Annotated in this window: 106 protein-coding genes and 2 other RNA genes (1 of these 108 running past the window's edge); 56 read left to right on the plus strand and 52 right to left on the minus strand. The window is 35.2% G+C overall.

The window, feature by feature from the left end; translation table 11 throughout:
* Positions 1-120 precede the first annotated feature (120 nt).
* The 5 genes from IEW94_RS14010 to IEW94_RS14030 form a co-directional block, all read right to left on the minus strand.
* On the minus strand, positions 121-1464 hold the full coding sequence (locus IEW94_RS14010) for a sugar MFS transporter (RefSeq protein ID WP_188654180.1): 1344 nt from the start codon (positions 1462-1464) through the stop codon (positions 121-123).
* A gap of 64 nt (positions 1465-1528) precedes the next feature.
* Positions 1529-3148 carry a glycoside hydrolase family 31 protein gene (locus IEW94_RS14015; protein ID WP_188654182.1) on the minus strand — a complete coding sequence of 540 codons (1620 nt, stop codon included), beginning with the start codon at positions 3146-3148 and terminating at the stop codon, positions 1529-1531.
* Between the two features lie 27 nt (positions 3149-3175).
* Entirely contained in the window at positions 3176-4093 is a 918-nt protein-coding gene (locus tag IEW94_RS14020) for a nucleotidyltransferase family protein (protein ID WP_188654184.1), read from the minus strand.
* 545 nt (positions 4094-4638) lie between these two features.
* Positions 4639-5385 (minus strand): VOC family protein, encoded by a 747-nt coding sequence (locus IEW94_RS14025; RefSeq protein ID WP_188654186.1) that lies wholly within the window; start codon positions 5383-5385, stop codon positions 4639-4641.
* Between the two features lie 99 nt (positions 5386-5484).
* A complete protein-coding gene (locus IEW94_RS14030) occupies positions 5485-6900 on the minus strand; it encodes a S41 family peptidase (protein ID WP_188654188.1) in 1416 nt (471 codons plus the stop codon).
* Positions 6901-7238: 338 nt separating this feature from the next.
* On the opposite strand from IEW94_RS14030, the gene IEW94_RS14035 reads away from it, so the two are divergent.
* From IEW94_RS14035 to IEW94_RS14045, 3 genes are read left to right on the plus strand one after another with little or no spacing between them, the layout of a single operon-like run.
* Positions 7239-7793 carry a nuclear transport factor 2 family protein gene (locus IEW94_RS14035; RefSeq protein WP_188654190.1) on the plus strand — a complete coding sequence of 185 codons (555 nt, stop codon included), beginning with the start codon at positions 7239-7241 and terminating at the stop codon, positions 7791-7793.
* A gap of 17 nt (positions 7794-7810) precedes the next feature.
* A complete protein-coding gene (locus IEW94_RS14040) occupies positions 7811-9439 on the plus strand; it encodes a T9SS type A sorting domain-containing protein (protein ID WP_188654192.1) in 1629 nt (542 codons plus the stop codon).
* Positions 9440-9481: 42 nt separating this feature from the next.
* Positions 9482-10333 (plus strand): NHL repeat-containing protein, encoded by an 852-nt coding sequence (locus IEW94_RS14045; protein WP_188654194.1) that lies wholly within the window; start codon positions 9482-9484, stop codon positions 10331-10333.
* Between the two features lie 107 nt (positions 10334-10440).
* On the opposite strand, the gene IEW94_RS14050 is transcribed toward IEW94_RS14045, so the two are convergent.
* On the minus strand, positions 10441-11520 hold the full coding sequence (locus IEW94_RS14050; protein WP_188654196.1) for a sensor histidine kinase: 1080 nt from the start codon (positions 11518-11520) through the stop codon (positions 10441-10443).
* A 1-nt stretch (position 11521) separates the two neighbouring features.
* Positions 11522-12292: a LytR/AlgR family response regulator transcription factor gene (locus IEW94_RS14055; RefSeq protein WP_229669535.1), complete on the minus strand. Its 771-nt coding sequence runs from the start codon at positions 12290-12292 to the stop codon at positions 11522-11524.
* Between the two features lie 208 nt (positions 12293-12500).
* Between IEW94_RS14055 and IEW94_RS14060 the strand changes: the two genes are divergently transcribed.
* From IEW94_RS14060 to IEW94_RS14070, 3 genes are all read left to right on the plus strand, one after another.
* Positions 12501-15803 carry a SusC/RagA family TonB-linked outer membrane protein gene (locus IEW94_RS14060; protein ID WP_188654198.1) on the plus strand — a complete coding sequence of 1101 codons (3303 nt, stop codon included), beginning with the start codon at positions 12501-12503 and terminating at the stop codon, positions 15801-15803.
* Between the two features lie 11 nt (positions 15804-15814).
* The gene (locus IEW94_RS14065) at positions 15815-17242 is read left to right on the plus strand and encodes a SusD/RagB family nutrient-binding outer membrane lipoprotein (RefSeq protein ID WP_188654200.1); all 1428 of its coding nucleotides are present in this window, start codon (positions 15815-15817) and stop codon (positions 17240-17242) included.
* Positions 17243-17350: 108 nt separating this feature from the next.
* A complete protein-coding gene (locus tag IEW94_RS14070; RefSeq protein ID WP_188654202.1) occupies positions 17351-18154 on the plus strand; it encodes a carboxylesterase family protein in 804 nt (267 codons plus the stop codon).
* Between the two features lie 4 nt (positions 18155-18158).
* On the opposite strand, the gene IEW94_RS17000 is transcribed toward IEW94_RS14070, so the two are convergent.
* Entirely contained in the window at positions 18159-20909 is a 2751-nt protein-coding gene (locus IEW94_RS17000; RefSeq protein WP_188654204.1) for a T9SS type B sorting domain-containing protein, read from the minus strand.
* Positions 20910-21651: 742 nt separating this feature from the next.
* Between IEW94_RS17000 and IEW94_RS14080 the strand changes: the two genes are divergently transcribed.
* The 18 genes from IEW94_RS14080 (at position 21652) to IEW94_RS14165 (ending at position 45597) form a co-directional block, all read left to right on the plus strand.
* Positions 21652-22185, plus strand: a complete 534-nt coding sequence (locus tag IEW94_RS14080; RefSeq protein WP_188654207.1) for a hypothetical protein — start codon at positions 21652-21654, stop codon at positions 22183-22185.
* A 342-nt stretch (positions 22186-22527) separates the two neighbouring features.
* Positions 22528-23121, plus strand: a complete 594-nt coding sequence (locus IEW94_RS14085; protein ID WP_188654209.1) for a Crp/Fnr family transcriptional regulator — start codon at positions 22528-22530, stop codon at positions 23119-23121.
* 143 nt (positions 23122-23264) lie between these two features.
* Positions 23265-23705, plus strand: coding sequence for a PepSY-like domain-containing protein (locus IEW94_RS14090; protein ID WP_188654216.1), 441 nt, complete (start codon positions 23265-23267; stop codon positions 23703-23705).
* A 241-nt stretch (positions 23706-23946) separates the two neighbouring features.
* Positions 23947-24627, plus strand: coding sequence for a hypothetical protein (locus IEW94_RS14095; protein ID WP_188654218.1), 681 nt, complete (start codon positions 23947-23949; stop codon positions 24625-24627).
* Positions 24628-24684: 57 nt separating this feature from the next.
* Positions 24685-25242: a YceI family protein gene (locus tag IEW94_RS14100; RefSeq protein ID WP_188654220.1), complete on the plus strand. Its 558-nt coding sequence runs from the start codon at positions 24685-24687 to the stop codon at positions 25240-25242.
* 9 nt (positions 25243-25251) lie between these two features.
* A complete protein-coding gene (locus IEW94_RS14105) occupies positions 25252-25746 on the plus strand; it encodes a hypothetical protein (protein ID WP_188654222.1) in 495 nt (164 codons plus the stop codon).
* A gap of 9 nt (positions 25747-25755) precedes the next feature.
* A complete protein-coding gene (locus IEW94_RS14110) occupies positions 25756-26199 on the plus strand; it encodes an Hsp20 family protein (RefSeq protein WP_188654224.1) in 444 nt (147 codons plus the stop codon).
* Between the two features lie 3 nt (positions 26200-26202).
* Positions 26203-26673 (plus strand): hypothetical protein, encoded by a 471-nt coding sequence (locus tag IEW94_RS14115; RefSeq protein WP_188654226.1) that lies wholly within the window; start codon positions 26203-26205, stop codon positions 26671-26673.
* A 187-nt stretch (positions 26674-26860) separates the two neighbouring features.
* On the plus strand, positions 26861-27307 hold the full coding sequence (locus IEW94_RS14120; RefSeq protein ID WP_188654229.1) for a hypothetical protein: 447 nt from the start codon (positions 26861-26863) through the stop codon (positions 27305-27307).
* A 338-nt stretch (positions 27308-27645) separates the two neighbouring features.
* Positions 27646-28959 carry a beta-helix domain-containing protein gene (locus IEW94_RS14125; protein WP_188654230.1) on the plus strand — a complete coding sequence of 438 codons (1314 nt, stop codon included), beginning with the start codon at positions 27646-27648 and terminating at the stop codon, positions 28957-28959.
* Between the two features lie 150 nt (positions 28960-29109).
* Positions 29110-30549: a T9SS type B sorting domain-containing protein gene (locus IEW94_RS14130; protein WP_188654232.1), complete on the plus strand. Its 1440-nt coding sequence runs from the start codon at positions 29110-29112 to the stop codon at positions 30547-30549.
* A 1-nt stretch (position 30550) separates the two neighbouring features.
* The gene (locus IEW94_RS14135; protein ID WP_188654234.1) at positions 30551-33004 is read left to right on the plus strand and encodes a PorP/SprF family type IX secretion system membrane protein; all 2454 of its coding nucleotides are present in this window, start codon (positions 30551-30553) and stop codon (positions 33002-33004) included.
* 73 nt (positions 33005-33077) lie between these two features.
* Complete coding sequence (locus IEW94_RS14140; protein WP_188654236.1) at positions 33078-41309, plus strand: T9SS type B sorting domain-containing protein; 8232 nt, start codon at positions 33078-33080, stop codon at positions 41307-41309.
* Positions 41310-41345: 36 nt separating this feature from the next.
* A complete protein-coding gene (locus tag IEW94_RS14145; RefSeq protein ID WP_188654238.1) occupies positions 41346-42332 on the plus strand; it encodes a PorP/SprF family type IX secretion system membrane protein in 987 nt (328 codons plus the stop codon).
* A 212-nt stretch (positions 42333-42544) separates the two neighbouring features.
* Complete coding sequence (locus IEW94_RS14150) at positions 42545-42736, plus strand: hypothetical protein (RefSeq protein ID WP_188654240.1); 192 nt, start codon at positions 42545-42547, stop codon at positions 42734-42736.
* Positions 42737-42820: 84 nt separating this feature from the next.
* Positions 42821-43621, plus strand: coding sequence for a pyrroline-5-carboxylate reductase (gene proC, locus IEW94_RS14155; RefSeq protein WP_188654242.1), 801 nt, complete (start codon positions 42821-42823; stop codon positions 43619-43621).
* A 1-nt stretch (position 43622) separates the two neighbouring features.
* Entirely contained in the window at positions 43623-44399 is a 777-nt protein-coding gene (gene proB, locus IEW94_RS14160; protein ID WP_188654244.1) for a glutamate 5-kinase, read from the plus strand.
* Between the two features lie 49 nt (positions 44400-44448).
* Positions 44449-45597 (plus strand): MFS transporter, encoded by a 1149-nt coding sequence (locus tag IEW94_RS14165; protein ID WP_188654246.1) that lies wholly within the window; start codon positions 44449-44451, stop codon positions 45595-45597.
* Here IEW94_RS14165 and IEW94_RS14170 read toward each other — a convergent pair.
* Positions 45594-46628: a glutaminyl-peptide cyclotransferase gene (locus IEW94_RS14170; RefSeq protein ID WP_188654248.1), complete on the minus strand. Its 1035-nt coding sequence runs from the start codon at positions 46626-46628 to the stop codon at positions 45594-45596. The two genes, IEW94_RS14165 and IEW94_RS14170, sit on opposite strands and share 4 nt — an antisense overlap.
* 86 nt (positions 46629-46714) lie before the next feature.
* On the opposite strand from IEW94_RS14170, the gene ffs reads away from it, so the two are divergent.
* From ffs to fsa, 3 genes are all read left to right on the plus strand, one after another.
* Positions 46715-46813, plus strand: an RNA gene (ffs, locus tag IEW94_RS14175) — signal recognition particle sRNA small type.
* Between the two features lie 66 nt (positions 46814-46879).
* On the plus strand, positions 46880-47683 hold the full coding sequence (locus IEW94_RS14180; RefSeq protein ID WP_188654250.1) for an SDR family oxidoreductase: 804 nt from the start codon (positions 46880-46882) through the stop codon (positions 47681-47683).
* A 105-nt stretch (positions 47684-47788) separates the two neighbouring features.
* Positions 47789-48442, plus strand: a complete 654-nt coding sequence (gene fsa / locus IEW94_RS14185) for a fructose-6-phosphate aldolase (RefSeq protein ID WP_188654252.1) — start codon at positions 47789-47791, stop codon at positions 48440-48442.
* A gap of 68 nt (positions 48443-48510) precedes the next feature.
* On the opposite strand, the gene IEW94_RS14190 is transcribed toward fsa, so the two are convergent.
* Positions 48511-49926: a TlpA family protein disulfide reductase gene (locus IEW94_RS14190; RefSeq protein ID WP_188654255.1), complete on the minus strand. Its 1416-nt coding sequence runs from the start codon at positions 49924-49926 to the stop codon at positions 48511-48513.
* Between the two features lie 194 nt (positions 49927-50120).
* Here IEW94_RS14190 and IEW94_RS14195 point away from each other — a divergent pair, with 194 nt between their 5' ends.
* Positions 50121-51746 (plus strand): ABC-F family ATP-binding cassette domain-containing protein, encoded by a 1626-nt coding sequence (locus IEW94_RS14195; protein WP_188654257.1) that lies wholly within the window; start codon positions 50121-50123, stop codon positions 51744-51746.
* Here the strand turns inward: IEW94_RS14195 and IEW94_RS14200 are convergent.
* Positions 51743-51979 (minus strand): putative signal transducing protein, encoded by a 237-nt coding sequence (locus IEW94_RS14200; protein ID WP_188654259.1) that lies wholly within the window; start codon positions 51977-51979, stop codon positions 51743-51745. The two genes, IEW94_RS14195 and IEW94_RS14200, sit on opposite strands and share 4 nt — an antisense overlap.
* A 135-nt stretch (positions 51980-52114) precedes the next feature.
* On the opposite strand from IEW94_RS14200, the gene IEW94_RS14205 reads away from it, so the two are divergent.
* Positions 52115-52309, plus strand: a complete 195-nt coding sequence (locus IEW94_RS14205) for a cold-shock protein (protein ID WP_188654261.1) — start codon at positions 52115-52117, stop codon at positions 52307-52309.
* 65 nt (positions 52310-52374) lie between these two features.
* Here the strand turns inward: IEW94_RS14205 and IEW94_RS14210 are convergent, their stop codons facing one another.
* The 4 genes from IEW94_RS14210 to IEW94_RS14225 are packed head-to-tail and all read right to left on the minus strand — an operon-like array spanning position 52375 to position 55627.
* A complete protein-coding gene (locus tag IEW94_RS14210; protein WP_188654263.1) occupies positions 52375-53382 on the minus strand; it encodes a M28 family metallopeptidase in 1008 nt (335 codons plus the stop codon).
* 22 nt (positions 53383-53404) lie between these two features.
* The gene (locus IEW94_RS14215; protein ID WP_188654265.1) at positions 53405-54451 is read right to left on the minus strand and encodes a M28 family metallopeptidase; all 1047 of its coding nucleotides are present in this window, start codon (positions 54449-54451) and stop codon (positions 53405-53407) included.
* Positions 54452-54504: 53 nt separating this feature from the next.
* Positions 54505-54846 (minus strand): FUSC family protein, encoded by a 342-nt coding sequence (locus IEW94_RS14220; RefSeq protein ID WP_188654267.1) that lies wholly within the window; start codon positions 54844-54846, stop codon positions 54505-54507.
* A 16-nt stretch (positions 54847-54862) separates the two neighbouring features.
* The gene (locus tag IEW94_RS14225; protein WP_188654269.1) at positions 54863-55627 is read right to left on the minus strand and encodes a DUF3108 domain-containing protein; all 765 of its coding nucleotides are present in this window, start codon (positions 55625-55627) and stop codon (positions 54863-54865) included.
* A 186-nt stretch (positions 55628-55813) separates the two neighbouring features.
* Here IEW94_RS14225 and IEW94_RS14230 point away from each other — a divergent pair, with 186 nt between their 5' ends.
* Positions 55814-56662 (plus strand): universal stress protein, encoded by an 849-nt coding sequence (locus IEW94_RS14230; protein WP_188654271.1) that lies wholly within the window; start codon positions 55814-55816, stop codon positions 56660-56662.
* A gap of 75 nt (positions 56663-56737) precedes the next feature.
* Here the strand turns inward: IEW94_RS14230 and IEW94_RS14235 are convergent, their stop codons facing one another.
* The 3 genes from IEW94_RS14235 to IEW94_RS14245 are packed head-to-tail and all read right to left on the minus strand — an operon-like array spanning position 56738 to position 58886.
* A complete protein-coding gene (locus tag IEW94_RS14235) occupies positions 56738-57151 on the minus strand; it encodes a DsrE family protein (protein ID WP_188654272.1) in 414 nt (137 codons plus the stop codon).
* A 21-nt stretch (positions 57152-57172) separates the two neighbouring features.
* Positions 57173-57847 (minus strand): Tat (twin-arginine translocation) pathway signal sequence containing protein, encoded by a 675-nt coding sequence (locus tag IEW94_RS14240; RefSeq protein WP_188654274.1) that lies wholly within the window; start codon positions 57845-57847, stop codon positions 57173-57175.
* Between the two features lie 13 nt (positions 57848-57860).
* The gene (locus IEW94_RS14245) at positions 57861-58886 is read right to left on the minus strand and encodes a c-type cytochrome (protein WP_229669536.1); all 1026 of its coding nucleotides are present in this window, start codon (positions 58884-58886) and stop codon (positions 57861-57863) included.
* A gap of 271 nt (positions 58887-59157) precedes the next feature.
* Here IEW94_RS14245 and IEW94_RS14250 point away from each other — a divergent pair, with 271 nt between their 5' ends.
* Entirely contained in the window at positions 59158-59496 is a 339-nt protein-coding gene (locus IEW94_RS14250) for a DUF4870 domain-containing protein (RefSeq protein WP_188654276.1), read from the plus strand.
* Positions 59497-59608: 112 nt separating this feature from the next.
* Here the strand turns inward: IEW94_RS14250 and dnaN are convergent, their stop codons facing one another.
* From dnaN to IEW94_RS14280, 6 genes are all read right to left on the minus strand, one after another.
* On the minus strand, positions 59609-60727 hold the full coding sequence (gene dnaN / locus IEW94_RS14255) for a DNA polymerase III subunit beta (protein WP_188654278.1): 1119 nt from the start codon (positions 60725-60727) through the stop codon (positions 59609-59611).
* Positions 60728-60901: 174 nt separating this feature from the next.
* A complete protein-coding gene (gldG, locus tag IEW94_RS14260; RefSeq protein ID WP_188654279.1) occupies positions 60902-62569 on the minus strand; it encodes a gliding motility-associated ABC transporter substrate-binding protein GldG in 1668 nt (555 codons plus the stop codon).
* Positions 62553-63047, minus strand: coding sequence for a hypothetical protein (locus IEW94_RS14265; protein WP_188654281.1), 495 nt, complete (start codon positions 63045-63047; stop codon positions 62553-62555). Before IEW94_RS14265 ends, gldG begins: the two co-directional genes overlap by 17 nt.
* Before the next feature lie 4 nt (positions 63048-63051).
* The gene (gene gldF, locus IEW94_RS14270; protein WP_188654283.1) at positions 63052-63762 is read right to left on the minus strand and encodes a gliding motility-associated ABC transporter permease subunit GldF; all 711 of its coding nucleotides are present in this window, start codon (positions 63760-63762) and stop codon (positions 63052-63054) included.
* 32 nt (positions 63763-63794) lie between these two features.
* Positions 63795-64091, minus strand: a complete 297-nt coding sequence (locus IEW94_RS14275; RefSeq protein ID WP_188654285.1) for a putative quinol monooxygenase — start codon at positions 64089-64091, stop codon at positions 63795-63797.
* A gap of 6 nt (positions 64092-64097) precedes the next feature.
* Positions 64098-64934, minus strand: coding sequence for an SAM hydrolase/SAM-dependent halogenase family protein (locus IEW94_RS14280; RefSeq protein WP_188654287.1), 837 nt, complete (start codon positions 64932-64934; stop codon positions 64098-64100).
* Positions 64935-65182: 248 nt separating this feature from the next.
* On the opposite strand from IEW94_RS14280, the gene IEW94_RS14285 reads away from it, so the two are divergent.
* Together IEW94_RS14285 and IEW94_RS14290 are read left to right on the plus strand one after the other, a co-directional pair.
* The gene (locus IEW94_RS14285) at positions 65183-66136 is read left to right on the plus strand and encodes a PhoH family protein (protein WP_188654289.1); all 954 of its coding nucleotides are present in this window, start codon (positions 65183-65185) and stop codon (positions 66134-66136) included.
* On the plus strand, positions 66136-67086 hold the full coding sequence (locus tag IEW94_RS14290; RefSeq protein ID WP_188654291.1) for a phosphoribosylaminoimidazolesuccinocarboxamide synthase: 951 nt from the start codon (positions 66136-66138) through the stop codon (positions 67084-67086). The genes IEW94_RS14285 and IEW94_RS14290 overlap by 1 nt, the downstream gene beginning before the upstream one ends.
* A gap of 3 nt (positions 67087-67089) precedes the next feature.
* Here the strand turns inward: IEW94_RS14290 and IEW94_RS14295 are convergent, their stop codons facing one another.
* From IEW94_RS14295 to IEW94_RS14310, 4 genes are all read right to left on the minus strand, one after another.
* Complete coding sequence (locus tag IEW94_RS14295; protein WP_188654292.1) at positions 67090-67806, minus strand: DUF6090 family protein; 717 nt, start codon at positions 67804-67806, stop codon at positions 67090-67092.
* Between the two features lie 81 nt (positions 67807-67887).
* The gene (locus IEW94_RS14300) at positions 67888-68064 is read right to left on the minus strand and encodes a hypothetical protein (protein WP_229669537.1); all 177 of its coding nucleotides are present in this window, start codon (positions 68062-68064) and stop codon (positions 67888-67890) included.
* A 146-nt stretch (positions 68065-68210) separates the two neighbouring features.
* Positions 68211-68702, minus strand: coding sequence for a nuclear transport factor 2 family protein (locus IEW94_RS14305; RefSeq protein WP_229669538.1), 492 nt, complete (start codon positions 68700-68702; stop codon positions 68211-68213).
* Positions 68703-68857: 155 nt separating this feature from the next.
* Entirely contained in the window at positions 68858-69958 is a 1101-nt protein-coding gene (locus tag IEW94_RS14310; RefSeq protein WP_188654296.1) for a heparan-alpha-glucosaminide N-acetyltransferase domain-containing protein, read from the minus strand.
* 147 nt (positions 69959-70105) lie between these two features.
* On the opposite strand from IEW94_RS14310, the gene acs reads away from it, so the two are divergent.
* Positions 70106-72013, plus strand: a complete 1908-nt coding sequence (acs, locus tag IEW94_RS14315) for an acetate--CoA ligase (protein WP_188654298.1) — start codon at positions 70106-70108, stop codon at positions 72011-72013.
* Here the strand turns inward: acs and IEW94_RS14320 are convergent.
* Positions 72010-72624, minus strand: a complete 615-nt coding sequence (locus tag IEW94_RS14320) for a fumarylacetoacetate hydrolase family protein (RefSeq protein ID WP_188654300.1) — start codon at positions 72622-72624, stop codon at positions 72010-72012. The two genes, acs and IEW94_RS14320, sit on opposite strands and share 4 nt — an antisense overlap.
* A gap of 134 nt (positions 72625-72758) precedes the next feature.
* Here IEW94_RS14320 and ahr point away from each other — a divergent pair, with 134 nt between their 5' ends.
* From ahr to IEW94_RS14350, 6 genes are all read left to right on the plus strand, one after another.
* Positions 72759-73766 (plus strand): NADPH-dependent aldehyde reductase Ahr, encoded by a 1008-nt coding sequence (ahr, locus tag IEW94_RS14325; protein ID WP_188654302.1) that lies wholly within the window; start codon positions 72759-72761, stop codon positions 73764-73766.
* 284 nt (positions 73767-74050) lie between these two features.
* Positions 74051-75814, plus strand: a complete 1764-nt coding sequence (locus IEW94_RS14330) for an ABC transporter ATP-binding protein (RefSeq protein WP_188654304.1) — start codon at positions 74051-74053, stop codon at positions 75812-75814.
* Between the two features lie 3 nt (positions 75815-75817).
* Positions 75818-76336 (plus strand): DinB family protein, encoded by a 519-nt coding sequence (locus IEW94_RS14335; protein ID WP_188654306.1) that lies wholly within the window; start codon positions 75818-75820, stop codon positions 76334-76336.
* A gap of 89 nt (positions 76337-76425) precedes the next feature.
* Positions 76426-77007 (plus strand): Crp/Fnr family transcriptional regulator, encoded by a 582-nt coding sequence (locus tag IEW94_RS14340; RefSeq protein WP_188654308.1) that lies wholly within the window; start codon positions 76426-76428, stop codon positions 77005-77007.
* 129 nt (positions 77008-77136) lie between these two features.
* The gene (locus IEW94_RS14345; protein ID WP_188654310.1) at positions 77137-77709 is read left to right on the plus strand and encodes a YceI family protein; all 573 of its coding nucleotides are present in this window, start codon (positions 77137-77139) and stop codon (positions 77707-77709) included.
* Positions 77710-77799: 90 nt separating this feature from the next.
* Positions 77800-78432, plus strand: a complete 633-nt coding sequence (locus IEW94_RS14350; protein ID WP_308423701.1) for a DEAD/DEAH box helicase — start codon at positions 77800-77802, stop codon at positions 78430-78432.
* Here the strand turns inward: IEW94_RS14350 and IEW94_RS14355 are convergent.
* The 6 genes from IEW94_RS14355 to IEW94_RS14380 form a co-directional block, all read right to left on the minus strand.
* Positions 78429-79979 carry an acyl-CoA carboxylase subunit beta gene (locus tag IEW94_RS14355; RefSeq protein WP_188654312.1) on the minus strand — a complete coding sequence of 517 codons (1551 nt, stop codon included), beginning with the start codon at positions 79977-79979 and terminating at the stop codon, positions 78429-78431. The genes IEW94_RS14350 and IEW94_RS14355 overlap by 4 nt on opposite strands.
* Before the next feature lie 23 nt (positions 79980-80002).
* Complete coding sequence (gene accC, locus IEW94_RS14360; RefSeq protein WP_188654314.1) at positions 80003-81445, minus strand: acetyl-CoA carboxylase biotin carboxylase subunit; 1443 nt, start codon at positions 81443-81445, stop codon at positions 80003-80005.
* Positions 81446-81459: 14 nt separating this feature from the next.
* Positions 81460-81939 (minus strand): acyl-CoA carboxylase biotin carboxyl carrier protein subunit, encoded by a 480-nt coding sequence (locus tag IEW94_RS14365; RefSeq protein ID WP_188654315.1) that lies wholly within the window; start codon positions 81937-81939, stop codon positions 81460-81462.
* 109 nt (positions 81940-82048) lie between these two features.
* Positions 82049-82726, minus strand: coding sequence for a PrsW family intramembrane metalloprotease (locus tag IEW94_RS14370; RefSeq protein WP_188654317.1), 678 nt, complete (start codon positions 82724-82726; stop codon positions 82049-82051).
* An 11-nt stretch (positions 82727-82737) separates the two neighbouring features.
* A complete protein-coding gene (locus IEW94_RS14375) occupies positions 82738-83292 on the minus strand; it encodes an NUDIX hydrolase (RefSeq protein WP_188654319.1) in 555 nt (184 codons plus the stop codon).
* Positions 83293-83343: 51 nt separating this feature from the next.
* Positions 83344-84432: a M42 family metallopeptidase gene (locus IEW94_RS14380; RefSeq protein ID WP_188654321.1), complete on the minus strand. Its 1089-nt coding sequence runs from the start codon at positions 84430-84432 to the stop codon at positions 83344-83346.
* Positions 84433-84638: 206 nt separating this feature from the next.
* Between IEW94_RS14380 and IEW94_RS14385 the strand changes: the two genes are divergently transcribed.
* The 5 genes from IEW94_RS14385 (at position 84639) to IEW94_RS14405 (ending at position 91141) form a co-directional block, all read left to right on the plus strand.
* Positions 84639-85523, plus strand: a complete 885-nt coding sequence (locus tag IEW94_RS14385) for an ABC transporter ATP-binding protein (protein ID WP_188654323.1) — start codon at positions 84639-84641, stop codon at positions 85521-85523.
* Positions 85524-85557: 34 nt separating this feature from the next.
* Positions 85558-89214: an ABC transporter permease/M1 family aminopeptidase gene (locus IEW94_RS14390; protein ID WP_188654325.1), complete on the plus strand. Its 3657-nt coding sequence runs from the start codon at positions 85558-85560 to the stop codon at positions 89212-89214.
* A 99-nt stretch (positions 89215-89313) separates the two neighbouring features.
* Entirely contained in the window at positions 89314-89991 is a 678-nt protein-coding gene (locus tag IEW94_RS14395; protein ID WP_188654327.1) for a DUF4294 domain-containing protein, read from the plus strand.
* 9 nt (positions 89992-90000) lie between these two features.
* A complete protein-coding gene (gene trhA, locus IEW94_RS14400; protein ID WP_188654334.1) occupies positions 90001-90624 on the plus strand; it encodes a PAQR family membrane homeostasis protein TrhA in 624 nt (207 codons plus the stop codon).
* Positions 90625-90649: 25 nt separating this feature from the next.
* The gene (locus IEW94_RS14405) at positions 90650-91141 is read left to right on the plus strand and encodes a GNAT family N-acetyltransferase (protein ID WP_188654336.1); all 492 of its coding nucleotides are present in this window, start codon (positions 90650-90652) and stop codon (positions 91139-91141) included.
* Here the strand turns inward: IEW94_RS14405 and IEW94_RS14410 are convergent, their stop codons facing one another.
* Genes IEW94_RS14410 through IEW94_RS14420 form a run of 3 tightly spaced genes read right to left on the minus strand, consistent with a single transcriptional unit; the run spans position 91142 to position 92979 of the window.
* On the minus strand, positions 91142-91570 hold the full coding sequence (locus IEW94_RS14410; RefSeq protein ID WP_188654338.1) for a DUF4268 domain-containing protein: 429 nt from the start codon (positions 91568-91570) through the stop codon (positions 91142-91144).
* Positions 91570-92241, minus strand: coding sequence for a ZIP family metal transporter (locus IEW94_RS14415; RefSeq protein WP_188654340.1), 672 nt, complete (start codon positions 92239-92241; stop codon positions 91570-91572). Before IEW94_RS14415 ends, IEW94_RS14410 begins: the two co-directional genes overlap by 1 nt.
* 6 nt (positions 92242-92247) lie before the next feature.
* Positions 92248-92979 carry a class I SAM-dependent methyltransferase gene (locus tag IEW94_RS14420; protein ID WP_188654342.1) on the minus strand — a complete coding sequence of 244 codons (732 nt, stop codon included), beginning with the start codon at positions 92977-92979 and terminating at the stop codon, positions 92248-92250.
* 263 nt (positions 92980-93242) lie between these two features.
* Here IEW94_RS14420 and IEW94_RS14425 point away from each other — a divergent pair, with 263 nt between their 5' ends.
* Entirely contained in the window at positions 93243-94400 is a 1158-nt protein-coding gene (locus IEW94_RS14425) for a THUMP domain-containing class I SAM-dependent RNA methyltransferase (protein ID WP_188654344.1), read from the plus strand.
* Positions 94401-94704: 304 nt separating this feature from the next.
* On the opposite strand, the gene IEW94_RS14430 is transcribed toward IEW94_RS14425, so the two are convergent.
* Positions 94705-95481 carry a hypothetical protein gene (locus IEW94_RS14430; protein WP_188654346.1) on the minus strand — a complete coding sequence of 259 codons (777 nt, stop codon included), beginning with the start codon at positions 95479-95481 and terminating at the stop codon, positions 94705-94707.
* 235 nt (positions 95482-95716) lie between these two features.
* On the opposite strand from IEW94_RS14430, the gene IEW94_RS14435 reads away from it, so the two are divergent.
* Complete coding sequence (locus IEW94_RS14435; protein WP_188654348.1) at positions 95717-95896, plus strand: hypothetical protein; 180 nt, start codon at positions 95717-95719, stop codon at positions 95894-95896.
* 18 nt (positions 95897-95914) lie between these two features.
* On the opposite strand, the gene IEW94_RS14440 is transcribed toward IEW94_RS14435, so the two are convergent.
* Together IEW94_RS14440 and IEW94_RS14445 are read right to left on the minus strand one after the other, a co-directional pair.
* A complete protein-coding gene (locus IEW94_RS14440; RefSeq protein ID WP_188654350.1) occupies positions 95915-96490 on the minus strand; it encodes an acyl-CoA thioesterase in 576 nt (191 codons plus the stop codon).
* A 48-nt stretch (positions 96491-96538) separates the two neighbouring features.
* A complete protein-coding gene (locus IEW94_RS14445; RefSeq protein ID WP_188654352.1) occupies positions 96539-97747 on the minus strand; it encodes an acyltransferase family protein in 1209 nt (402 codons plus the stop codon).
* A gap of 169 nt (positions 97748-97916) precedes the next feature.
* Between IEW94_RS14445 and IEW94_RS14450 the strand changes: the two genes are divergently transcribed.
* Positions 97917-98957, plus strand: a complete 1041-nt coding sequence (locus IEW94_RS14450; protein ID WP_188654354.1) for an endonuclease/exonuclease/phosphatase family protein — start codon at positions 97917-97919, stop codon at positions 98955-98957.
* A 26-nt stretch (positions 98958-98983) separates the two neighbouring features.
* Here the strand turns inward: IEW94_RS14450 and IEW94_RS14455 are convergent, their stop codons facing one another.
* The 5 genes from IEW94_RS14455 to rlmD form a co-directional block, all read right to left on the minus strand.
* On the minus strand, positions 98984-99415 hold the full coding sequence (locus IEW94_RS14455; RefSeq protein WP_188654356.1) for a universal stress protein: 432 nt from the start codon (positions 99413-99415) through the stop codon (positions 98984-98986).
* A gap of 106 nt (positions 99416-99521) precedes the next feature.
* Entirely contained in the window at positions 99522-99953 is a 432-nt protein-coding gene (locus tag IEW94_RS14460) for a universal stress protein (RefSeq protein ID WP_188654358.1), read from the minus strand.
* A 141-nt stretch (positions 99954-100094) separates the two neighbouring features.
* Complete coding sequence (locus IEW94_RS14465) at positions 100095-100826, minus strand: DUF6048 family protein (RefSeq protein WP_188654360.1); 732 nt, start codon at positions 100824-100826, stop codon at positions 100095-100097.
* A complete protein-coding gene (locus IEW94_RS14470; RefSeq protein ID WP_188654362.1) occupies positions 100792-101334 on the minus strand; it encodes a DUF6452 family protein in 543 nt (180 codons plus the stop codon). The genes IEW94_RS14465 and IEW94_RS14470 overlap by 35 nt, the downstream gene beginning before the upstream one ends.
* A gap of 20 nt (positions 101335-101354) precedes the next feature.
* Entirely contained in the window at positions 101355-102779 is a 1425-nt protein-coding gene (gene rlmD / locus IEW94_RS14475; protein ID WP_188654364.1) for a 23S rRNA (uracil(1939)-C(5))-methyltransferase RlmD, read from the minus strand.
* 233 nt (positions 102780-103012) lie between these two features.
* On the opposite strand from rlmD, the gene rocD reads away from it, so the two are divergent.
* The gene (gene rocD / locus IEW94_RS14480) at positions 103013-104290 is read left to right on the plus strand and encodes an ornithine--oxo-acid transaminase (protein ID WP_188654366.1); all 1278 of its coding nucleotides are present in this window, start codon (positions 103013-103015) and stop codon (positions 104288-104290) included.
* Positions 104291-104358: 68 nt separating this feature from the next.
* On the opposite strand, the gene IEW94_RS14485 is transcribed toward rocD, so the two are convergent.
* The gene (locus IEW94_RS14485) at positions 104359-104685 is read right to left on the minus strand and encodes a CCC motif membrane protein (protein WP_188654367.1); all 327 of its coding nucleotides are present in this window, start codon (positions 104683-104685) and stop codon (positions 104359-104361) included.
* A gap of 5 nt (positions 104686-104690) precedes the next feature.
* On the minus strand, positions 104691-104981 hold the full coding sequence (locus IEW94_RS14490) for a DUF2752 domain-containing protein (RefSeq protein WP_188654369.1): 291 nt from the start codon (positions 104979-104981) through the stop codon (positions 104691-104693).
* 139 nt (positions 104982-105120) lie between these two features.
* Here IEW94_RS14490 and IEW94_RS14495 point away from each other — a divergent pair, with 139 nt between their 5' ends.
* Together IEW94_RS14495 and IEW94_RS14500 are read left to right on the plus strand one after the other, a co-directional pair.
* The gene (locus IEW94_RS14495) at positions 105121-105318 is read left to right on the plus strand and encodes a hypothetical protein (protein ID WP_229669539.1); all 198 of its coding nucleotides are present in this window, start codon (positions 105121-105123) and stop codon (positions 105316-105318) included.
* Positions 105318-105878 (plus strand): DUF8465 domain-containing protein, encoded by a 561-nt coding sequence (locus IEW94_RS14500; RefSeq protein WP_188654371.1) that lies wholly within the window; start codon positions 105318-105320, stop codon positions 105876-105878. Before IEW94_RS14495 ends, IEW94_RS14500 begins: the two co-directional genes overlap by 1 nt.
* Here the strand turns inward: IEW94_RS14500 and IEW94_RS14505 are convergent.
* Positions 105875-106777 (minus strand): hypothetical protein, encoded by a 903-nt coding sequence (locus IEW94_RS14505; RefSeq protein WP_188654372.1) that lies wholly within the window; start codon positions 106775-106777, stop codon positions 105875-105877. The genes IEW94_RS14500 and IEW94_RS14505 overlap by 4 nt on opposite strands.
* Positions 106778-106877: 100 nt before the next feature.
* Between IEW94_RS14505 and IEW94_RS14510 the strand changes: the two genes are divergently transcribed.
* Positions 106878-108023, plus strand: coding sequence for a cysteine desulfurase family protein (locus IEW94_RS14510; RefSeq protein WP_188654374.1), 1146 nt, complete (start codon positions 106878-106880; stop codon positions 108021-108023).
* Here IEW94_RS14510 and IEW94_RS14515 read toward each other — a convergent pair.
* From IEW94_RS14515 to IEW94_RS14525, 3 genes are all read right to left on the minus strand, one after another.
* Positions 108020-109189 (minus strand): endonuclease/exonuclease/phosphatase family protein, encoded by a 1170-nt coding sequence (locus IEW94_RS14515; RefSeq protein ID WP_188654376.1) that lies wholly within the window; start codon positions 109187-109189, stop codon positions 108020-108022. The two genes, IEW94_RS14510 and IEW94_RS14515, sit on opposite strands and share 4 nt — an antisense overlap.
* 85 nt (positions 109190-109274) lie before the next feature.
* Positions 109275-111695 carry a TonB-dependent receptor gene (locus tag IEW94_RS14520; RefSeq protein WP_188654436.1) on the minus strand — a complete coding sequence of 807 codons (2421 nt, stop codon included), beginning with the start codon at positions 111693-111695 and terminating at the stop codon, positions 109275-109277.
* A 54-nt stretch (positions 111696-111749) separates the two neighbouring features.
* Positions 111750-113435 (minus strand): M23 family metallopeptidase, encoded by a 1686-nt coding sequence (locus IEW94_RS14525; RefSeq protein ID WP_188654378.1) that lies wholly within the window; start codon positions 113433-113435, stop codon positions 111750-111752.
* 223 nt (positions 113436-113658) lie between these two features.
* Between IEW94_RS14525 and IEW94_RS14530 the strand changes: the two genes are divergently transcribed.
* The 4 genes from IEW94_RS14530 to rny all read left to right on the plus strand — a co-directional run.
* Positions 113659-113949, plus strand: coding sequence for a coiled-coil domain-containing protein (locus IEW94_RS14530; protein ID WP_188654380.1), 291 nt, complete (start codon positions 113659-113661; stop codon positions 113947-113949).
* 15 nt (positions 113950-113964) lie between these two features.
* Entirely contained in the window at positions 113965-114258 is a 294-nt protein-coding gene (locus tag IEW94_RS14535) for a cell division protein ZapA (RefSeq protein WP_188654382.1), read from the plus strand.
* A 55-nt stretch (positions 114259-114313) separates the two neighbouring features.
* Positions 114314-114420, plus strand: a non-coding RNA gene (gene ssrS / locus IEW94_RS14540) — 6S RNA.
* 56 nt (positions 114421-114476) lie between these two features.
* On the plus strand, positions 114477-115343 hold the 5' portion of the coding sequence (gene rny / locus IEW94_RS14545) for a ribonuclease Y (protein ID WP_188654384.1). The gene runs 708 nt beyond the window's last position; only the first 867 of its 1575 coding nucleotides appear in the window; the start codon lies at positions 114477-114479; its stop codon lies off the right edge, out of view.

Below are 115343 nucleotides of genomic sequence, written 5' to 3' on the forward strand. Positions count from 1 at the left end.
GCCACTGCCTTTGAGGCCAAAACTGAATTCTCAAAAACCACGGTCCCTATGTTCTCAAATCGCTTTTCAAATCCCGTGGCCTTGTCTATGTTACTTTTCAACATTTTTTATTTTTTTTGATTATTTCTTCAGTACTTTAGAAAATTTATTTTTTGTCCAACTCTTATAAGTATGTCCCCATATCGCAAAAAACAGAATGATGGTATAGCATGGGATCAATATCCAATAACTGTGTGTTGCAGCTGTTGCCATGGCTTCTGCCTTATCTACTCCTTGAGCTATCAATTCAAGTTTATTTGCATCTACCATGCGCCCGTATAAAGGCGGGATGATGGCTCCTCCTGAAATGGCCATTATCAATAAAGCTGAGGCCGTTTTTGTAAACTTGCCCAAACCTTCCAATGTCAAGGGCCAAACTGCTGGCCAAACCAATGCGTTTGCTATGCCTAGTGCAGCTACAAATAAAACAGAGATAAATCCTGTTGTTGACAAGATGCAAATACTAAAAATGATTCCTAAAGTTGCGCTGATTTTTAATGCTACTCCTTGTTTTAAATACTTTGGGATCAATATTACACCTAAAGCATAGGTACATACCATGGCCAAAAGAGTAAAAGTGGTGAAAAACTTGGCATCAGCCGCTGAAAACCCAAGAGAGATCCCATATGATATAATAGTGTCTCCCGCTATAACCTCCGCTCCTACATATACAAATAAGGTCAACACTCCCAACCATAAATGAGGGAACTGAAAAATATTTGTTTTGTTAGTTTTTCCAGTGGAATCCTTTTCAATTTCGGCAGCTTCTACATGAGGCAATGGAGCCTTTCTTATCAAGATACCCAAAACAAACAAAACAATGGCCATTGTTAAATAGGGAAGAAAAACGCTGTCAGCCATTTTATCCAAAAGCATAGCTTTTTCATCTACAGTAACATGCCCCAGTTTTTCCTTTACTTCATCAATACCTGACAATAATAATGCTCCAAAAATCAATGACCCTAAAGCCCCTGCTGTTTTATTGGCAATTCCCATGATGGCAATTCGTTTTGCTCCACTTTCAATAGGACCTAAAATGGTAATATAAGGGTTAGCCGCAGTTTGCAATAGGGTCATCCCAATGCCTTGAACAAAAATACCGGTCAAGAACACCCAATAGGTCCTTGCTTCTGCCGCTGGAATAAAAATCAAGGCTCCGATGGCCATGACAAAAAGCCCAAGAGACATCCCTTTTCTATATCCAATTCTATTTAAGATGTAGGATGCCGGTAATGCCATGGTGACAAATGATATATAGGACGCCGTGGCCACCAAGTAGGATTGCGCATCGGTCAGTTCATTAATCGTTTTCATAAACGGGATGAGCGCTCCATTGATCCAGGTCACAAAACCGAATATGAAAAACAAGCCCGCTATTATCATTATTGGAACTATATTTCCTTTTGATTTAATATTTTTTTTCATATTCTTTCTGTAGTTTGATGTATTTTATTAGTTTTTAAATTTTTTTTATTAATTGCCTTTAGTATCAATTGATCTTAGTGAAAAAAGGAATTCTACTAATTGGAGCATCTATTTCAATAGTTTGATTTCCTTTAATTATCTTGCCATCGTCTCCTTTCCATTTGCCTTTAGGCAAAATTACTTGTCTCTTGTAAACTCCTTTTTCAACAACCGGAGCAACCAATATATTTTCACCAAGCATAAATTGATCTTTGATGGTTTCGTAACCACTATCAGGGAAGGCTAAAGCCATTGGTTTAACAATGGGTTCCCCTGTTATTGAAGCTTGTTTGGCTAATTCGAGAATAAGGCTCCCCATTTTATCATGTAGTTGAGCTGCCTGGAGACATAATTTCGCATTTTCTTTTGATAAAACCCTCCAAGGCGCAACAGAGAATTGCATCATCGGCATTAGAGCGTGTACTTGTGCGGATCTTACAACAAGTTCCTCATCAATCGAAGAAATTTCCATGAATGATCCATATTCACCTCCACCTATCATATCGGGGCAAGTATAGGCATATCCCATCAAACTTTGAGACATTTGGTCGGGAATAAGTTTTTGTAAATCAGCCCAATTATGTCCTTTGTCTCTTAGTCTTTGAGTCAAAGGTAAACCGGCCATTTTCCATGAGGCTCTGTATTCATTTAAAGGATAATCAAGACCTATTTCAGCAAAGAAAGCTGTATGGTCATTTGGTATAGCTGATTTATAGGAAACAACATCATTAACATAAAAGTCAGCATCTCCAGCATCAAATTTGAATCCATCTATGCCATATTCATTTACTAAATGGTCAAGTCTGTCTTTAAACCATTTTTTAGCCTTTGGATTACTTAAATCCAAGCAAGCGCTAGCTCCATTCCACCAACGTATAATAGCTGCTTTATTCTGGGTATTTGCCCATAATACGTCTTGTGTTTTTTGAGGGTCTAGTAGAAGCATGCCTTCTTTGGCCAAATAACGAAAAACTTCTGAATCTGGACTAATGAAAGGGCATACCCAAAGCATGACCATAAAACCCATGTCGTGTAATTTTTTAACCATAGCTTTTGGGTTCTTAAATCTACGCGGAGAAAAATCCCAAATACCATAATTTTCCTGCCAATTATCATCGATCATCAGTACTCCGGGAGGATAACCATTATCAATGATTCCTTGGGCGTATTTTAAAATATCTTCTTGGTTTTGGTTGTATATTAACTCAATCCATGTATTGTACTGTGGATGGGTAAATAATTGTGCTTCAGGAATTTTTCCGTTGGGAGGGAAGAAGTTAGTTACAGCATATTTATATGCATCTTGTAAATTATTTCCAGCTTTCCCGAAAATAATTTTACTATTTCGAGTGGTAATTTTTATAAGACCATTATTAAAGTAATATTTAATTGGATTATCACTCCACACATATCTGCCTTTACTTGAAAGAAGAATTGGTTGCGCTTGGTTCCCTTCATTATTGCCCCACAAATCATGTGTAACATTTGATGTAGCATCATATGGAGTATTATGACCTTCAGTACTTAGTCCTCCCCACCAGTACTCGCCCTTAATCATTTTTATTGCTAGGGAATCTGCTTTTTGAGAAAACGTGTTAATTGAAGTGATGAATATCAATCCTATAACAACTATCTTTTTTTTCATTGTTTATTTTGAATTAAATTAACCGTTTCACCAAAGCTTTGATGGATAAACATTTTTATTTTTTAATTTTTCTATGGCGATTCTTACAATTTCTTTATCCTCTTTATAGGTAACTCCAAACCATTTGGCATCAGATTTTAAAACTTTAAAACTTGCCAAACTTGATTTTAATATTTCATTTACGATGTTTGGAATATAAAATTCAGCCTTTATATTTTCTTTATTAGTTTCCAGAAATTCTTCAAATAATTGACTTCCAAACTCAAAACATTTGGGTGTGAAGCCAAAAAAATTCATCGATACTATTGTGTCTTCATCAATGTCAACAAGTTGTCCGTTATCGTCTTTTCTCATCAATTTCCCATCAATTTTTTCTATATGCGTCCGTTCCGTAACATTTGTTAAAAACCCTTGATTATTAACTTTACATTCACCTCTAGATACATAGCCATAATCTGAAACTGTGTTCTTTAATAGATAAGCCATCATACTAAAATTGTAAGATTCCTTTTTTATACTCATTAAGTATTTTGCCATTGTCTTGAAAGCCTCTGCCCCATAAAAATCGTCAGCATTTATAATTGCGAAATTTTCCTTCACAGCATCTTTGGCCATTAATAATGCATGCCCTGTCCCCCAAGGTTTGGTTCTGTCAGGGTTAATATATTTTTCAGGGACATTGTCAAGTTCTTGGTATACATAATCTACTTCCAATTTCCCTACTAATTTTTTATTAAAAATCTCTTTGAATTCCTTTTCGAAACTTTTTCTGATAATAAATACAACTTTACCAAATCCTGCTCGAAAAGCATCGTATAATGAAAAATCTATAATTGTGTCACCCTCTTCTGTAAAAGTGTCCATTTGTTTTAAACCACCATAACGACTACCCATTCCAGCAGCCAAAATCACTAATGTTGGTTTTTTTCTTTTCTTTTCTTTCATTTTATTTAAAAACCTGTATTACAAGTAGTTATACAATTATTATTTTTAGGTGATCACAACAGATTCAAACAAAACTACATATTATTTATTCAACAAAAAAGAAAAATGACAAAAAATGTGCTCGAACACATTAAAAAATGTTTTCGAGCACATTTAAAACAATTAGAGACTTAATGTTTTTTTATTCACGATTTAATTTACAGTTAGACTTTTATAAGAATTTCTAATTACGGGAAGCTTACAATATCTTAATTAAGTATGCGTAATTTTAACTCAACTATTAATCTAAAGATTAAAATGTCTTAATACTTAGAAGATATTTGATGTATCGTTCTTTAAAAAATAATTATGTGATTTTATTTTGATTTATTTTGATATTACTTGTCTCATATTTGTGCCTTTTTATGTTAAAGCCTTATTAATATTAACAAATTACTTTCTGCATCGGCAAATAGTTTGAAATAATTGTACAATTTTGTACTAATCCACTTGAAAGATATAAGAATAGGAGCGAAGTACTTTACAAATCCTAATCATACTATATATTAGCTTATTTGCAAAAATTCTATTGGGGCACCATTCTCCTCTATGAAGGCAACCCAAACGCTTTTTGACGGACTATAAGGCTCAACGATTACGTTCCTACATTTAATAGCCTCTTTAAGATTGTCAACTTGAAAAGCAATATGGGAGATTTTTTGGACAATAGTTGGTAATTTACAATCTGCATAATATTTTATCCATTGTATTCCATAGGGATTTACTTGATGTTCGGAACAACACAATTTATTATCTTTCAAATAAACTGTATCTCTATTTCTAGAAGTTGTGCAGATTCCAAAGTGATGATATTTAAAATTAACAGATTCTTTCTTATTCTTGATTCTGTTGACTGGATTTATTAATTTATTGTCATTAGGCCATATTTTATTTTCTGGTCTATCAAATTGTAAAAATTCTATTGGCGCTCCATCTACTTCAATAAAACAAACTGTTACTCCTTCTGCTGGATTATTCGGTCCATAAATTACTTTTTGTCCTAAAATAGATTTATCAATATCTTTAACAACAAATGCAATATGAGGAACAGTTTTAATTAATGGGGGTAATGGGGAATTTTTTTCAATTCTTAACCATTCAATCCCGAATTTACTTTCAAAATAACCTGATCCATAAAACTTCCATTCTTCGTTATATTCCTCGTTTTTCTGAGAAATAATTGTTGGTAATCCAATATGATGATATTTATATTCTTCTTTAACCATAAAACTTTTTCTGAATTTTGAATTCATTACGTTTTTTTAGAATTAATATTTGATACAATTTGATATTATTTTTTATGATTTTCTTTTAATTATTTTCAGAATTCTTTTTCAAATTTACTGGGTATATTAATTTTTAACAATATATAATGTTGCGGACTTTTCATTGCTTACATCTAAGCTAAATTTTAGCTTTAAGTCATTTTCAATTTCGAGAGTCAGATTCTTGCTTCCCTTTGCTTTTGAGAGAGAAATCTTTTCTTCAAGAACTACTTTTTCTTGATTTGGGTTTGCACCAAAGTCAAAATTCCAATTCATTGGAGCAATCTTAAACTCATAAATTCCTTTTTTCAATGTGACTTTAGCTTCATAGACACCTTTGCCTTTATACTCAAAGCAAGGAGTGATACTCCACTTTTTACCCCAATCATTCATATTTCCTAACAAGTATATTTCATCTTTTCCCAACGGTTGCTCATCAGCTCTGTCAATTTTTAGTTGTACTTTTTTTAAAGCATCCTCCAATTTCACATCATTTATCAATAATATGGCTAAATCCATAGCTACACTTTGATCAATGCTAATATCTGGTTTTACACCTTTACCTTCAATTTTTCCAATTCGTATTGAGTAATATTCAGCTATTGGTAAGGATAATTGAAATCCATATGGTAAGTCATACATTTTTTGTGATAACATTTCTCCAGCAGTAGTTTGTCCAATTATAGTCACCATTTCTTCATGGGCAAGGGCGTCTATTGCAAACTCGGCGGCACTTGCAGATTTGTCACTTGTCAAGACATATACGTGACCATTAAAGTGAGGATACATTGGGGTAAATTGCACACGAGTTAGCGGTTTCTCTTGTATATCATTCCAGAAAGTCTTCAATGACCATCCTTGCCACGACTTTAAATTTTTTACATCTTCAAGCTTTGGTTCCCTTGTGTTGTTTTTCCACCATTTTCGTGAAACAAATATCCCCACATCAACGGAGTCGGTTAGCACATGGCTAACAAGAGGTACACCTGCAAAAGTTCCTCCTTTATTATTGCGAAGATCAATAATTAGGGATTTTGCTTCATTACTTGCTATTTCACGGTAAGCCTTAAATATTCGTTCTTTTGTATCCACACCCATCATGGTATTCACTGTAAGTATTGCTGTTTTATCAGCCCATTGTAGCGAAACGCTCTGATTGCCTACTCTCAGTGTATCAACAAATTCAGCCATTTCACTCGACTTTCTTTCAGAAAAACTCAGTGATACATGTGAAAAGGGTCCATTTTCCCAAAGTTCATTGAACCCGGTTATGAATTCTTCTTTTGTTTTTACCCTTTTTGCAAGATTTTTTACTTTTTTTTCTAATACAAGATAGTCACCCTTTTTGAGTTCCTTAGGATTGTAATGATATTTGCTCATAAGTTGAGAAATACTATCTGAGACAGTCAACAGCTCTTGATTTAAGAGGTTACCTTTTTTAGAAGTTGGAAAGTTGCATGAGACTATCATTAAAGCTACAAATATAATAGATAATTGTTTCATTTTGAGTTGTTTAATTATTGAACAAAGTGTGATTTTTTACCTTTTTATTTTCAATATGAGATATGGCGATGACTTGAAAGATTGAATCTTTAAAAATAATGGGTACCACCTGAAATGATTTAAAAAATGATTTGAAAGCCTTTGATTTTGATTTAAATGAAGATAAAATCTATTGGTATTACTTTAATGTATTATGAATGGGTGAGAACAGTAGCAAGTCAAAAAGTATCAGAATATAAGCGTTTCACATCTTAATATAACGGGTTCAAATCAAAATAGTGATCAAAAAAAATACTTGACAGATATTAGTACATACTTTTCTAATAAAAGCAATTATCATGTCATTAATTTACCAGTTCCAAACAAAGTCTGCCTACTTTGTTTTATTAATACTGACACCATTTTTATTTTATTCTCAATCAGACCCAGAAAGTCAATCTTCTAAAATTATAGCTTTGAAATATATGGAAGCTTATGGCGATTGGGACTTTGATACAATGAAAACTTTTTATGCTGAAAACATTCATTTTGAAGATCCGACTGGAAGTGAAGCGTTTAATCAAAAATTTGATTTTAATGGAATAGAAGAGGTCTATAACTTTTTTAAGGGTGTCTTTAAAAATGGTTTTGAAAATGAAAAGCCTCCCTATGTTGATTTTAGGATTGAAAAAGTGTTTGAATCGGGATCGTTCGTAATAATCAATTCAACATTTGAATGTCAATTGCCCAATTCATGGTTTAAGGAATCGAGTTTAGAGAGAATATTAATTTCGATCCCATTTTTAACAATACTTCAAATTGAAAATGGGAAAATAATAAGTCATGCAGATTATGGAGGGTACGACAACTACATGAAGCAAATTCAGGTACAAATAACCAATAACAAAGAATAAATCCTAAAACATTGACTATGAAAAACATTACTACATCATTATTAGCACTCTTAACCTATATGTTCACAAATGCCCAAGAATTTGGTAATAACGATTTTAGAATTAGTGATATGGGTACAGATGGTTCAATATCTTTTGTGTCATTTAAACCAAGGGTTGCCTACAGCATTACTGAAGATAAGTATTTAGTTGTATGGGCAGCAGATGACGACAGAGGAAGTGTTGTGGATAATGAGTTCGAAATATATGGTCAATTTATTGATGGAGACGGTAATGAAGTAGGGGCAAACGATTTTAGAATTAGTTTTTTAGGAACGGATGGAGATACTGCATTTAGGGCTGAAGATCCTGATGTTACCTACAACTCAATTGATAATGAATTTTTTGTGGTTTGGAAAGGAGAAACATCAGTCGATGGTGAAAATGAAATTTTCGGACAGCGAGTTGATGCCAGTACAGGAAATTTGATCGGATCCAACTTTAGAATAAGTGATATGGGTACGGAAGGGGATACAAGCACGGGAGCCTTTCTTCCAAAAGTTGACTGTAGTAAAACCAATAATGAGTATTTAGTGGTTTGGGAAGGAGATGATGTAATCAATAATAAAATTGAAATTTATGGTCAGAAAATTTCAAACCTGGGTGTTGAAATTGGCAGCAATGACTTTAAGATAAGTAACCAACTGCCAATTGATGATGCAAGTTTTGATGCCAGATACCCAAATCTTGTATGGAATGAAATAGACAATGACTTTTTAATAGTCTGGCAAGGAGAAACATCTACTGATAACGAAACAGAAGTATATGGTCAATTATTCGATTTAGATACTAATTCTTTTATTGGTGGGAATTTTAAAATAAGTGATATGGGAACAGATGGTGACACATCATTTACTGTTGGACAAAATTTGAGTTTAGCATATAATAGTACAGATAATGAATACTTAATAGTGTGGTCAGGCTCTGATTTTACCCCTAATGTATATGAAATATATGGTCAAATACTTTTGTCAAATGGTTCTGAAACCGGGTCTAATGATTTTAGAATAAGTAGCTTAACAAATATAGATTCATCCTATGATGCTTGGGCACCTGAGATTGTTTGGAACCAAATGAACAATGAATACTTTGTAACTTATAGAGGTGACACCAATACTTTAAATGAAGAAGAAATATATGGTCAAATACTTTCCAGTTCAGGAAGCTTAAAGGGTGGAGCATTTTTATTAAGTGATATGGGACCGGATAATGACGCTAATTATGACGGTGATTATCCTGCAATAGCTACTAATCATCAAAATGGATATCTAATTACTTGGCAAGGAGATGATAGTTTTTCACCAAATGATGGCGAAACGGAAATCTATATTCAAATGTATGGCAATAGTACTCTTGGGACTTCTAATACCAATCCAGATAATGTTATTTTATTTCCTAACCCCACTAATAAATATCTGCATATAAACATATCAAGGATAAATATCTCTTCAATTTGTATTTACAATTTATTAGGTCAGAAGATAGATTCTTTTAATTTTTCAAATCAAATTATTGATTTGGGTAATTTAAAAAAGGGGATTTATCTGTTTAAAATTTGGACTAATGATAAAAATACGCAGGTTTTTAAAATTATAAAATCGGAGTAATTATTAGTATAAAATGCAGATTATCCTAAAACAATAAATCAAATGAGAAGTATAGTTGTTATTATTTTTTTAGTTTCAAGTAGTTGGGTTTTTTCTCAAAGCGTAAGTACATTGGCCAAAATAGAACCTAATTTTGGTGATGGTATGATTGTAACACCAAAAGGCGACATATTGGTTTCTGGTGGTTACAATAAAACCAAGATTTTGAAAATTACAAAAGAAGGATTGGTTTCAACTTATATTGACAGTTTGCCGGGCCCAGTTGGCCTGGGGTTTGATTCTAAAGGTAATTTGTACGTTGCAAATTATACTGGAAATTCAATATCTAAAATCACACCTACTAAAGAAATCAATGAATTTGCCATCAACCTCGATGGCCCAGCTGGACTTATAGTTAATGATAGTGATGAAATATTGATCACTTTATACGGGGCTAATTTTAGTGGAACAGGAGGTAAAATATTAAAATTTAAACCAGATGGAAGTTTTATGGAAATTACTTCTGAAAATGGTTTACTGGATGCTATAGGTATTGTGCTTGATGACAACAAAAACTTATACGTTACAAACTTTTTAGGTGGAAATTTATTTAAAGTAGACAGAAATAATCAATTAGAAAAGGTAGCAACAATACCAAATGCTAAAATCAACCAGATAACTTATTTTAATAATTATGTTTACTTGCCAAGTCCTAACCTAAGGAAAATATTCAGATTTAACATTTCAAATGGAACAATAGAACATTTTGCAGGAACAGGAGCAGATACTATTATTGACGGGCCGCTATTAACTTCTGGGTTTAATATGCCTAACAGTTGTGCTATTGATGTTTCTAGGAGAATACTCTATATTTTAGAACACAAGAAGGGGTTAATTAGAAAGATAAAGCTATAGTTTTTAATTAAAAAGACATGTCTTTAAAATAATCAAATGTTCCTGTGAAAATTGGTGGCAGAGAAATTTTTAATAGAAATGTATTTGGCACAAATAGTTTATTTTTTTTATTCATATTTAACGGGGAATATTAGCTTAGTAACCACTCCTTTTTTATTTGGAATATTTTTAATTGAGAACTTATAATCATCATACAAAGTCTCTAAACGCTCAATGGTATTTTTTAAACCTGTTCCATAAATGACATTGGTTTTATCTAAAGGTGCCCCATCATTTTTGATCGTAATTTCTAAATTGTCTTTATTCTGTTTAATTGTTATCTCAATTTTTAAACTTGTGTTTTTATCAGAATAACCATGATTAAAAGAGTTTTCTATTATAGGTTGAATTATTAAGCTAGGAATTAAAACATCTTCAAGGCCTTTTTGGACATTTAAGTTGACTTCCAAATGATCTGAAAAACGAATACTCATTATATCCAAATAACGTTTTAAAATATCAATCTCTTTTCCAAGATTTAAAAAATTGGTGTCCTTTAAATATACAATGTCCCTTAACAAATCACTAAAATCCGCTAAAGTGTTTTGTGCTAGTTTTTTATCGACTTCTATTAGATGGGATATACTATTGAGTGTATTGAAAAAGAAATGGGGATGTAATTGATACTTTAAGATATTTACTTTAACATCTGATAATTGCTGTTTTAGTTTAGCTTTTTGTACCTCAGTGTTTTTTATTTTGTCTAAATAGTAATATGTGTTAACGATAAACACATTGGTAAAATAGATTAAAAAATGCACATTAGAATAATCTACAATATTTAATACATAATATCTTAATGTTCTGGTTCCTGTAAGGTTTTTAAAATAGTAAGTATAAAAATCATAAGTAAAGAAAATTATGACTAGTGTGACTATGGATAATAAAAAATGAAAGGCAAATCTTGTAAACCAGCTATCATAAATATCTAGGAATTTTTTAGCGGTATACATAATGAACATAAAAAGAGCTATGCTGTAAAGGTTTTCTATTATAAAACCATCAAATAGAAAACTCAGCCAGCTTTTGTCCTTGAATCCAAGTCCATTGTATTTTAAAATACTGTTTTTTGATAAGTTAATTAGGTTATAAAAAACCCAGAAGAACAATAAGAGATTGAATAATTTTTTTGGAAATATGTTTCTCATGTTAAAGCCCCATAGCATTAGTGAAATCTTTTTTATAGCTTTTGCTTATTCTGAACAGTTTATTGTCGTTCATCTTTACGTCAATTTCTCCATAGTTTGAATTTATTAGTTCGCTTATATAATTTAGGTTTATAATGGTTGATCGATGGATTCTGAGAAAATTGTTGGAATTCAATTGTGTGATTAAATTATTTAATGAATCCCTCAACAGGTATTTTTTGTTCTCAGTGAAAATCTCAGCATAATATCCAGAAGCTGTTATGTATATGATATCTTGGATATCTATAAACAAGACTTTATTACCTATTTTAACAGGAATTTTTTTTATAAAATCTTTCTTTTCTCCCTGTGAATTCATATAATCAAGAATATTTTTGATTTTGTTATCAAACAAGGGATAGTGCTTGTCTTTAATAACTTCTATGGCTTTGTTAACCGATTTCATAAAACGGTCTTCTCTAAAAGGTTTTTGTAAATAGTCCAAAGCAAAGTAATCAAACGCCTTTATTGCAAACTCATCATAAGCTGTTATAAAAACAACTACAGGCTTTACATTTGGAGATATCTTTTCCAAGACCTTAAACCCAGTCATATCTTTCAATTTAATATCCAGAAAAACCAGAGCGGGAGCAAATTCATTAATAAATTGTATAGCCTTTTTTCCTGTAGAACATTCTTCAATTAAGTTTATGTCTTCAAAATGCTCCAAAAGTTTAATAACTCTCTGTCTAGCAAGAGGTTCATCGTCTACAACAATGGTGTTTATCTTCATAAAAAAGAATCAATTTTTGTTTGATTTCTGTAAAATTAACATTTTGAAATAACTTGATAATCATTGTTTTATAAATAATATCAAAATATAAGGCACTCGCCGCTAGCAAAAAGGTTTTCACATCATATTTAAAATGATACACTTCATGCGCATCATAAATTTGCTCCTGTCCCTCTAGATTTACACAACTAACTTAAAATTAATTTCAATGGACAAAGTTTACAAGATTCTTTTTCTTGTCTGTATGTTTACAATTCATGTAAATGCTCAAGAAAATTCAATTTCAGGTGTTGTTTCAGATAATTCTGGAGTGCCCATACCTGGTGTTAACATTATTGTTGGGGGAACTAGTGTGGGAACCCAAACTGATTTTGATGGAAAATATTCCATTCATGCTAAAACTGGAGATGTTTTGGTTTTCTCTTTTTTAGGATTAAAGACAGAACGGGTAACAGTTGGAACATCTAATACAATTGATGTGACCATGCAAGAAGATGCTTCTGTGTTAGATGAGGTTGTGGTTACTGCGCTAGGCATCAAAAGAGAGAAGAAAAGTTTGGGTTATGCCACCCAAGAAGTTAAAGGTGATGCCGTATCAAAGGTACAAAGCCAAAACTTTGTTAACTCCCTGTCAGGTAAAATTGCTGGTTTGCAAATTAAACCTTCTGGAACTTTAGGGGGTTCCACACAAGTGGTTATTAGGGGAAATTCTTCTGTTGCCGGTAATAATCAAGCGCTATTTGTAATTGATGGCGTTCCTATTGACAATGGTGTTAATAACCAAATCACAACAGCTGTTACTGCTGATAATCGTTCACAAACAGTTGGGCGTGGTGGCTATGATTACGGTAATGCGGCATCAGACATTAACCCAGATGATATTGAGTCAATCAATGTGTTGAAAGGCGCTGCGGCCTCTGCACTGTACGGTTCTCGTGCTGCAAATGGGGTTATTATGATTACAACAAAAAAGGGAACTAAAAGAAAGGGGATTGGCATTACAGTTAATTCAAGTGTTACTGTTGGTACTGTAGATAAAGAAACCCTGCCCAAATTTCAACATAAATATGGTGCTGGTTATGGTCCTGGATACGGAGCTGCTGGTGATGGCTATTTTAATGATCAGTTTGATATTAACGGAGATGGTATAAACGACATTTCTGTACCGTTTACAGAAGACGCTTCTTGGGGTGCAGAATTTGATCCAAATCTATTGGTTTATCAATGGAATTCTATATTCCCTCAATTGGATGGTTATCAACAGGCAACTCCTTGGGTAGCAGGGGCACATGATTTTAATTATATATGGGAAACGTCTACCAATACTGTAAATTCTGTATCATTAGATGGAGGAGGAGATAATACCTCTTTTAGATTAGGAATAACTAATTTAATGAACCAAGGTAATTTGCCTAACAGTTTAATAAAACGAAATAGCATTAACTTTAATGGAAGCCTTGATTTATCGGATAAACTAAAAGTTTCTACATCATTTAACTTTGTTAAAACAAATGGTAAAGGAAGGTATGGAACTGGATATGATTCCAACAATGTTATGCAGCAAGCTAGGCAGTGGCACCAAACAAATATAGATTTCGAAGAACAAAAAGAAGCCTATTTTGCTACTAGGGAAAACATTACTTGGAATGCTAGTTCCTATGATAATTTGTCGCCTATTTATTCTGATAACCCGTATTGGACTTTCTATGAAAATTATGAAACTGATATGCGCTCAAGATTTTTTGGAAATGTTGTATTGGATTATAATATAAATGATTGGTTAAGTGCGCTTGGTAGGTTTACCTATGATACATATTCTGAATTACAAGAGGAAAGAACCAATGTAGGAAGCTCAAATGTACCAAGATATACCAGATTTAATAATAGTGTTTCTGAATATAATTATGATGCGATTTTAAGTTTTAATAAAGATTTGACGGAGGATTTAAATCTTGACGGAAACCTTGGTTTTAACTTAAGCAGAAAAGAATGGAACAATATTTATGCGCTTACTAATGGAGGTCTGAATTTAGCTGGACTTTACTCTCTCAACAATAGTGTAAGCCCCATTAATGCTCCTACCGAATATGCAGCTATCCAAATGGTTGATGGTTTGTTTGGTCGTGTTAGTCTGGGGTATCTTAATACTTATTTTGTTGAGGGAACATACAGAAGAGATAGGAACTCTAGTTTGCCTAAAGCCAAGAATACTTATAATTATTGGTCAGCTACCGGAAGTATAATCTTCTCACAATTGATAAATGCAGATTGGTTGAGTTTTGGTAAGGTACGAGGTAATTATGGTACAGTGGGCAATGGTACAACCCCATATCAAGTGTTCAACACTTTTGCCATCTCATCACCTTTTGGTGGTGAAGGGAATGCTTCAAATCCGTCAAGTAGGGCAAACCTTAATTTGCTTCCAGAGGAGCAAGAAAATTGGGAGATTGGCCTAGAGATGTCTTTTGTTGATAAACGTGTTGGCTTTGACATAACTTATTACAGCACACAAAATAAAAACCAAATTACAAGAGTTCCCGTAACGCGTTCTACTGGGTATGCATCGGTGCTTTTAAATGCGGGTACAATAGAAAACAAAGGTTGGGAAGTTCAATTTCATGCTACTCCTTTAAAACTAAATAATTTCCAATGGGATTTGACTTTAAACTGGGATAAAAACAAAAATAAAGTTGTGTCTTTGGCACCAGGTATTGAAACCTTGGAATTAGCAAGTAGTTTACAAGGTGGAATATCTATAAATGCGGCAGTGGGTCAACCATACGGAATCATAAGGGGGCGCGATTGGGTGTATTATGATTCAAATGGTAATGGTGTTACAGATAAATCTGAAAGGTATGATGCCAATAGGGTAATTAGTTCAAGCGGTAGACCTATGCGGACTTCTACAAGTAACGAAAACATTGGAGATGTTAATCCTGATTGGAAAGCTGGAGTTTACAATAGTTTTACCTATAAAAATTTCAACTTAAGTTTCTTGATTGACATACAAAAAGGAGGCGATGTGTTTTCATTGGATACCTATTATGGTTTTGGAACTGGTCTGTATGATTTTACAGCTGCTGATAATGATTTGGGTAATCCACTCAGAGACCCTATTGTAGGAACTCCTGGAAATTATGCGGCTAATAGTGGAGGTTATCTTTGGGAAGGCGTGCAAGCTGATGGTACACCAAACAATGTTAGGAGAAGCATGACGTATCCCGGAGAGTTTGGTTATGCCCTTCCAAGTGCTGCCCATGTTTGGGATGCAGGTTATGTAAAACTTAGAGAGGTTTCTTTAGCATACAGTTTTGATAAGAAAATTTTAGATAAAACACCTTTTACCAATGCTACTTTGTCACTAATAGGAAGAAATTTATGGATCATACACAAAAACATTCCTTATGCAGATCCAGAAGCTGGTTTGAGTGCTGGTAATATTCAAGGATACCAATCAGGTTCTTATCCTTCTGTTAAAGAAGTAGGGGCTAGTCTTAAATTACAATTCTAAAAAAGATGAAAATGAAAAAAACAATAATAACAACAATTCTTTCTATGATTTTAGTATTGGTCTCCTGTAAAACTGATGATCAATATGAAAATTACAACAGAAATCCTAAGAGCCCAACTAAAGTGGCTGCAGGTTTCCTGTTCAATGGAGCTACCAAGAGTTTAATAGATCAAATGACATCAATAAATGTTAATATTAATGTGTTTAGATTTTTTGCTCAAACCAATACAACAACAACTTACACAGATGAACCAAATTTTGACCTTACAACCAGAGGGATTCCAGATTATCATTGGTCTGAAATGTACAGGGATGTGTTGTTGGATTTAAAAACATCTAAAGAAGTTGCATTAGCAGACGAAATGCTCACAGAAAGCGAGAAAAAGGCAAGAGTTGCCCAAGCAGAAGTGTTGATGGTCTATACTTTTCAGCAAATGGTAGACACTTGGGGGAATATTCCTTACAGTGAAGCTCTTAGTGATGTGACTTTGCCTAAATATGATGATGCAGCAACTATTTATAATGACCTTATTTCTCGTATTAATGCCGCAATTCCAGATTTAAGTGGTTCTGGCTATAGTTCATCAGACCAAATATATGGTGGTAATTCTGCTGCTTGGGTTAAATTTGCCAATTCTTTAAAGTTAAGAATAGGTATTCGTCTTACGGATGTGAATCCTTCTTTGTCACAATCAACGGTAGAGTCTGCTGTTAGTGCAGGGGTATTTACTTCAAATGATGATAACGCAACTATTCAATATGAAGGATCTACACCAAATACCAATCCTATGTGGATTGATTTAGTGCAATCTGGTCGTTTAGACCATATTCCTTCTAATACAATTATTGACATCATGAATAATCTCGATGACCCTAGAAGACAGGTTTATTTTGATGATAACTTAGGAGCAGGTGTTTATACAGGTGGAAACTTTGGTACTTTAGCAAGTTACCCTACTGTCTCTCATTTGGGTGCTGCCCTAATGGATCCAACAAACCCAGCTTCACTAATGGATTATGCTGAGGTATCTTTTATGCTTGCTGAAGCGGCTGAAAGAGGGTATAATGTAGGCGGAACTGCGGAGCAATTTTACAACAATGGAATTGCAGCTTCATTTGACTACTGGGGAGCAACAGGACTTACTACTTATATGGCCAACCCGGATGTTGCTTATACAACAGCTCCCGGTACTTGGAGACAAAAAATAGGGCTTCAATTCTGGTTGGCTATGTTCAACAGAGGATTTGAGGGATTTACAGTTTGGAGAAAATTCGATTGGCCTGCTTTTCAACTTCCAGTCGACCAGATGAACCCTTTGCCATATAGGTACACCTATCCAATTGATGAACAGAACTTAAATGAAACCAATTGGGAGGCCGCATCTACAGCTATTGGTGGAGATTCTCAACAGACCAAAATATTCTGGGATGTAAATTAAGAATCTTATTTTTTAGTGTGAGTTTTAAAATGATAGGTTTTTTATATAATGAAAGACCTATCATTTTACTTTCAATTATTACTTGTTTGAACAGTTAAAATTAAAACAATGAAACAGTTATTTAAATATTTATTGACTTCTTTATTTTTTTTGATTATAAGTTGCAATAAAAGTAGTGTAGATTCACCTGGTACCGAAACAGCTAGAACAGCCGATGATGTTCGGCAGGATTTTGAAAGTTTTGATTTTCAACCAGGCGTTAATGATGTGTCCCTTGAGTCAACTACAAAAGGCTTTTTTTGGAACTTTAGGATTATTGTGCCTGAAGGAGCAAGTGAAACCAACAAAAAGCCCTTGATCTTTAATTTGCACGGAGGGGCCCAAAATAATATTCCAGAGGCACATAAATCAACAGACTGCTTAATAAGTCCTGGACTGGATGGTATTATTGAAGCTTTTATTATTAGTCCGAATAGTAACGCTCAACTTTGGTACGAACCAAACAATCAAATACAGATACTGGCTCTTTATGATTTAGCAACTTCGTATTTACCAATTGATACTAGCAAAATAGCAATAACTGGTTATAGTGACGGGGGCAATGGTAGTTGGTTTTATGCCCAGTACTATCCAAATATGTTCTCGGCAGCCATACCCATGGCAACCTCATACAATACGGCCAAAAGCAATGGAAGTGTTGAGCCTATAACCATCCCTTTATATGTCATTCATGGAGAGAATGACACATTGTTTCCTGTGGAGACGACCCAGGGTTATGTTGATGAATCAATTGCTGCTGGATCTGATATTAATTTTGTAATAGCACCTGGATTAGATCATTATCATCCTTGCGACTATGTTTCTTATTTAAGAGAAGCAGCTCAATGGCTAAAAACAACCGTATGGAATTGACCTCTTATATTTTCAAGGTAAAATGCCCTCTGTAAACCTTTCCATTTGGAAGTTTCATAAAATACCAATAGTCGTCTGGTGTTAAAAGAACACCATTAAAAGTTCCGTTCCAACCATTAGACATCAATGGATTAAAAGATTTTATAAGCTTGCCATATCGGTCATAAATATGAATGCGTAAGGGGTTTGATACAAATTGATTTGGATTCAACCCATATACGTTCCAAGTATCATTATTGCCATCATTATTGGGAGTAAAATATTTTGGAAAACCGAATATATAAAAGTCCCTAAAAACCGTTTCACAGCTATTGACATCTTTGATATAGACTTGGTGTAGGCCTTCATTGATATTTAAAAACACATTGCTTTCCTGATAAGGACCGTTTACGTCATCCAATGCAAAAAGAAAAGTTTCTTCTGAATTTATTAAAACCTGAATGCTTTGCCCATTGATTGCAATATCTTGAATATCTGGTATTTCATTCTGTTTTACGTCTATAGTGATAACATCTTCACAAATTGATGTCTCATCATAAACCGTAACACTATAAACACCTGGTTGGTTTACCAATATTTCATTGGTTGTTTCTCCAGTGTTCCAAGAATATCTGTAGAAATTTACTTGAGCATTGCTTATGCCAGAATTGATTGTGACCGGAAAGTCATCTTGGCAAACGCTGATAACTTGATCACTTAATTGAGGAAAAGGCTTAACATTCAAATTCAAAATGCCATCGCCATAACAAGCGTTATCGCTTTCTGCTCTTATGAATAAGGTTTGAGGGCCAGAAGAATAGATACTAGGAACCGCATTAACCCCAATGGCTGCATCGTTTTTATTGTCATAAAAAGTTATAGAGACATTTGATGGTAAATTCAATTGAGTTGCAATTTTGTTTCCTTCTGCCTCTAAATCAAAATTGGCCATATTCACATTATCAAAATCACAGGCAGATAGCTCATGTGAACCGATATCAATTGGATTGGTGGTTTTCAGTCTAATGGTTGCCATGTTGAAGCATTCGGTATTTGTTTTATATACCTTAGCATATAATACTTCATTCTGGGATTGGTTTCTATAAATATTGTTAAGAGGGTTGGTATTCAAGGTGTCCTTTACGGCATCGGATATTGAGCGGTAATAATACACTTGTATGGCTTCAGAGGTATTTAAACTGATTGGGGCATTGGCCAGTTGCAGATTATAGGTCGTAATTCCATCATTTGGGTTGCTATCATATGAATCGCACTGAACCAATTCATAAATACCACTAATTATATTTGGAGGTTCTGAAATAATAACCTGTTTTATTAATGGATCACTTTCTATGCCGTTTAGTGACATGGTCAAACTAACAGAATAGGTGCCTGGGGATGTATAAACATGATAAGGGTTTTCGTCTGTCGAAGTATACCCATCTCCAAAATTCCAAACAACACTATCAAAGGGCTCTTCAGATGTTATGTAAAAAGAGGTTTGGTCGCCTAAACATGTGTGTCTATAATCAAATGTGTATATAAAAATGGATTGTACAAATGGTGGCAATCCAAGCAAAGATGCTTTACCGCCCAAACTCACCGTATTTTCATAATAATTGCACGATGTTCCCAAGTTGTTGGGGTCTTTAATTACAGAAATGCTTGAGCCTGCCTTGGATATCCTAAATCCTGCTCTATAAATTTTTCCATTCATAGCTAATTGCAATGCTCCTGCAACATTGGTAGATGTTGAAATCTCAACTTTAGAGGTAGCAATATCATTCGCTTCTAAATTATACTGAAATAAATGGCTATTAATGAAAACATTATTTTCGTTATAAAAATTATCAGTCACGTACAATAACTTAGAGTTTGGAGAAAATTCCAATCCGTAAGGATAAGCATCTGAAAGAATAGTTACTTGATTTGATACTTTTCCAGAGGCATTGTCAAAATCATACAATAGAACTTTACCTGACTGCTTTTTTGGTTGTTTAGGGCCGCCTTTCCCTAAAATAGTAGAACTATGGGCTATGGCTATTTTTTTTCCGTTGGGAGAAACTTTTAAATACCCTATTGCACTAATATTTACGCCGCTATCATTAAAAAGTGGAGCAACAGTCAATGGAACTTTTGATGTTACTGGAGTTTCATCTACACCGTTAACATCAATCTTAAATGAGTAGAACTTATCCCAAAATTGAGTTGTAACCCAATATGAACTTCCGTCCTTATGGCTAACAGCTGTGATCTTTTCAGATGATTTGTACTCTTTTTGTAGAGTATTGCCACTGTCATAGGTAATTAAATGTCTGTTTTTAACACTGGTTATTACATCTCCAAAATTATTGTTTAAGGACAGATCAATTTCTGAATAATTAACGCCGTCTATGGATTCCCCTTCTGTTAAATAATAGCTTGGTTTGTCAACGGTAAAAATGTAATATCTTGAATTACTGCCTGGTTTTGGAATTATTAAAGCGGATTCAGTACTTGAACCGTGACCTAATAACCCTTGTCCATTTGGCATTACTTCATGACGTCTGTCCCAAACTGTAATGCCGTCTGTATAAAACAACAGATTCCCGTTGACATCTGATATGGAGGCACAGCCTTCGCTTGTATTAAGCTTGCCATTTAAAAGCGGTGACGGATTCCCTGAATTAAAATCAAGACCGGCGAATTGTCCAAAATACCAATTGGCAGATTCTTTCTGTGAGTAAACCAAAGAAACATGCAGTACAAAAATGAGTCTTAAAATTCGAGCATTCATAAAAAAATAGCATTACTAACTTGTGTGGAATTAATGTGTGTAACTCATTATAAAAACCAGTCAAGAGTTCATAGCAAAATAGATATTCTTGTTGTACTCAGTAGGTATTTTGAATTGTAAGCCATTGTTTTTGATATGAATGTCTTTTTAAACTGTGATTAAATAAGAATTAATGTTTATTTAAATCATAAATAAGGGGATTCAAATCATCTTCCTGATAATTAGAGTATAGGCTCTTTAATTTTGAGTAATTATCTATAAAACTTTATTTTATGAATAATTTGGATTAGTCTCCAAAAGGCCTTGAGTTTAAACTTAAGGCTTTTTAAATTTGGCTCATTTTAAATCACCTATAAAAATTATAGTTACTATCCATAAAACAAGCACAGCATTAGAAATAAAAAAAAACTACATATTAAATAATTTAAAAAATGGATAGTAAATACTTAAACAAAGTTGGAGTAAACATCTTCTTTTAAATATAGAATGAGAATACTGCAAAAGGACAAATTGATTTGTTCATGGTTTATGTGGATTTATTATCTGTTTTTTTTAATGTAGTCAAACTTCGATTCCGCTTTATGCACCTTTCTATTCTTTAACTTTATCCATAAGTTTTCATATCTTTATTTGGTATTGAAGTATTTAATAATCATTATCTTTTTTTAATTAAAAATCTTTGAAATATCTTATTTTCACATAAGCAGAAAAAGGGCTTATTCACACTAATCTTTTTAAAATCATGATTAAGAATATTATATTTTTAGGGTTGACTTTAAGTTTAGCCTTTGTTACTTATGCCCAAGAGGTAAATAAAGAAGAAGTTCAAGAAGTGAATAGGCATAAATTGGCATTGGTTTTTGGGTATACGCATATTCCTAAAGCATTTATAGATGGTCATTCAAGAGAGTCCGTTTACGCTCCAACAATTGGTTTGGATTATTTTTATCAATTCACGGATAGATGGGGAATTGGAGCCGTAATAGATCTTGAGTTCGCAAATTATACAGTGGATTACAATAAAGAAGATTTAGAGAGAGAAAGACCTGTAATTACAGGATTTTTGGTAGGTTACGAATTTGCCAAAGGATGGGATTTTTTATTGGGTCCTGGAATAGAATTTGAAAAAAACAAAGATTTGTTCATTCTTAGGGCAAGTACAGAATATGAATTTGAATTAGATCATGGTTGGGGTCTTTTCCCGGCAATTAATTACGATTTTAAAAAGGAATATAGCACGTGGTCAATTAATTTAGGTATAAGCAAAAGGTTGTAATTTTTAAGAGAATTCAAACTATTAATGATTTTTTTAGACTAAAGGCATATTTAATCTTAACCTGATTTCTTAAGATAATTCATATAGTTTTAATAACAATTAGAACGTTCCCAACATCTTTTTTACGGACTAGAAGTTTAGATTTTGTTTAACATAATATGGATTTTTAATTAGTAACTTTGGTTTAGTACATAGGTTTTTTAAAATTCTTTTATATGAAACCAAAAGCCCAACAAAATGTCTCCAGATAATAAGCATTATCTACGTTGTTTAGAAACTCTTAAAGATTCCGTAATTTTTAAAAATCTTGAAAAAAGAGATATTCAGTCTGTTTTAAAATATATGACGAGAATAAAATGGGAAAAAGGGGTTTTTAAAAATAGTACAGAGTTTAATTCTTCCTTACATTTTATTATTTCGGGGCGAATAAAAGGCTATCAAATAAATCCAAATACTGGTAGAGAGCATACCATGTTCATTCTCACTAAACACGATGTTTTTGATATTTTGAATTTGATGGACACAGAAACCCATGTGTTGTATTGGGAAACTTTAGATGACTTAGAAATCTTAACAATATCAATTACTGAAATGAGACGAATGTTGGCCGAAAACCCTAAATTGAATTTTTCAACCTTAAAGTATTTAGGAAGTAGGGTTAGGATTCTTGAAGATGCGTCAAACGATATTTGTTTGCATAATACCTTAAGTAGATTGTCAAGTTTACTCTTAAAATATTTCAACCAGCAATCCCATAAATTGGAAACCATCAATAATTTGCCAAATAGTGAAATAGCTAATTTAATTGGAACTACCAGGGCAGTAGTAAACAGACATATTCAAGAACTAAAAAAAGCAGGAGCTATTTCTGTAAAGCGTAAGGAAATTGACATAGAAAATGTAGAAACCTTAATTGCCTTTGCTCATGACAATTAACTCTTAAAATATTCATTTTTCATTTTACTATCTTATTTTGTTTTAATCTAATAACTGCTACTTAAGTAGTAGTTAAATGATTCTCTTCTAGCTATATTTGATTTAAAAATAAAGCCTGTAATCTCCCAGTAAATTTAATTGTTATGGGAAAAATTCAAAATTATTTGAAATCAATATTGGCAAAAACACTCTTTGTTGCAGTGAACTGGCTACATAAAAACCCTGGCATAAAGATTAAAAAAGCCTTCAGAAAAAAGTATCCTAAATCGTCATTCCCAACCTGGCAACAAATAGACAGATTTACTTGGGAAGTATCTTTTATTCTAAATAAAAATGAATATAAAACCTTTTTTGATACGAATGGGAACTGGTTACAAACCAAACATTATGTTTCCTATTATAATTTGCCAAATTTAATAAAGAACAATTTCCGGTCATATGACAATTTTAAGAATCTTCAAAAAGTGTTATTGATAGAAAAGCCAGATGAATCATTGTTTGAGTTCCAAATGAATTCTGGTAATGGACCTTACAAAATAGTTGTTGACATAAATGGTAATGAAGTTAATCATAAAGCTTCATAAAGTTTTCTAAAAAAAATATTAAAGTGCTATTTAAGTAGCAGAACTCCTTTTAAAACTGATGTAATTTAATTGATAATTAAAAAAATATTTAAAAAAGCATTAACAATTTAAAACGTATTAAAATGAAAACATTAATTGATGAGAATTTATTTAAACGCTACTGGAGGTATATTGATCAACCAAATGCGAGTTCTTAAAAATCATATGAAATTGAATAAAGAATCTTAAAAACGATATTAAAATGAAACCAAATAAAATTTTAACAATTTTTTTTATATCAGTTTTATTTGTTGGATGTAAAAAAAATAATGACAATGATAATGCAAGCAAAGTCTTGGACAGCATAGTAAAAGATGAAGCGATAGATGAAGTGCCATACAAATCTGATGATTATTTTGATAAAGCGATAAAAGCTTATGAAGCAAATAATAAAATTGAAGCTTCAAAAGATATACATAAAGGTGTTGAAGCATTACATGCTGAGAGCAAGGATTTATTGAGCTTGAATAAATTGAGTCTTGAAAACAGTATTGAACAACTAGAAAATATTTCTGGCAGACTTGACAACAACGAGGATATTTCATTAGAAGGTTTCAAAGACGCTGTTGTAAATGCAGAGTTGAACATTGCCCATGAGTATCTGTCACCAACAGAGGGCGTTTATATGCTGGTAAAACCTGAAAATATATCCTCAGCCAAAACAAAAAGGAATTTTAGTGCCATGATTTCAAATCTAAAACAAGAAGAAGGCAATATGAACAAATATGCAAAAAAAGAGAGTGAGGATTTATTAAAAGAAGGTGAGGAGCTTAAAAAAGAATTAGCTGCTTGGGAAACAAAAGCAAAAGAGTACTCCAAAAAAACTAATGAACATTTTAAAGTTTTCTATCCTGATGAAAACTATCGAGATCTTGATTTGTAGAATGTTTTTTTTGGTTTTTATTCAAGAATTAGAATTTAATAATTTAAATAGTTAAAGATGAAACGGTCTAATTTTTTTCGATTTATCACAATAGTCTTTTTTACGTGTTATACAGTAATTGGGGCTTATGCGCAAGTAAACGATTCTTCCACCCAAATATCTTACAAGGTAGATTTTGGTCCCACCTATCCCATAGAAGGTGATAGTAATCAAGTAGAAGGGAAAATTGAATTTAATGACGAAACGAGTGCGATAGAGAAAGTTTCTTTTGAGGTGCCCTTAAATTCATTCACTGGAATTAACTCTGGATATCTTGAATGGATAGCAAATGGTTGGTATAACCCAGATATGAGTTTTAAAAGCAATAAAATAACCAAGACATCAGATAATAAATTGGTGGTTAAAGGTTATTTAGAATTCCGAAGAAGAAATGCTCCCATTGAAATTGATTTAATACGTAAGGATATAAACAACAAAATCATTATGGAAGGCAATTTTGATATGAGTACAGGTGACTACTTTACTTTTCACCCGCCTTTTGAACTTGTGCCAAGTAGGATATCATTTAAAATTAAGTTGATTTTTGATGAGCCAGTTAAAAGTAATATGAGTTAAAAATTAAATATGAAAACCGTAAAAAAACAAGAGTTAAGTATAACCAAACGCCATAATTGGTCCAAAAACCGCTTTGCATGGTTTTATGCCGTAATGATATTATTGGCGTCTGTTTTATTGGGAGTTGTACTTAAAATGGGTGGTACTTATGAATCTATGGGGCTTCGTTCTATCAACATCTTTTTTATCATGATAGGGTTTTTTGTTCTCATCTGGGATTATAAAAGGACGAAGCACAAAAACCTGAAATTTATAGACGCCTTTCTGCTTTGTGCCAGAACAGGATTTTATTATTGCTTGCTATATCTTCCAATCATATTGGTTTTTTTGGCCGATAGCAAAAATGAGTTGCAGCTAGTAGAAACTGATGAAACCTTTAATAACAATTTTTCCATAATTGCTATTGTGTTTTCAACCTATATAGAAACGGTTGCAACAGTTGTTATTGTTGGCATTGTAGCAGCTTTTACAGGCAACATGGGAGGGGGTAAATTAAAAAAGTAATATATAATTATGTCACCAAGTACATATCCAAAAACACATTTTAATCTTGTTTCTGCTTATAATATGCCAACTCATGGCGAATATAAAACCAATGTTCCATATCTAGATATAATTCCAAATACAAAAAGCCTATCTCAAATTAAAATGACAGAAACAGGTTTCGGTTATCATTATGAAATGAAAATACCGGGCTATATTAAAGAGGATTTTAATTTTTATAAGAGTAAAAATGATTTGGTTTTAACAACAGAGAAACGAAAAGAGATCAAAACTGATAAAAAAGGAAATGATAATGGCTCAAGTCATTCATATTGTTATGCTTCTGCCTATTTCAAAATAAGTTTTCATTTGCCAAATAACGTAGATTGTGATGAAATTTTTGTGGACTATAATAATGAAATCTTGAGTTTTGATTTACTTAAATCAAAAAAACAAAATCAGCATAAAACATAGATTATGAAAAAGGCATTAATTCTTAATTTCCTATTATTCACACTCAACGTAACCAATGCACAAAATGGGTTTCAAGTTATTGAACAAAATGTGCCTTATAAAAGATTTGCCACAAGCTTTACCACTAACATTATTGGTGAAAACGAAAATTTTGTGATGTATAATTGGCAAAAATTTATTGAAAAACACAAAGGTGTCACCTATTTGATTTCAAATGCGGAAGGAGATGTTGAGTTTGAAAGTGAACATGTAAGATTTCCACTTTTGGATAACAAATTAGTAACAATACATTCTAGGTTCACTCCAAATAGTACAGAAACAGGCGTATTGTTAACATTATGGATCCAAATGAAAGATGGGACCTATTATTCTTCAAAAACAGATGAGCATTCTGCAGATAAGATTAAAAAATGGTTACTAACGTTTAATGAGCAGTTAATGGGGCCAACCAATTTGGATTTGAATACTAATTAGTTCAAAACATTAAGTGTGGGGCAAGACTTTTTATGATAATGATTTTTAAGCATATAAACATTTATTCGTAATATAAGACTTACAAAATAGTTTAGTTTTTTAAATTTATCATTAAAAATTTCGACAAAATGATTGTTTTTTACGATTAATTGCATAAATTTGTTTTTTAATCCCTTAAGTCTTAGATATGAAAATAAAGATTATTTTATTAAGTTTCAGTATATTTTTTGTTACTGGTATTGGTTTTGCCCAAAAAAAGAATGAACCCCAAAGCATAATCAGTGAAGGAGTTGCCATAAAAAAATATCATAATATAGATGAGCTGGAGCGTATGCAAAAAGGAGAGTTGTTGACACTTTACATAGAACGTATTGAAGCTCTCACCAGGGTATTGCCATACATTGCTTTTGCCACAAAGCCCGGGGTTACCATGTCAACTTTAGGAATACCTAATGATAAAGATAATAGAAAGGTTTTGGAAAACCAGTTTGAAGCCACCGACGACTATTTAAAAAGTACTGTGGAATTTCAAAAAATAATCTTACCATATTCTGATACTAATAAACTCATAGCAGCCATTTTGTTTTACGAAGAAACCATGAAGTCACTGCACCAGTACAGTGAATTTCACTAAAACATTTAGCTTTTTAAATTTTAATGTGTTGTATGTCCAATCAAAGAGATATTTTAAATACATAATATAAAGCAACAAAGGAAAACGGTACCGTTTTCCTTTGTTGCTTTTAACAGTATAACAAAATTATTTTTAAAAATTTTTATCCAGAATTTCTATATTAGAAAAAATATGTATTTTAACTTGAAAATATTGCATTTCGTCGATTAAATATTTTGATAATTCTTATTGTTTAATGTATTTCATCGAATAAATTGGTATTTTAATAGATTTTTTTTTAGATTTGAGCTGTAAAATGACGAAAATTCTTATTTAGATTTTAATATAAATAATTTACTATGAAAAATGCTACTCAAACAGTATTGATATTTCTTCTCTTAATTGGAAATGTCTTTGCTCAGCAAGAAAAGGGGATTATAGGCGCTAACAATTGGTTGTATAACTGGACAGAGTTTAAACCTAGCTTAGAGGATTACGGTGAGCCAACACAAATCTTGGCTGGCAATATCACTGAAGACACAAAACTTGTAAAGAGGAATATTTACTTGTTAATGGGCAGCGTGTTTGTTACCAATAATGCAACCTTAACCATAGAGCCCGGAACAGTCATAATTGGAGACTATGCCTCAAAAGCTTCATTGACCATTACTAAAGGAGCCTCAATAATAGCAAATGGTTTGGAAACCGATCCTATTGTTTTTACATCAAACAGAAGTGTAAAACGTGAAGGTGATTGGGGAGGCATAATAATACTGGGAGATGCTCCTACCAATAAATTTGGAAATGGTTCTGTAGCTTCTTTTTATCCAGAGCTACCGCCATCGTCTTATGCTTACACCAATTATGGTGGTTCTAACCCCAATAGTAATTCAGGGATTTTAAAATACGTTAGAATAGAATATGCCGGAAAACGAATCGAAAGAGGAAATTATTTCAATGGCTTATTATTGGCCAGTGTGGGCAAAGAGACAACTCTTGAAAACATAATGGTAAGTTATTCTGCAGGTAATTCCTTTGAAATTTGGGGAGGTGAAGTGAATTTAGATAAAGTTGTTTCTTACAGAGCAAGTAGCAATGATTTTGCATTTAATTTTGGAACCCAATGTGAGCTTAATAATTCACTAGCCGTTAGGTCACCGTATATATCAAGTAGTAGCGGTGCCAGATGTATGCAAATTTTGTCTTACAATAACAAACAGGAAGTTGATTTTTCAAAAAAAGGAACCTCCGTTATAGCGAAAAACTTAACCTTGGTAAACAGAAGTGATGATTTAAGTTCAGATATCAAAATGGGTTTAGTAAAAGAAGCCTTGTTTGTGGGTGAGAATTCTTCGTTAGATATGAACAAAAGCGTTATTTCAGGGTTTAATCCTGCTGTGATTTTGGAAGATGACATAGCAATTAGTCAAGAAAATCTTGAGAAGATCAAATTTACAGATATGTATTTCAATAATTGTAATGGAAATATTTTTGTTGAAAACAATTATAACAATGAAGATCTAGAAAATTGGTATGGCAATAGTGCTTTTTTTAATGTGTATTCAAAAAGTCAAGATTCTGAAACCTTTATAGAGGTTAAGAATGAAAGACGACCAGACTTTAGATTGCGAATTAATAAAATTATTGCCACAAATGATATCAATATGGATTAGAGGAATTTAATACAGCTTTATTGTTGGATGATAATTCCTTAATCTTTTTTTGAGGAGTCAATAGTATCCCAAACATTTTAGTTCTAACCTAATTTTTAGGTTGGAACAAATTTGTTTATAGACGGTTTAATTAATGAAGAAAAATATTGAATGCGAAACTTTACTTTAAAAAAAATCTGCTTTTTTATTTTTTTAATAATAGCTGAAACTATCCATGCCCAAATAGTTATTAGTACACCAACTCTTGGTTTTAGTCAAGCGTGTGCAAGTCCTTCATTTAATACCTATTATACCACATTTACGTTTTCTCCAGATACGGCATTAGGTTCAACAAACCAATTCATTATTGAGCTATCTGATGAAAACGGAAGTTTTACAAATGCTACTACAATTTACACGTCTGCACAAGGGGCGGTTACAACTTCACCTGCCACATTGGGGTTTTCAATGCCAACTACAATTGCTGGAGAATCCTTTAAAATCAGAATAAAAAGTACAGACCCTGTTGCAACAAGCACCGGTTCGGTTTCTTTTGCTGCTTATTATAAAATTCAGGACACACCTTTTACCATCAACAATTTAGTATCTACTGGTGTTTATTGTTCTGGTGGAAGTTATTTGTTGACTATAGACAACCCTGGTGATGCCTCAAATGACTCACCTTTGCAGTATTCATCTCTTACTTTTAATTGGTACAAAGAAACCAGTCAAACAACATCCGTTTTTGTGGCTTCAGGGGAAACCTTATCTGTAAATCAACCTGGAACTTATTTTGTTGAAACTAATTATGGATCATGTACATCCAATTCCTACTCAAATCGCGTAACGGTTAGCGAAGCGTCTTCAGGAACCTCAGCTTCTGTTAACTCAAGTCTTGGTAACCCATATTGTTCCAGTCTTGGTGCAACAACTTTAAGTACCATTAATGGGAATAGCTATCAATGGTATAAGGATGGAAAGGAAATTTCAGGAGCAACAAACCAAACCTACGTAACCAATGAATCTGGAAATTATACTGTTACAGTTGACTTGGGTAATTGTAGTACAAATGCATCAATAGATCTTCAAAATACAGATTTTACAAGTAGTATAGATGTTCCGGAAAACAACAGTTTATATGCAGGAGAAACACTGATTGTCACAGTAACAACAGATGCAACGAACCCAGAATTTAAATGGTATTTAAATGATGCCATAATTTCTGGTGCTACTTCAAATAGTTATGAAGTGACACAAATTGGTAACTACAAAGTAGTTGTTAGCCAAACATCAGGATGCCTATCATCCCAAGAGTTTGCTTTTTCAGTAAATGAACCATTTCCAGATGTGGCAAACATCCCTAATTTAATTAGCCCAAACGGAGACGGCGTTAATGATACTTGGGTGATTCCGCAAGCCTATGTTAGTGGTTCAAATTCAGAAGTGATTATTATGAATTCTCAAGGCGATGTTGTGCTCAAAACAAATGATTACCAAAACAATTGGCCAGAAGTTGAATTGGATTTTAAAGAAATCAACCCCGTGTATTACTATGTAATAACAACCCAAAATAATAAAACAATAAAAGGATCCATAACCGTGGTAAAATAACATGATAAAACACCTATTACATATAGTTGTATGTTTTTGCTTTGTGCAGCAACTCTTTGCTCAAGAAGATGGTGTTGTTGCATTTAGTTTACCCGTTAGAAATTCGTTAACCTTCAATAAATATGTTGTCAATCCAACGTTTAGTTTTGTAAGAGAGCAAAATAAATATTTGAGTTTTTACAATAAAAGGCAGTGGGTTGAATTTGATGATGCCCCTCAAACATATCTATTTAGTTATGCTGGAAGATTAAGTGAGAATACGGGTATGGGAATTGGATTGTTCCAACAAAACTATGGTGTACTGACTACTTTTGGAGGCGTATTGAATTTTGCTTATAATACGGTTATTGATAGGGATAGTAATCTAACTTTTGGTTTGAATTTGGGTGTTTATAAAAGTGGGTTAAACCAGGGGAAAGTCGTTACAAATTATCCAGACCCATCATTGGACAACATTCCTTCCAATTTTTTATTGACCATAAATCCAGGTATAAATTACGGTACAGGTTTTTTTGATTTTGGTGTTGGCATCAATAATTTGGCACTATATAATATTATGTCATCCAAGCTTGTTGAAAATAATCCAGAACAAAGTGTGCAAGCACATGTTATGTACACGGGGTACTTATATAGTCGTGGTTTTTTTGATGAAAGTAAATTTTCCGGTTTAGTACGATCAGAATTCAAAAATGACCAAACAGTGATTTCGGGGGCCGTTATGTTGACCATTCCCAAAGGATTGTGGGTACAGACTGGATATAATACCCTCTACGGTATGTCTGCCGGTATAGGATTCAATATTACTACCCAAATTTCAATGGAGTATAATTATGAAAAAGCGATGGGTAATTTATCAAATTTCGGTACATCGCATGAAATAACCATGGCTTTTAAATTTAAAAACAGATATCGATACGATTACAGTGATGAAGATGAAATGGGCGCATTGATATCACCAGTTAAAAAAGTAAAACCTGTTGAAAAAATAAGGGAAAGTGTTCTTGAAAAAGACAAAGCAAGAAAAGAAGCTATAGCCATAGCAAGAGAAGCTGCAAAGAATAAATCAGAACAAAATGCACAGGCAAAACAATTAGCTGAAACCCAAGCCAAAGAAGCTGAGCAAACTAGGTTAGAGGCAGAAGCTAAAGCCAAGGCAGAGGCAGAAGCTAAGGTTAAAGCAAAACAATTAGCGGCAACCAAAGCCAAGGAAGCTGAGCAAGCCCGACTTAGAGCCGAGGCCAAAGCCAAGGCAGAAGCTGCAGCCATGGCAAAAGCCGAGCAGGAAGCACAAGCAAAATTATTGGCAGCAACAAAAGCAAGGGAAGCTGAGCAAGCTAGATTAGAGGCTGAAGCCAAAGCCAAGGCAGAAGCTGAGGCTAAGGCTAAAGCAGAACAAGAAGCACAAGCAAAACTATTGGCAGAAACAAAAGCACGGGAAGCTGAACAGGCTAGATTAGAGGCAGAAGCCAAAGCTAAGGCTGAACAAGAAGCTAAAGCCAAAGAAGCTGAACAAGCCAGACTTGCAGCTGAAACCAATGCTAAAGCAGAAGCAGCGGCCAAGGCCAAAGAAAACTTAAAACCAATGGATGCTGCAACTAAATCCTTGAATGATTTAGCAAAACAAGCCCAAGCGGATAAAGCAAAACAAGAAGCATTATTGACAAAACTTGAAGAGACAGTTGCTAATAGAGAACAAGACCTTAAGGATTTAAAAAAAGAAAATGATTTGAGTGAGCAAGGTATTTATACAGAACCCAAGCCTTTTGTTAGTGTATCAGCACAAAATGCGGCTTTGGAATCTTTAAAAGTCCAAATTGATGATGTTATTAACTCCCAAGATATTAAAATAGTTAAACTGGAAAATCTCTATAATGAGAGAGTAAAAAATGGTGCTAAAGAACAAGATTCAATAGCTATGATTTACCTGAATGAAATTTTAATACTCAAAAAGTCACAATCAGAGGCCAAACGTTCAAAAGCAAATTTAGTTTCAGAATTGGAAGAGATTAAAAACCTTACTGAAATAGAAAGAAAACGAAGGATTAAACGTGCTGCTTATGATAATCAAGAGGTTAGGTACAAAAAAGATATGGCTGCTTTAAATGACATAAAACAAAACACACCACCAAGTTCAGCTCCATTAACAGTTGATGATTTTGATTTTGGAGAAGATCTAGGGAATAATATACAGATTGTAAAAGATGTGAAAAATGAGGAAAGCGGATATTATTTGGTCATTGCTGTACATAGTGATGTTGCAAAACGCGATGACTTTTTAAGAAAAGCCGTATCTGCCGGACAAAAAAATATTAACTTTTTCTTTGATGTCAATACCAGTAAATATTACATCTATTATGAAAAATTTGATACGATAGAGGAAGCTAGAAAAGCAATGCAATTGAAAGGAAGTAAACCTTACAATAGTAAAATGTCTATGGTGAAAATAGAAAATTAAAAATAGAATAGTTACAATGTTTATTTTTAAGCTGTTGCCCCGTTTGAAAATGAACTATTAAATATAGACCATCATGAAAAAACCTACTTTATTAAAACTTGCATTTGTTGCTTTATTGTTATTGGTGTGCTTTAAAAGTAATGCTCAAAATGTTGTTCCTTTTTCACCTAGATATGATCAGGCCATTAAAGGAGATATTCTTTTGATTGGGAATAGTAATGTCGGAATTCATGTTTCTGACCCTTATAATGGAAATGATACAAATGACAGGATTGATGCAGCGGTATATGTTGACATAGATGGTGATCCAAGTACTTTTAACTCAAGTAGTGCAGATTTAGATGTGCCAAATGATGTAAACTGTTATCAAATTGTTTATGCTGGTTTATATTGGAGTGCTGTTGTTAATGGGGCAGACCCAATTTCTGATGTTAAATTTAAAGTTCCTGGCGGAACCTATACTGATATCACAGGAACTCAAATTTATTTTCAAAACGCTCCTAACAATGATGAATCAAATACTTATGTTTATTATCATGATGTAACGAGCTTGGTAACAGCTTTGGCAAACCCAGAAGGTACCTATACGGTTGCCAATATTTCATCATTGGTAGGACCTAAACCCAATTCGGAAGGGCTCTCTGCAGGATGGTCGCTTTTTATTGTATATGAGGATCCATTATTGCCCAGTAAGTACATAACATCTTTTGATGGTTTTACCAAAATAAACAATTATTCCCCTTACGATAATGAGACTTTTCCTGTTACTGGGTTCAAGACCATACCAGTTGGTCCTGTTCGTGCTAAATTTGCTTTTAGTACCATTGAAGGTGACCGCAGATATACAGGGGATTATTTAAGGCTTAACGGAACAACCATAAGTGCTACCAATAATGCTGGAACAGTTATACGTCCTGGAAATAATTTTTTCAATAGTACAGTTTCTTATATTGATCCGATAACCAATACACCTGAACTTTTTACAACCAGAAACCCGGGTGGCTCAAATACGTTAGGTTTTGATGCAGGTATTGTGAATATTCCTAATGCGGGCAATACCTTGATTCCCAATGGCGCCACTTCTGCAACTATAAGTTTAGGAAGTACTCTTGATATTTACTATTATTATTTTAGTGCTTTTGCCATAGATATTATTGCGCCAAACATAGTGCTGACCAAAATTGTAGAGGATACGGCAGGAAATGATATTGGGGGTCAATTAGTTAACCTTGGTGATGAGTTAAATTATGTTATTGGTTTTCAAAACACTGGAAATGATGATGCTACAGATTTAACTATCAGAGATGTTTTGCCCACAAATATTGTATTTAATTATCCAGCAGATATTGTTTCATTGCCTTCGGGAGTAACGGTTGATAGTTATGATCCAACAACAAGAGAAATTGTTTTTAGAGTTGATAGATCTGTTGTTGAAGAAAATGATCCTGTTTTGGAAATTCGCTTTAAAGTTACTGTTGTGGCAACTTGTAGTTTATTAAACGACGCCTGTTCAAACATTATAAGCAATCAAGCCTATGCCACTTATAAGGGGACTATAAACCCAACGTTTACCATTTCAGATGACCCAAGTTTTGCAACAAATACGGGATGTTTGCTAACCCCCGGAGCTACCAACTTTTTAGCTGATATCACTTGTGATTTTAAAGAAGACGTTATACTTTGTGGAGCTAGTACGGTTTTAACAGCTGGTGACGGATATGATTCATATTCATGGTCAACCAGTCCTTCAGGATCTCCTGTCATAGGAACCACGCAATCCATTACGGTTACAACCCCAGGAACCTATTATGTGCATGATACCGCTACAGCGCCATGTCAATCCATAGATCAAACATTTAATGTTATTACTTATGGAGCAGGTGTAACCAATCCTGTCATTCCATTTGCTGATCAGGTGGTTACTTGTCCAAATGATGGAAAGCAATTACCGAACATATTTTTATGTGGTGCTAACGATTCAAGATATATTCAAACAGGAATAACCGACACAACATCCATTATTTGGGAAAAATTGGATGAGTCAAGTTGTTCAGCCGTGGTTGATCAGGACTGCGCTAATGAAGATCCTGGCTGTACTTGGAATCAAGTACAAACAGGACCTGATTTTATGGCGGATACTGCTGGACAGTATAGATTGACCTTAAATTATTCCGGAGGTTGTTTTAATCAGTTTTATTTTAATGTTTATACTAACTTATTAGAGCCCACGGCCACGTCAAAAGATATTATTTGTACCACGCCTGGAGAAATAACCGTTGGAAATGTTCCAAGTGGTTATGAATACAGTATTGACAATGTGAACTATCAAGCTAGTAATGTGTTTTCTATTAACACACCTGGCATTTATTCGGTTTATGTCAGACAAATAGGAGTATCGCCTAATCCATGTATATTCTCAGTTCCCGATGTGCAAATTAGGGAAAGAAATTTTACGGTTTCAACCGTTATAACACAGCCGTTTTGTAATAATGATAAAGGAAGTATAAAACTTGCAGCAAATGACGCAAGGCCTCAATATTTCTATTCAATATATCAGGGACCTACTTTAATTAATAGCGTGGGACCCATTACAGATAGTGACTACACATTTGCTAATTTAAACCCTGGAACCTATACTGTCAATGTTTCTACAGATGATGGTTGTACTTATACTGGGGATATTGATATAATAGCTCCTCCATTGTTAACAGCTACTGCAGCACTTACCAAACCGTTGACTTGTACTGATGGAGAAATTACTGTTTACCCAGCTGGAGGAACACCACCATATTACTATTTTGTGAACAGTACAACTGTTTTTCAAGGTAATCCAGAAATTGTCGTGACAGCACCAGGAGTTTATAATATCACTGTTGTTGATTCCAATAACTGCTCGGCTGATACATCAATAACAGTCAATGCAACACCTGCTCCAGATTTTAATGTTACAAAAACAGATATTTTATGTGCTAGTTCTGGCAATGATGGAAGCATAAACATTAATGTTAACAATGCCTATGGGAATACTTTAATGTATAGTATTGATAATGGCGTTACATTTTTTAATTCTCCTACTTTTACAGGTCTAGCAGCTGGAGATTATGATGTAGTGGTTCAATACACATTAGGTACAGATGTTTGTTTGTCAACACCACAAACAGTAACCATAACGTCACCACCACCAATAACAGGAACAGCGACATTAACAGCACCATATACTTGCTCAACAAACGGGACTATTGATGTGTCTGGTGTATCTGGAGGAAATCCCCCTTATGAATACAGTCTTGATGGATTGAATTTCCAAGTGGGAACTTCTTTCACTGGATTAACCAATGGAACTTATACGGTTACAATTAGAGATGCCAGTGGTTGTACTTTTGCTACGGCACCAATAACCATTGATCCTTTAAATCCACCGACCGATTTAACTTTTAGTAATCCCATAACTTGTTCTGCAAGTACTTCATCCATAACAATAACTGGAACAACAGGAGGTACAGGAACCTTGGAATATCAGATAGTTGCACCTGCGGCATCATCAACGGCATATCAAACATCCAATGTGTTTTCAGGATTAATGCCTGGTACTTATACATTTCAGGTAAAAGACGCTAATGATTGTACTTACAGTGAGTCTTACACTATTAACACATTGCCACCTATTATAGTCAATACAGTTTTAACAAAAGACCTAGATTGTACGGTCTCTCCAGATGCAACCATTACAGGAACGGTAAGTGGTGCCACATCACCGTTCACTTATGCCGTATCTATAAATGGAGGTGCTTATAGCTCACTTGGTTCAACAGGATCACCATTTACGTATTCAGCAGCAGCTGCCGGAACGTATCAGTTTCAGATAACCGATGCAAATGGCTGTACAACAGAATCTGGAATACAAACTGTTAATGCTATATCATTGCCTGAAATAACCTCGGTTACAGCAACTCCAAATATATGTAATGCCGATACAAACGGTGCCATTCAAGTGAACATTAATAATAGTGTAGGTACGCCACCTTTTGTTATTAACATTAATAATGACACAACAGGTATTAATTATGGAACTCAGACTACAGGGTTGCCATCAGGTGACTACACGGTAACTTTAACTGATGCAAAATCATGTACTGATACTGCAACCATAACCATTAGCCAACCAGATCCAATAAACGTAATCTATCATGCTGAGGATATTACTTGTGGCGCAGGTGGAATTTCTAAAGGATCTGTAATCATTGATAGTGTTACAGGTGGAACGGCGCCTTATGATTATTTGGTTACAGGTACCAATGGGTATTCAAATTCAGAATTAAATGCAACCGGATCAACTTCAGTGACGTTTGATGTTGTTGATTTTGGTTTGTATCAAATCAATGTTGTGGATGCCAATGGCTGTTCTGTTTTAATCCAGGATGTCTTGGTTGCTTCTCCTCCAGATGATTTGGATATTTCAATAACAGCAACGTCAGATTGTACGTTAGGCGGTGAAGCTGTTGTTAGTATAGGTACAGCTTTGGCAAGTAACGGGCCTTTCTTCTTTAGTATCTATCAAGGCCCTGGTACTGTTTACCCAGTAGGAACGTGGCTTCCAGAGGATGCTCCTAATAGTAAAACGGTAACGTTTACAGGGTTGATTCCTGGAGTAACGTATACCTTTATAGTGTATGATGATGATACAGGTTGTAGTTATTATGAAACAGCTACCGTTCCAATTCCTACAAATTCAACGTTAACTGCCAGTGCGTTAACATCAAATAATATTACTTGCGTTGGAAGTGCTGACGGAAATGTATCATTCACTGTTAACAGTATTTATGCAACACCAACCAATATTGATTATGAGGTTTATGATTCGTTGTCATTGATGCCTACCGGTATTAATGGGTCAGGAACCGTTCCTGCAAATGGTTTATTGACAGTAAACAATTTAGGGTTAATACCTTATGGGACCTATTTTGTTTTGATAAAAGAAACGTCAGGTTCAAACGCTGGTTGTAGTGTTGTGACTGTTCCATTTAATATCACAGAATCAGCACGTGATTTAAGTATTACGGCAACGGTTGATAAAAACGCCAATTGTAATCCAAATTCAGGAGTTATAAGTGCTGTTGCAACAGATGGTACAGCGCCATATTTGTATCAAATAACCACATCTGCGGCTGCACCGTTGGCAACCGATCCAGCTTGGGCTTCAGTTCATGTTTTCAATATGGATGCAGGTAGTTATTTTGTGCATGTAAAAGACGCCTATGGATGTATAAAATCAACTCCAGTTTTGGTGCTTCCATCTGATCCAGAGCCAGTCATATCAGCTACTTTAAATGCTCAGTGCACAACATCTGAAGGTAATTTTTCAATAGATGTTACATTGACAACAGCCGGTATAGCACCGTACAGTTATAGTGTGGATGGCGGTGCATTTCAAACAAAAACAGCTCCTTTTACGTTATCAAATATGTCGTCAGGAAGCCATACTATTGAAGTCAGGGATGCTAACGGTTGTGGTAACTCCGTAACCGTAGATATAGCTCCACCTTTAGATTTGACACCAGCAGTAACGGTATTGCCCACTTGTAACGATAATGATGGTGAAATAACCGTTACCGGTTTAGGAGGAACAGGCACATATTCTTACTCAATAAATCCAAGTCCAGCGTCCATTGCTTTGAGTGGCAATGTGTTTTCAGGAGTTCCGTCAGGAACTTATACCATAACACTAACAGATGTTACAACATCATGTACAAAAGATGTTTCTGTTGTTGTGCCCGCTGCAGTCTTGCCTTTGGTATCTGCTGCTCAACTAAATGCGGTTACATGTTTTGGAGACTTAAATGGTTCTTTGGAAATAACTGTAAGTGGCTATTCAGGATCTTATGATTATGAGATATTTGATGGTTTAGGAAATTCCGTTTCAACAGGTTCTGGAGATACCACGTTAGCAAATCCACAAATATTATCAGGATTATCAGCAGGAAACTATACAGTGGTAATCACAGAAACGGCAAGTCCATTTTGTTCATCAGCATCTAATTTTGTGACTATTGATTCACCAAGCAGTCCTTTAACAGTTTCTGCATCAGAAACGTCAAATGTAACTTGTGACAATAATAAAGGAACCATTACGGCTGTTGCAAGTGGTGGTTGGGGAAATTTTGAATATGAACTTACAGGGCCTGTTACAGTTGCATATTCGTCAAACAGAACGTTTAGGGATTTACCTGCTGGAAATTATACGGTAAATGTTAGGGATTCTTCAGGATGTATAGTTTCTGATAGTGTAACACTAACAATTCCACCGCCAATAAATGCAACAATAACGGCTACACCATCTGTGTTGTCATGCTTTGGAGATAAAAATGCAACAATAACAGTTAGCGGTGTAACGGGAGGCCAAGGAAGCAATTATACCTATACGCTTAATATGGTAGCACCAACGGTAAGCTCATCCGGGCCACAGACATCACCTGTTTTTGGTAGTTTGGTTGCGGGAACTTACAACGTAACCGTCACCGATGGTTATAATTGTGAATTTATTACAACCGATGTTGTTATATCAGAACCGCCACAAATACAGTCCTCTTTAGTAAAAGTAACGTCCCAAACCTGTTTAACGGACTCAAGTTTAACATTAAGTGCAACTGGAGGAACAGGCGTTTATGAATATAGTGATGATGCATCTTTTGGTACCATTATAGGATCATTCAGCTCTAGTGTAACGTTTTCTGTAACACCTGGAACGTATTCATACTATGTTAGGGATGCCAATGGTTGTTCAGCAAGTGTGTCCAATGAGATAACCATTGATCCGCTACCACCATTGGTTGTAAATTTAGATACAACCAATGCAACCATCAATTGTGCTGGTGATGCAACTGGTGTTATTGTGGCAACGGCCCAGGGCGGGCTTGGTAGTTATGTGTATACCTTGCAAGATGGCTCGGGAACTGATATTCCAAGTGCTGTCCAAAACAGCCCGGGTGTGTTTACGGAACTTCCAATAGGAACATATCAAGTTAATGTAACCAGTGGAGATTGTGAAGAAACGTCTATACCTGTAACTATTACAGAGCCTAGTCTGCCATTAACAGCCCAATTGACCATAACCGATGTTGCTTGTAATGGCAGTAATGATGGAATGGTTGAAATCAATGCATCTGGAGGAACAGGTATTATAAAATATGCCATTTCACCACAATTGAATCAATTCTTTGATGACCCAGTCTTTGATAACCTGTCACCAGGAAATTATCAAATAATTGTTCAAGATGAATTGGGATGTTACCAGTTGTATGACATCACAATTAACCAACCAGCACCAGTGACGCTTACTATTGTGCCCAATTCAATAATACCGGAAGTTTGTAGTGGAGATATGGATGGCGAGTTTAGTGTTGATATTTCTGGTGGTACCTTGCCGTACAGTGTGAGTTTGGACGATATCAATGGCGTATACACAACAGGAGGCTTAACACAGACACAGTTTGATTTTACAGGACTGGGAGGCGGAGACCATACCGTTTATGTGCGTGATAGCCAAGGATGTGAATCTGAGTGGAACATTACGTTCCCAGAATCTGTTTTGATCAATCCTCAGGTAACCGTTGATTATGGTTGTGTTAACAATGCCTCAAGCAATAGCGTGACAGTAACTGTAGATGATAGCATCACTAACCTTTCAGATCTGGACTATTCACTTGACGGTGGTCCTTATCAAGCCAGTAACGTATTTACAAACGTACCAGCAGGGTCAAACCATTTTGTAGATGTAAGGCACACCAATGGTTGTGTTCAAAGGACAGATAGTTTTGATATCACGCAATATGATCCATTGGCGTTAACGTTAAGCAATGGAGGGTTAAATGAAATTGTAGCTACCGCAACCGGCGGGTCTGGAGACTATGAGTTTACGCTCAATGGAGAATCTTATGGCAGCACAAACACATTCCTTATTTATGAGTCTGGTGATTATACAGTTACGGTAACGGATAGTTTTGGTTGTGTAGCTACAGCAACGGCTTATTTTGAATATATTGATGTGTGTATCAGCAATTATTTTACACCTAATGATGATGGAGATCAAGATGGATGGGGACCAGGTTGTACTTCACAGTATAAAAACCTGACCACGGACATCTTTGATAGATATGGCCGTAAAGTGGCAACCTTGCGTGTTGGGGACAAATGGGATGGAAAATACAATGGCATTGAGCTGCCAACGGGAGATTATTGGTACGTGGTAAAACTCAATGACTCAAAAGATAATCGTCAATTTGTGGGACATTTTACGTTGTACAGATAACTAAATTAGTGGTTGAATCCTCTGATAAATAATATTATGCAAAAGCGAAAAATAATCATATATCTAATGCTCTTGGTCATGGTAACAAGTTATGGCCAAGAGCTGAATTTGCCGGTCTTCACCCAATATTTGGCAGACAACAATTTTGTGGTATCCCCAACCTATGCTGGAATAGGGGACAATTTAAAGATACGTGCCAATGGTTTGACACAGTGGGTTGGTATTAAAGATGCTCCTGACAACCAGTCTATCTATGGCGATTTTAGGATTTCTGACCGTTCTGGGATAGGATTGTCGTTTTACAATGACAGGAATGGAAATACCATCCAAACAGGTGCCAAATTTTCATTTGCCCACCATCTCATTTTGGATTATTACTCCAAACAGTACCTGTCATTTGGGATATCTTATAACATCAACAATTTTAGGATAGATGTCAACAATTTCCAAAGCTACAATGAAAGCACCGGAGCGCCCTATCCTACAACCATAACAGATGACAGGAGGACTTCCAACAATAATTTTGATGTTGGTGTCCTGTACCGGAACAAAGGGTTCTTTTTCAGTTTTAATGCCAACAATATTTTGGAGAAAAAGATAGATGAGGATATTAGGGTGGCAGAACCCAATCTGCTCTTGAACTATCAGATTTACACGGGGGTTGTTTTAAATGGCCCCAAGAAGAGCGGGCTAGAATTTGAGCCTTCCATCTACTATCAAATGTTCAGCAGTGACAGACGTTCCAGTACAGATGTGAATTTCAAATTGAGAAAGTACAATAGAAATGAAGACTATGTCTGGGCGGGCATATCATACCGTTATCTTAACGACCAGTTTTTTAAGCCATTGAATATTGGCCCTATGTTGGGCTTTAAAAAATCCATTTTTTATTTTGGTTATGCCTATCAGATCACAATGAACGATTTGTCCAGCTTCAACTCGGGCACGCATGTGGTCACAATTGGTATCGATTTCCTTCAGGGCATCAGTAACTGTCCCTGTACGCAAAGCCCGGTGCATTAATGTTGTTTTTGAGGTTAAATGTTTGTGTTTGGCTCAAGGAGCTAATTTTTGGGTTCAAAATCTGAATATTTTGTAAACTATTGATAATAAATGTGTTATTTTCTTATATAACGTTGTAGTTAAGTCAATTTTCACAAAAATTAACATTATTTTAACATAAATTTCTTTCAGGTTGGCTCTTGTTTTTTACCTTATCGCAAAACAAAATTTTCATGAAAATCATTAGAGTAAAAAGACAAACAAAATTAGAAAAGCGTTACAGTGTAAAAATGGGTGAGTTAACAACCAATGTTACTTACATTAAAAAACATCTTTTTGGGTTGCCAGTTAAAACCCTTCACAAATACCGAGAAACTTACTATGGTATTGTAAAAGATTGTAAAGATTGCTCTTTGGCTCGTTAGTCAATACATTACATACAAAGAATATTTTATAAAAAAATGTTATCCATTTTAGGATAACTTTTGCCTAATTTTTAAAACAATTTAATGAAAGTACTAGTAATAGGCGCAGGTAACATGGGGCTTACCTATGCGCAAGGTATGTCTAAATCAAAACTTCTTAAAAAAAGAAACATCATGATTTTAGACACTTCCGAAGAAAAAATTCAAGAACTGAATAAAATTTCCCATTTTGATGTCTACGAAGATTTAAAAGATTGCGTTCCGCAGGCTGACATCGTATTTATAGCTGTTAAACCATATCATTCAGAGGAGCTGTTTAAAGCATTGGCTCCTTTATTGAATAAGGAACAAATTTTAATATCAATAATGGCTGGTATCACTATTGATTATATGAAAGACTTAACAGGGCTTGACAAAGTTGTAAGAGCGATGCCAAATTTACCAGCTCAAATAGGTAAAGGGCTTACCTCATATATAGCTTCAGATGCTGTGTCTAAAGTAGAACTTATTTTGGTTGAAAACTTATTGGATACTACTGGAAAATCAATATTGGTCAGTAATGAAAATTTCATTGATGCTTCAACAGGTATTTCTGGAAGCGGGCCGGCTTACGTGTTCTACTTCATGCAAAGTATGATGGAAGCTGCACTACAAATGGGGTTTTCAAAAAATATTTCCAAAGTATTGGTTAGCGAAACCTTTACCGGTGCGGTTGAACTTTTCAACCAATCTGATTATTCTCCTAACAAATGGATGGATATGGTAGCTTCAAAAGGCGGTACCACACGTGCAGCACTTGACTCCATGGAAGACAATAATGTGAACGAATTAATAAAAGAAGCTGCATTTGCGGCATTTAACAGAGCTGTTGAATTAGGAAAATAAGATGGGAAAATACAAACAAAAAATAGTAATTAAAGTTGGTACCAATGTAATGACCAACAAAGACAAACGAATAGTAAGACCAGTTTTAAGACGATTGGTACGGCAGATTGCAGAACTTTATGAGAGAGATATCATAACCATTCTAGTGTCTTCTGGTTCTGTTATTGCTGGAAAAGAAGTCTTAGGACGCTCAAAAATAAAGGATAAAACCCAACGTAGACAAGTGTATTCTGCCATAGGTCAACCTAGAATGATGCGCTTGTATTATAATATCTTTATGGATTATGGTATGAAATGTGCCCAAGTGCTCCCTACAAAAAGAGATTTTAGCCCAGGCGTTCACCGGGAAAACATGATTAATTGTTATGAAGGATTGTTGTCTGAAGGTGTAATCCCAATTTTAAATGAGGATGATGCCGTATCGGTAACCATGTCCATGTTTTCGGATAATGATGAATTGGCCAGTTTAGTGGCACAACTTATCAATGCCGATAAGCTAATTATCTTAACTGATATTGATGGCTTATACGATGGACATCCTGATTCTGAAAACAGTTCTCTTATTGAAGAGGTGAGTTCTGATGAAAATGTTGAAAAATATATTAAAGAAAGCAATAAAGGTGAAGCAGAAGGAAGAGGTGGCATGGGCTCAAAATTAGATTATGCAAAAGAGGCCGCCGCACAAAATATTCCTACCTTTATAGCCAACGGAAAAAGGGACAATACCATTATTGATATTATTGACGGAAAAAGTGTAGGAACTAAAATCATGCATTAGTTTTTTCTTAATTTTGCTGTTTTTCTAAATATTTTATTTCCTACCAATAATGGAATTAAGGGTCAAGCAGCGAATAGCTTTAAGTGTATATTTTTTTCTAACAGGTATCAGTTTTGCTACGTGGGCCTCACGCATCCCAACTATAAAAACCATGTTTCATTTTAATGACGCGCAATTGGGCACGGTTCTTTTGGCCATGCCCATAAGTTCTTTAATAGGGTTGCCCATTTCGGGGTGGTTGGTCTCAAGGTTTGATAGTAGAAAACCGCTAATTGTTTCCTTTATGGCGTTTTCTTTGGCATTAATTGGCATTGGAACAGCACATACGCCTTTTGCATTGGTAACAGCTATTTGTTTGTTTTCATTTAGTATGAGAATACTCAATATTGCAATCAATACGCAATCCATAACCTTGCAAAAAAAGTTTGAGAAACGTATTGTGGGCTCGTTTCATGGGCTTTGGAGTACGGGTGGGTTAGTAGGTGTAGCTTTTTCAACGCTTATGGTAAAAATGGGTGTTTCCATGCAAGTTCATTTGTTTGTCATTTCAATAACCATTTTATTGGTTGCTTTAATAGTCTATCGGTTTACCTTAAAGAATGATAAATCGAATACAGGAAACAAACTGATTTTTGGAAAGCCAGACCCGTTCATTTTGTATCTGGGAATGCTTATTTTTTTAGCGGCTATTTGTGAAGGCGGTATGTTTGATTGGAGCGGCGTGTACTTTAAAGAGGTCATAAAAGAACGGGTTTTTACCTATGGATATTTGTCTTTTATGACATGTATGGCCATTTCTAGATTTTTTTCTGATAAATTGATTCATCAAATTGGTATCAAAAAAACCTACGTATTTAGTTCCGTTGTCGTATCAACTGGCATGTTGGTTGCTATTGTATTTCCTTACTTTTGGTCGGCACTTTTAGGGTTTTGTTTGGTTGGATTTGGTACGGCAGCTATTTTTCCAATGACATTTGCGTTGGCGGGGACATCAAAAAAATATTCGCCTGGCATGGCCATTTCAATAATTACAACCTATGGAATCTTGGGAATGTTTATTGGGCCACCGGTTATTGGTTATTTGGCCCACGCCTTTGGATTGCAGAACGCCTTTTTTATTTTTGTTGTTATTGGTCTTTTGATTATCCCTTTTTCAAAAATGTTCTTCAGATACCAATCAAAAGGAATCAATAATTAATTTTCAACAATCTCAACTTCAAATAACTTATCCCAACGTTTACCGGTCACAAAAAGTGTTTTGGTTTTTGGGTTATAGGCAATACCATTTAAAACATCTAAGCCTTGGTGTTGTGTAACCAGTTTTTTCAGCGGCGAAAAATCTATTACGGCTATCACAGCACCATTTTTTGGATTAATAATGGCCACACCATCTTTTTGGTAGCGATTGGCATAAATGCGACCATTTACCCATTCCATTTCATTAATTTCAATTATTTTCCCTTTGTTGGTATACACTTGTATGTGGTCGCCCTCCACTAATGTTTGTGGGTTTAATGTCCAGATATTTTCGGTACCATCGCTTTTGTAAATTATATGTGAGTCATTACACAAACCCCAACCTTCTTTACTGTTGCCGTATTTAAAGCTATCCAATTTTTCAAAAGTATTCACATCATACACAAAGCCAATGCCCTTACGCCAGGTTAATTGGTAAATCTTGTTGTTTAAAATAGTGAGCCCTTCACCAAAATACTCATCAGCTAAATTGTAATTTTTCAATACGGTTCCTGTTTTATAATCAACCTTTCTAAGTTTTGATTCTTTGTATTGCCCAGTGCTTTCGTAGAGCGTATCATTAAAAAACTCCAATCCTTGCGTATATGATGTAATGTCATGTGGGTATTCATGAAGAATTTTGTAGGTGAAAATCTTAGGCGTCTCATTATTTAAAATGGTAATGGTTCTAGTTATCGATTGTTGCTCATTATTAGAGTAAACAGTAGCTTCAATAGATTGTTTGCCTAATTTAAAGTCCTTTAAAGGTGTTATCTTGTTTATTTTTTTTCCATCAAAGGAGAAGGCAACAGAATCTATGACATGGTTTTTTTTGTTCTCTATGGAAAGTTTCAAGGTGTCGTCAATGCTGAGGATATCGTTTTTAGCATTTGTTTTTATTGTAAAATCACTTTTTTTATTCCCGGATTTAGGTCCACAAGAAACCAATGAGGTGGTTAAAAATATGATTGTTAGGTATTTGAAAATATTCATTTTGATTATAAATTTTGAGCAAGATATTTATTTAAAATCAGTTTAGAAAATCATTGTGAAAATTTTAAAAGGTTGTATCTTTGCACCGGCAAGTCCTACACAACCAGCTCCTGTTGAATCCTCCAGGTCGGGAACGAAGCAAAGGTAAATGGTCGTAGCGGTGTGATGTAGGTAGCTTGCCTTTTTTTGTGCTTTTTTCTTTCCTAAAAATCATTTACAATAGTAACTTTACAATTTTAAGAGAAATATCTATGTCTGAGGTTGTTTTAATAACAGGAGGTTCTTCTGGAATAGGAAAATCCATTGGTGAGCTATTAACCACAAAAGGCTTTAAAGTTTATGGAACCAGTCGAAATCCTGAAAAATACAAGGATAGCCTGTTTCCTATTTTGGCTTTAGATGTAAGGGATTTAAATACTATTCAGCAAACTGTTAAAACAATTATTGAAAAAGAAAACAGATTGGATGTTTTAATAAACAATGCTGGAGCGGGAATTACGGGACCAATTGAAGAAATACCCGAAGCAGAGATTAAAGCCAATTTTGAGACTAATTTTTTTGGCCCCATTAATGTTATAAAATCGGTTTTACCACAAATGCGAAAGCAAAGGTCTGGATTGATCATAAATATTACATCCATAGCTGGTTATATGGGTTTGCCTTACCGTGGGATTTACAGTGCAAGTAAAGGAGCCTTAGAGCTTATAACCGAAGCTTTTAGAATGGAGCTTAAAGACTTTAATATTAAGATGACCAATGTAGCACCTGGAGATTTTGCCACCAATATTGCAGCAGGTCGTTATCATGCACCTATTTTAAATGATTCACCATATCAAAAGCCTTATGGAAACACATTGAAGCTTATGGATGCACATGTAGATAAGGGGAGTCCTCCAAATCTTATGGCAGAGGCTATTTTTAATATTATAAATTCTAAAAACCCCAAAATACATTATAAAGTAGGGAATTTTATGCAAAGGTTTTCTATTGTTTTGAAAAGAATTTTGCCTGATAAACTGTATGAAAAGCTACTGATTAATCATTATAAATTGTAGCTATTTAAATACTAGAATAATTAGAGTCTATTCTTTTAGAAAAAGCATCTTAATGTTGTAATTTTACTCCGAAATTTTTAAAAATAATTTTAACAACCATAAACAATGAAATTTTTTATAGACACGGCCAATCTGGATCAAATTAGAGAAGCACAAGACCTTGGAGTCCTTGATGGGGTAACAACCAATCCGTCATTAATGGCAAAAGAAGGCATAACAGGGCATGACAATATTATGAAACACTATGTTGACATTTGCAATATAGTAGATGGTGATGTTAGTGCAGAGGTAATAGCAACAGATTTTGATGGCATGATTCGCGAGGGTGAAGCCTTGTCAGAACTACACGAACAAATAGTGGTTAAGCTTCCCATGATTAAAGACGGTGTTAAAGCCTGTAAGTATTTTTCTGAAAAAGGTGTCAAGACCAATGTCACGTTGGTATTTTCTCCAGGTCAGGCATTATTGGCAGCCAAAGCCGGAGCAACGTATGTGTCACCTTTTATTGGTCGTTTAGATGATATCTCAACAGATGGTTTGAATTTAATTTCTGAAATGCGGCTTATTTATGACAATTATGGGTTTGATACCCAAATATTGGCAGCATCGGTTCGTCATACCATGCATGTTATTGATTGCGCTAAACTAGGTGCTGATGTTATGACAGGACCGTTAAGTTCCATTGAAGGCTTATTAAAACATCCTTTAACAGATATTGGACTGGCTAAATTTTTGGAAGATTATAAAAAAGGAAACTAAACTAGTTTTTATATAGAAAAAAGCCTCAATTTTCTTAAATTGAGGCTTTTAAATTTTAAGTTCATTACTTATCTATTGATTAAGCCCAATAACTGTTCTTCAAAATTATTGGCAAACATATTGGTATTGCTGTTTACAATGGTATTGTCCTTGTCAATGATCATAACTTTGGTCATTGGGTAAATGGCTAAAGTATGCATGGATTCCTCAGGATTTTTAAACTTATATTCGTTTTGCAAAGGAAAATGATTTCTATTTAACGTATTGATCCAAGTTTTAAAATTGTTGTCATCAATATTTATGGCAATAAAATCAATTTCCGGGTATTTGTTTTTCAATTCATAAACCTTTCGATGGCTTTCCTTAAAGTGATCATAAAAATTATGGGACCAAAAATAGATGGCTGTAGGTTTTGAAATCAATGAATTGATACCAGATTCAGTATTTTCAGCGTTAACTAATTTTATATTTGGAAATTGGGCTCCAGGTCTTAAATTGTTTAATGATTGAACAAGATTAGTCAGGATTTCTTTGTCTTTGGTATCAGTACTTTTGCTTAAAAACGACTGTAAAATAGTACCGTCATTTTCTATATTACTGTTCTTGGTTAAAAATGAAATAGTAAAATAATAGAGTAGATTATTTTTTATTGAAGGATTAGAAACTAAACTATCAACAATATTTAGTTTGTCAAGATTATAGCATAAGGAAACATTATTGAACTGCTTGTCTTTTGAATGTTCAAAATGTTTTTCAAGTGCCAGATTATTAAAATTTGAACGCAAAAAGGAACTGTAATTCAAATACTCGTTAAAGGACACATTATTATATTCAATATTGGTTCTGTAACTGTAAAAATCTTTAGGTAACGAGTTTAGAACATGACGTTTATTAAAACTGTAATTTACAAACGGGTATATTTCCTTACTGGTGTAATAACTGTAATCAATATTGGACTGGGCTATTTTATCAAACAATGCTGAAGTATGGTATTTATTTTTAAAATGTTTTAACCGTTCAGATTTGCTGTTTCTAATGGCTTCAATTTGTTTTTCAAATGCAGTTGGGTCTAGCTGACACAATTTAAACACTTGCTTTTCGTCAATCTCATTCTGTAAAAACTCATTGATCAAGTAATTATTTTTTTTGGCTCCTTCACCGGTATATACCAAAGATTCATCAAAATCAAGTGTGTTAAGCCTAAACATGATACTGTCATGTGGTTCTAAAAGTACGGTTTGTATTTCACTGCCATGGCTAAAAGTGTACATGCCAGGATCAAGGTTCATTATTTTATAGACAAATCTGTTGTTATTGTCCAATGGAATGGTATCAATAACCGTCTCGGCTTTTGATAAAACCACAAAATTACTGTTTGGGTTGATTATTTCACCACCCAAAAACGCATAATCATCTTGACCATTATCCTTATTGCAAGAGAATAACGATAAAAGAATAATAATTAAATAAAAATATAGTTTCATAAAAACTCCCTCTTATCAGCGCTCAACTGCTTGAGCCACTAATTATACAAATTTATGCCTTGTATTTAAGATGTCTTGTTAATACGCTGTTAAATGTTAAAATTTAGGCTTAAATAAGATTTAAAAATAGCTTGGGGATGTTTCGTCTTACGGTTTGATTTTTCTACTTTTGCCCAAAATTAAAAAACACGGCTATGTTATCAGTTTCAAACCTTTCAGTTCAATTTGGTAAGCGCATTCTTTTTGATGAAGTAAACACAACGTTTACGCAAGGAAATTGTTATGGTATAATTGGGGCCAATGGTTCTGGTAAATCTACCTTCTTAAAAATCATTTCGGGAAAGCAAGACCCAACATCTGGACAAGTGCATTTAGAAGCTGGAAAGCGTATGTCCGTACTGGAACAAAACCATAATTTATATGACGAGCATACTGTTTTAGAGACAGTTTTAATGGGGAACAAGCCCTTGTTTAAAATCAAAACAGAGATGGATGCCTTGTATGCTGATTATTCTGATGAAAATGCTGATAGAATAGGTGAGCTTCAAGTTCAATTTGAAGAAATGAATGGTTGGAATGCCGATAGTGATGCAGCCGCTTTACTGTCAAACTTAGGCATAAAAGAGGACTTACATTATTCGCTTATGAAAGACCTTGATGGTAAGCAAAAAGTGAGGGTGTTGTTGGCTCAGGCTTTGTTTGGAAATCCTGATGTGTTGATTATGGATGAGCCTACCAATGACTTGGATTATGAAACCATTTCATGGTTGGAAAACTTTTTGGCAAACTATGAAAACTGCGTGATTGTGGTTTCGCATGACCGTCACTTTTTAGATGCCGTTTGTACCCATATTTCGGATATTGATTTTGGAAAAATAAACCATTACTCAGGAAACTATACGTTTTGGTATGAATCATCGCAATTAGCAGCTCGCCAACGCTCACAACAAAACAAAAAAGCTGAGGAAAAGAAAAAGGAATTGGAGGAATTTATCAGACGTTTTTCTGCCAACGTAGCCAAAAGTAAGCAAGCAACCAGTAGAAAAAAGATGATTGAGAAACTCAACATCGCAGATATTAGACCTACCAGTCGCCGTTATCCAGCTATTATTTTTGAGCGCGAACGAGAAGCGGGCGACCAAATTCTGAACGTTCATGGGTTAGAGGCTTCTGTAGATGGTGAGCAATTGTTTAAAAACATTGATTTAAATCTGGCCAAAGGCGATAAAGTAGTTGTCTATTCAAAAGACTCTAGGGCAACAACGGCATTTTATCAAATATTGAATGGAAAAGAAAAAGCCGATGCTGGCACATTTTCATGGGGAATTACCACAACCCAATCTTATTTACCACTTGACAACAGTGAGTTTTTTGAAAACAATTTAACCTTGGTAGATTGGTTACGCCAGTGGGCCAAAACTGAAGAGGAACGTGAAGAAGTGTACATTAGGGGATTTTTGGGTAAAATGATTTTTAGTGGAGAAGAGGCACTCAAAAAATCAAATGTATTATCAGGAGGCGAAAAAGTGCGTTGCATGTTAAGCAGAATGATGATGATGCGTGCCAACGTATTGATGCTTGATGAACCAACAAACCACTTGGATCTGGAAAGTATTACCGCATTTAATAATTCACTTAAAAATTTCAAGGGCACTATTTTGTTTACCACTCATGACCATGAGTTTGCGCAAACCGTAGCCAATCGTGTGGTAGAACTAACTCCCAACGGAATAATTGATAGGTACACAACATTTGATGAATATATGCAAGATGCAAAAATCAAGGAATTGCGAAACAAAATGTATAGTGTAACAGCTTAAGGCTGTAACTCTGAAGTGACACTTTGAACAATTTCCACAGCTGTATCAAGCTCATCTTTGTTCACGTAAAGTTCTTGTTCTCCTGGAATGGCAGACCCAAAACCTGCCAAACGTCCAGACTCGGTTTCATCTTTTACCACTGCGTTAATGCCAACAGCATTAAGTTTATCTGTAATAAGTTGCACAACAATAAAACTTCCCGTAAATATTTTTATATAGTTGGAATCTGACATGGCCTTAAAATTAAAACGATTCTTCTTAAAGATACAAATTTTTGATAGGTTCTATCTTGTTCTACCAAAAAATAAATTTGTTAATTAAAAGTTAATAGTTTTATCTTTGTTATTATTAATACTACTTAAAGTCTAGTGAAAAACGGTACAGTAAAGTTCTTCAATGAGTCTAAGGGATTTGGATTTATCATTGAAAGTGGTTCTTCAAATGAATATTTCGTGCACGTATCTGGCTTAATTGACAAAATTAAGGAAGGTGACAAAGTTGAGTTTGAATTAAAAGAAGGTAAAAAAGGATTAAACGCAGTTAACGTTTCAGTTATTAAGTAAGCGTCTTTAATTTTTTTAAGAAATTTAAGCCTGCATGTTGCAGGCTTTTTGCTTTTATAAGGTGCTTATTTGTCAACAACAATGCGTTTATCTCTGTTGGCTAGCTCCCAAGCTGTACAGAAAACCAATCGAGCCCTTGTTTCAAGCAAATCGTATTGAATTTTATCAGGCGTATCTGTTGGCTTATGATAATCGGCATGGGTACCATTAAAATAAAAAATCACAGGGATATTGTTTTTTGCGAAATTATAATGGTCAGACCTGTAATAAAAACGATTGGGGTCGTTCTCATCATTATACGTATAATCTAATTCCAAATTAAAATAAGTCTTGTTTACAGTTTCAGAAATAGTATGCAGTTCTGTACTCAACTTATCCGAACCGATTAAATAAATATAATTTCTATCATTTTCGTGCTTTGCATCTACACGCCCTATCATATCAATATTTAAATCGGCAACCGTATTTTCTAAAGGAAAAATGGGGTCAACTTCTGTGTAATAACGAGACCCATAAAGACCTAATTCTTCACCGGTTACATGAAGGAACAGAACCGAGCGTTTTGGTCTGTGACCGTCGTCAACAGCTGCTTTAAAGGCTTTGGCAATTTCTAAAATGGCAACCGTTCCGGAACCATCATCGTCAGCACCATTATTGATTTGACCATCACTGGAAATACCAATATGGTCTAAATGGGCAGAAATAATAATCACTTCGTTTGGCTTTTCAGAACCCTTAATATAAGCAACCACGTTTTCAGAAGCCTTGATGCCATTTGAAAAGAATGATTCTGGAATGTCTTGAAAATAATCACCTTCAGAAATAGGAGATGGGATTCCCATGCTTATGTAATGCTCTTTAAGAAACTCTACCGCTTTTTTCTGTCCGGGCTCTCCTGTTTTTCTTCCTTCAAAATCATCTGATGCATAGGTGTAGAGTGCTTCTTTTAATTCTGAAGAAGTTATGGTTTGAGCATAATCTAAAACGTTATCAGAAAGGATTGTGTTGCTCTGTGAATTACAGGAATAGAACACAGAAACACTGATGGTCAATAATACGATAAGTTTTCTCATTTTTCTATTTTAAAGTCCTTTTTTAGGAATTTTCATAATTATCAATTTTTATGCGATCTTTTTGGTTTGCAAGTTGCCAGGCGGTTGCAAAAATCAATCTTGCGCGTTTGGTCAGTAAATTAAAATCTATTTTATCTACTGTATCGGTTGGTTTGTGGTAATCCTTATGTTCACCATTAAAATAAAATATTACAGGAACTCCCATTCTCGCAAAATTATAATGGTCAGACCGGTAATAGTAATGATTTGAGTCACCATCAATATCATATTTGTAATCTAAATCAATGTTGACGTAAGCGGTATTGACTTTTTCGGAAATATAATGAAGTTCCTTGCTTAATTTTTCTGAACCAATCAAATACATGTAATTGGTATTATTGATGTGGTCATCATCAATTCTTCCAATCATATCAATGTTTAAATCTGAAATGGTATTGCTTAACGGAAAAACGGGATGCAGCGTGTAGTAATCAGAACCATATTTTCCAATTTCCTCAGCAGTTACATGCAAAAACAGAATGCTTCTTTTCGGTCCGTGTCCTTCATCTTTAGCTATCTTAAAGGCTTGGGCAATTTCCATAATGGCAGATGTTCCAGAGCCATTATCATCAGCGCCATTATTTATTTTGCCATCTTCAGTGATGCCTAAATGGTCATAATGGGCTGAAATAATAACGACCTCTTCAGGTTTTTCTGAACCTTTAATGTATGCAACCACGTTTTCTGATGCTTTGGTGTTATTTGGCAAAAATGATTTTGGAATGGTTTGGTAATATGTTGAATCACCGTAAGGCGATGTAATTTGTTCTTTTTTATAATAGGATTTAAGGAATTGTGCCGCTAGTTTTTGTCCCAATTCTCCAGTAGCACGCCCCTGAAACGCATCAGATGAGAATTTGCTGAGGTGCTTACGTAATTCATTAGGTGTAATGGTATTGCTATATTTTACCACCAAAGCACTATCAACCAATTGAATACTATCTTTTAAATTTTGGATTTGAGTAGTGTATTTTGTGGTTGCGCATGAACCGACTAAGGTCAATGCAGAAGCAATTAGAGCAATTTTCATTGAGGGAATTTTTTAAAACTCAAATATATACAAAAAATGTATACTTCAAATTATCACTCAATACTAATATCGTCTAAATCAAGATCTTCCAATTCTTTTATGGCTTCTTTTTTTGAAGAGGCTTCTTTTTCTTTAAGCTCTTGGTTATTAGTAACTTTAGAGGTGTTGAACAAGGCCTTGTAGGTTGTTATTGCCAATGAGATGATTGCCAAAAGAAAGGTGAATTGTATTATTTTTTTTATTTGCCCACTTTTTTTTGAAAGATAAAAGGCTATCAGTACAAACAAAAGTGCAGCCACAGCTGGAAATATAGCCAGATTTGACAGCGGTAAAACAGACAAGATAACGGCTAATATGGCAGCAATCATTCCAAGAATTGTAAAAAGGCGTTTCATTTTTTAAAATATGATTTTAATTTTTTAATCCTTCAGCAGATTTAAGTTTTAACTCACCGGTACCAACGGGAATTTTAAACTTGCCATAAACAATGATTTTGTTTTCATCGGCGGTAAGCCACAACAAGTTATTGTTTTTACCTTGAAGCACATCATCACTTGAGCTGATTGCTAATTTATAACATTCTTTTTTTCCTATGTTGGTACCTATGGTTTCTTTTCCAAGATAAGTTATTTGAGCGTTTACTTCTTCTCTGTCAAACACAATGGTAAAACTTTTTTTAGAGCCTATGCTCATCGATTTGTAGTCAAAAAGCCTAATGTTGTATAAGGTTGATACAATGTCTTTTGTACCACTATGTATAGTAAAACTCTTGTTTTCCTCTTTATTATTCTTTTTGCGCTGTAGTGACTTGATGGTATTTGTTTTATGGTCATAGGTATATTTCATAAACTTGTAATATCCACCTTCATTAATGTCGCGTTTGTATAGGTAAGGAATTAAGTTGTTGGGATTGACGTAACTTTCATATAAATCAACAATTTTAAAGAAGTTGTCCCACTTACTGTATGTTGAAGCCGTGCATTTGAGTCTTAAAAGGGTAGCCTTTGATGTTTTTACGGTACTGGTTTCCATGGTTACCTGAGCTAGTTCAGTTAAGATTCCAGACATGTTATAGGAAGCTGTGTAAGTGAGTTTTTCGCCAGCAGCAACAGCATTATTTTGAGCATGGAGCGACATGGAAAGAACTAACAATACAATTGACAATGTACGCGTCATATATAAATAGATTAAGTTTTTATAACGTTGATATCTTCATTTATTGTGCCGAAAATACAATCCTTTGCAGTTAAAAACTAATTTTATGTTTTTAAAAATATAACTAAATGTCTAACTGACTTTTGTCATAGTTTTAGTTGGTTTCAAATAGTATATTTAGATATAACAATTTAAATACTAATTTAGATGAAATCGATACTACTACCCACAGATTTCTCTAAGAATTCTGAAAATGCCATTAACTATGCCATGGATTTGTTTAAAGATGTTCCATGTAACTTTTATCTGTTAAATGTGCAAAAGGCTTCTTCTTTTATTTCAGATGATATGATGGTCATGGCATCATCAGCAACTATTTATCAAACCATTGTTGACGTTTCTAAAAAGTCATTGACAAACTTGATAACCAAGATTCAGAAGAAATTTCACAACGAAAAGCATACGTTCCAATCGGTTGTTGATTATGATAATTTTATTGATTCCATTAATCAAATGGTTATTAACAAACAGATAGATTTAATAGTCATGGGTACCAAAGGCGCATCGGGATTGGAAAAAGTTGTTTTTGGAAGTAATACCGTTCATGTTATGCAACGTTGCATTGCCCCGGTGTTGGCAATCCCCGACGGTTGTGTGTTTACCAATTTAGATAGAATAGCATTTACCACAAATAACCTAACGCTTCATACCATAGAAGAATTAAAGCCGCTTAAGGATTTATTGATTTTGTATGGTTCTAAGTTGAATGTGCTCCATTTTGATGATTTGGAAGGTACCAGTAATCAAAAGAAAGCCAATAAAATGTTTTTGAAAGCGCATTTCAGCGATGTCACAACCTATGAAAACATAGATTCTTACAGTAAGGATTTATATAAAACACTGGTTGGTTATATTCATGCCAATGACATCAAGTTGATAGCTTTAATGCGTAAAAAACATTCTTTTTTAGAACGGTTGTTTACCAGACATCCAGAAGAAACATTGGCTTTTAATATTGATATTCCTTTTTTGGTGATGGAAAATGTTGTAGCCTAGCTATCAAATTAAAAGAGAATCTGGGTATAAAGACTTAGCACAGATTCTCTTTTTTTTTGAATTTCAAAATAGCTTTTATTGGCCTTCTTTAATATAGCCCCAACCTTCTTGTTGTTTTTCAATTATTTCAATGATGCCATCAGGAACACTTTTAACGCCTGTAATGATTTGTGAGGCATCTACATTATGACGTTTCATGGTTCCTTCACATATTACAAAGTCTATGTTGTCTTTTTTTGTAAGCTCTTCAATTTCTTTGGCGGCAACAGATTTATCCTTAAGGACCATATCCATAGCGCCACTATACATTACAACCTCAAATTTTGAATCTGGATAGGCTTCGGACATGGCTTTTACATGCCTCACGGCCGACTTGTGAACATCGGTATTGCTACTCGTAACATCAAACACGATTTTCACGGGTTTTTCTTGAGCAAATGCTATTGTTGTAATGAGCAAAGCTATCAGTAATTTAAAATAATATTTCATGATTTTTTTAATTTAAAAGTGTTATCCTGCAAAAATATATCCACAGCCATGTTCTTGTGCTCTTCCCAAAGCCCATACACCAGAAGGAACCAGTTGTACATTGGGAAGAATACCGGCAACCCAATCTTCATATACTTCTTTGGGGTCCAAGTTCATTTTGGTTGCCACCGCATTGCTATATACTTTAGTGGCTAAATCACAAGCGCAAAACATAGCACCACGTTCCTGCATACGTTTTATGCCATCAATTCCAGGTAATGGAAAGTCGCCTTCTTGTGGTTCGTAAAAAGGATTTCGCATATAGGGTTTTCCAGAGCCATCATTCATTTCAAACACCTCACCTAATGGGTATTTTTCCCATAAACGATCTTCAAAAGCTATGGGTAGTGCTTCATGTCTTAAAACAGTTACCGCCGTCATATCTTCATCTGGAGTTCCTGTTCCATTATTGGTTAAGTAAAAAGCCCAGTTCCAAATAACCGGAAATCCATGGTTTGGAGTAGAGCCATCATAAACTATTCGGTGTGTTCCTTTAATGTTGTCAAACCATTTGTCGGCATCACCCATGATTTTTATGTCAAAAGTAGTTTCGTTTGCATAAATGGGGTTTGTAAGTACAGAAAGTGTACTTGCCGTGGCTCCTAGTGCTAATGCTCCTAAAAAGCCTCTTCTTGAGTTAAAATTGGTTGTTTTCATAATGTTTATAGATTTATTTGGTTTTGGTGATATTATACTGTTGCTTATAAAATTTGATGATAGGTTGGAATGGTCCAATTTGGTGTTGCTCAACTGAAAAATCGTCAGCGTAAGGTGGGTAAGGTGTAGAGACGGGTTTTTTCTTTAGGTCGGGAAAGTCTTTTTCGGGGTTGGATTTCTTTGGCCGTTCTTGCTGATTGATATAACCAGCTACATCATAAGCGTCTTCATCTGTTAGAATCGGGCTATTGTAAGTGGCGCCAAATGGCATATTGACTTTTATAAACTGGGCAGCCGTTATAACACGTGCCATACCTGCACCGTTATTATATGAATCATTCCCCCATAATGGTGGATATATATAGGTATGACCATCTGGCGACATCAAACCATTGCCCTTGGCTGTATGGCAAACAATACAGTTTTTTATAAACACTTGTTTCCCTTTTCTTAAATCAACGGCTCTGTTTGGAATGTTGATTTTAACAAATCCCATTCCACCTACATTGCCGTCCTGAGGAGCAAAACGGCTCAACCATTTTAGATAGGATACAAAAGCTGTCATTTCTTTACTATCAATTGGGAGCACACGCCCATTCATACTCCGTTCCATGCATCCATTGATGCGTTCCTCAATAGTGCCAATTTTGTTTTCTCTTCCTCTAAATTGGGGAAATCGTTGTATCACGCCAATTAATGGCGCAGAATACGGTTTGGTTCCTGAATTGAGATGGCAATTTTTACAGGATAATCTGTTGCCCGAATACATTTTATTTGGATCTTCATTGTAAGGTCCAATGTAATTAGGGGTGTTAATGAATAAGTCATAACCATATTTAATAAGGTTGTTTTCTTTGGAATTTTTTAAAGTTGAAATATCATAGTCCCTAAAAAAAATATCTGATACGTTTTCAAGTTTTGTTACCGTGTTTTTGGGAGTTATGTTAAAGAACAATAATATAACCACAAGAGCGATTATGGAAATTGCACAAAGGCCCTTCAAAAGGATTTTGGTTTTAGTTGGTTGGTTTATTGCCATTGTTATTTATTGGATAATTCCAAGGCAAATAAGGGGAGCAAATAAATTGAGTAATGATTTTTTTGGTATGCTTGAGCTAAAAAAAGTATTTATAGTACTAATATAATCATTTTTAGATACTTATGCTGTATTAAAAAAAAACATTTTGAAGCGTTTATAAAAAATTATATTATCTTGATTTTAGGCTTAGTTTTTAATCCTAATTTGGATGTTTGTAACATATTGGCTGTTTTTTCGTCTATTAAGTATAAGAACACAACAAATAACCATCATGAGACAAGATAATCAACTTTTGGTCATTACCCATTTAAGCCAGTTAGCGACTTTGTTAACAGGTTTTGGCGGTTTATTAATCCCTTTGATTCTTTGGGCTACCCAAAAAGAAAAGGTTTATAATATGGACGAGCAAGGAAAAAGGATTGTAAACTTCCAATTGAGCTTAATTATTTATGCAATTATTTGCATCCCGCTTATATTATTATTGGGCTTAGGAATTTTAGGATTTATTGTTTTGGGCATTATTTCTATTGTTTTCCCAGTAATTAATGCTATTAGAGCCAGTAATGGGGAAACCCCGGATTATCCTATGTCAATACAATTTATTAAATAGCATATATTCCATAAATTCTAATCTCTTTATTTTATTAGTTAGTTAGAGATAAACAAAACGCCCACTACATATTTGGTGGACGTTTTGCATTATATAAGAAAGTTTAGTTTGTTTAACTGTTAAGCATAACGGGCATGACCAACATGGTGATAAATTCACCTTCGTCAAGGCCATCAATAGGTGTTAAAATACCAGCACGGTTGGGTAAACTCATTTCCAATTTAATCTCATCGGCATTTAAATTGTTCAGCATTTCTGTTAAAAACCGTGAGTTGAAGCCAATTTGCATATCATCACCTTGGTAGTCACAAGTCAAACGTTCTTCTGCTTTGTTGCTGTAATCAATATCTTCTGCAGAAATATTAAGCTCTGCGCCTGCAATTTTTAATCTGATTTGATGTGTGGTTTTATTAGAGAAAATACTAACACGACGAACGGAATTTAAGAACTGTGTTCTGTCAATCGTTAGTTTATTTGGATTTTCTTTGGGAATAACCGCTTCATAATTGGGATATTTACCATCAATCAAACGGCAGATTAACTGCGAATTTTCAAAAGTAAACTTCGCATTGGAATCATTATATTCAATCACAACATCTTCTTCGCTTCCAGCTAAAATCCCTTTTAAAAGATTTAAAGGTTTTTTCGGCATGATAAATTCAGCACTTTGTGATGCTTTTAAGTCTTCTCTGGTATATTTTACAAGTTTATGGGCATCAGTGGCCACAAAGGTTAATCCTTCTCCAGAAAACTGAAAAAATACGCCGCTCATAACAGGGCGTAAATCATCATTTCCAGCAGCAAAAATGGTTTTACTGATGGCGGTAGCCAACACATCACCAGTAACAATGGTTTTGCTTGGGTCTTCAAGCGCTACAGCTTTTGGAAACTCTTCGCCATTGGCATAGGCCAAGGCATATTTACCATGATTTGAACTGATTTCAACCGTATTGTTGTCTTCAACCTTAAAGGTCAATGGCTGCTCTGGGAATGTTTTTAAAGTATCCAATAATAATCTTGCAGGAAGCGCAACACTTCCTTGGCTGTCACTTTCCACATTAAGCACAGAAACCATGGTTGTTTCAAGATCACTGGCAGAAACAGTAAGTTTTGAATGATCTAGTTCAAATAAAAAGTTATCTAAGATAGGCAGGGTATTGGAGTTATTGATAACACCACCCAATACTTGTAATTGTTTTAATAAATATGTACTTGATACTATAAATTTCATTTGATTGATTATGTTTTTAGTTGACAAACGGTACTTTCAAATCATTAAAATTCCACTTTATATAAAACTTGGAATCATGAATGGATCATACATTTACCAATTAGTTTAGCTGAAAAAATACTACTTACAAATATATTGGATACGAACAAATTTAGGAAACAAACTTATTAACATTTAGTGGGAGAATTTTTTCCTTCGGATATAATTGAAAACAAAACCAAAAACAAGGAGTAACACTAGTGGTAGCAATATATTTACGAGTTGCCACTTGGTTTTTTCTTGGGCTATTTTTTGTTGATCCAAAAAGGCTACTGCTATTTGTTTTGAGCGAATGTTTATAAGTCCATCATCATCGAGCAGATAATTAACGGCATTCAACAAAAATTCTTTGTTACCATAGGTTTTTCCTGTCCATCTGTCAAAGCCTAATTCCTGTGGTGCATTTCTAACAACATCGTTTTTTATGATGTCACCATCTGAAATAACAATCATCTTTGTAGGAACACTTTCGTCTTTTTCAGCAGACAAATCAAAGGGCTTGATCCGGTTTTTATAAACCGAGGTAAATGTACCTTCCAACAGTACGGCCAGCGTTTGGTTTCCTTTATTGAAAAGTGATGGGTTTTGTTCTTGAGTTACAATGTCTAAGCTAATTTCCCTTGGTGTTCCTTCTAGTTTGGACAATGGCGCACTTTCCAATAAGATAGTCTTTTTCACCTTGTTTTTTAGCGTGTCAATTTGCGTGGCAAAATCAAATTTTACCAAATTTAAATTATTGACAATTGGGTGCGTGCTATTGGTTGAGGCCAATGGCGAATAAGGCCACCGTAAATTTTGGAATTGTGAATTACTGCCTTCTCCTAAGGCTAATGTTATAGGAGCTGAGTATAGGGTACTAACCAATAATGGGTTAACACGTACTCCGTATTTAAAAAAGAAATCGGTCAGGTTTAAATCACGAGGAATGGCATAGGATTTCCCGGAGTCATTATATAAACTGTCTTTTTCGGCTATAACATTGTCAATAAGCCATAGACTTTTGCCACCGTTCATGGTGTATTGATCCAATACTTGTTTTTCTTTTTCGGTAAATGCTTGCGTTGGTTTGGCCGTAATGATAAGGTCAAAAGCCTTTAATTCCTCTAGTGTTCGGTCTGGGTTTTTAGCAACACTATCCAATGTAAACGGTGCGATTTTGTAATATTCGCCTAGTTTTTTTACAAAATCATAAATATGGATATCGTCCAGTTCGCCATTACCTCTAAGGATGGCTATTTTTCGGCGCTTCGGTTTTGTTAATTTACTAAAAGCATCTGCAAAGGCATATTCTAAATGTTGCACCGAATTGGTCACCAACTCTTCCTGGGATGCTCCAATTTTATTTTTGATTAATGAAACAGGTACTGTCTTTCCATTATAGCTGGCCAAAGCCCAAGGGAAAATGACTTCTTGTGAGGTTTTTCCGTTTTCCTGAACGCTCAATTGCATGGGTGTTAAACCACGCTTACTTAATTCCTCGATGTTTTTGTTACCCTTAGAATCTTCTTCTAACGGATTGATAAAATGAAAAATAATGTGGCTATTATGGGCTGAAAACTCTTCAAGTAATTGCCTGGTTTCGCGTTGAAGACGTCTAAATTCAGACGGAAAATCATTACCAGTTAAATAAATATCAACCACAATAGGAGAATCAATATCTTTAATTATGTTCAGAGATGCTTGGCTTAATGTGTAGCGTTTATCATAAGTCAAGTCAAAACGCTTAAAAACGAGACTGCTCAAATAGTTTATCGCAATTAAGGCAATAATCAGAATAATGATATGTTTACTGTTTTTCTTCAAAAGTCTTTTTTAGCTGATATTGAGTCACATTGTTAACGGTATCTTGTTTAAAGACAAATTCCATGCATTCTTGCATCATGTTAAACGCACCTGGTTTAAAGCCTAAGTTATAATTCCACTTGTCGGGCGAATTGGCTTTTATGGAATCGTCCCAACCATACCATTCACTGGTTCCTAACGTACTTTGGATTTCATTTTTATGTTTACCAATAAATAAGCTATCACGAATCATTTCATCGCTCATTTCATAGCGTAAAGCTGGTTTTTCTTTCCATGCTTCGGCATCAAAATATTTTTGGTGGTGATAACTACAAAAAATATTTATAAATGGATAGAATACATAAAAATAAATGATGGGGGTCAACACCAAACTTATTAAAAACGTGACCCATTTGCGTTTGTCAATGGTTCTAGCAAATATCCAAACCAAAATATAGACGATAGTAAAAAAAACAACAAAAAGAGGTGTTATGATCATTTGGTTATTTGTTGAAATTTAGTTTGGTAATAACGATGAAAAACACAGCTATACTCAAAAAATAGATAATATCCCGGCTATCCAAAACACCACGGCTCATACTTTTAAAATGGTAGCTCATACCTAATTCTTCAATAAACGTACTGGATGTGACATCAGCCAAACCATCAAATCCTATGTAAAACAAAAAACAAATGGAGATGGCTATTAAAAACGCTACAATTTGGTTTTCTGATATGGTTGATGCAAAAACTCCAATGGCCGTGTATGATGCAATTAAAAATAACAATCCAAAATAAGAACCCAGTGTACTGCCAACGTCAAGATTGCCTGTTGGATTTCCCAATTGGTAAACGGTATACACGTAAAGAAGGGTGGGCAACAAGGCAATGATGATTAAAATGAGCGCACCGAAATACTTACCTAGAACAATGTGCAATTTTGAAATAGGCTTGGTGACCAATAATTCTAAAGTGCCTTGTTTTTTCTCATCAGAAAAACTGCGCATGGTTACGGCTGGAATTAAAAACATCAAAATCCAAGGGGCAATTAAAAAGAATGAGGATAAGTCTGCAAAACCATAATCCAATATATTGAAATCACCTTTAAATACCCACAAAAACAAACCATTGAGCAATAAAAAAATGGCAATGACCATATACCCAATGGGCGATGAAAAAAAGGTGTTTATTTCTTTTCTTAAAATAGCAAACATGTATTCTTTTTAAGGTAAATCATTAAAATTTGTTACTTAAGCGATTCAATTTTGTCAACACTCCAAGCTTCTGGTTTTGCATTAAATAATGGTTTGGTTTGAGACCAAACGGTTTTAAATAATTCAGATTGCCGGTACTGTTCCAAATCGCTTTCAGAGTCCCAATAACTATAGGTGAAAAAAATAGTTGGGTCCTTTTTATCCCTGTAAAGCTCCAATAGCTGGCAACCTTTAAAATTCTTTATCTTATTTTTATTGCTTTCAAAAGTATTAAGAAAATTGTTTATACTGTTTTCAGAAAAAGACATTTTTACAATTCTTACCAACATTTTAACTTATTCTTTTAAAAAATTAACGCTTACCGTATCCATTAAGTTTAATCCCATTAGTGTTGAAGCACTACCTATGGTGGCAGAATTGCTTTTGTAAACCGCTATCTCTAAAAAATTACCCGAATTAAAAACCACCAAACCGCGACCTTCATCATGGCGTTTTTCCTCTGGGATTTCAAAATTCACAAAATCGCTATACCTTTTGTAAATGGTCTTAAACTTATAGTTTCTTGCTGAAATTTCAAAAGGGCGTCCTTTTTGAATGGTTTCAAAAAATGATTTTTTTATGTTGGTGACCACATTTCCATAATTATCAATATAAATAACACTACCAATAATTTGTGATTTTTCATCATTCACGTAGGGGATGATGTTCTTGATGGGCTTAACCTCGGTAATGGTTTTGCCAATGACCTCCAGTGTGCCGCCCCGCGCAATATGGCAGGCCACTTTTACAAATACATCGAGAACGGGAAAACTGCTCTGGATTTTATCATGAATATTGATTTCTACAATTTTTTCTGGGACAATCTCTGAGCAAATCATACTCACAATCCCGTTGTTGGCACAAATAAAATAGTGGTCATCCAGTTTAATGGCTATATGCTTGTTTTCTGGATTTAATTCAGAATCAATCCCAATAAGATGGATAGTACCTTTGGGAAAACTACGATAAGCATTTTGAATAACATAGGCAGCCTCAGAAATATTGAATGGCGAAATGGAATGTGAGATATCAACAATTCGTATCTCGGGCATTTCAGTGTAAATAGCCCCTTTAATCGCACCAGCAAAGTGATCTTTTTCACCAAAATCAGTCGTTAGTGTGATAATTGCCATGGTTAAAATTGTTGATATGTTTTTGATGTTAGCTCAATCAAATTTATGTATTTTTGAGTTTTACAAACCTACATATTTTTTTTCGTTTTAAATTTTAAGTTGCAGGTAAAAAATTAACATGTAGGTTCATGAAGACCTTATTAAAAATAAGTAAAAATTAACTGAATAAAACTAATAAATCATTTCATCTAGATAAACTTTATTTAGGTTTATTTTAGACGATTTTTCAAAATAAAAACGGACGCCTTTTGAACGAAATTATCATTGAACTTGAAGAAATTACTCCAAAGGAATTTTTTGGAGAGCACAACACAAATATTGAACTTCTAAAAAAATATTTTCCAAAACTTAAAATTGTAGCTCGCGGCAATAAAGTAAAGGCTTTTGGAGACGAAGAGCTGCTAGAGGAGTTTGACCGAAGAATTACGATGCTCTTAAAGCATTTTGCAAAATACAATAAGCTTGATGAAAATACCATTGAGCGCGTACTGACCAGTCAAAGCAGTGATGATTACTCTACCTCGCAACAAAGTGGCGAAGTGATTGTACATGGTGTTGGCGGAAAATTGGTCAAGGCACAGACAGCCAATCAGCGTAAGTTGGTTGAAAGTATGCGTAAAAACGATATGGTTTTTGCCATTGGTCCTGCTGGAACAGGAAAAACCTATACGGGTGTGGCTTTAGCGGTTCAGGCATTAAAGAATAAAGAAGTTAAACGTATCATTTTAACAAGGCCTGCTGTTGAAGCCGGTGAAAATCTTGGGTTTTTGCCAGGTGATTTAAAAGAAAAACTGGATCCGTATATGCAACCTCTTTATGATGCCTTGCGCGATATGATTCCTGCTGAAAAATTGGCCATGTATATTGAAAACGGCACCATCCAAATAGCGCCTTTGGCGTTTATGCGTGGTAGAACCTTGGATAATGCCTTTGTAATTTTGGATGAAGGGCAGAACACCACACACAACCAAATGAAGATGTTCTTGACCAGAATGGGAAAAAACGCCAAGTTTTTATTAACAGGCGATCCAGGCCAAATAGATTTGCCAAGGCGGACTATTTCTGGATTGAAAGAAGCCTTGTTGATTTTAAAAAACGTGGAAGGCGTTGGGATGATATTTTTGGATGATAAAGATGTGATTCGCCATAAACTGGTCAAAAAAGTTATTGAAGCCTATAAAAGTATTGAAAACAGAGAGTAATGAGTAATACAATCATTGACACCAATTTTAATTTTCCTGGACAGAAAAGCGTGTATAAAGGAAAAGTTAGAGAAGTCTATAACATTAATAACGAAGAGCTGGTTATGATAGCAACCGATAGGCTTTCGGCATTTGATGTTGTCATGCCCAAAGGGATTCCCTACAAAGGACAAATACTCAACCAGATAGCGACCAAAATGATGGCCGCCACGGAGGATTTGGTGCCTAATTGGCTAACCGCTACACCTGATCCAAATGTTGCCGTAGGGCATTTATGCGAACCGTTTAAAGTGGAGATGGTCATTCGTGGGTATATGTCCGGTCACGCCGCCAGAGAATATAAAGCCGGAAAGCGCATGCTTTGTGGAATTGCTTTGCCAGAAGATTTGAAGGAAAATGACAAGTTCCCAGAACCCATTATTACGCCAGCAACCAAAGCCAAAATGGGCAATCATGATGAGGATATTTCCCGTGAAAATATTTTAAAACGCGGTATTGTTTCAGAAGCCGATTATCTGGTTTTAGAAGATTATACTAGAAAATTATTTCAAAGAGGGACTGAAATAGCTGCTTCAAGAGGATTGATTTTGGTGGATACTAAATATGAATTTGGTAAAACCAAAGACGGACAAATTGTATTGATTGATGAAATACACACGCCAGATTCTTCGCGTTATTTTTACGCTGAAGGCTATCAAGAACGACAAGATAAAGGCGAAGCCCAAAAACAATTAAGTAAAGAGTTTGTACGCCAATGGCTGATTAGTAATAATTTTCAAGGATTGGAAGGTCAAACTGTGCCTTTTATGAGTGATGACTATATTGAAGCGGTTTCAGAGCGTTATATAGAACTTTACGAAAACATAACCGGAGAAACCTTTATCAAGGCGGATGTATCTAATATCCATGAACGAATAGAAAGGAATATTTTAGAATATTTAAATAAATAAAAATTATTTATTGTAGTCTTCCAATTCCATATTAATCAATTTATCAATAATATCGATTTCTTTTAAAGCGCGATTGTAAATGGAATCTTTTCCTGCAGTTACATAAATGCTTTCTATAATGATATTTTGTAGCTCAACCGAGAACAACTTTTTAGGTTTTTCAATATGGAAGTTGGAATAGTTGATAACGCCTCTCAATTCTGGCGACAGTTCCTTAATAATGATTTCCCATTGGATATCTTCCAGTTTGTTGATGTATCGATAAGTACTCTCTAAATTTTGTAGTTTTTTTTGAATGTCGGGGTTTTTAATACGTTTTATATCGCCACTGTTGACCAAACTTTCATAGAGGTTGTCATTGCCATGAAAATCGGAATATTGTGAAAGGTTCATGGCAATAAAGGCCAAAGTATCAATGCTTTCCCATTTTTTATTGGATATGATGATGTTGCCACGATTATATAATGATTTGTAATAATCATTCAGTGACTCTAATTTGGAAATCTCTTCCAAATTTTGTTGGATTTGTTCTTTAACATCGCTGTAGGTCTTTATTTCTTGTTGTTTTTCAATTTGGTCACTGTTCCAATTGTTGATTTTAAGGGCAATTAAAATACCAATAACCACAAGTATAATTTCACCAATAGCATAAAAAAGATATTTTCTTATGTTGTTATTGGTCAACAAATTCAACCGTATGGTTTTAAAAAATCGAAGCATACTAAAACCAATAAATCCCTAATGGAACTCTTTTTTGAGAAAGAAACTCCAAAGAGCTGTTATAAACTGTGGTCTAAAAGTTTATTGTTTTCTACTTGCCAATATTGCGGTAACCATGAGCCCCAAGCCTATACCGCCAATAATGGAACCCACAAACCACAATACAGATGTTTTGAGAACAGCCAAACCTACACCCACACCCAACAAGGTGCCACCACCAATAGCCCAAGTACTTTTGTCACTGTTGTTATTAGCCATCATATATGTTTTGGTCACTAAATGTACATAATAGTGAGATCCTGTACTATGACATTTGTTAGGATGATGGATTTAGCAACAACCTTTAGTTAAGTTCAAAATTGGGCAATTATTTTATTCAATGTTAGCTGCTGGAATTTTCCGTTTTAATGAAGACTGATAACTCTTGTAACGGTCCAAATTTCATCCGTTTTTTTCCAAACCAGAATAAATCTACTTGCCGTTGATTTATTTTCTGGTGTTTTTTTATCATTGAAAGTATGATACCCTATTTCGACAGCTCCGTAATCTTTTATAGGGTACACCTCTATACTACCTTTAATAAGTGTTCTCGTAACTTTATCGCAAATATTATTTTCCAGTGCAGTCAAAACTTGTTTTTTTGAAGTAGTTAAGCCTCCTTGATCATGATAGAACTCCAAATCCTCTGAATAAAGAGCACTTTGGGTAGCCATATCGCAAGAATTGTATGCATCAAATAGTTTCTTATCCATTGCTACAATTGTGTCATAAAGTTCTTTGTCAATTGGGACATAAGCTCTTCTTAAAATATCTTCATATGTTTCTTGAGAATAACCAAATAAGATATTTAGCAGCGTAATTGCGAAAAGGATTAATTTTAATTTTGGTAGTACCATTTGATTTAAGTTTTGATTAGTTATTTTGAGATTCTTGCAGCTAACGAAATGATATCAAATTCGTTTTAATGTTTTATATCAAAAGATAAGCGAAGTTAACCTAATTATAGTATTAAAGCTATATACAATACTGCGTATTTATAATCATATATATCTTAGCGTGCGGGTTGTTTTTTTAATAAATCCACTATTTTTCGTGCCAGATTATATACAAAATGGTTGGTGCGAGCGTAATAAAACGATATGATACATACCACAACAATAAACATTAAAGCGCCTATAATAGCTTCGGTTGGGTTTAAGGACTGGTTATAAAACCGTTTTAAGCCAATACCTGTAAAACTTCCAAACAAGATGATAAAATGAATCACATAAATAGACAAGGTCTTTTCACCTATACGCGCTATGATGGATTGTTTTAAAAACCGTTCAAAGGCATAGAATACACCAAACAAAATAATCACATTACCCAGGCGGGTAAAGAGATAGTTGTAGTCGGCACTTAGCTTTAACAATTCTATATGGGTCCATGCATGTAGTTTCAGCAAAAACCAGGTGGAGCAATACATAAGCAGCAAACCAACCACAAAAAAGGTCAGTATTGAGAATATTTTAAATCGGGTACGATGCGCATGCCTAAAAAACACAGTGGATAAAAAGGCGCCAAAAGCCGAATAGCCAAACCAGGGTAAAATGGTAAAAACCGATCCGTTTACTTTGGTCATATAATTGGCAATGACCAACGGTAAATTATCAATCACCAAATTTCTGTACAATGGTTCGGTAACAAAACATAGACAGCCAATGCTAAAAAGCACAATGGAAAAAATATAACTATGGTTTTTGCAAATGATGTGCAAACAAATAAGTATGATTAGTGACAAGCCAATGCACTGCAATACATCAACCACCAAAAAATACGGGCTAAAAACCCCTTCAAACCAACTGACCAAATTAACACGAAGGCTATACCCAATGATAATGAGCAATAATCCTCTAAACAATCCCTTTTTTATTCTTGGACGGTCATCACCTTTGGCATTGGCTTTCAACAATAAATAGGTAAAAACCAAGCCAGAAATGGTAAAAAATGTTGGGGCTGTAATCCCTCTAAAGTACGACCAAACATCATAAGCAGGATTGCCTTCAATTCGATATACAGGGTCTAACAGAGTGTCAATAAAATGCCCCTGAAGCATCATTAAAATGGCAAAAGCCCTAACAGCATCAATAAAGTGTAAACGGTTTGAGTGCAATATCAGTTAGTTTAGGTAGTAGTAAATATAAAATAAAATTCTTTTAAAGCAAGATTGACATTTTATTAAAAAATTATGGTTTTTTATAAGAAGAACTTTAATTTAGTGGCAATTACATATATAATTATAAACAAGCTAAAACAAACCATGAGTAATTATCACATCAAACACCTTGAGGAGTACTACCAAGTTTACAGAAAATCGGTAAGGGAGCCAGAAAATTTTTGGGCAGAAGTAGCCGAAGAACATTTTATTTGGCGCAAAAAATGGAACAATGTATTGAGTTGGGATTTCAGAAAGCCAGAAATAAAATGGTTTGAAGGTGCCAAACTTAATATAACTGAAAACTGTATTGACAGGCACTTAAGAACCAAAGGCGATAAAACCGCTATTATTTTTGAGCCCAACAATCCAGATGAGGTAGCACAATACATTACTTATAATGATCTGTATGACCGGGTTTGTAAAATGGCTAATGTTTTAAAAGAGCAAGGTGTTAAGAAAGGTGACCGTGTGTGTATTTATTTACCCATGATTCCAGAATTGGCAGTTTCTTTGTTGGCATGTGCCAGAATTGGTGCCATTCACTCTGTGGTTTTTGCCGGATTCTCATCAAAGGCCTTGGCTACCAGAATAAACGATAGTGAATGTAAATTTGTTATAGCTTCCGATGGTTCTTACAGAGGCTCAAAATCCATAGATTTAAAAGGTATTGTTGATGAAGCTTTAGAGCAATGCCCATGTGTTCAAACAGTTTTGGTTGTTAAAAGAGTCCATTCAGAAGTGACCATGAAAGCAGGTAGGGACATTTGGTTGCAACCCTTGTTGGATAATGCTTCAGGTGATTGTGTGCCAGAAATTATGGATGCAGAAGACCCCTTGTTTATATTGTACACCTCTGGTTCTACAGGAAAACCAAAAGGGATGGTTCATACCACAGCTGGTTACATGGTATATACGGCTTATACCTTTAAAAATGTGTTTCAATACAAAGATGATGATGTGTATTGGTGTACGGCAGATATAGGTTGGATAACAGGGCACAGCTATATTGTATATGGGCCGTTGGCTAACGGCGCCACTACCGTTATGTTTGAAGGAGTTCCCCATTATCCTGATTTTGGTCGATTTTGGCAAATTGTTGACAAGCATAAAATCAATCAATTTTATACGGCACCAACAGCCATACGAGCCTTGGCGAAACAAAATATTTCATTTGCTGAAGCTCAAGATTTGTCATCCCTACGCGTTTTAGGGTCCGTCGGAGAACCTATTAATGAAGAGGCTTGGCACTGGTACAATGATATTATTGGAAAGAAAAAAAGTCCTATTGTTGATACGTGGTGGCAAACCGAAACAGGCGGTATCATGATAACGCCCATACCATTTGTAACACCAACCAAACCAACTTATGCTACCTTACCGTTTATTGGCATTCAACCAGCTTTAATGGACGAAAACGGAGAGGAAATAAAAGGCAATCAGGTAGATGGTAGGTTGTGTATTAAGTTTCCGTGGCCTTCCATAGCAAGGACTATTTGGGGCGATCATCAGCGGTATAAGGATACGTATTTTTCAGCTTTTGATAATAAGTATTTTACGGGAGATGGTGCTTTACGTGATGAGGTAGGCTATTACAGGATAACAGGTAGGGTAGATGATGTAATTATTGTATCTGGCCATAATTTAGGAACAGCACCTATTGAAGACGCCATTAACGAACATCCTGCTGTTGCAGAGTCCGCCATTGTAGGCTTCCCACATGATATTAAAGGAAATGCATTGTACGGTTACGTGATTTTAAAAGAAACCGGTGAAGGCAGGGATCATAACAATTTGCGTAATGAGATCAATCAAATCATTACCGAGCATGTAGGACCGATTGCAAAATTGGATAAAATCCAGTTTACAAGCGGCTTACCAAAAACACGTAGTGGTAAAATCATGCGACGTATTTTACGAAAAATAGCTTGTAAAGACATTAACAACTTGGGCGATACATCAACCTTGTTGAACCCTGAAGTTGTTCAGGAAATAATCGATAATGCGCTTTAAATTATTTTAAAATCCAAAAGGAGTTCGCCTTCAAGTGACACTTGAAGGTGGTCTCCTTTACTATTCAAACCGGTTCCAGATGCTGGTGTTCCGGTAAAAATAAGGTCGCCAGGTTCTAAGGTCATAAAGCTTGACACATACGTAATAATTTCACTAAAATTATAAATCATAAATCCAGTGTTTCCAACTTGCTTTTGTTCACCGTTTATGACCAAATCAAAATTGATATTGTTTAAATCCGCAAAGTTTGAAATTGGCTTGAAACTTGATATTGGCGACGCACCATCAAAACCCTTTGCCAAGGCCCAAGGCCCTTTGGTTTCTCGGCTAGCAGCCAGAACATCCTTAGCAGTATAATCAATACCAACAGCAATTCCTGAAATGTAAGATTCAGCATCTTTTAATGCAATGTCCTTTCCTTGTTTACCAATTTTAATAAGTAATTCCACTTCATAAGCCAATTGTGTGGTAATCTTAGGGTATGAAACATCTTTATTGTCTGTGACCAATGTGCTCTCTGGTTTTGTAAAAATGACCTGTGCACCCGTTTTTAATGCACTGATTTCATTTTTATCATTTACATAGTTTTTGCCAATGCCTATAATTTTCATGTGATTTTGAATAAAATTTAAGTGGATAAAAGTAAGAAATTAGTCTATTAAAATTTAAAATAATTTTAACGCCTTGTCTACTTAAAATTTGGTGTTTTTTCATACCTTAAATGACTGAAATAAAACCAATCAAGATGAGAAAAATAAATGCTTATGCAGCTAAAGAAGCTGGGGGGAAATTAGAAAAATTTCAATATGAATTGCCAGATATTGGTAATGAAGAAGTAGATATTAAAGTGCATTATTGTGGTGTGTGCCATTCCGATCTAAGTATGATGAACAACGAATGGGGCATGACACAATATCCATTGGTGCCAGGACATGAAATCGTGGGTGAGGTCATAGCTTTAGGTAGGGAGGTAAAAGGATTGAAGATTGGAGACAAAGTTGGTATGGGTTGGTACTCGGCTTCGTGTATGCACTGTAACCAATGTATGGATGGAAAACAACATTTGTGTAGCAGTGCCGAAGGGACCATTGTTGGTCGCCACGGCGGTTTCGCTGATGCCGTTAGAGGACACTGGTCTTGGGTAACGCCATTGCCAAAAGGACTTGACATATCCAAAGCAGGTCCGTTGTTTTGTGGTGGAATTACCGTTTTTAACCCAATTGTTTTATCTGGTGTGCAACCAACAGATAAGGTTGGTGTGATAGGTGTAGGTGGTCTTGGGCACATGGCTATCAAATTTTTAAAGGCATGGGGTTGTGAGGTCACGGCCTTTAGTTCAAATCCTAAGAAAAAAGATGACATTTTAAAAATGGGAGCCCATCAAGTAGTAGATTCAACCAATCCAGAAGCGCTAGAGGGTATAGCTGGTACGTTAAACTTTATTTTAAATACAACCAATGTAAGCTTAGACTGGAATTCCTTTTTGACTACTTTAGCGCCACAAGGTAAATTGCACACCGTGGGTGCTGTTTTGGAGCCCATGGCAATTCCTGCATTCAGTATGATAATGGGTGAGAAATCTGTTGGTGGAAGTCCATTAGGAAGTATTGCCTTAACTAGAAAAATGTTGGAGTTTTGTGTAAGACATAACATTTATCCAACAGTAGAAGAGTTTAAAATGGAAGACGTTAATAAAGCTATGGAACATCTTGAAAAAGGAAAAGCTAGATTTAGAATTGTCCTTAAAGCATAAGATTAATAACTAACTCAATATATCATGGCAAAATCGCACGACGCTAAGAAAAACGTAAAGAAGGAAGCTGTTTTAAGTCCAAAGGAAAAGAAAGCAGCTAAACTTGCTAAAAAGGCAAAGCGAACCTAACAATTTAATTTGGTCCTAGAAAAAACCACTCTGATTTCGAGTGGTTTTTTTATGACATCTAGGATAATTTTCAAGTAATTCAATAGTCTCTGCTAATACTCATAGAAAGAATGGCTATTTTTACACTTAAAATTTTTAAAAATTAAAGTCATTACATGCAACATTTAGCAGACAAAAAAAATAAAGCAAAACCTAAAACAACCATGGCCCAGGCCTTTAAAACCATTATTTGGCCAAGACGGAATTTGGTTTTTATTGGTTTGATTTTAATTGTTTTAAGCCGATTGTCCAGTTTAGTGCTCCCTTGGAAAAGTAAAGCCTTGTTAGACGACGTTATTCCCAATAAAGATTATGATCAATTATATAATTTATTGCTCATCGTTGGTATCGCTATTTTAATTCAAGCAACAACTTCTTTTTTGTTGACAAGAATTCTAAGTGTTCAAGCGCAATACTTAATTAGTGAACTGAGAGCTCAAGTACAAAAAAAAGTACTGTCGTTACCTATTAGTTTTTTTGACAACACCAAATCCGGAGCATTAGTTTCCAGAATCATGACAGACGTAGAAGGCGTAAGAAATCTTATTGGAACCGGTTTGGTACAAATGGTAGGCGGTACCATTACCGCTGTAATTTCATTGGTGTTATTGATTCGCATTAGTCCATCAATGACTTTGTTTGTGTTGGTTCCAGTCGCCATTTTTGGATTTATAGCGCTTAAAGCCTTTGGGTATATTCGCCCAATATTTAGACTTCGAGGAAAAATAAATGCCGAAGTAACAGGACGCCTTACAGAAACCTTGGCAGGAGTTCGTGTCATTAAGGCATTTAATGCCGAAGAACAAGAGAACAAAACCTTTGAAAAAGGCGTTGATAGATTGTTTCAAAATGTCAAGAAAAGCTTAACGGCAACAGCATTCATGACCAGTTCATCCACATTTTTGTTGGGAATAGCCTCTACAGGTATTATGGGGATTGGTGGTTATAAAATCATGACAGGCGATCTAACCGTTGGTGATTTCTTGTCATTTACTTTGTTGCTTGGTTTTATGATAGCGCCCATAGTTCAAATGAGCAATATAGGAAGCCAATTAACCGAAGCATTAGCGGGCTTGGACCGAACCGAAGAGCTCATGAACATGACGGCGGAAGAAGATAACGAAGCACGAACCATTCAGTTACAAAATATAACCGGAACCATTGAATTTCATGATGTATCATTTGCTTACGAAGCTGGGAAGGATGTTTTACACAACATTAGTTTTAAGGCGCCCTCAGGTTCCGTTACTGCCTTAGTGGGCAGCTCGGGTTCCGGTAAATCAACCATTGCAGGATTGTCAGCCACGTTTTTAAATCCAAAATCAGGAATGGTGACCATTGACAATCAAGATTTAGCAAAAGTAAAATTGAGCAGTTATAGAAAATATTTGGGAGTGGTTTTACAAGATGAGTTTTTGTTTGAAGGTACCATTAGGGAAAACATCATGTTTCCACGTCCCAATGCTTCAGAAGAAGATTTGCAAAATGCAGTAAAAGCTGCATACGTAAATGAGTTCACCGATCGTTTTGATGACGGATTGGACACGTTAATAGGCGAGCGCGGTGTTAAATTATCAGGTGGACAGCGTCAACGTTTGGCTATAGCCAGAGCCATCTTGGCTAATCCTAAAATCATTATTTTAGATGAAGCAACCTCAAGTTTGGACACAGAAAGCGAGGTTCTTATCCAAAAGAGTTTAACCGAGTTGATTAAAGACAGGACAACCATCGTGATAGCACACAGACTGAGCACCATCAGAAAAGCGGACCAGATTTTGGTGATTGAGGCTGGCCGTATCGTGGAACGCGGTAACCACGACGAATTGATTGCCAAGCAAGGGCGATATTACGATTTATATACCTATCAAGCTAAAATTTAAACTATGACTATAGAAGATTTAAAACCCACAGAATTTGCCTCGTTTTATAGCGGATATGTTAGTAAAATCCCAAAGAACACATCATTAATGGATTGTTTTGAAGAAGGTTCAAAAACCATTATAAACTTTTTTAAAAGCATCCCTTCAGAAAAGCAGCATTACAAATATGCAGACGATAAATGGACCATTAAAGAAGTGTTTCAGCACATTATCGATACAGAACGGGTGTTTATGTATCGTTGTTTTAGGATAGCAAGACATGACCAAACCGCTTTAGCAGGATTTGAGCAAAATGGATATATTGAACCGTCAAAAGCCAATAGTAAATCCATGGACATATTGATAGCAGAGTATCAATCCGTTAGAAAATGCTTCATCGTGTTGCTGAATAGTTTAGATGAAGAGGATTTAAAATTCAAGGGAACTGCTAGTGGCAATACCATGACGGCTCGTGCTGCCGCTTTTATTGCCATTGGGCATGAAAGATGTCATATGGATATTATTAAGGAACGTTATTTATAAAGTGGGTTAGTTAAAACGTTTTTTGCTAAATTTAATAAAACATAATTATCACTAGATTTGTTGCGATAAAGTAGTCACATTTGCATAATATGAATATAGAACCACTTTTAAAATACATGAATGATTATGTCACTTTGACAGAAGAAGAAAAAGATTTTTTGGTGTCTAAGGTGATTTGCAGAAAGTATCTAAAAGGGCAATATATCGTTCAACAGGGAGATATATGCAAATATTCATGTTTTGTATTATCTGGGTGCACAAAAACATTTTATATGGATCCTCAAGGACAAGAACACATTGTGATGTTTTCCATTGAGGATTGGTGGTCTTCAGATATTGGGAGTTTTATAAACCAGACACCAGCCGATTTCAACATTCAATGTTTAGAGAGTACAGAGTTAGCTATGTTTTCTTATGATGTTATTGAAGAATTGTATAGTGAAATCCCAAAATTAGAACGTTTTTTTAGACAAGTCACAGAACGTGGACTTATAGCTTCACAAAAGCGAATTGTTAGAAGTTTTAGTCTTTCAGCAAAAGAACAATATATTTATTTTCGAAATCAATACCCCAAAATTGACCAACGCATTCCTCAATATATGATAGCCTCATACCTTGGCATCACCAAAGAATTCCTTAGTAAAATAAAGAGTCAACTTGCCTTAGAGTAGCAGATGTTAATCTAGATTAACATCATTTAATAAACTACTTTATTTTAATTGAGCGATATGTTCAAGAACTTTGTATTGTAATAATTAAAAACATTACTAAGCATATTAAATAAGCAAAAAAATAATATTATGAAAAACTTAAAGAACACAACATTAGCGCTAATAGCATTTTCCGCGTTTTCGTTTACAGCAGTTGAAAAAGAAAAAAAAGACATCAAAACAGAAGACAGTAAAGTTATTTGGAAAGGCTATAAAGTAACCGGATCACATGAAGGAACCATTGAAATCCAATCAGGTTCATTGACATTTAGTGAAGATAAGTTAGTGGGAGGGGAGTTTGTAATTGATATGACATCTCTTGTAAGCACCGATTTAGAAGGCGAATACAAAGGAAAACTGGAAGGACATTTAAAATCTGATGATTTCTTTGGTGTTGAAACTTATCCAACAGCAAGTTTGGTGTTTACCAATGTGAAAGCTACAGGAAAAAATTCGTATGAAGTAACCGGTGATTTGACCATCAAAGGAAAGACAAATCCAATTACATTTAACATGTCTATATATGGAAGTAAAGCAACAGCGTCTTTAAAAATTGACAGAACAAAATACGATGTACGTTACGGTTCTACCAGTTTCTTTGACGGACTGAAAGATAAAGCCATTTATGACGAGTTTGATTTAGTGTCAGATTTGGTATTTTAATTTAGAGTGACTAATAACAAAAAGGCGTTCAGAAATGGACGCCTTTTTGTTTTAATAAATTTACAGGAAGGGGTTTTTAAAAGGTTATCTTTGTTTTCAGATAAACACGATATGTTATTTAAAAAGATTATAGAGCCGCTTAAAGATAACTTAGAGCAGCACGGTATCAAAGAACCCAACCAACTTCAAAAAGCCATTCTTTCCAAAATTAAAGGAGGTGGCAGTTTATTTGTGATAGCTCCCGAAGGCTCCGGAAAAACCACAAGTATTGTGATAAGTGTTATCAATAAATTAAAGGCGGCTTTTGAAGATGCACCACGCGCCTTGATTTTTGTAAAGGATAAACAAACGGCTTTAGATTTAGCGGCGTTGTTTAATAACTTTGCACGTGGGACCGATTTACGGATTTACTGTGCGTATGATGAACACAATATTGAACTGCAACGCGAAGAACTCTATTTAGGGACTGATATTGTTATTGCCACGCCTAAACGTTTGAACAAGATATTCTATTTAAACGGTATCAATCTAAACAAGCTGCAAATGTGTATTGTTGAAGATGCCGAATTTTTGTTCAGGAACAATAACTTTGCGGAAGTTACCAGAACACCCGAAAGTATTGGGAAATGCCAGTATCTGGTTTTTTCTGATGCGTTTGATGCCCGTTTTGAGCGTTGGCAAGACTCGTTTATGTACAATGCTCAAATAGTAAAACTCAATTAAAGCGGTATATTGCCGTGTTTTCGTTTTGGTTTGTCAACGTTTTTGTCTTCAAGCATAGCAAACGCTTTGATGAGTTTGCGCCTCGTGTCTTTGGGTAAAATCACTTCGTCAATAAAACCGCGTCTGGCTGCTCTATAGGGATTGGTGAATTTATCGGCATATTCCGCTTCTTTTTCAGCCAATTTTTCCTCTGGGTTTTCAGCAGCGGCTATGTCATTTTTAAAAATAATCTCGCTGGCACCTTTAGCTCCCATAACAGCAATTTCAGCCGTAGGCCACGCAAAATTCAAATCGGCACCAATATGCTTGGAGTTCATCACATCATACGCACCACCGTAGGCTTTTCGGGTAATAACGGTTACCCTAGGCACTGTGGCCTCACTTAAGGCATACAATAATTTGGCACCATGTACAATAATACCGTTCCATTCTTGATCGGTTCCGGGTAAAAATCCGGGGACATCAACCAAAACCAATAACGGAATATTAAAACAATCGCAAAAACGGGTAAAGCGCGCTGCTTTTTTAGAACTGTTCACGTCTAAAACACCGGCCAAAAACATGGGTTGATTGGCAATAACACCAATACTTCTTCCTGTAATTCTGGCAAACCCCACAATAATATTTTCTGCATAATCCTTATGGATTTCATAAAAGGAATCGGTGTCAATAATCCCTTTGATGACCTCGTGCATATCATAAGGCTTGTTGGCATTATCTGGAACAATATCTGATAATATATCTCTGACTTCATCACCAAGTTTAAAATCAAGTTTCTTTGTAGTTTCAGTATTGTTTTGAGGCAGATATCCCAACAGGGTTTTAATATCTTCTAAACATAAAATGTCATTAGCGGATGTTTTATGCGCTACACCAGATTTTGAAGCATGGGTAAAGGCGCCTCCCAATTCTTCGGAAGTCACAGTTTCATTGGTTACTGTTTTAACAACATTTGGGCCAGTTACAAACATATAACTTGTGTTTTCCACCATTAGGGTAAAATCGGTCATGGCAGGTGAATACACAGCACCACCAGCACAAGGTCCCATAATAGCGGAAATTTGAGGAATCACGCCAGATGCCTGAACATTTCTGTAAAAGATATCGGCGTAGCCACCGAGAGAACGCACACCTTCTTGAATCCTGGCACCACCAGAGTCATTTAATCCAATAACGGGAGCACCAACCTTTACAGCCAAATCCATGATTTTACAGATTTTTTCGGCATGGGTTTCGGATAGGGCGCCACCAAAAACAGTAAAATCCTGAGCATAAACATACACCAATCTTCCATTGACTGTGCCGTAACCAGTAATGACACCATCCCCAAAATAAATCTCGTCTTGCATGCCAAAATCGGTTGTTCTGTGGGTAACCAATATGCCAATTTCTTCAAAAGAGCCTTCATCCAGCAAATAGTCAACGCGTTCTCTTGCTGTTAGCTTTTTCTTAGCATGTTGTTTATCAATGCGCTTTTGTCCGCCTCCCAAATGGGCTGAAGCTATGCGTTTGTTTAATTCCTTGATTTTATCGTCTTTGGAGTCCATCTATAATTTTTAATAGGGTTTGATTATGAGTTTGGTAAACGCACTAATTTTTTATCATCCATGTAGCGTTTAAGGGCTATCAAAGCAGCGATTTTTGCTTCCATTTCAGATTGCTGTTTTAAAACTTCAGGAGCATAATGCTTCTTTACAAAATGCGTATCAAAGTTACCTGAACGAAAAGCGTCGTGTTCAAAAACGTATTTTCCAAATGGTAAGGTTGTTTTTACACCTTCAATTTTATAGTTGTCAATAGCTTCAATCATGAGTTGAATGGCTTCTTCACGGGTTTTTCCGTAAGTGATCAGTTTAGCCAGCATGGGATCATAATAAATGGGAATATCCATACCTTCCTCAAAACCATTATCTACTCTAATGCCTTTACCCGATGGTAGTTTATACACATCCAGATGCCCAACGCTTGGTAAAAAATCGTTTAGAGGGTCTTCTGCATATACCCGTAATTCCAGGGCATGTCCGTGAATGTTTAAATCGTCTTGTTTGATGGTTAATACTTCGCCTCTTGCCACTCGTATTTGAAGTTCCACTAAATCAACATCAGCAATTAATTCTGAAACAGGATGTTCTACCTGTAATCTAGTATTCATTTCCAGGAAATAGAAGTTATGGTCTGCATCCAAAAGAAACTCAACGGTGCCAGCCCCCAAATAATCACAAGATTTGGCCACCATGATAGCAGCTTCTCCCATTTTTGCTCGTAATTCTGGTGTTAAAACGGAAGACGGCGCTTCTTCCACAACCTTTTGATGGCGCCGTTGGATACTACATTCACGTTCAAAAAAATGCAAGATATTGCCATGGCTGTCCGCCATAATTTGGATTTCAATATGTCTTGGTGAGGTTACATATTTTTCAATGAATACGGAGCCATCCCCAAAAGCCGATTTTGCTTCACTGATGGCTCGCTGCATTTGTGATTCCAATTCGCTTTCTTTTTCAACAATACGCATGCCCTTTCCACCACCACCTGCTGAAGCTTTTATTAATATGGGAAACCCGATTTCTTTGGCAACAGATTTTGCTTTTTGAATATCCGTAACGGCTTCATCAATACCAGGAACCATTGGGATATTGTATTGTTTAACAGCTTCTTTGGCGGCCAGTTTGCTTCCCATGATTTTTATGGCTTTAGACCGTGGGCCTATAAATATGATATTGTTTTCTTCACACAATTCAGCAAACGCCACATTTTCACTTAAAAAACCATAACCTGGATGGATGGCATCAACTTGCAGTTGTTTGGCAACTTCAATAATTTTGTCACCTCTTAAATACGATTGATTGGAAGGTGCCTCTCCAATGCAAACAGCTTCATTTGCAAATTTCACGTGTGGTGCATGTCTGTCAATTGTTGAATAGATTGCAACGGTTTTAATACCCATTTTCTGGGCTGTTTTCATAACTCGTATGGCTATTTCACCACGATTGGCAACTAATATTTTTTTCATCTGCTCTGGTTGTGTTACTCAAATTCAATTAACAGAGCGCCTTTATCAACGGCGTCCCCTTTTTTTACGGAAATGGATTTAATAATACCTTGTCTTGGCGACGTTAATGCGTTTTCCATTTTCATAGCTTCCAGAATCAGTAACGTATCATCTTCATTGACAGTCTGTCCGATAGAAACACTAATGTCCAAAATCAATCCGGGCATTGGTGCTTTGATGGAATCAATATGTTTGGCAGAACTTAACGCAAAGCCCATTTTTTCTATCAATATATCCAATTCATTATGAATGGTTACATTGTAAGCGTTGATATTAATGTTTACTTGGTACGTTTTTTTGTTAAAATTTGAACTGATGATTTCCGCTTGAAAGGACTTGTTCTCATGAAGGATATGATAACCTGTTTCTGAAGTCTTGATGCAATTTAATTTTGACAAGTCTTCTGAAGATATATCAAATTCCGCTTCAGAATTGACGGTAATTTTAAAATTCATAAAAATGAAAGTTTTATTGACCTAAATATAAAGATTATAATACAACTGACATAGTTAATTACAATCAAAAGCAATGGTTGCATTAGGTTAGAAAACCAAAAGGGTTTTATTAAAAAGCTTTAAACTGGCTTCCGTCTTGATGTTTTTTAATGGCTCTGCGAGATAGAAATATACCAACCAATAGCGATATAAAAGCCCCAATCCAAATACCTGGAACAAAATCAATGAACAAGAAAAAATCATAGGAACCGTGAAATATGATTGCCAACAGCAAGCCTGTTAAATTCAGTCCTATTCTGTTTTTTGAAAATTTAGCTTTACCCATATAATAACCCATTAAAATGGCAAAGGTTGCATGGGCTGGAACTGCTGTAAAGGCTCTTATTAAAGCGGTTTGGTAACCACCATCAAGAACATACGATATGTTTTCTGTGGCTGCAAATCCCATAGACACCATGACGGCATATACAATGCCATCAAAAGGCTCATTAAATGCAGGGTTGGGTTGGGCATAATATCGAACGATAATGTATTTACTGAATTCCTCAGTAACACCAACCACAAAAAAGGCTTTTATAAACTGCTGAATGATGCTGAATTTATCAGGAAGCGGTAAGATGATGTTAAAAACAAAGTATATGAGAGTCGTGATAATAATACTGACGATAGCACCGAGTAAACAATTGAAAAACAACAACCGTTTGGGCTCTTTCTCATATTTGTCTTTGATATAAATGTAGAGGATGATTGTAACAACAGGCACAATGGCAAAGAGGATTAAATTCATAGCAACAAGTATTATTCAACAGCTTTCATAATGCTTTTAAGTACAAACTCATAATATGCTTTATTACTTGCCACAAAGTGATTGTTCTGTCCAATAGAGCCCAATAAATCTTTAAATGTTTTAAAGGAAACCAGTTTTAAAGATTCTACTTCTTCTTGTTGCGGTGTTAACTCTTCAAGGGAAACCTTTAATTCCGCTATAAACGTATGATGGAACTCGTTATCTTGAATACCATTTGGATAGGATTGAAAGCATTCAAAAACACCTATTTTCTGTAAATCATTAGCATTGAGTTTTAAGCCAATTTCTTCTTGCATTTCCCGCAAGGCGGCATGAACAAAGGATTCACCAGCATCTATATGTCCTGCCACGGAGACATCCCAAAGCAACGGACAAATGGACTTTGAAGCAGAACGCTGTGCCAATAAAATCTGTTCATCTTTAGTATACAACCAAACATGTGCCGTATTATGGTAATAACCTTTTGTGTGAATTTCAGATTTCAAGGTCTTTTTACCTGTAGGCTGTCCATCTTTGGTGACAATATCTATATATTCATCTTCCATAGTATAAGCAGAAAAAACAAATCCCTGATGTGTGTCAGGGATTTGATACTTTTATTTAAAGTAACTAAATGTTTCGCCTTCTTTAATGTTTAAAAGCGTTTCATAAATCAATTTAATGACATTTTCAACATCATCTTTATGAACCATTTCCACGGTAGTGTGCATATAGCGCAATGGTAATGAAATAAGGGCAGAGGCTACACCACCATTGCTGTAAGCAAACGCATCAGTGTCAGTACCAGTAGCTCTGGACAATGCTGAGCGTTGGAAAGGTATCTTGTTGGCTTCGGCTGTATCGGTTATTAAGTCACGCAATTTTTGTTGTACGGCAGGCGCGTAAGCTACTACCGGACCTAAACCAATTTCTAAATGACCCTCTTTTTTTCGTTCAATCATAGGCGTTGTGGTGTCATGAGTAACATCCGTCACAATAGCTACATTTGGCTTAATGGTATTGGTAATCATTTCGGCACCACGTAGTCCAATTTCTTCTTGTACGGAATTGGTGATATACAACCCAAATGGTAAGGTTTTTTTGTTTTCATGAAGTAAGCGGGCTACTTCGGCAATCATAAAGCCTCCCATACGATTGTCCAAGGCACGGCATACAAATTTGTCACCATTTAAAATATGGAACGCATCAGGATACGTAATGACGCAGCCCACATGAACACCCATTTTTTCAACTTCCGCTTTGTCTTTTGCCCCAACATCTATAGTTATATTATCTGGTTTTGGGGCTTCTTCTTTGCTTTTATCCCTAGTGTGAATGGCTGGCCAGCCAAATACACCTTTAACAATACCATTTTTAGTATGGATATTCACAACTTTACTGGGTGCAATTTGATGGTCACTGCCGCCATTTCTGATGACGTAAATCAATCCATTATCTGAAATATAATTGACATACCAAGAAATTTCATCAGCATGCCCTTCAATAACCACTTTATATTTAGCTTTAGGATTTATGACCCCAACCGCGGTTCCGTAGGTGTCAGTTATAAACTCATCCACATAAGGTTTTAAATATTCCATCCACAATTTTTGTCCGGTCCATTCATAACCTGTTGGCGCTGCATTGTTTAAATAGGCTTCTAAAAAAGCCATTGATTTTTTATTTAATATTGATTTTTTTGCCATTTGATATATGTGTTAACGTAAATTTTAAGTGAATTCCTTTATTTGCTAAGTTCTGGAAAAATCAAGTGCAAGACATAAAATTAAATCTTAATTTTTGTAAAAATAATAGGATTTATTTAGTTTTTAGCCATAGAAAAATTTTTTGTAACAAAATTGCCTATTTTCACACTAATTAACCAATCAAAATAATAATAAAAATCGAAGTTATGAAGCTTATCATTAAAGGATTAACCAAAACTTACAAAAACGGCGTTAAGGCCATTGATAATTTAAATCTGGAAATAGGGACAGGTATGTTTGGCTTGTTAGGCCCTAACGGTGCTGGTAAATCAACCTTAATGCGAACCATTGCTACTTTGCAAAGCCCTGATTCCGGAACCATAACCTTTGGAGATATTGACGTATTGGAAGATAAAATGGCCCTGCGAAAAGTGTTGGGATATTTACCGCAATCGTTTGGCGTGTATCCTAAAATGTCTGCTGAAGCCTTATTGGATTATTTTGCGACACTTAAAGGTGTTAAATCTAAGAGCGACAGACAAAAGTTGGTCAAGGAAGTGTTGGAAATCACCAATTTGTATGATGTCAGAAAAAAAGAGGTTGCTGGTTATTCCGGTGGAATGAAACAACGTTTTGGGATTGCCCAATTGCTGTTGAACAATCCAAAGTTGATTATTGTTGATGAACCAACAGCGGGTTTGGATCCCGCTGAGAGAAACCGTTTTTTAAATGTCTTGCGTGAAGTTGGAACAAACTGTACCGTTATTTTTTCAACCCATATTGTGGACGACGTTAAAGAGTTGTGTAATGAAATGGCCATTTTGAACGGCGGACAAATTTTAAAGCATACCACACCTTCCAAAGCTACCGATGAAATAAAGGGGCAAATCTGGACCAAAATCATTGAACGTGATGAACTGGAAAACATGGAAGCAAGCTATAAGGTGCTGTCTTCAAATTACAATCAAGACAATACGTTGAATATTCGTGTTCATGCTATGGAACAACCTGCAGACGATTTTAAGGAAGCTACCCCGCAATTAGATGACGTGTATTTTATTGCTTTAAAAGAAGAACCCGTTCTAGCTTAATCATTGCAAGTGTTTCTAACTTAAAATCACATTCATGTTTTCAACTATATACATTCACGAGTTAAAATATTGGTTTAAAAAACCAGCCTTTTATATCTACATGGCAATTTTTTTATTGCTATCATTGTTTTTGTCGGCTAGTTCAGCGGGTATTTTTGATTTTTTAACAGTCACAACCGGTTCTTCTAAAGTGGTCAATTCTCCTATCGGAATTAATGGGTTGTTTAATGGAATGGCCACCTTTATTTTCTTTTTGTTTCCATCCATCATTGGAGTTTCCATATATCGGGACTTTAAGAGTGAAATGCACACCATTTTGTATTCCTATCCCTTTTCAAAAGCTAATTATTTGTTTGCCAAATTTATATCGGGTATTACCGTAGTGACCCTGATTGTATTGGTTATAGGTTTAGGTATGTATGTGGGTTTTAGATTGCCGGGAACCAATCAGGATTTAGTTGGGCCATTTGTGTTGCAAGCGTATTTACAAGCTTATTTTGTATATATTATTCCTAACATCTTATTGTTTGGAGCCATTGTATTTGCAGTGGTGGCTTTTTCACGAAACATAGCAGCTGGGTTTATCGTGGTTGTGTTGTTAATGCTCATTCAAGGCATTCTGTCCAATTTATTATCTGACCCTGAGAACCGATTTATTTCAGCATTGTTAGACCCTTTTGGTAGTGAAGCCGCTAACTATTACACCCGGTATTGGACGGTTGCTGAACAGAATGAACTGGTGCTTCCCTTAAAAGGTGTTGTCATCTATAACCGGCTGATTTGGCTGGGCGTGGCGTCTTTGGTTTTTGGATTGGTGTATCGGTTTTTTACGTTTAGCCAGCAGGCAGTATCATTTTCTTTTAAAAGACAAAAAGCAGAACGTTCTACCAAGAGCAATTTTGGCGGTATTACCAGAATACATTTATCCAAAGTTGATTTTGATTTTTCTTTTGTTCAGAATTTAAAAACCACATGGAAATTATCAAACATTGATTTCAAGTATATCATCAAGAGCTGGCCGTTTATTAGCATTGTATTGGTAGGATTGATATTTATATTGATTTCATCTACGGCTTTAGGAGAACTTTTCGGTACCAAGACCTATCCCGTAACCTGGCAAATGCTCTTGATTCCAGGCAACAGCTTTGCATTGTTTATCAATATCCTTACGTTTTTATATGCGGGTATGTTGGTACACCGTGGCAAACTGGACAACATGAACCATTTGGTTGATGTAACGCCTATTCCAAATTGGACTTTGTTGCTTTCCAAATTAATTGCCCTGTTAAAAATGCAGGCGTTATTATTGCTGGTTATTATGATTGGTGGTATGGCCATTCAAATATATCATGGGTATTATCACTTTGAAATAGGCCATTATTTGTATGAATTGTACGTGCTTAATTTTATTGGATTCGTTATTTGGGCCTTGCTGTCATTGATGATTCAAACCCTTATTGGAAATCCGTATTTGGGACTGTTTGTGTTGTTGGTTATTTCCATAGGTATTCCGTTTTTATCATTTGCAGGAATAGAGCAATCTATCTTTAAATATAACCAAGCTCCCGGGTTTCAGTATTCAGATATGAATGGTTACGGCTCCACATTTTTGCCATATTTTGTGCACAAGCTTTACTGGCTATGTAATGGTCTTCTGTTTTTATGCGTTACGGCTTTGTTTTGGGTTAGAGGCTTGCCAAATTCCTTTAAAGAGCGCATGCTTATTGCAAAATCACGATTTAAAGGCTTTGTATTAGTTGCCAGTATCGTGTGTTTGGTTGCGTTTATTACCTTGGGTTCAGCCATCTACTATCAAAATAATGTTTTAAATGAATATGTGTCATCAAAAGACCAAGAATTACGGGCTGTTAATTGGGAGAAAACCTATAAAAAATATGAACATGCCATTCAGCCCAGAATTGTTGCAGTCAATTGTAATGTAAATATATTTCCCAAAAAGCTCAATTTTGATGCCAGCGGAACGTATGTTATGGTTAACAAGTCTGATGTGCCCATTGATAGCTTGTTGTTAAACTATAACGATTATCCAAGTACGTTTGAGTTTAGTAAACCCAATACATTGGTTTCAAAAGACAGTGTGTATCATTTTGATATTTACAAATTACAAGAAGCCTTACAACCTGGCGATTCATTGCAATTGCATTTTAAGGTTCACAACAAACCCAATACATGGTATCGTAAAAATTCGCCGGTTTTGGAAAATGGCACGTTTATCAATAATTTTCAAATGTTTCCATCTCTAGGTTACAACAGTGAAAGTGAATTGCAAGATGATGAGGTTAGGAAAAAATACGGCCTTCCGGAAAACGATTTAAAACCCATGCCAACCGATTCCACAGCCTTAGGTAACACCTATATTTCAAAAGATGCCGATTGGATTGATTTTGAAGCTACCGTTAGCACGTCACCAGACCAGATAGCCATTGCGCCAGGATATTTGCAAAAAGAATGGACTAAAGACAACAGGCGTTATTTTCACTATAAAATGGATAGTAAAATCTTGAATTTTTACGCCTTCAACTCCGCACGTTATCAAGTCAAAAAAGACAAATGGCATGATGTAAATCTGGAAATATATTATCATAAAGGCCATGAATTTAATTTGGATAGAATGATAGCTGGTATGAAAGCGTCATTGGATTATAATTCAAAAAATTTCAGTCCGTATCAACATAAACAATTGCGTATTATTGAATTCCCCAGAACGGGTGGTAGTTTTGCGCAATCGTTCCCCAATACCATTCCGTATTCTGAAGGTGTTGGTTTTATAGCCGATGTGGATGATTCCGACGAAGGAGGCGTTGATTATCCGTTTGCCATTACCGTGCATGAAGTAGCACATCAATGGTGGGCACATCAAGTGATTGGTGCTGATGTTTTGGGGGCGACCATGTTGTCTGAAAGCTTATCTGAATATGTATCCCTAAAAGTTTTGGAACATCAACAGGGAAAGACCAAAATGCGGAAGTTTTTAAAGAAAGCACTTGACGATTATTTGACCCAAAGAACGTTTGAAAAGAAACGGGAAAAGCCATTGATGTACAATGATGGCCAAGGATATATTCGTTACCAAAAAGGATCATTGGTGTTTTATGCCCTAAGCGATTACATTGGCGAGGATACATTAAACAATGCCTTAAAACGCTACGTTCAAAAAGTTAAGTTTCAAGACCCGCCCTATACCACATCGGTAGACATGGTGAATTTTATTAGTCAAGCAACGCCTGATAGCCTACAATATGTTATTCATGACATGTTTGAAACCATTACTCTGTATTCCAATAGAATCGTTGACGTAACGTCTAAAGAGTTGGATAACGGCACATATCAAGTGGATATTGAGTTTAATGTAAGCAAGTATCGCAACAATGAAAAAGGCAGGAAATATTATGGATTGAAAGTTGGGGACACGTTGAGTTACCAAACAGAGAGCATGAAAAAACCTGAATTGTCAGTTCCTTTAAACGATTATATTGATATTGGTGTGTTTGCCAAAGAAGAGGTTGATGGAAAAATGAAGGACAAAGAATTGTATTTAAAGAAATATAAAATTATGGCCATCAATAATAAAGTGACCATTATTGTTGATGAAAAACCATCGGAAGTAGGCGTTGACCCTTACAATAAATTGATCGATACCAAATCTGATGATAACCGGCGTGAATTGTAAAATAATCTTTCTTGGTATTGTAAATAATTATCAAAAATTTAAGGCGTTAAAGCCTGTAAATTATTAATTTTGATTATTAATGACGCCACAATTTTTACAATGAATTATTTGCCCTACATAATTTTGTTGTTTCCGTTGGTAATGTTTTCGCAAGAGAATAATACCGTTGAGAAAGATTCAACCGAGTATGATTATTATATTGTTGAAGGCGATTCTATTCCAAGGGAAACCATAGACCTTGATGAGGTTTATGTACTCAATAAATTAAAGTTTGACAGTCCTGAGGATAGAATGCGGTATTTGATTTTACGGCGTAAAACCATTAAAGTTTATCCGTATGCCAAAATGGCTGCAGACCGTTTGGATTCCTTAAATGCCCGTTTGGACAAACTTAAAACCAAAAGAGAAAAGCGACAATATACCAAGCTTATTCAAAAATATATTGAAGGTGAGTTTTCTGAAAAACTTAAAAAATTTACGCGTACTGAAGGTCAGATATTAATCAAATTGATTCATAGACAAACAGGTGAAACCACTTTTGATTTGGTAAAAGAACTTAAAAGTGGCTGGACAGCGTTTTGGTACAATACAACTGCCAGTATGTTTGATCTGTCTTTAAAGCAAGGTTTTGATCCAGAACATGTTAAGGAAGATTATTTGATTGAGGATATCTTGCAACGTAACTTTTTGAGTGGTGCGCTGGAACGTCAGGAACCTGCCATAAAATTTGATTTTTATGAATTGACCGAAAAATGGTTACATAAAAAAAAGCCCTAATAGTTCTTCATGAAACTACAATCACCTTTTGAGGAAAAACTAAATGCCATAACACATGCGTTAGGTGCTGTCTTGGGGATTATTGCTTTACTACTGCTCATTATATTTGATTCCCACAAAACACCCTGGAGCCGTTTTAGTGTCATTGTCTATGGGCTATCCATTATTATATTGTTTTCGGCATCTACCTTGTATCATGCTGTTAAAGACGAAAACAAAAAACATTATTTTAGGATTGTTGACCACATTAGTATTTACCTGTTAATAGCCGGTACTTACACACCGGTCTTGCTTATAACTTTAAACCATAGTTTGGGGTGGACTCTGTTTTGGGTGGTTTGGGGCATAGCTGCTTTTGGTGTTGTGCTCAAATTATTTTTTACGGGCCGGTTTGAGGTATTTTCCACCTTGTTGTATTTGGTTATGGGCTGGTTGATTATTTTTGATTTTTCAAATCTTTCCAATGCTATTGGTAATGGAATTTTGTGGCTGTTTGCGGGTGGCATGGCGTACACTTTGGGAATTGTTTTTTATGTGGTTCACCGCATACCGTATAATCATGTTATTTGGCATTTATTTGTGCTAGCAGGAGCTATTTGTCATTTTTTTATGATATTCTTGTATATTATTTAATAACCCAAACTGGATTTAAAAATTTATGATTGAATTTATACCAGCTGATACCAAGGAACAGTTTGGCCAAATAGCTAAATTGGCCGATACAATATGGCGAGAATATTACACGCCCATTATTGGTATTGAACAGGTGGAGTATATGATTGAAAATTTTCAATCATCAGATATTATGTATACCCAATATGCCAACGGGTTTGAGTATTTCATGATTTATTACAACAATCATTTTGTGGGCTACATAGCTATTCAAAAGCAAAAGAAAAAATTGTTTGTTAGTAAGTTTTATATTTCAAAACAATATCGGGGCAAAAAAATAGGGAAGGCAGCCATGGCATTTGTAGAGGAAAAAGCCATTAAAATGGATTGTAAGGCCATCAAGCTTTATGTCAATAAAAATAATGCCAATTCCATCGCGGCTTATGAAGCCTTAGGGTTTGAAAACATCAAATCTGCGGTAACCGATATTGGAAATGGCTTTATCATGGATGATTATAAAATGGAGAAACGACTATAATCAATCCACCAAAATATCCTTGTAATCCTCAAAAAACGATTCAAACAATCCCATTTTTTGATTAAAAAATTCCATTACCTCACGCCACGAGTTCTTGTTGTGAATGGATACTTTTTGTTCTAAAGGCACATAAATTCTGGAAATTTCTTTTTCATTGTCCAAAATATAAGTCTCCTCAAAAATGGCATCTGGTAAATAATCTGCTTTTAAAATGGATTGCAACGATTGCAGTTTTTCCCAATAGGTTATGCGGTTCTCTAAATCGTCTTCTAAATCTAAAGCCACCAAAGCCGACTTGGTATCAAAATGGAATTTAAAGCTAAATCCTTTTATTTTGGTATCGTATAAAATCCATTTTCTTGGAAACGACTTTCCAAAACTGGTCCAAAACGCGTGTCGTAATTGTCGTGATTCTTCTTTACTGAACATTACATAAAGTAAGCAATGGCAACAGCCGCCATAATGGTTATCAGTTTGGTTAAATTAAATTTGTGGTTCTCATTGCTTTCAAACAAAATCGTGGTTGAAATATGCAAAAAGATACCAATGACCACTGCCGATATTTGATAATAATAAACCTGAACCATATCAAAATTTTCAGAAAGCAACACGCCAATCGGGGTCATAATGGCAAATAATACCAAGAAAAAAGCAATCTTGATTTTACTTAATTTTGAAGCTAAAAAGAATGTCGATAAAATAATGGCAACCGGTAGTTTGTGCACAATAATACCATAAATCAAATTATGGTGCGCCTCAATGGGAATCCCTTCCAAAATGGAATGGATACTTAAACTGACAAACAACAACCAAGGAAATAGGTTGCTTTCCTTATTTAAATGCACATGCCCGTGTTCGGCACCTTTTGAGAAAAACTCCAAAATAATCTGGAGCAAAATTCCCACCATGATAAACAACCCAATGGATTTATCATTGTTTTGGTACACTTCAGGCAAAAAGTCAAAAACGGTAATGGACAGTAAAAAAGCCCCACTAAAGGCCAACAGCAACTTGAGATTTTTGCGCTGCGAAGGTTTTAATACCACCACAATCAAAAATCCTAAAAGCACACTAACAACCGGAAGTATTAAATTTAACATAGCAGATTATTTAAAAATCATGACCAAACGCTCAGACGTTTCAGGTTTAAATTTATTCAATTTATAATCACCAAATACATCCAGTAAATATACACCAGCTTTTTCAAACAACAACTCAAAATCCTGCAATGAAAATGCTCTCACGCGTTCTTGAAATGCGAAGCTGTTACCATCATGGTCAAACTCAATATCCTTTACAATATAACCGTCACGCACATAACGCCTTAAAAAAAAGGTAATGCCATCAACCACTTTCATCTCTTCGGGTACTAGGTTATCAATCACAAAGTTGGAGTTCATAAAATCAATCACCGCAAACCCTGTTGCATTGAGTTCTTTTTTAATAGATTTAATGGTCTTTAGGTTGTCAATATCCTCATCAAAATACCCAAAGCTGGTAAACAGGTTAAAAACCGCATCAAATTTTTGGTTAAACGGTTTGCACATATCATGCACCTTAAAATGCAAGCTCTCATTTTCAAACTGTTTGGCAAATGCAATACTGTTACCAGACAAATCCGCACCGGTCACATCATATCCCAAGGTATTCAAGTACACCGAATGCCGTCCTTTACCACAGGCCAGGTCCAAAATAGTACCACCTTCAGGAATGTTCAGGTATTCCGTAAGCGTATCCATAAAGGCATGCGCTTCGGTATCATCCCGGTCCTTGTAAAGTATGTGGTAAAATGGTGTATCAAACCACGATGAAAACCATTTTGTATGCTCTGTTGTCATATTACATATTATGGGGTTCCCGCACCAAGGCGCGGTCAGGTTTTCCGCTATATCTTTAAAAAAACGCACTCGTCATTACGAGGAGTGAAACGACGTGGTAATCCCTATAATTGATTAGTAGATTGCCACAGCAAATAAAATTTGCTTCGCAATGACGTTTTTGTTTTTTTAAAGGATGCCGCTGCAACCCTTAACCTAAAAGCAAATAAACATTTAGATTGCCGCAAAATTAAGTTATTTTTGTAATCTATTTAGGATAAATAATGGAGAATAATTTTAACATGTTGGCCAAAACCCTCTTTGGCTTTGAAGATTTATTAGCAAAAGAACTTACCCAACTTGGGGCACAAGACGTTAAAACAGGCGTTCGCAGCGTTAGTTTTGTTGGCGATAAAGGCTTTATGTACAAAGCCAACCTGGGATTGCGCACCGCTATAAAAATCCTGAAACCCATTGCTAGCTTTAGGGTCAATGGCGAACAGGACTTGTATAACAAAATCCATGAGATGCCTTGGGAAGATTACCTGAAACCTACAGGAACCTTGGCCATTGATGCCACTATTCATTCCGATTTATTTACTAACTCCCTCTACATTGCACAAAAGACAAAAGATGCCATTGTGGACCGTTTTAGGGAGCAAACCGGCGAACGCCCCAATGTGGATTTAAAGTTCCCTGATTTAAAAGTGAACATTCATATAGATAGAAAGCAATGCACCGTGTCTTTGGATTCCTCAGGCGATTCCCTGCACAAGCGCGGTTATAAAACAGCCACCAATATTGCGCCCATAAATGAAGTGTTGGCTGCTGGGCTCATCATGCTATCCGGTTGGGATGGCCAAAGTGATTTTATGGATCCCATGTGCGGTAGCGGCACCATTCCTATTGAGGCGGCTATGATAGCCTGTAACATTCCGCCAAACCTGATGCGCAAGGAATTTGCCTTTGAGCGTTGGCAGGATTGGGATGTGGACCTGTTTGAAAAAATTGAGGAATCCTTACTGGGTAAAACCCGCGATTTCCATTATAAAATTATTGGGTATGACAAAGCACCTAGTGCGGTTGCCAAAGCCAAGGAAAACGTGAAGAATGCCCAGCTTGATGATTTTATAGAGATTAAGCACGAAGACTTTTTCAAGACCCAAAAAGGCGGTGAGGGGAAATTGCACATGGTGTTTAACCCACCGTATGGCGAGCGCTTGAATTTGGATATGGAAAGTTTTTATAAAAGCATTGGCGATACACTGAAGCAAAACTATCCGGACACCGATGCCTGGTTTATTACCAGTAACCTGGATGCCTTAAAACATGTGGGATTACGCCCTTCCAGAAAAATACACTTATACAATGCCAAATTGGAAGCCCGTTTGGTAAAATACGTGATGTACGAAGGCAGCAAAAAAGGGAAGTATATGAAGTAGACGTCATTGCGAGCGTAGCGAAGCAATCTATTTATCGTTTAATCAGTATCTATGAACTTTACAAACAGTGAGATTACGACGTCATTCGTTCCTCATTCCTCGTAATGACGTGTGATGTAAGAAGGCAGTAAAAGGGGAAGTATAGGAATTGAATTTTGGAGTTTCGTTTATAGGTGAGTATATGCAAAGTAGACGATTGCGGACTTTAAACTAATCAAACCGTTACAATTTTGAAGCGGGCTAAAACCTTTGTGTTTATTACTATCTCTCCAATTTTGTATATACATTGTTAGCAAAAGTTTTTTCAATTTTCATTTATTGAGTCAAATTTAGGTACAAATTCAGATGGTATTCGATTGAAGATATTTCTTAATCCAGAAGATATAGAACCTATAAAAAATATAACTATTACAATAGGAATGAATAGAATAACATATAATTTCCATACTGTATTATTCATAATTTTTCTTGGTAGACCAATGGTATTATCAAATAATTTATCAGCATAAAATTCTGAGGTATGTTCTCCATTCTTAATTTTATTAACACCTTTTATTGAACCTTCTATTGATATTTCATCGCTGGGTAATCCATCATGGTAAATACGAAACTTCATTCCTTGATTTTTGTCTATGTAGTCAAAATCAAAAAATACAGAGTTAGTTTCATTCTCAACATAAGTAGTAAAACCATTAATTGAATTTTTTTCAAATACAATATCAGCCCCCAATATTTTAATTTCTTTTGGAAAATTAATTCTTAATCTGTCTTTTTCAACGATATCATTTTTATTAATTGTCATTTTTCCCTTATTCCAAAAAGAAACATTTGTTATAGTCAATTTCTCAACTTTTTCCCCTTTATAATCAATTGACAGGTCTTTAAGTGATTTCTTGTTACCTTTAAAAAGATTAAAAGATCTCAATAGATAAACAGGCTCCTTCTCTTTTTTACTTTTAACATACAAAATAATTGAAATTAAAATACTTAATATTGCTAATATTAAGAATACAAAATTCAATATGTCATTTTGACTTAATGTATTGAAAAAATCTCTTAATAAACTAATTACTTTATCCATTTTTTTATTTTAATTTTTGTTAAAGAATTGATATCAAATGGTTTTAATATTTAAATCAGCCGGAAAGCTAAGTTAGATTTTTCTTACCAACAACACTATACGCACTGATAAGTATTTTCAAACAGATATTAACTTTTTATGTCAAAAAATCAAATAAACAGTTTAAAGTATGACCAATATTAGTTTTTATAAAAAACAATATCAATAGCTTTGTGTAAGTTTAAAACCACTTATTATGAGCCATTCTAAAGTATGTATGGTGTGCAAAAAATCATCAGCAGACACACCAGTTACCAAATTTCACTATAAAGACAGTGCCTTTTATATTTGTCCGCAACATTTGCCTGTGTTAATCCATAACCCACAAGAATTGGTCGGGCTACTGGATGGCGCCGATACCATGCAAGGTGGGTAATGGTTAAGTGCATGATTTTTAATTATTTAAGGTTTCTTTGGCATTAGCTAAAGCTAACTCACTATCAGTGCGTTTTAAAATATTATAATCGTTCATAAAGAATTCCAGTACTTCTGAGGACACAGCCATTTCAGGTTTTAATAGGCCACTATTGGAAATAATGGATCGTATATCCTGGATTTTATGTTTTTTCCAAAAACCAACTTTGGTAAAGCCAATGGCACAAACATGATTGTTTTGTGTAAATACCTGACGGTGGTAAACCCAATTATCATCCCAGCCTTCAAGCTTGAGTGTCACACTGAATTTAGACCACCGTTTTAATGGTTTTTTATAGATGATTTTTTGTGAACCTATGACAGGAAACATGCCTTTTTTTACCGAGTTTTTATATAGTTTTGAACGAAACATGACTTCTAAGCGGATTAAATCCATATAGTAAAAATATCTTGAGTTGGCCATATAGTTTAAGGCATCACAGTCTAAGATACTAACTATACGGCTTCTGGTAAAATCAGATTCCAAATTGACTGGTTTCCAAAAGAAATTTGAACATACATACACGTAAATAATATGTAACCAATAATAAATCATACAGACATATTTTTTAGTAGCTTGTCGTTAAAAAAGAAGCTTATCAATTTAAGCATTGACGGGTTTAAGCGTTTCATTTAAACGGACTTCTGGTTTAATATCCTTAAGGTTTCTTGAATATTTCCTTCCATTTAAAAACTTGCCAATAAAACTAGCTCTCACAAAATAATGGTAGGTTGCAAAACAAACAAACGCGGTACCCATCGCTACAAGTACAAACTTTAAAAAGGCAGGTATGGCTAACCCAAACAGCAAACTTGGTAAAAAGGCAGTTAAGGGTAAATGTAGTAAATAGACCCAATAAGACGAATCTGACACATAGCGCATAACTGCTGAATGATTACTGCCATACCGAATAAAAAGCCCTGTAAATCCAAAAATAAACAGCCACACATTTACAGCTTTTATAGCCATGATAAGCTCAAGAGACATATTAGAGGTATCCATTAAAAAATAGCTTGTAAAAAGTATGATTCCTAAAACAGTAAAAATCCAATCATAGGTCATAAAACTGTTTAAGTAAGATTTAGATTTGAACAAAATCCATCCAAAGAAATAAAAGAACGCATAAAAAATAAACGTATTAAAATCGGGGGTAAAACTCAATGATGTAGCAACCCAAGAGCGATTCATGATTAATAATATCAAAAAAGTTACCAGAGAAAACAGGAATAATTTAAGTAGGGGTCTTTGAATAATAAATGTAAATACCAAACTTGATTTGTTAGTAAACCAAGGCAGCTTTTTAAAAGCCAATCCAACAATAAATGAGGTTATTGAAAATAAAACCAAATAGTACAAAAACCATAAATGCATGGTATGTCCCGGAATAAAAGCCTTTAAACTTGAAAACAGTTCTATAGCTATAGTAAAAGGATGGTTTCCGTTTGCAAAAACAATGCTGGAATAAGTAAATGCTATTATAACTAAAGGCCATAATAAAACCACAAATACTAGAAATGGTAACAGAATGCGGTTTGTTCTGTTTTTTATCATTTTAATGGAAGATCGCTCATGAAATAACAACGATGCAAAAAATCCAGCTACTACAAAGAAAATGGGCATTCTAAATGAATGAATAGAGCTCGATATCCAATCTAAATATAAACTGGTACTCAAAGGGTCTTTTAATGGCCATGATGCACCATAATCTGCTACAACATAGGTATTGGCAGAATGTAATACAATGCCTAGCATCATCATAATAGCCCTTAAAGAATCTAGAGCGTGCAGCCGTTCTGTTTTTTGTGAATTCATTTTGGTTGGTTTTCGGTTGGTTTATAGTTTACTAATATATAATTTATTGATTATAAAACAAATACATACTTATGAGTACTTTTTCCCAAAAAGGAATTATTCTGTTTTAATATCACTGATTATCTTAAGAATCAATATATTAGTCCATAGATATTAGCTTTATAAAATTATGAGTAAAGAACTATATTTTAGGGGCTTAAAGGTCATTAGACGTACCATGGCCATAAGTTTTGGATGTTTAGTATTGATGTTATTAATGACTAACTGTGTTAGTATAGCGGTTAATACAACGTCTGAAACGGCTCCTCAAACTTCATCAAAGAAAGCGAGTGTGCGTGTGTTTTCTTGGAATGTATCTGCAGATGCTTTTGTTAGAGACCCCGAGACTTTTAGGGCCTTTGTAAAAAAATCACAAGCCAATATATTATTGTTTGATGAAGTGGCTCCATTTACCAATACGGATCAAATACTGAGCGCTATAAAGGGAACAGCTTTAAACCATAGTGATGACTGGTATATCAATTTTGGACAAAGTGGTGGTCGTCAACGTGATGTGATTGTTAGTCGTTTTCCACAAGAAAGTTTACCAGAATTCTCTAGGATAGTTCCATATCCTGAATTTGAGAAAGACCAATTATGTAAACGAATGATTGAAGCAGATAAGCTTAAATATGTTAAAAGTTTAGAGGATGGCATTCCTGTTAATGGCGTTATTATTACTGATGGCAATGATAAATTATTGGTGGTTTCAATAGATTTGGAATGTTGTGGGAATGATCCTGATAGCTGGGAGGAAGATAAACGTCGGATTGAAACACGCGAAATCCGAAGACTTATTAAACAAGTGCTTAACCGAACCCATGTAGACGGTATTATAGTAGCTGGCGACTTTAATTTGGTAAGTACAGGCATTCCGTTAGTGAATATTTCCGGGCCTTATGAACCGCCTCATGCTGGATTGATAGCTGCAGAACTTTATCATCAAGATGGACTTACTATGTGGACATGGGATGGCAGGGGAACACCATTTCCTTCAAGAGCTATGGATTTTGTGTTCTATAGTCCGAATTCCATGAAATTAAAATCAGGTTATATTCTAAATACTGAAGACTTTTCACCTAGCGAACTTGAACAAATGGGCGTTCAACAAGAATCTTCTTCAAAAATGTCTGAACACTTACCTGTAATAGCAGAATTTGTGTGGCAATAAACCGTAAATGCTTTTTATTATTATCCCTATTTAGATGGAACGACCATCACTGGTATTTTGGAATGCCTAATGACGTGTTCCGCCACGCTGCCCACTAAAAGATGTAGTAAACCGGTTCTGCCATGGGTTCCCATGATGATTAAATCGGCTTCCCAAACGGTGGCCGTTTTAAGGATATCCTTTGTAGGCAAGCCTTCGGGCATGAATTTCATGACTGCGTCACCGTCATACATGGCGGCCAGTTCATCAAGTGTTTGTTCGGCTTCTTTTTTTAAAACGAGCAATGATTGCTCCGCAGAAATACCAGCATCTATGTTACCCAAGGCTTTAGAGGTGTCCACTACATATAATAAGGCAACCTCGGCGTGAAGCTGATGAGCCATTTCAAACCCTTTTTTTGCCGCTTGCATGGAGTATTCACTACTGTCAACCGCTATGAGTATTTTTGAGTAAGACATGGTTTTATAGTGCTAGGCTTTATTCACACTAATTTACGAATTTACACAATAGCATGCTACAAATTAGGGCATTACTTTATGTGATGGGTAAGAGCTGTAAATAAGTCTATTTTGAAGGATACACCATAACAGGTATTTTAGAGTGACGGATGATGGATTCTGAAACGCTCCCCACTAAAAGATGCATGAGTCCTGTTCTACCATGGGTACCTAAAACAATCAAGTCGGCTTCCCATTTTTCAGCGGTTTTAATGATGTCTTTTGTGGGAATACCTTGTGGCATAAACTTAACGACTTCTTTTCCAGTATGCAAAGCGGCTAGTTTATTGAGCGTTTGTTCGGCTTCCTTTTTAAGTAAAAACAAAGCTTGTTCTGGATACACACCGGTGTCTATATTGGCAACCGCCTTAGAAGTGTCAACCACATACAGGAGTGCAACCGTGGCATCCAATTGTTCGGCTAATTTAAACCCATTTATTGCAGCTTTTTCAGAAAATTCACTATTGTCAACGGCTATTAAAATTTTAGAATATAACATAATTTGTTTTTTTTGCTTTTAATGAAATGGATTGAAATTAATATAGGTCTAAATTACAAAAATACATGAACAATACCAGAAAATACGGCTTAGTTTACCGAACTAATTGGTATTCAAAATAAAATAACCAAACGAGTATTGTTACTTTTTATTCTTTTTATACAACGGAATTAAATAGGATATGGTGTAGCCATATCCTACGCCAACCTTACTGCTGTCATAGGTTTTATGGAACCCAGGAATATAGATATTTTGAAAGTTGGTCGGTTTGGTTTCATTGACCAAACCTTTCAATTGGGCATTCAAACCTAAGTACAGGTTGTTGAACAGTTCTACTTTAATTCCTAGGATAAGCTCAGCCCAAATGGCTGTAAGGCCACTAAAGTTTTGGCTATCAGTTGTTGAAAATTGGGGCTGCCAATATTGGTCTGTACTGTATACACTGTAACTGTTCAAGGTTTGGCTAAAAGTACTGGCTCCAATACGAAAACCCGCAAAAATCATGTTGTCCATGTCTAGCCAGTTTCTGTACATATTATAGTCAACACCTGCTTTTATATAACTCCCTTTGCTGGTAACATCCAAATAATTGGTAGTTGTGTGTTTGTCTTCAATTCCCAATTCGCCGGCTATGTACAAATTGTTTTTTATCCTGTAATCGCCATTGACCTCAAATCCGGAATAATTATTATCCGTAAAAGATCGAATGAGTTTTCCAACATCACCACCAATCCGAAGGCCGTACTTGAGTTTTATTGTTGTGGAATCATTTACTGCGCTGATAATACTGTCGTTTTGGGCATGTACCGACATACCAAACACCAACAGCATTATAAGGCTAATGAAATAACTTGAAATGTGCTGCTGTCTCATCTTCTACAGATTGGTTGTCGGTTAATGATTCTTTTGATTGTATCCAGTTGTCACCATCAGATTCAATGGTCAAAGTCACGTTTTTAAAAATGGTTTTGTAACCGCAGGCACGTGATACATACACTTGCTCTGTACTGTAATTTAACGTAATGATATCTTCATTACCACCTATAACATCATCATTTGGGTCATCAGGAGTACCGTTATCACTATACGTGTAATCTTTGTGAAGTTTGTATTGTGTACTATTGCCAATGGTTTTTAAAGGTAATACTATTGAATCGGTAGAGACCACATTGTAGTCGGTTAATGGGTTATCGTTACCAACTCCTTGAGCTCGAAATTTAAAAACCTTTTTTTTGTTTTCCGGGATGGAAATATCATAAAACCTGATAATCAAACTGGGAGTAGTTGGGGTGCTTTCTGGGCAAATATCGTCGGGTTCACAACCCATGGATAAAATAGTGAGAACGCCAAAAAAAATGGCTAGTCCTTTGTAGTAATTCATGTGTTTTTTATTCTTCAAAATTAAGTTGTTAATTCTGACCGTTTTTCCAAAAGTACAACATTTTCTACATGAAATGTCTGTGGGAACATATCAACCGCTTGTACCTTGGTAACTTTATACATGGTATCCATCAACGCTAAATCACGTGCTTGTGTGGCACTGTTGCAACTGACGTATACCACTTTTTTGGGCGCAATATTCAGGATTTGTTGTACCACATCCTTATGCATGCCATCCCTTGGCGGATCGGTTATAATAACATCTGGTTGGCCATGCGCCGCAATAAAGGCCATATTGAATACTTGTTTCATATCACCCACAAAAAAGTCAACGTTTGTAATGCCATTTAATTGTGCATTTTCCTTGGCGGCTGCAATAGCATCAGGAACGGCCTCAACACCAATCACTTTTTTTGCCTGTTTGGCTACAAACTGGGCTATGGTGCCTGTGCCGGTATATAAATCGTAAACCAATTCGGTTCCGGTCAGTCCGGCAAAATTTCTGGCTATTTTATACAATTCATAAGCCTGATCAGAATTGGTTTGGTAAAAGGACTTGGCATTGATTTTAAATTTCAAACCTTCCATCTCCTCAAAAATATGATCAGCGCCTTTATAGCAAATCACGTCTTGGTCATAAATGGTATCGTTGGCCTTTTCATTGATAACATATTGTAAAGACGTTATTTCAGGAAAGCTGTCTGCAATAAAATCCAACAACAACTCACGTTTTGATTTATCATCTTTAAAAAACTGAATCATCACCATAATATCCCCAGTACTTGAGGTACGGATCATCATGGTACGTAACAGACCTGTTTGATTGCGGGTATTGAAAAATGCCAAATCATGTTCAACAGCAAATTGCTTAACAGCATTGCGTATAGCATTGGATGGGTCTTCTTGTAAATGACAGGTGTTGAGGTCCAGAATTTTGTCCCACATGCCCGGAATATGAAATCCTAAGGCATTTTTGTCATCTAAGTTTTTATCAGACTGAATTTCATCTTGTGTCAACCAACGGGAGTCACTAAATGAAAACTCCATTTTATTTCTGTAGAAGTACTGTTTTTTTGATCCTAAAATGGGAGTCACCTCAGGTAATTCAATATGTCCCAATCGGGTTAAATTATTAACCACCTCTTTTTGTTTGTAGTACAATTGATGTTCATACGCCATGTCTTGCCACTTACAGCCACCACAAACCCCAAAATGTTCACAAATGGGTTGTGTGCGCTTATCTGAAAGTTTATGGAAAACAGTGGCTTTGCCTTCATAATAGGCCTTACGGGCTTTAAATGTCTGTACATCCACCACATCACCCGGAACCGCATTTGGTAAAAAAATAACCTTTCCATCAGGTGCTTTGGCAATGGTTTTCCCTTTAGCGCCGGCATCAATAACCTCAATATTTGTAAAAACCTGTTTTTTCTTTTTTCTAGACATGCTGCAAAAGTAATGAAAGGAATTACGATATACGATTATCAAATTATGATTTTTTTCCGAAGGCATTTTGCTGAAATAAAAGCTGGGAATAATATTTTACAAAGCAACTAATATTTAGTAACTTGCGCACCTATCTGGGGATGATTTCTCTCCCACGCTGCTTTTTCGAATTCTTCGAAAGAATAAAGGTACAGAAGGAATGGTTATTTTATCAATTTTAAATGTTTATTAAAATGGCTGTTTTAGAACAATTAACATCTCAACAAGCAATTGAATTAGAAAACAAGTACGGAGCTCATAATTACCATCCGCTTCCTGTGGTTTTGACTAAGGGAGAAGGCGTTTACGTTTGGGACGTAGATGGCAAACGGTATTATGACTTTTTATCGGCTTACTCGGCCGTAAACCAAGGGCATTGTCACCCAAAAATTGTCAATGCCATGATTAAACAGGCACAAACCTTAACCTTAACATCCAGGGCATTTCATAACGATATGCTGGGAAAATTTGAAAAATTTGCCTGCCAGTTTTTTGGTTTTGATAAATTATTGCCCATGAACACTGGTGCCGAAGCAGTTGAAACGGCATTAAAACTATGCAGAAAGTGGGCCTATGAAGTTAAAGGCATAGCTGAAAATGAAGCAGAAATCATTGTTTGTGAGAATAATTTCCATGGACGAACAACCACTATTATATCTTTCTCAAATGATCCTGTTGCACGTCGCCATTTTGGGCCCTTTACCAAAGGGTTCATTAAAATAGAATACGATAATTTAGTTGCCTTGGAAAATGCTTTAAAGAACAATCCGAATGTTGCTGGATTTTTAGTGGAACCCATTCAAGGAGAAGCGGGTGTTTATGTGCCCAGCGAAGACTATTTAACCAAGGCAAAAGCACTTTGTGAGCAATACAACGTTTTGTTTATTGCCGATGAAGTACAAACCGGTATTGCAAGAACGGGAAGGTTATTGGCCACTTGTGGTAATTGTTCCTGTGAGAGCAAAAACTGTTCTGGCTCACCCGATGTGAAACCGGATATTCTTATTTTAGGAAAAGCCATAAGCGGCGGTGTATATCCAGTCTCTGCTGTTTTGGCAAATGATGATATCATGAATGTGATTAAACCAGGAAACCATGGCAGTACATTTGGAGGAAATCCTGTAGCTGCTGCAGTGGCCATAGCAGCCCTTGAAGTGATTCGTGATGAAAATTTGGCGGACAATGCCTTTCAACTAGGAAACTTATTTAGAAGTGAATTGCAAAAATATATTGATACCAGCAGTATTGTTAAGCTTGTTAGAGGTAAGGGTTTGCTGAATGCCATTGTAATCAATGATGATGAGGATAGCGATACGGCTTGGAATATCTGTTTAGCATTGCGTGATAATGGCTTGTTGGCCAAGCCAACCCATGGTAATATTATAAGATTTGCACCGCCTCTGGTTATGACTAAAAACCAGTTATTGGAGTGTGTGAGTATCATTATAAAAACACTCAAACAGTTTGAATAATATTTAAGAAACAGACAATAAAAAAGCGGCCATTAAGCCGCTTTTTTTATTTGATAAGATAAAATTCATTAAGCATGTTGCATTTGTTCCAACCATTGGCGTTGCATTTCTTCCATACCTTCTGCACCTACTGTAGCATAAAAGTAAATAACAGCAATAAGATAACAAACGCTAAGAATAACACCAATTATAGCAAGTATTCTCCCAGTTTTAACATTAGAAAAACCTGTGTACTCTTCAGGGTTTCCTGCATATATTTTTGTGGCTTTGTTTGCTAAAACGATAGCTACAACACCTAAAATCAAACCAATGACTCCATAGCAGCAGCAGGTTAAAATAGATAGTATTCCGAAGACTAGAATAAGCGTTGAATTGGGTAGTTTTTGTTTTTCCATAATGATTAATTTAAGTGTGTTATTTTAACGACATAGCTGACTACTACAATGATGACATTGAGAATAATCAGTCCCATTTTGATTTTATAATCGTGTTTGAATTTTACAAAGAGGTTAAAAACCAGGAATAGTGCCAGAATAAAAAGCGTATATATGGCTGGATACATATGATATGCAGCAGTAAACTGACCATGAACAACAAGTGCTAATGACCGTTGCATACCACAACCAGGGCATTCCACACCAAAAAGTGTTTTGTTTAAACAAGGCAACATATAATCGTTTAATCCGGACATGGGTCTGTGTTGATGTAGCTAATATAGTAAAAGGAGCTATTTCAAAAAACATCCTAATCAATAAATTGAAATTATAAGCTCTTCAAACTATATTTATTTACGTAATTTAGTTTTTTCAAAATAAAAAAGGTAAACAATAATGAAATATATAAACTATATCTTGATTGTGGTGGGAGCTGTTGTGTCCATTTTTGCTGAATCTGGACCAGGTCAAAACGAGTATGTTTTAATAGGAGGAATTGCCCTTTTGATGATTGGTGTTTACCGAATCTCAAAGACCATCCCCAGCAAACATGAAGCTGATGATAACAACGACTTTGTTAAAGAGGAAGACTAATGGATTTTAAAGTAGGTGATTCTGTATTGGTTATTGATGAGGATTTGTCAGGAACCATTACAGAAGTTAAAGGCAACGTGGTTACCATTCTAACCAAAGATGGATTTCCATTGGAGTTTAAAACCTCTGAAATTGTTAAAAGCAAGCCGTCCCAAGATTTTAAAAAGGAATTATTTACACATTCCAATCTTGACGAGGTTATTTCAGAAAAAGAAAAACCATCCAGAAAACAAACTGTAAAAACAAAAGCAAAAGAACGTTACCAACCCACTATGGAAGTGGATTTACATATCCATCAATTGGTGAGTTCAACAAAAGGGATGACCAATCATGATATGTTGACCCTACAACTGGATACGGCCAGACGCCAACTGGAATTTGCCATTAAAAAACGCATTCAAAAAGTGGTGTTTATCCATGGTGTGGGTGAGGGTACCCTAAAGTTGGAGCTAGATTATTTATTTGGCAGATATAACAATGTCAAGTTTTACGATGCCAATTTTCAAAAATATGGCTTAGGCGCCACCGAGGTATATATTTACCAAAACGTTCCTAGTTAATTAAAAGGAGGTATTATAGTATAGGATTCTGATAATGAACTGTCTTCCAATGTTCCAAAATCCATGGTCTCTTGATAAATGTTTTCCAATGAAATGTTATTGACTATCATGGTGACCAAATAAGTTTTATAAATGGTTTGAGACCTATAAGCCGTAGCAGGAACTTGTGTGGCAACATCCGGATTTAAATAATCAGCACCGACGTCAATGTTTGTAACATCATTTCCTGGGTTTTGGTCTTGCGAGTCATTTTCCTCATCTCGGGTTAAGATGCCATCACCGTCATCATCAGTATCTAAATAATCAGGAGTGCCATCACCATCGGTATCTTGGGCGTCATCAAGATTGCCATCTTTATTGGGGTCAGGATTTTCATCTTTTGTTAGGACGTTATCACCATCGTCATCAGCATCTTTATAGTTAGGAATGCCATCGCCATCGGTGTCTAGTAACTCGCCATTACTGTCTAATACATATTCCAAATCATAAGGAACACCATCTTTGTCATCTTCGGTTAACGTGGCTGTAATAACAGCTTCAGCTGAACTTTCTGAATCATTGGTTATTTGTAGGTCTGAAGGCGGTATGTCACTGCAAAACAAACCAGATGGCAATGTAGTATTGCTGTAAGTTCTATAATTAAACGTGCTGCCGGTTTTGGTTATGATGGTATCCTTGCCTTTAAAGCTCAATATATCTTCAAGTTTTAAGGATTTTATAAGCACCGATAAGGATTCTGAAGGATCTTTTTTTGTTTTGTAAAACACAAGATTACTCACGCCATCACAAGCTTTAAAAGTGGTGTCAAAATCAAATGTAACATCTATAATATTACCATCGTTACAAGATGATACTGCGAATAAGCTTAGGATACATGCAATAAAAAATCTGTTGCGCATTGGATTTGGATTTTGACAAAAATAATGGAATTGTTATTTATAACGCAGCATATTGATAATAATTTTATTTCAAGTATTTTTGCATTCCAAAGTATTTAAGATGACACAAGTTTATTTAGATAATGCCGCAACCACCCAAATTAGGGATGAGGTTATTGATGCCATGACCAAGGTCATGAAGCAACATTATGGCAATGCGTCATCTACCCATAGTTTTGGAAGGTCTTCTAAATCACTTATTGAAAAGTCCAGAAAGACAATTGCCAGTTATTTAAATGCCTCAGCAGGAGAAATTGTATTCACTTCTGGTGGTACTGAAGCCGATAATTTGGTTTTAAGAAGTGCTGTTAGGGATTTGCAGGTGGAGCATATCATTACCTCACGGATTGAGCACCATGCCGTTTTGCATACCGTTGAACAACTTCAAAAGGAATATCATATTTCCATTAGTTATGTAAACATAGATGCCACGGGACAAGTGGATTTTTCTCATCTTGGGGAATTACTACAAAACCCCAAAAAAACACTGGTTAGCTTGATGCATGTTAACAATGAGATTGGAAATCTTTTGGATATCCAACGCGTTGCCGATTTATGTAAAGCCAATAAAGCCTTGTTCCATAGTGATACGGTGCAATCTGTTGGACATTATGAACTGGACCTACAAAAGATACCTATAGACTTTTTAGCTGCTAGTGCCCATAAGTTTCATGGACCAAAAGGCGTTGGGTTTGCCTTTGTTAGAAAAAACTCAGGTTTGAAACCTTTGATTTTTGGAGGCGAGCAGGAGCGTGGCTTGCGTGCGGGCACTGAGAGTGTTCATAATATTGTAGGTATTGAAGAAGCCTTAAAATTGGCCTATTCAAATCTAGAAACAGAGCGTGCTTATATTGAAGATTTAAAGCGGTATTTTATTGACAAACTGAAAGCAGCCATTTCAGGAGTGACATTTAATGGCTGTTCTGGTGATATGGAAACTAGCACGTATACCTTGGTAAATGTCTGTTTGCCCGTTTCGGTTGAAAAATCAGCTATGTTGTTATTTCAACTTGACTTAAAAGGTATAGCATGCTCTAAAGGCAGTGCTTGCCAAAGTGGAAGTACCCAAAGTTCTCATGTCTTGGCAGAACTGTTAAGCGATGCCGATTTACAAAAACCTTCCATACGGTTCTCATTCAGTAGTTACAATACCAAGGAAGAACTTGATTACGTGATTGAAATCTTAAAGGAATTTACTGACCATTAATGCGATAAAACAAGTTTTCTTGTTGCTATAACCTGATTGCCTTGCGATAGCCTTGCAAAGTAAATGCCTTGCGATATGCCTTTTGGATGCCATTTAAACGATGATTGTCCCTGATCTAAGTTTTTTAAAAACACGGTTTGCCCTAAAATATTAACGACTTCAAGTTTGTAGTTTCTATTTGAAAGCGAGAAACTAAACGTCGTTTCGTATCTAAAAGGATTGGGATAATTTGTTAAAGAAGTTGTTTTATTGAAGCTAAGATCTTCAGTGCCTAAGTTTGAATCTATTGTCAGTTTTAATGCAACAGGTCTGTGGTCACTTACATTTGTGTCATATTCGGTAAAACCACCCGATAAATAATCATCCACTTTTATGGTTTGAATGTTTGCACTAGGCAATGCAAACTCGTCAAATAACTCATTTGTAATCAAAATATGGTCTAAATGTGAAGGCCAAGACGGATACGACCAATCAGTGCTATTTCCTGAAGCAATATCATAATCTGTGAACAAATAATCGGCTGAATCGTCTAAAATATTTTGGAACACATTGTTGCTTGGTGAATCTGTTAATTCATCATTCATATCGCCCAAAACAATAACGTTTTCATTTTGAAGATTGGTATCAATATAGCTTTTCAATAAATTAATAGCTTCATAGCGTCTGTATTCTTCATCACTAGAATTGTTTAATACTAACACGCCATCACCACAACATTTTAAATGGTTGTTAATAATGTAAACATGTTGGTTGTTATAAGTAATATCAATAACCATAGGCGCTCTTGGAAAGGTGTTCCAATATTGTGAGGTGTCATATATTCTGTAGATAGCATTGATTTCAACCACACTAGGTTTGTATAAAATAGCTAGACCATCATAGTAGGTAGATTCTATATAGCCATTATAATTTGAAAGTGAATTAGTGAGTTGGTTAAAGGCAGGTATATCAGTTATTTCTTGGATAACCACCATGTCAACATCAAGAGCATCTATTATTTGTGACACATAATCAACGGTTTGCTGATTGTTTTTTGGAAACGTTTCAAGATTCCATGTCATGATTTCAAAAGTGTCATTGGTTCCAAAAGACAAATCGTTTAAGGTTTGTCCGTTTATGATTTGGCAGAATATTAAAAATGCCAAAAAGGGGTAAAGATGTTTCATGTTATAAAACGGAAAAATGATGGTTCAAAATAAATTTGAGGGATACAAATTTAAGCTTAAAAATGATGTTGACCCAAAAATTAATTTAAAACTTCATAGTTGTTCTAACATTAAAAACACGAGGCGTGAGGTAATTGGGAATAGCGTATTGACGTTTACTGTAAACATCTCTTACCCAGGTATTGGTAATGGAGTTTTGTACATCAAACATGTTGAAGATTTCAAACCCAAAGGACAATTCCTTAAATGGCTTTTTCCAACCACTTTTGAATTGTTTGTTCTCATCAACAATGACAAACTGCAAGCCAAGATCTGCACGTTTATAGGCCGGTAATCGGTTTTGGTACTCGTAGGGATCTGCATAACTTGGCGAACCACCAGGAACACCTGTATTGTAAACCAGATTCAGGTACATTTTCATACTGGGAATATTGGGCACATAATCTTGGAACAGGGCTGCAAACTTCAAGCGTTGGTCGGTAGGTCTTGATATGTAACCTTTATTATCAATATTTTCTTCTGTTTTTAAATATCCAAAACTAAACCAGGATTCCGTTCCAGGGACAAATTCTCCATTAAGACGCATGTCCAATCCGTATGCATAGGCTTTTGCATTATTGGTGGCACTGTAACGAATGCGGACATTTTCTAAAGTATATGGGTTGACATCCGATAGATGTTTGTAATAAGCTTCAGTGGTCAGTTTAAAAGGTCTGTCCCACATTTTAAAACTATAGTCATTTCCTAAAATGACATGAAAGGATTTCTGCGCTTTTACATTGGGCTGAACGGTTCCTGATGAATCACGAAGCTCCTTATAAAATGGTGGTTGGTAATACATCCCGGCAGCAATTCTAAAGAGCATGTCTTTTTCCCAAAATGGTTTGATGGCAAATTGTGCTCGCGGACTAAAAACCGTTTGGTTTGAAGTAGCTATGCCATTGCCTTGAACAGACCAATTATGAACCCGTACACCAGCATTGTACCAAACATCACTGGTTCCTAAAGTAGAGCGTTTGCTCCATTGTGCGTAGGCTTGTATTCTGTTTATCTGGGCCTTGTTGGTTGCTCTAACATTTTGAAAAGGTTCAATAGGGCCACTGTAGGGTGCATAAGGTTGTTCGTTTACTGGAATTGTTTTTGGCGGTCTGATGGAAAATCCTGCTGAATCTATCATTTCCCATTCCACCAATCGGTCGCGAACATCTTCATGTGTGTATTTAAGAGACCATTCAATTTGATTTTTATTGATGTTATAGGTTCCTTTGTGTTCAATAGTAGTGAACAACGCATCCAAATCATTTCTGCCGTGGTTTAATTGACTACCAATACCCTTACTGAAATCGACTTCCCCTAAATTTTGGTCACCAATATTAGTATTCACTTCACCCAAATTGTATTGTGCAAAAATATCAAAGTGTTCTTCTTCAGTGGTGTGATAGGTTGACGCAATCAAATGCATGGTTAGGTTTTCGTTGACAAAATAAGTACCATTAAATGCACCAAACAGGGTTTGGTATTGGTCTTTTTCTTGTCCTTCATAATAGACAATCAATGCCATTGGATCAGTTAAAGTACCAAAATTTGTTTGTCTGGTCTGTGGTTGGTAATTGTATTTGTTTAGGGATGCATTTCCTAAAAAACTCAAATGAAACTTATCGGTAAATTTATAGGTTAGATAGGTTTGAACATCAGCAAATGTTGGGTCATAATTGGTCTTGGTTTCTTTGGCGTTTACCAACAAACTGTTGTCACGATAGCGCAAACCAACAATGCCTGAAAATTTAGAATCTTTACTAACGTTTTCAACGGAAATACTGCCACCTAACAGACTTAAATCTGCATTGGCTTCAAATTGATAGGGCGTTTTGTAAGTGATATCCAAAACCGAAGATAGTTTATCTCCATATTTAGCTTGAAATCCACCAGCTGAAAAGTCAACATTCTGAACTAGATCGGTATTTACAAAACTCAAGCCTTCTTGCTGACCCGAACGCACCAAAAACGGGCGATAGACTTCAATGCCGTTGACATACACCAAATTTTCATCAAAATTACCACCTCTAACAGCATATTGTGTGCTGAGCTCATTATTATTGTTTACGCCTGGTAAGGTCATCAATAAGTTTTCAACACCTGCATTGGCACCTGGTATTTTACGGATAGTTTCTGGGTTAAGCGTGGTGATGCCTTCAACATCATGCTGTCTTTTGCCAGTGACAACTACAGTTGCAATTTGTTCTACAGACGGGCTCATGACCGGATTGAACTCTAGTGTTTCCCCATTTTTCAGGTTAAAAATACTTTCAACTTTTTTATAACTAATGTGGGTAAATTCTACTGTGACTTCTTGATTTGATGGAATTTTTAAGAGATAAAACCCATTGTCATTGGTTTGGGTTCCTGTGCTACCGGCTTTGATGTTAACATTTGCAATTGGTTCATTGTTTGCATCAAGAATAATTCCTTTGATGGTAGCGGTCTGTGAAAAACCTGTAAAAGCCATTAGAAACAACAGCAGTGTAACAATTGAAGATTTTGTGTTCAAATGCAATAAATTTTATTTTCTATAAAACAGTGCTTCAAAAGTAGAACTATTTCCAACATTATCAGTCACGATGACCTTTAAATTATTTTTCACATCGGTCACTACACCATCATTAAAATCATGGGTCAGTGTTTTGGTTTTGTAATCATACTCCATTAAAATCCATTTGCCGTTTACGGTTGCCCTGTAATTTGAAATACCAGATAACTCATCATCAATTTTAAGTTTTAAAAACCTATAGTTGCTCAACCATTGTCCGTCTTTAAAGTTGATTGGGCTGATTGTAGGCTTTATGTTATCTGTAGTAAGTGCATAAGTACCAAGCGTTTTGGTATACGTGTACAGGATATCTCCTTTTCTTTTGGTTGGTGAATAGGATGGATAGTTTTTATAGCCTAATAATTCTGCAATGTATAATTTGTTTTTATCGGCATCAGCATAGTTGCTAACATCATAACTAATAGTGATGCTTTTCTTTAAGGGTATAACATCCTTATCAAGTTTTAAGGTGTCATTATCTACATGAAAATCAATATAAAAATCATCATAAAATGTGTCTGGATATATATCCACAGTTACATTTCCTTCCTTTAAAGTGGTTTTTTGATTTTTATAAATATAATAAGGCGTTACTTTAGGTTTCACCACTTCAAACGTATCACTTTTTTCTCCTTTTATGTTCAAGGTTACCCACGTATCATTATGTTTAAAATCTGAAACCCTGATTTTGTAAACAGAATTGGTGCTGTCATTGATTTTAATGTAGCCATTATTAATAACCGAATCAAACATGCTCAATGGATTGTTGTCCACAAACAGTTTTTGAACACGTTGGCGTTTTTCTTTATAGATTTCATAATCAATCAAGCGGTTTATGTAATTGGACTCATCAAAAGCAAATGTTCTAAAATCCAGTTCAAAATTTTTATTACCGTTAAAAAACGTTTGAATATTATAGACACCATTTTTGTTGGCGGCCAAATTTTGCCTGTCTGTAGTACCCACAGCAAAGCCTATTTTACCATAAGCTTCAATATTTTCTGCCACATAATCACCACTTTTTAGAGGAATCAGCCGTAATGGTTGTTTGGCATTTGACTTGTTCACATATGAACTGTCCCCGATGGGATAGGCATATAAATTACTGATGGTGGGCTTGACTGAATCTGCAATATCAATTCCAAACAGCATGGGATTTAAGGGATGTTCGTCCTTATCACGTATTTCAAAATGAAGGTGAGGACCACCAGAACCGCCAGTATTGCCACTGTAAGCCACAATATCACCTTGTTCAACGCTTAATTCACCAGCTTGCGGAAATAATTCAATTTCATAGGACTCCTTTTCATACTGACGTTTTTTTACATAAGCTTCAATCTCCGGATTAAAATGTTGCAAGTGGCCGTAAACCGTTGTGTAACCATTTGGATGCGTTATGTAAAGCGCCTTTCCGTAACCGTAATGGGATATTTTTATCCTACTCACAAAACCGCTAGCTGCGGCATGTACGTTTAATCCTTGTCTTTGCTGGGTTTTTATGTCCAGACCTGAATGAAAATGATTGGATCGTAGTTCGCCAAAATTACCGGCAAGAACTAAAGGAATTTCCAACGGGCTTTTAAAATAGTCCTGAGGATAATTGTTTTGGGCTTTTAAAAAGGTGCATAAAAAGAGTAGAGGGATAAGGGTAAATCTCATATATAAATAGCTTGTACCAAATTCACAGTTTTAAACGCATTATCGCCATTTGGTATTGTTGTTAAAAATATTAATTTGTTGTGAATACACAAAGAATTAAACAAAAATCAAGCCATTGCCTTGATAATGAGCGGTAAGCAACCATTTTAATTTTTTTTAGGAAAACAATTGTAATTTATACCAATCTATGTTAACTTTGTGAGATACGTATTGTAATTTGTAAATGAGTAATATTGAAGATATTGTAGATTCTCTAGAGAACAAAATTAGTAAGATATTACATAAGCTAGAGATTTTAAGGCAGACTAATTTAAAGTTAACCGATGAATTAGCCGCTTCAAAACAAAAACTTCAAGAACAAGAATTGCATATTGCAGCTTGGGAAGAAAAATATGAAGCTCTTAAAATTGCAAATACAATGCTAGGTAGTGACAACAATAAAAGAGAAACTAAGCTTAAAATAAATGCATTAATCAGGGATATTGACCATTGTATTGCTCAACTCTCAGATTAACGCTACAAAAATTCAATGTCAGAAAAGCTTAAAATAAAGCTGTCTATAGCTAATAGGGTGTATCCTTTAACCATTGAGGCAAGTCAAGAAGAAGGATTACGCAAAGCGGCTAAAAACATTGAAGCAATGATTAAACAATTTGAGCAAAGCTATTCTGTGAGAGATAAACAAGATGTTTTGGCCATGTGTGCCCTACAGTTTGCCTCTCAAGTTGAACAGAAAACAATTGATAAAGAGGTTGTTAATGAACATGTTGAGGAAAAATTAAACACACTTAATAGTTTGTTACAGTCTTACTTAGTCTCTTAGCGTTCTTTAAAATAAACTAAAAGTTACTGCCTACATTGGTTATTTTTTTTGATAAACTCAACGTTAATTCTTTAAAAAGGGTGAGTTTAAGTTGTAAAAGCAAGCTGCCCTGAGCAGATCCTTGATCAGCTTGTTAGCCCTAAACTTGTATTTAAGGAGTTTATACAAAATTTTAAACTGGTGTAGGCTTTTTTATATACATAAACTAACTAATTATCATGGACAACTCAATTATATTTATTGCAGGAGGTGTTCTATTAGGATTACTAATAGGATTTATTGTAGCAAAAACATTAGAGAAAAACAATGCGTCAAAGCTTATTAAGGGCGCCAAAAAGAGTGCAGCCTCTATCATTAAAGAGGCCAATAATGAGGGCGAATCAATAAAAAAAGATAAAATACTTCAAGCCAAGGAGAAATTTATTGAGCTGAAGGCAGAGCATGAAAAGGTTATTCTTGCTCGCGACAAAAAAATAGCTGAAGCTGAAAAACGTATACGCGATAAAGAATCGCAAATATCATCAGAACTGGCTAAAAACAAAAAGCTCAATGATGAAGTTGAAGCCAAGATTAAGGATTTCAATCATAGATTGGACATTCTTGACAAAAAACAAGTAGAGATAGACAGGCTCCATAAAAGCCAGGTTGAGCAATTGGAGGTTATCTCAAGTTTATCTGCTGAAGATGCCAAGGCGCAGCTTATAGAATCCTTAAAAGGAGAGGCTAAAAATGATGCAATGGCGTATGTGCAATCTACGGTTGAAGAAGCCAAGTTAACAGCGCAGCAAGAAGCCAAAAAAATCATCATCAATACCATTCAACGTATAGGAACAGAGGAAGCAGTTGATAACTGCGTTTCGGTATTTAATATTGAATCAGATGATGTAAAAGGGCGTATCATTGGTCGTGAAGGTCGTAACATTCGTGCTATCGAGGCTGCAACTGGTGTAGAGATTATAGTTGATGATACTCCTGAAGCCATTATACTGTCTTGTTTTGATTCTGTTCGTCGTGAAGTAGCACGTTTATCATTGCATAAATTGGTTACTGACGGAAGAATTCACCCGGCCAGAATAGAAGAGGTT

This window comes from Yeosuana aromativorans, assembly GCF_014646655.1.
Classification (GTDB): Bacteria; Bacteroidota; Bacteroidia; order Flavobacteriales; family Flavobacteriaceae; genus Yeosuana; species Yeosuana aromativorans.

Excerpts from the sequence above, each read along its gene's own strand:
- IEW94_RS14030 (WP_188654188.1), bottom strand. The coding sequence starts at position 6,900 with ATGAAACAATTATCTATTATATTTGTAGCTTTAATGATAGTCTCATGC.
- trhA (WP_188654334.1), top strand. The coding sequence starts at position 90,001 with ATGAAACTACAATCACCTTTTGAGGAAAAACTAAATGCCATAACACAT.
- IEW94_RS14520 (WP_188654436.1), bottom strand. The coding sequence starts at position 111,695 with ATGGCTTTTACAGGTTTTTCACAGACCGCTACCATCAAAGGAATTATT.
- rlmD (WP_188654364.1), bottom strand. The coding sequence starts at position 102,779 with ATGTCTAGAAAAAAGAAAAAACAGGTTTTTACAAATATTGAGGTTATT.
- IEW94_RS14300 (WP_229669537.1), bottom strand. The coding sequence starts at position 68,064 with ATGGCTAATAACAACAGTGACAAAAGTACTTGGGCTATTGGTGGTGGC.
- IEW94_RS14130 (WP_188654232.1), top strand. The coding sequence starts at position 29,110 with ATGCGAAACTTTACTTTAAAAAAAATCTGCTTTTTTATTTTTTTAATA.
- IEW94_RS14045 (WP_188654194.1), top strand. The coding sequence starts at position 9,482 with ATGAGAAGTATAGTTGTTATTATTTTTTTAGTTTCAAGTAGTTGGGTT.
- IEW94_RS14290 (WP_188654291.1), top strand. The coding sequence starts at position 66,136 with ATGAGTAATACAATCATTGACACCAATTTTAATTTTCCTGGACAGAAA.
- IEW94_RS14165 (WP_188654246.1), top strand. The coding sequence starts at position 44,449 with ATGGAATTAAGGGTCAAGCAGCGAATAGCTTTAAGTGTATATTTTTTT.
- IEW94_RS14370 (WP_188654317.1), bottom strand. The coding sequence starts at position 82,726 with ATGAATTTAATCCTCTTTGCCATTGTGCCTGTTGTTACAATCATCCTC.
- IEW94_RS14150 (WP_188654240.1), top strand. The coding sequence starts at position 42,545 with ATGAAAATCATTAGAGTAAAAAGACAAACAAAATTAGAAAAGCGTTAC.
- IEW94_RS14355 (WP_188654312.1), bottom strand. The coding sequence starts at position 79,979 with ATGGACTCCAAAGACGATAAAATCAAGGAATTAAACAAACGCATAGCT.
- IEW94_RS14365 (WP_188654315.1), bottom strand. The coding sequence starts at position 81,939 with ATGAATTTTAAAATTACCGTCAATTCTGAAGCGGAATTTGATATATCT.
- gldF (WP_188654283.1), bottom strand. The coding sequence starts at position 63,762 with ATGTTTGCTATTTTAAGAAAAGAAATAAACACCTTTTTTTCATCGCCC.
- IEW94_RS14120 (WP_188654229.1), top strand. The coding sequence starts at position 26,861 with ATGAAAATAAAGATTATTTTATTAAGTTTCAGTATATTTTTTGTTACT.
- IEW94_RS14405 (WP_188654336.1), top strand. The coding sequence starts at position 90,650 with ATGATTGAATTTATACCAGCTGATACCAAGGAACAGTTTGGCCAAATA.
- IEW94_RS14530 (WP_188654380.1), top strand. The coding sequence starts at position 113,659 with ATGAGTAATATTGAAGATATTGTAGATTCTCTAGAGAACAAAATTAGT.
- IEW94_RS14135 (WP_188654234.1), top strand. The coding sequence starts at position 30,551 with ATGATAAAACACCTATTACATATAGTTGTATGTTTTTGCTTTGTGCAG.
- IEW94_RS14515 (WP_188654376.1), bottom strand. The coding sequence starts at position 109,189 with ATGAAACATCTTTACCCCTTTTTGGCATTTTTAATATTCTGCCAAATC.
- IEW94_RS14435 (WP_188654348.1), top strand. The coding sequence starts at position 95,717 with ATGAGCCATTCTAAAGTATGTATGGTGTGCAAAAAATCATCAGCAGAC.
- IEW94_RS14090 (WP_188654216.1), top strand. The coding sequence starts at position 23,265 with ATGGGAAAAATTCAAAATTATTTGAAATCAATATTGGCAAAAACACTC.
- IEW94_RS14050 (WP_188654196.1), bottom strand. The coding sequence starts at position 11,520 with ATGAGAAACATATTTCCAAAAAAATTATTCAATCTCTTATTGTTCTTC.
- IEW94_RS14495 (WP_229669539.1), top strand. The coding sequence starts at position 105,121 with ATGAAATATATAAACTATATCTTGATTGTGGTGGGAGCTGTTGTGTCC.
- IEW94_RS14060 (WP_188654198.1), top strand. The coding sequence starts at position 12,501 with ATGGACAAAGTTTACAAGATTCTTTTTCTTGTCTGTATGTTTACAATT.
- IEW94_RS14445 (WP_188654352.1), bottom strand. The coding sequence starts at position 97,747 with ATGAATTCACAAAAAACAGAACGGCTGCACGCTCTAGATTCTTTAAGG.
- IEW94_RS14140 (WP_188654236.1), top strand. The coding sequence starts at position 33,078 with ATGAAAAAACCTACTTTATTAAAACTTGCATTTGTTGCTTTATTGTTA.
- IEW94_RS14305 (WP_229669538.1), bottom strand. The coding sequence starts at position 68,702 with ATGGTACTACCAAAATTAAAATTAATCCTTTTCGCAATTACGCTGCTA.
- IEW94_RS14070 (WP_188654202.1), top strand. The coding sequence starts at position 17,351 with ATGAAACAGTTATTTAAATATTTATTGACTTCTTTATTTTTTTTGATT.
- IEW94_RS14240 (WP_188654274.1), bottom strand. The coding sequence starts at position 57,847 with ATGAAAACAACCAATTTTAACTCAAGAAGAGGCTTTTTAGGAGCATTA.
- acs (WP_188654298.1), top strand. The coding sequence starts at position 70,106 with ATGAGTAATTATCACATCAAACACCTTGAGGAGTACTACCAAGTTTAC.
- IEW94_RS14010 (WP_188654180.1), bottom strand. The coding sequence starts at position 1,464 with ATGAAAAAAAATATTAAATCAAAAGGAAATATAGTTCCAATAATGATA.
- fsa (WP_188654252.1), top strand. The coding sequence starts at position 47,789 with ATGAAATTTTTTATAGACACGGCCAATCTGGATCAAATTAGAGAAGCA.
- IEW94_RS14180 (WP_188654250.1), top strand. The coding sequence starts at position 46,880 with ATGTCTGAGGTTGTTTTAATAACAGGAGGTTCTTCTGGAATAGGAAAA.
- IEW94_RS17000 (WP_188654204.1), bottom strand. The coding sequence starts at position 20,909 with ATGAATGCTCGAATTTTAAGACTCATTTTTGTACTGCATGTTTCTTTG.
- IEW94_RS14320 (WP_188654300.1), bottom strand. The coding sequence starts at position 72,624 with ATGAAAATTATAGGCATTGGCAAAAACTATGTAAATGATAAAAATGAA.
- IEW94_RS14535 (WP_188654382.1), top strand. The coding sequence starts at position 113,965 with ATGTCAGAAAAGCTTAAAATAAAGCTGTCTATAGCTAATAGGGTGTAT.
- IEW94_RS14080 (WP_188654207.1), top strand. The coding sequence starts at position 21,652 with ATGATTAAGAATATTATATTTTTAGGGTTGACTTTAAGTTTAGCCTTT.
- IEW94_RS14345 (WP_188654310.1), top strand. The coding sequence starts at position 77,137 with ATGAAAAACTTAAAGAACACAACATTAGCGCTAATAGCATTTTCCGCG.
- IEW94_RS14265 (WP_188654281.1), bottom strand. The coding sequence starts at position 63,047 with ATGATCATAACACCTCTTTTTGTTGTTTTTTTTACTATCGTCTATATT.
- IEW94_RS14340 (WP_188654308.1), top strand. The coding sequence starts at position 76,426 with ATGAATATAGAACCACTTTTAAAATACATGAATGATTATGTCACTTTG.
- IEW94_RS14410 (WP_188654338.1), bottom strand. The coding sequence starts at position 91,570 with ATGTTCAGTAAAGAAGAATCACGACAATTACGACACGCGTTTTGGACC.
- IEW94_RS14330 (WP_188654304.1), top strand. The coding sequence starts at position 74,051 with ATGCAACATTTAGCAGACAAAAAAAATAAAGCAAAACCTAAAACAACC.
- IEW94_RS14065 (WP_188654200.1), top strand. The coding sequence starts at position 15,815 with ATGAAAAAAACAATAATAACAACAATTCTTTCTATGATTTTAGTATTG.
- IEW94_RS14505 (WP_188654372.1), bottom strand. The coding sequence starts at position 106,777 with ATGCGCAACAGATTTTTTATTGCATGTATCCTAAGCTTATTCGCAGTA.
- IEW94_RS14110 (WP_188654224.1), top strand. The coding sequence starts at position 25,756 with ATGTCACCAAGTACATATCCAAAAACACATTTTAATCTTGTTTCTGCT.
- ahr (WP_188654302.1), top strand. The coding sequence starts at position 72,759 with ATGAGAAAAATAAATGCTTATGCAGCTAAAGAAGCTGGGGGGAAATTA.
- IEW94_RS14415 (WP_188654340.1), bottom strand. The coding sequence starts at position 92,241 with ATGTTAAATTTAATACTTCCGGTTGTTAGTGTGCTTTTAGGATTTTTG.
- IEW94_RS14220 (WP_188654267.1), bottom strand. The coding sequence starts at position 54,846 with ATGAAACGCCTTTTTACAATTCTTGGAATGATTGCTGCCATATTAGCC.
- IEW94_RS14420 (WP_188654342.1), bottom strand. The coding sequence starts at position 92,979 with ATGACAACAGAGCATACAAAATGGTTTTCATCGTGGTTTGATACACCA.
- IEW94_RS14125 (WP_188654230.1), top strand. The coding sequence starts at position 27,646 with ATGAAAAATGCTACTCAAACAGTATTGATATTTCTTCTCTTAATTGGA.
- IEW94_RS14450 (WP_188654354.1), top strand. The coding sequence starts at position 97,917 with ATGAGTAAAGAACTATATTTTAGGGGCTTAAAGGTCATTAGACGTACC.
- IEW94_RS14500 (WP_188654371.1), top strand. The coding sequence starts at position 105,318 with ATGGATTTTAAAGTAGGTGATTCTGTATTGGTTATTGATGAGGATTTG.
- IEW94_RS14195 (WP_188654257.1), top strand. The coding sequence starts at position 50,121 with ATGTTATCAGTTTCAAACCTTTCAGTTCAATTTGGTAAGCGCATTCTT.
- IEW94_RS14380 (WP_188654321.1), bottom strand. The coding sequence starts at position 84,432 with ATGGCAAAAAAATCAATATTAAATAAAAAATCAATGGCTTTTTTAGAA.
- IEW94_RS14170 (WP_188654248.1), bottom strand. The coding sequence starts at position 46,628 with ATGAATATTTTCAAATACCTAACAATCATATTTTTAACCACCTCATTG.
- IEW94_RS14035 (WP_188654190.1), top strand. The coding sequence starts at position 7,239 with ATGTCATTAATTTACCAGTTCCAAACAAAGTCTGCCTACTTTGTTTTA.
- dnaN (WP_188654278.1), bottom strand. The coding sequence starts at position 60,727 with ATGAAATTTATAGTATCAAGTACATATTTATTAAAACAATTACAAGTA.
- accC (WP_188654314.1), bottom strand. The coding sequence starts at position 81,445 with ATGAAAAAAATATTAGTTGCCAATCGTGGTGAAATAGCCATACGAGTT.
- IEW94_RS14210 (WP_188654263.1), bottom strand. The coding sequence starts at position 53,382 with ATGAGAAAACTTATCGTATTATTGACCATCAGTGTTTCTGTGTTCTAT.
- IEW94_RS14525 (WP_188654378.1), bottom strand. The coding sequence starts at position 113,435 with ATGAGATTTACCCTTATCCCTCTACTCTTTTTATGCACCTTTTTAAAA.
- IEW94_RS14190 (WP_188654255.1), bottom strand. The coding sequence starts at position 49,926 with ATGAAACTATATTTTTATTTAATTATTATTCTTTTATCGTTATTCTCT.
- IEW94_RS14245 (WP_229669536.1), bottom strand. The coding sequence starts at position 58,886 with ATGGCAATAAACCAACCAACTAAAACCAAAATCCTTTTGAAGGGCCTT.
- IEW94_RS14335 (WP_188654306.1), top strand. The coding sequence starts at position 75,818 with ATGACTATAGAAGATTTAAAACCCACAGAATTTGCCTCGTTTTATAGC.
- IEW94_RS14015 (WP_188654182.1), bottom strand. The coding sequence starts at position 3,148 with ATGAAAAAAAAGATAGTTGTTATAGGATTGATATTCATCACTTCAATT.
- IEW94_RS14200 (WP_188654259.1), bottom strand. The coding sequence starts at position 51,979 with ATGTCAGATTCCAACTATATAAAAATATTTACGGGAAGTTTTATTGTT.
- IEW94_RS14280 (WP_188654287.1), bottom strand. The coding sequence starts at position 64,934 with ATGGCAATTATCACACTAACGACTGATTTTGGTGAAAAAGATCACTTT.
- IEW94_RS14230 (WP_188654271.1), top strand. The coding sequence starts at position 55,814 with ATGAAATCGATACTACTACCCACAGATTTCTCTAAGAATTCTGAAAAT.
- IEW94_RS14425 (WP_188654344.1), top strand. The coding sequence starts at position 93,243 with ATGGAGAATAATTTTAACATGTTGGCCAAAACCCTCTTTGGCTTTGAA.
- proC (WP_188654242.1), top strand. The coding sequence starts at position 42,821 with ATGAAAGTACTAGTAATAGGCGCAGGTAACATGGGGCTTACCTATGCG.
- IEW94_RS14395 (WP_188654327.1), top strand. The coding sequence starts at position 89,314 with ATGAATTATTTGCCCTACATAATTTTGTTGTTTCCGTTGGTAATGTTT.
- IEW94_RS14040 (WP_188654192.1), top strand. The coding sequence starts at position 7,811 with ATGAAAAACATTACTACATCATTATTAGCACTCTTAACCTATATGTTC.
- IEW94_RS14225 (WP_188654269.1), bottom strand. The coding sequence starts at position 55,627 with ATGACGCGTACATTGTCAATTGTATTGTTAGTTCTTTCCATGTCGCTC.
- IEW94_RS14055 (WP_229669535.1), bottom strand. The coding sequence starts at position 12,292 with ATGAAGATAAACACCATTGTTGTAGACGATGAACCTCTTGCTAGACAG.
- IEW94_RS14250 (WP_188654276.1), top strand. The coding sequence starts at position 59,158 with ATGAGACAAGATAATCAACTTTTGGTCATTACCCATTTAAGCCAGTTA.
- IEW94_RS14215 (WP_188654265.1), bottom strand. The coding sequence starts at position 54,451 with ATGAAAATTGCTCTAATTGCTTCTGCATTGACCTTAGTCGGTTCATGC.
- IEW94_RS14390 (WP_188654325.1), top strand. The coding sequence starts at position 85,558 with ATGTTTTCAACTATATACATTCACGAGTTAAAATATTGGTTTAAAAAA.
- IEW94_RS14025 (WP_188654186.1), bottom strand. The coding sequence starts at position 5,385 with ATGAATTCAAAATTCAGAAAAAGTTTTATGGTTAAAGAAGAATATAAA.
- IEW94_RS14430 (WP_188654346.1), bottom strand. The coding sequence starts at position 95,481 with ATGGATAAAGTAATTAGTTTATTAAGAGATTTTTTCAATACATTAAGT.
- IEW94_RS14105 (WP_188654222.1), top strand. The coding sequence starts at position 25,252 with ATGAAAACCGTAAAAAAACAAGAGTTAAGTATAACCAAACGCCATAAT.
- IEW94_RS14085 (WP_188654209.1), top strand. The coding sequence starts at position 22,528 with ATGACGAGAATAAAATGGGAAAAAGGGGTTTTTAAAAATAGTACAGAG.
- IEW94_RS14490 (WP_188654369.1), bottom strand. The coding sequence starts at position 104,981 with ATGTCCGGATTAAACGATTATATGTTGCCTTGTTTAAACAAAACACTT.
- IEW94_RS14100 (WP_188654220.1), top strand. The coding sequence starts at position 24,685 with ATGAAACGGTCTAATTTTTTTCGATTTATCACAATAGTCTTTTTTACG.
- IEW94_RS14455 (WP_188654356.1), bottom strand. The coding sequence starts at position 99,415 with ATGTCTTACTCAAAAATACTCATAGCGGTTGACAGTAGTGAATACTCC.
- IEW94_RS14510 (WP_188654374.1), top strand. The coding sequence starts at position 106,878 with ATGACACAAGTTTATTTAGATAATGCCGCAACCACCCAAATTAGGGAT.
- IEW94_RS14145 (WP_188654238.1), top strand. The coding sequence starts at position 41,346 with ATGCAAAAGCGAAAAATAATCATATATCTAATGCTCTTGGTCATGGTA.
- proB (WP_188654244.1), top strand. The coding sequence starts at position 43,623 with ATGGGAAAATACAAACAAAAAATAGTAATTAAAGTTGGTACCAATGTA.
- IEW94_RS14095 (WP_188654218.1), top strand. The coding sequence starts at position 23,947 with ATGAAACCAAATAAAATTTTAACAATTTTTTTTATATCAGTTTTATTT.
- IEW94_RS14295 (WP_188654292.1), bottom strand. The coding sequence starts at position 67,806 with ATGCTTCGATTTTTTAAAACCATACGGTTGAATTTGTTGACCAATAAC.
- IEW94_RS14275 (WP_188654285.1), bottom strand. The coding sequence starts at position 64,091 with ATGTTGGTAAGAATTGTAAAAATGTCTTTTTCTGAAAACAGTATAAAC.
- IEW94_RS14235 (WP_188654272.1), bottom strand. The coding sequence starts at position 57,151 with ATGAAATATTATTTTAAATTACTGATAGCTTTGCTCATTACAACAATA.
- IEW94_RS14485 (WP_188654367.1), bottom strand. The coding sequence starts at position 104,685 with ATGGAAAAACAAAAACTACCCAATTCAACGCTTATTCTAGTCTTCGGA.
- IEW94_RS14385 (WP_188654323.1), top strand. The coding sequence starts at position 84,639 with ATGAAGCTTATCATTAAAGGATTAACCAAAACTTACAAAAACGGCGTT.
- IEW94_RS14465 (WP_188654360.1), bottom strand. The coding sequence starts at position 100,826 with ATGAGACAGCAGCACATTTCAAGTTATTTCATTAGCCTTATAATGCTG.
- IEW94_RS14115 (WP_188654226.1), top strand. The coding sequence starts at position 26,203 with ATGAAAAAGGCATTAATTCTTAATTTCCTATTATTCACACTCAACGTA.
- IEW94_RS14460 (WP_188654358.1), bottom strand. The coding sequence starts at position 99,953 with ATGTTATATTCTAAAATTTTAATAGCCGTTGACAATAGTGAATTTTCT.
- IEW94_RS14440 (WP_188654350.1), bottom strand. The coding sequence starts at position 96,490 with ATGATTTATTATTGGTTACATATTATTTACGTGTATGTATGTTCAAAT.
- rocD (WP_188654366.1), top strand. The coding sequence starts at position 103,013 with ATGGCTGTTTTAGAACAATTAACATCTCAACAAGCAATTGAATTAGAA.
- IEW94_RS14020 (WP_188654184.1), bottom strand. The coding sequence starts at position 4,093 with ATGAAAGAAAAGAAAAGAAAAAAACCAACATTAGTGATTTTGGCTGCT.
- IEW94_RS14375 (WP_188654319.1), bottom strand. The coding sequence starts at position 83,292 with ATGGAAGATGAATATATAGATATTGTCACCAAAGATGGACAGCCTACA.
- IEW94_RS14470 (WP_188654362.1), bottom strand. The coding sequence starts at position 101,334 with ATGAATTACTACAAAGGACTAGCCATTTTTTTTGGCGTTCTCACTATT.